Annotated in this window: 103 protein-coding genes (2 of these 103 only partly in view); 55 read left to right on the top strand and 48 right to left on the bottom strand. The window is 67.1% G+C overall.

Going from position 1 to position 113,012, the window contains the following annotated elements:
- The 17 genes from AC3WLY_RS30115 to AC3WLY_RS30035 form a co-directional block, all read right to left on the bottom strand.
- Positions 1-223, bottom strand: the beginning of a protein-coding gene (locus AC3WLY_RS30115) for a type III restriction-modification system endonuclease (protein WP_492310813.1). It extends 2,804 nt beyond the left edge of the window; the window shows 223 of its 3,027 coding nt (coding positions 1-223); the start codon lies at positions 221-223; the stop codon falls past the left edge of the window.
- Positions 223-2,241: a site-specific DNA-methyltransferase gene (locus tag AC3WLY_RS30110; RefSeq protein ID WP_492310814.1), complete on the bottom strand. Its 2,019-nt coding sequence runs from the start codon at positions 2,239-2,241 to the stop codon at positions 223-225. Before AC3WLY_RS30110 ends, AC3WLY_RS30115 begins: the two co-directional genes overlap by 1 nt.
- A gap of 339 nt (positions 2,242-2,580) precedes the next feature.
- Complete coding sequence (locus tag AC3WLY_RS30105) at positions 2,581-3,711, bottom strand: porin (RefSeq protein ID WP_204425170.1); 1,131 nt, start codon at positions 3,709-3,711, stop codon at positions 2,581-2,583.
- 271 nt (positions 3,712-3,982) lie between these two features.
- Complete coding sequence (locus AC3WLY_RS30100) at positions 3,983-4,660, bottom strand: response regulator (protein ID WP_492310815.1); 678 nt, start codon at positions 4,658-4,660, stop codon at positions 3,983-3,985.
- Between the two features lie 12 nt (positions 4,661-4,672).
- Positions 4,673-6,040, bottom strand: a complete 1,368-nt coding sequence (locus tag AC3WLY_RS30095; RefSeq protein ID WP_310139627.1) for a sensor histidine kinase N-terminal domain-containing protein — start codon at positions 6,038-6,040, stop codon at positions 4,673-4,675.
- Between the two features lie 88 nt (positions 6,041-6,128).
- Complete coding sequence (locus AC3WLY_RS30090) at positions 6,129-6,986, bottom strand: ABC transporter permease (RefSeq protein ID WP_152860449.1); 858 nt, start codon at positions 6,984-6,986, stop codon at positions 6,129-6,131.
- Between the two features lie 38 nt (positions 6,987-7,024).
- Positions 7,025-7,822 (bottom strand): ABC transporter ATP-binding protein, encoded by a 798-nt coding sequence (locus tag AC3WLY_RS30085; protein WP_034183780.1) that lies wholly within the window; start codon positions 7,820-7,822, stop codon positions 7,025-7,027.
- Between the two features lie 122 nt (positions 7,823-7,944).
- Entirely contained in the window at positions 7,945-8,952 is a 1,008-nt protein-coding gene (locus AC3WLY_RS30080) for an ABC transporter substrate-binding protein (protein WP_175962644.1), read from the bottom strand.
- A gap of 164 nt (positions 8,953-9,116) precedes the next feature.
- On the bottom strand, positions 9,117-9,899 hold the full coding sequence (fliR, locus tag AC3WLY_RS30075) for a flagellar biosynthetic protein FliR (RefSeq protein ID WP_492309643.1): 783 nt from the start codon (positions 9,897-9,899) through the stop codon (positions 9,117-9,119).
- 23 nt (positions 9,900-9,922) lie between these two features.
- On the bottom strand, positions 9,923-10,195 hold the full coding sequence (gene fliQ / locus AC3WLY_RS30070) for a flagellar biosynthesis protein FliQ (protein WP_006401718.1): 273 nt from the start codon (positions 10,193-10,195) through the stop codon (positions 9,923-9,925).
- A gap of 20 nt (positions 10,196-10,215) precedes the next feature.
- Entirely contained in the window at positions 10,216-10,977 is a 762-nt protein-coding gene (gene fliP, locus AC3WLY_RS30065) for a flagellar type III secretion system pore protein FliP (protein WP_072442583.1), read from the bottom strand.
- Between the two features lie 36 nt (positions 10,978-11,013).
- Positions 11,014-11,598, bottom strand: coding sequence for a flagellar biosynthetic protein FliO (gene fliO, locus AC3WLY_RS30060; RefSeq protein ID WP_310139151.1), 585 nt, complete (start codon positions 11,596-11,598; stop codon positions 11,014-11,016).
- Entirely contained in the window at positions 11,595-12,086 is a 492-nt protein-coding gene (gene fliN / locus AC3WLY_RS30055; RefSeq protein ID WP_175962646.1) for a flagellar motor switch protein FliN, read from the bottom strand. The genes fliO and fliN overlap by 4 nt, the downstream gene beginning before the upstream one ends.
- Positions 12,079-13,077, bottom strand: coding sequence for a flagellar motor switch protein FliM (gene fliM / locus AC3WLY_RS30050; protein ID WP_492309645.1), 999 nt, complete (start codon positions 13,075-13,077; stop codon positions 12,079-12,081). The genes fliN and fliM overlap by 8 nt, the downstream gene beginning before the upstream one ends.
- A gap of 22 nt (positions 13,078-13,099) precedes the next feature.
- Positions 13,100-13,636 (bottom strand): flagellar basal body-associated protein FliL, encoded by a 537-nt coding sequence (gene fliL, locus AC3WLY_RS30045; RefSeq protein ID WP_047899414.1) that lies wholly within the window; start codon positions 13,634-13,636, stop codon positions 13,100-13,102.
- A 182-nt stretch (positions 13,637-13,818) separates the two neighbouring features.
- Positions 13,819-14,541 (bottom strand): LrgB family protein, encoded by a 723-nt coding sequence (locus tag AC3WLY_RS30040; RefSeq protein WP_175962648.1) that lies wholly within the window; start codon positions 14,539-14,541, stop codon positions 13,819-13,821.
- Between the two features lie 13 nt (positions 14,542-14,554).
- Positions 14,555-15,031 (bottom strand): CidA/LrgA family protein, encoded by a 477-nt coding sequence (locus tag AC3WLY_RS30035; RefSeq protein ID WP_072442592.1) that lies wholly within the window; start codon positions 15,029-15,031, stop codon positions 14,555-14,557.
- Positions 15,032-15,170: 139 nt separating this feature from the next.
- On the opposite strand from AC3WLY_RS30035, the gene AC3WLY_RS30030 reads away from it, so the two are divergent.
- Entirely contained in the window at positions 15,171-16,097 is a 927-nt protein-coding gene (locus AC3WLY_RS30030) for a LysR family transcriptional regulator (RefSeq protein WP_072442594.1), read from the top strand.
- A gap of 19 nt (positions 16,098-16,116) precedes the next feature.
- On the opposite strand, the gene AC3WLY_RS30025 is transcribed toward AC3WLY_RS30030, so the two are convergent.
- The 4 genes from AC3WLY_RS30025 to AC3WLY_RS30010 all read right to left on the bottom strand — a co-directional run bounded on the left by AC3WLY_RS30025 (position 16,117) and on the right by AC3WLY_RS30010 (position 19,091).
- The gene (locus tag AC3WLY_RS30025) at positions 16,117-16,503 is read right to left on the bottom strand and encodes a type II toxin-antitoxin system VapC family toxin (protein ID WP_175962650.1); all 387 of its coding nucleotides are present in this window, start codon (positions 16,501-16,503) and stop codon (positions 16,117-16,119) included.
- Positions 16,500-16,748: a type II toxin-antitoxin system Phd/YefM family antitoxin gene (locus AC3WLY_RS30020; protein WP_060364783.1), complete on the bottom strand. Its 249-nt coding sequence runs from the start codon at positions 16,746-16,748 to the stop codon at positions 16,500-16,502. The genes AC3WLY_RS30025 and AC3WLY_RS30020 overlap by 4 nt, the downstream gene beginning before the upstream one ends.
- A 114-nt stretch (positions 16,749-16,862) precedes the next feature.
- Positions 16,863-18,425, bottom strand: a complete 1,563-nt coding sequence (locus AC3WLY_RS30015) for a DHA2 family efflux MFS transporter permease subunit (RefSeq protein ID WP_175962651.1) — start codon at positions 18,423-18,425, stop codon at positions 16,863-16,865.
- Between the two features lie 177 nt (positions 18,426-18,602).
- Positions 18,603-19,091, bottom strand: coding sequence for a MarR family winged helix-turn-helix transcriptional regulator (locus tag AC3WLY_RS30010; RefSeq protein ID WP_034183800.1), 489 nt, complete (start codon positions 19,089-19,091; stop codon positions 18,603-18,605).
- Positions 19,092-19,265: 174 nt separating this feature from the next.
- On the opposite strand from AC3WLY_RS30010, the gene AC3WLY_RS30005 reads away from it, so the two are divergent.
- The gene (locus AC3WLY_RS30005) at positions 19,266-19,550 is read left to right on the top strand and encodes a multidrug ABC transporter ATPase (protein WP_111017789.1); all 285 of its coding nucleotides are present in this window, start codon (positions 19,266-19,268) and stop codon (positions 19,548-19,550) included.
- Positions 19,551-19,819: 269 nt separating this feature from the next.
- The gene (locus AC3WLY_RS30000) at positions 19,820-21,391 is read left to right on the top strand and encodes an efflux transporter outer membrane subunit (protein ID WP_175962653.1); all 1,572 of its coding nucleotides are present in this window, start codon (positions 19,820-19,822) and stop codon (positions 21,389-21,391) included.
- Positions 21,392-21,415: 24 nt separating this feature from the next.
- On the opposite strand, the gene AC3WLY_RS29995 is transcribed toward AC3WLY_RS30000, so the two are convergent.
- Genes AC3WLY_RS29995 through gspG form a run of 8 tightly spaced genes read right to left on the bottom strand, consistent with a single transcriptional unit; the run spans position 21,416 to position 27,413 of the window.
- Positions 21,416-22,204: a type II secretion system protein N gene (locus AC3WLY_RS29995; RefSeq protein WP_072442602.1), complete on the bottom strand. Its 789-nt coding sequence runs from the start codon at positions 22,202-22,204 to the stop codon at positions 21,416-21,418.
- 31 nt (positions 22,205-22,235) lie between these two features.
- Positions 22,236-22,742 carry a type II secretion system protein M gene (locus AC3WLY_RS29990; protein ID WP_175962654.1) on the bottom strand — a complete coding sequence of 169 codons (507 nt, stop codon included), beginning with the start codon at positions 22,740-22,742 and terminating at the stop codon, positions 22,236-22,238.
- Positions 22,739-24,118, bottom strand: a complete 1,380-nt coding sequence (gspL, locus tag AC3WLY_RS29985; RefSeq protein ID WP_175962655.1) for a type II secretion system protein GspL — start codon at positions 24,116-24,118, stop codon at positions 22,739-22,741. The genes AC3WLY_RS29990 and gspL overlap by 4 nt, the downstream gene beginning before the upstream one ends.
- 26 nt (positions 24,119-24,144) lie before the next feature.
- Complete coding sequence (gene gspK, locus AC3WLY_RS29980) at positions 24,145-25,272, bottom strand: type II secretion system minor pseudopilin GspK (RefSeq protein WP_492309646.1); 1,128 nt, start codon at positions 25,270-25,272, stop codon at positions 24,145-24,147.
- Between the two features lie 2 nt (positions 25,273-25,274).
- Positions 25,275-25,964: a PulJ/GspJ family protein gene (locus AC3WLY_RS29975; RefSeq protein ID WP_175962657.1), complete on the bottom strand. Its 690-nt coding sequence runs from the start codon at positions 25,962-25,964 to the stop codon at positions 25,275-25,277.
- Positions 25,942-26,343, bottom strand: coding sequence for a type II secretion system minor pseudopilin GspI (gene gspI, locus AC3WLY_RS29970; protein WP_034183977.1), 402 nt, complete (start codon positions 26,341-26,343; stop codon positions 25,942-25,944). Before gspI ends, AC3WLY_RS29975 begins: the two co-directional genes overlap by 23 nt.
- A 2-nt stretch (positions 26,344-26,345) precedes the next feature.
- Positions 26,346-26,921: a GspH/FimT family pseudopilin gene (locus tag AC3WLY_RS29965; protein ID WP_425131992.1), complete on the bottom strand. Its 576-nt coding sequence runs from the start codon at positions 26,919-26,921 to the stop codon at positions 26,346-26,348.
- 39 nt (positions 26,922-26,960) lie between these two features.
- Positions 26,961-27,413, bottom strand: coding sequence for a type II secretion system major pseudopilin GspG (gene gspG / locus AC3WLY_RS29960; protein ID WP_006751354.1), 453 nt, complete (start codon positions 27,411-27,413; stop codon positions 26,961-26,963).
- 176 nt (positions 27,414-27,589) lie between these two features.
- Between gspG and AC3WLY_RS29955 the strand changes: the two genes are divergently transcribed.
- Positions 27,590-28,000, top strand: coding sequence for a type II secretion system protein N (locus tag AC3WLY_RS29955; RefSeq protein WP_152860492.1), 411 nt, complete (start codon positions 27,590-27,592; stop codon positions 27,998-28,000).
- Positions 28,001-28,032: 32 nt separating this feature from the next.
- Here AC3WLY_RS29955 and gspF read toward each other — a convergent pair whose 3' ends face one another.
- From gspF to gspD, 3 genes are read right to left on the bottom strand one after another with little or no spacing between them, the layout of a single operon-like run.
- Positions 28,033-29,250: a type II secretion system inner membrane protein GspF gene (gene gspF, locus AC3WLY_RS29950; protein ID WP_175962659.1), complete on the bottom strand. Its 1,218-nt coding sequence runs from the start codon at positions 29,248-29,250 to the stop codon at positions 28,033-28,035.
- A gap of 4 nt (positions 29,251-29,254) precedes the next feature.
- The gene (gene gspE, locus AC3WLY_RS29945; RefSeq protein ID WP_175962660.1) at positions 29,255-30,754 is read right to left on the bottom strand and encodes a type II secretion system ATPase GspE; all 1,500 of its coding nucleotides are present in this window, start codon (positions 30,752-30,754) and stop codon (positions 29,255-29,257) included.
- Positions 30,751-33,090: a type II secretion system secretin GspD gene (gene gspD, locus AC3WLY_RS29940; RefSeq protein WP_175962661.1), complete on the bottom strand. Its 2,340-nt coding sequence runs from the start codon at positions 33,088-33,090 to the stop codon at positions 30,751-30,753. Before gspD ends, gspE begins: the two co-directional genes overlap by 4 nt.
- Before the next feature lie 366 nt (positions 33,091-33,456).
- Between gspD and AC3WLY_RS29935 the strand changes: the two genes are divergently transcribed.
- Both AC3WLY_RS29935 and AC3WLY_RS29930 read left to right on the top strand, forming a co-directional pair.
- Positions 33,457-33,906: a lytic transglycosylase domain-containing protein gene (locus tag AC3WLY_RS29935; protein WP_072442622.1), complete on the top strand. Its 450-nt coding sequence runs from the start codon at positions 33,457-33,459 to the stop codon at positions 33,904-33,906.
- A gap of 158 nt (positions 33,907-34,064) precedes the next feature.
- Complete coding sequence (locus tag AC3WLY_RS29930) at positions 34,065-35,366, top strand: GTP-binding protein (protein WP_492309647.1); 1,302 nt, start codon at positions 34,065-34,067, stop codon at positions 35,364-35,366.
- Positions 35,367-35,496: 130 nt separating this feature from the next.
- On the opposite strand, the gene AC3WLY_RS29925 is transcribed toward AC3WLY_RS29930, so the two are convergent.
- The gene (locus tag AC3WLY_RS29925) at positions 35,497-35,775 is read right to left on the bottom strand and encodes an HU family DNA-binding protein (RefSeq protein WP_006401505.1); all 279 of its coding nucleotides are present in this window, start codon (positions 35,773-35,775) and stop codon (positions 35,497-35,499) included.
- Between the two features lie 388 nt (positions 35,776-36,163).
- Here AC3WLY_RS29925 and mnmC point away from each other — a divergent pair, with 388 nt between their 5' ends.
- The 7 genes from mnmC (at position 36,164) to AC3WLY_RS29890 (ending at position 45,049) form a co-directional block, all read left to right on the top strand.
- On the top strand, positions 36,164-38,110 hold the full coding sequence (mnmC, locus tag AC3WLY_RS29920) for a bifunctional tRNA (5-methylaminomethyl-2-thiouridine)(34)-methyltransferase MnmC2/FAD-dependent 5-carboxymethylaminomethyl-2-thiouridine(34) oxidoreductase MnmC1 (protein WP_492309648.1): 1,947 nt from the start codon (positions 36,164-36,166) through the stop codon (positions 38,108-38,110).
- Between the two features lie 673 nt (positions 38,111-38,783).
- Positions 38,784-39,998: a cation:proton antiporter gene (locus AC3WLY_RS29915; RefSeq protein WP_175962664.1), complete on the top strand. Its 1,215-nt coding sequence runs from the start codon at positions 38,784-38,786 to the stop codon at positions 39,996-39,998.
- A gap of 14 nt (positions 39,999-40,012) precedes the next feature.
- On the top strand, positions 40,013-41,128 hold the full coding sequence (locus tag AC3WLY_RS29910; RefSeq protein WP_034183814.1) for a YbdK family carboxylate-amine ligase: 1,116 nt from the start codon (positions 40,013-40,015) through the stop codon (positions 41,126-41,128).
- 507 nt (positions 41,129-41,635) lie between these two features.
- Positions 41,636-42,274, top strand: coding sequence for a MarR family winged helix-turn-helix transcriptional regulator (locus AC3WLY_RS29905; RefSeq protein WP_175962665.1), 639 nt, complete (start codon positions 41,636-41,638; stop codon positions 42,272-42,274).
- A 28-nt stretch (positions 42,275-42,302) separates the two neighbouring features.
- Entirely contained in the window at positions 42,303-43,013 is a 711-nt protein-coding gene (locus AC3WLY_RS29900; protein WP_175962666.1) for a glutamine amidotransferase, read from the top strand.
- A 213-nt stretch (positions 43,014-43,226) separates the two neighbouring features.
- Positions 43,227-44,339 carry an NADH:flavin oxidoreductase/NADH oxidase gene (locus AC3WLY_RS29895; RefSeq protein WP_492309649.1) on the top strand — a complete coding sequence of 371 codons (1,113 nt, stop codon included), beginning with the start codon at positions 43,227-43,229 and terminating at the stop codon, positions 44,337-44,339.
- A gap of 179 nt (positions 44,340-44,518) precedes the next feature.
- Positions 44,519-45,049, top strand: coding sequence for an SET domain-containing protein (locus AC3WLY_RS29890; protein ID WP_034183817.1), 531 nt, complete (start codon positions 44,519-44,521; stop codon positions 45,047-45,049).
- Positions 45,050-45,184: 135 nt separating this feature from the next.
- On the opposite strand, the gene AC3WLY_RS29885 is transcribed toward AC3WLY_RS29890, so the two are convergent.
- Positions 45,185-46,669, bottom strand: coding sequence for a sensor histidine kinase (locus AC3WLY_RS29885; protein WP_425131997.1), 1,485 nt, complete (start codon positions 46,667-46,669; stop codon positions 45,185-45,187).
- A 116-nt stretch (positions 46,670-46,785) separates the two neighbouring features.
- A complete protein-coding gene (locus AC3WLY_RS29880) occupies positions 46,786-47,478 on the bottom strand; it encodes a response regulator (protein ID WP_006401494.1) in 693 nt (230 codons plus the stop codon).
- 122 nt (positions 47,479-47,600) lie between these two features.
- Between AC3WLY_RS29880 and AC3WLY_RS29875 the strand changes: the two genes are divergently transcribed.
- The gene (locus AC3WLY_RS29875) at positions 47,601-47,831 is read left to right on the top strand and encodes a DUF3717 domain-containing protein (protein WP_034183818.1); all 231 of its coding nucleotides are present in this window, start codon (positions 47,601-47,603) and stop codon (positions 47,829-47,831) included.
- 91 nt (positions 47,832-47,922) lie between these two features.
- On the opposite strand, the gene AC3WLY_RS29870 is transcribed toward AC3WLY_RS29875, so the two are convergent.
- Together AC3WLY_RS29870 and phhA are read right to left on the bottom strand one after the other, a co-directional pair.
- Positions 47,923-48,300, bottom strand: a complete 378-nt coding sequence (locus AC3WLY_RS29870) for a 4a-hydroxytetrahydrobiopterin dehydratase (RefSeq protein ID WP_492309650.1) — start codon at positions 48,298-48,300, stop codon at positions 47,923-47,925.
- Positions 48,301-48,378: 78 nt separating this feature from the next.
- Positions 48,379-49,305 carry a phenylalanine 4-monooxygenase gene (gene phhA / locus AC3WLY_RS29865; protein ID WP_310139224.1) on the bottom strand — a complete coding sequence of 309 codons (927 nt, stop codon included), beginning with the start codon at positions 49,303-49,305 and terminating at the stop codon, positions 48,379-48,381.
- Between the two features lie 106 nt (positions 49,306-49,411).
- Here phhA and AC3WLY_RS29860 point away from each other — a divergent pair, with 106 nt between their 5' ends.
- Positions 49,412-49,897 carry an Lrp/AsnC family transcriptional regulator gene (locus AC3WLY_RS29860; protein ID WP_006408082.1) on the top strand — a complete coding sequence of 162 codons (486 nt, stop codon included), beginning with the start codon at positions 49,412-49,414 and terminating at the stop codon, positions 49,895-49,897.
- 80 nt (positions 49,898-49,977) lie between these two features.
- On the opposite strand, the gene AC3WLY_RS29855 is transcribed toward AC3WLY_RS29860, so the two are convergent.
- Together AC3WLY_RS29855 and AC3WLY_RS29850 are read right to left on the bottom strand one after the other, a co-directional pair.
- Complete coding sequence (locus AC3WLY_RS29855; RefSeq protein WP_072442643.1) at positions 49,978-50,511, bottom strand: class IV adenylate cyclase; 534 nt, start codon at positions 50,509-50,511, stop codon at positions 49,978-49,980.
- Between the two features lie 159 nt (positions 50,512-50,670).
- Positions 50,671-51,570: a LysR family transcriptional regulator gene (locus tag AC3WLY_RS29850; RefSeq protein ID WP_072442645.1), complete on the bottom strand. Its 900-nt coding sequence runs from the start codon at positions 51,568-51,570 to the stop codon at positions 50,671-50,673.
- A gap of 551 nt (positions 51,571-52,121) precedes the next feature.
- On the opposite strand from AC3WLY_RS29850, the gene AC3WLY_RS29845 reads away from it, so the two are divergent.
- From AC3WLY_RS29845 to AC3WLY_RS29820, 6 genes are all read left to right on the top strand, one after another.
- Positions 52,122-53,807: a GMC family oxidoreductase gene (locus AC3WLY_RS29845; protein ID WP_492309651.1), complete on the top strand. Its 1,686-nt coding sequence runs from the start codon at positions 52,122-52,124 to the stop codon at positions 53,805-53,807.
- Positions 53,808-54,255: 448 nt separating this feature from the next.
- Positions 54,256-55,035, top strand: coding sequence for an ABC transporter ATP-binding protein (locus AC3WLY_RS29840; RefSeq protein WP_006477266.1), 780 nt, complete (start codon positions 54,256-54,258; stop codon positions 55,033-55,035).
- Entirely contained in the window at positions 55,032-55,787 is a 756-nt protein-coding gene (locus tag AC3WLY_RS29835; protein ID WP_492309652.1) for an ABC transporter ATP-binding protein, read from the top strand. Before AC3WLY_RS29840 ends, AC3WLY_RS29835 begins: the two co-directional genes overlap by 4 nt.
- 77 nt (positions 55,788-55,864) lie before the next feature.
- Positions 55,865-57,064: an ABC transporter substrate-binding protein gene (locus AC3WLY_RS29830; protein ID WP_072442651.1), complete on the top strand. Its 1,200-nt coding sequence runs from the start codon at positions 55,865-55,867 to the stop codon at positions 57,062-57,064.
- A gap of 129 nt (positions 57,065-57,193) precedes the next feature.
- Positions 57,194-58,078, top strand: a complete 885-nt coding sequence (locus tag AC3WLY_RS29825; RefSeq protein ID WP_034183825.1) for a branched-chain amino acid ABC transporter permease — start codon at positions 57,194-57,196, stop codon at positions 58,076-58,078.
- Complete coding sequence (locus AC3WLY_RS29820) at positions 58,078-59,052, top strand: branched-chain amino acid ABC transporter permease (protein ID WP_072442717.1); 975 nt, start codon at positions 58,078-58,080, stop codon at positions 59,050-59,052. The genes AC3WLY_RS29825 and AC3WLY_RS29820 overlap by 1 nt, the downstream gene beginning before the upstream one ends.
- A 491-nt stretch (positions 59,053-59,543) precedes the next feature.
- Here the strand turns inward: AC3WLY_RS29820 and AC3WLY_RS29815 are convergent, their stop codons facing one another.
- Positions 59,544-59,942, bottom strand: coding sequence for a hypothetical protein (locus AC3WLY_RS29815; protein WP_492309653.1), 399 nt, complete (start codon positions 59,940-59,942; stop codon positions 59,544-59,546).
- A gap of 229 nt (positions 59,943-60,171) precedes the next feature.
- Here AC3WLY_RS29815 and AC3WLY_RS29810 point away from each other — a divergent pair, with 229 nt between their 5' ends.
- The 19 genes from AC3WLY_RS29810 (at position 60,172) to AC3WLY_RS29720 (ending at position 81,388) form a co-directional block, all read left to right on the top strand.
- Positions 60,172-61,332, top strand: coding sequence for an ABC transporter substrate-binding protein (locus tag AC3WLY_RS29810; protein WP_492309654.1), 1,161 nt, complete (start codon positions 60,172-60,174; stop codon positions 61,330-61,332).
- Positions 61,333-61,532: 200 nt separating this feature from the next.
- Complete coding sequence (locus AC3WLY_RS29805) at positions 61,533-62,588, top strand: branched-chain amino acid ABC transporter permease (protein WP_175962675.1); 1,056 nt, start codon at positions 61,533-61,535, stop codon at positions 62,586-62,588.
- A gap of 4 nt (positions 62,589-62,592) precedes the next feature.
- Positions 62,593-64,377: a branched-chain amino acid ABC transporter ATP-binding protein/permease gene (locus AC3WLY_RS29800; RefSeq protein ID WP_492309655.1), complete on the top strand. Its 1,785-nt coding sequence runs from the start codon at positions 62,593-62,595 to the stop codon at positions 64,375-64,377.
- The gene (locus AC3WLY_RS29795) at positions 64,377-65,132 is read left to right on the top strand and encodes an ABC transporter ATP-binding protein (protein WP_425132002.1); all 756 of its coding nucleotides are present in this window, start codon (positions 64,377-64,379) and stop codon (positions 65,130-65,132) included. The genes AC3WLY_RS29800 and AC3WLY_RS29795 overlap by 1 nt, the downstream gene beginning before the upstream one ends.
- A gap of 625 nt (positions 65,133-65,757) precedes the next feature.
- Positions 65,758-67,728 carry a tRNA uridine-5-carboxymethylaminomethyl(34) synthesis enzyme MnmG gene (gene mnmG / locus AC3WLY_RS29790; RefSeq protein WP_492309656.1) on the top strand — a complete coding sequence of 657 codons (1,971 nt, stop codon included), beginning with the start codon at positions 65,758-65,760 and terminating at the stop codon, positions 67,726-67,728.
- A complete protein-coding gene (gene rsmG / locus AC3WLY_RS29785) occupies positions 67,725-68,411 on the top strand; it encodes a 16S rRNA (guanine(527)-N(7))-methyltransferase RsmG (RefSeq protein WP_310139259.1) in 687 nt (228 codons plus the stop codon). The genes mnmG and rsmG overlap by 4 nt, the downstream gene beginning before the upstream one ends.
- 50 nt (positions 68,412-68,461) lie before the next feature.
- Positions 68,462-69,241, top strand: coding sequence for a ParA family protein (locus tag AC3WLY_RS29780; RefSeq protein ID WP_175962679.1), 780 nt, complete (start codon positions 68,462-68,464; stop codon positions 69,239-69,241).
- Positions 69,242-69,272: 31 nt separating this feature from the next.
- The gene (locus AC3WLY_RS29775) at positions 69,273-70,166 is read left to right on the top strand and encodes a ParB/RepB/Spo0J family partition protein (RefSeq protein ID WP_006482728.1); all 894 of its coding nucleotides are present in this window, start codon (positions 69,273-69,275) and stop codon (positions 70,164-70,166) included.
- Between the two features lie 10 nt (positions 70,167-70,176).
- Positions 70,177-71,307, top strand: coding sequence for an SLC13 family permease (locus AC3WLY_RS29770; protein WP_175962780.1), 1,131 nt, complete (start codon positions 70,177-70,179; stop codon positions 71,305-71,307).
- A gap of 557 nt (positions 71,308-71,864) precedes the next feature.
- Positions 71,865-72,389 carry an ATP synthase subunit I gene (locus AC3WLY_RS29765; protein WP_174380343.1) on the top strand — a complete coding sequence of 175 codons (525 nt, stop codon included), beginning with the start codon at positions 71,865-71,867 and terminating at the stop codon, positions 72,387-72,389.
- A 109-nt stretch (positions 72,390-72,498) separates the two neighbouring features.
- A complete protein-coding gene (gene atpB / locus AC3WLY_RS29760) occupies positions 72,499-73,350 on the top strand; it encodes a F0F1 ATP synthase subunit A (protein WP_034183834.1) in 852 nt (283 codons plus the stop codon).
- A gap of 75 nt (positions 73,351-73,425) precedes the next feature.
- On the top strand, positions 73,426-73,698 hold the full coding sequence (gene atpE, locus AC3WLY_RS29755) for a F0F1 ATP synthase subunit C (RefSeq protein ID WP_021160442.1): 273 nt from the start codon (positions 73,426-73,428) through the stop codon (positions 73,696-73,698).
- Positions 73,699-73,827: 129 nt separating this feature from the next.
- Positions 73,828-74,298: a F0F1 ATP synthase subunit B gene (locus tag AC3WLY_RS29750; protein ID WP_006751767.1), complete on the top strand. Its 471-nt coding sequence runs from the start codon at positions 73,828-73,830 to the stop codon at positions 74,296-74,298.
- A gap of 2 nt (positions 74,299-74,300) precedes the next feature.
- The gene (locus AC3WLY_RS29745; RefSeq protein ID WP_006751768.1) at positions 74,301-74,840 is read left to right on the top strand and encodes a F0F1 ATP synthase subunit delta; all 540 of its coding nucleotides are present in this window, start codon (positions 74,301-74,303) and stop codon (positions 74,838-74,840) included.
- Between the two features lie 44 nt (positions 74,841-74,884).
- On the top strand, positions 74,885-76,426 hold the full coding sequence (gene atpA / locus AC3WLY_RS29740) for a F0F1 ATP synthase subunit alpha (protein WP_034183836.1): 1,542 nt from the start codon (positions 74,885-74,887) through the stop codon (positions 76,424-76,426).
- 69 nt (positions 76,427-76,495) lie between these two features.
- A complete protein-coding gene (atpG, locus tag AC3WLY_RS29735; RefSeq protein WP_034183837.1) occupies positions 76,496-77,371 on the top strand; it encodes a F0F1 ATP synthase subunit gamma in 876 nt (291 codons plus the stop codon).
- Between the two features lie 65 nt (positions 77,372-77,436).
- Positions 77,437-78,831 carry a F0F1 ATP synthase subunit beta gene (gene atpD, locus AC3WLY_RS29730; protein ID WP_034183838.1) on the top strand — a complete coding sequence of 465 codons (1,395 nt, stop codon included), beginning with the start codon at positions 77,437-77,439 and terminating at the stop codon, positions 78,829-78,831.
- Positions 78,832-78,992: 161 nt separating this feature from the next.
- Entirely contained in the window at positions 78,993-79,418 is a 426-nt protein-coding gene (locus AC3WLY_RS29725) for a F0F1 ATP synthase subunit epsilon (RefSeq protein WP_006477288.1), read from the top strand.
- Between the two features lie 242 nt (positions 79,419-79,660).
- Complete coding sequence (locus tag AC3WLY_RS29720) at positions 79,661-81,388, top strand: AMP-binding protein (RefSeq protein WP_492309657.1); 1,728 nt, start codon at positions 79,661-79,663, stop codon at positions 81,386-81,388.
- 729 nt (positions 81,389-82,117) lie between these two features.
- Here the strand turns inward: AC3WLY_RS29720 and AC3WLY_RS29715 are convergent.
- Complete coding sequence (locus AC3WLY_RS29715; RefSeq protein WP_492309658.1) at positions 82,118-82,918, bottom strand: transporter substrate-binding domain-containing protein; 801 nt, start codon at positions 82,916-82,918, stop codon at positions 82,118-82,120.
- A 149-nt stretch (positions 82,919-83,067) separates the two neighbouring features.
- Here AC3WLY_RS29715 and hemE point away from each other — a divergent pair, with 149 nt between their 5' ends.
- The 4 genes from hemE to AC3WLY_RS29695 all read left to right on the top strand — a co-directional run bounded on the left by hemE (position 83,068) and on the right by AC3WLY_RS29695 (position 92,405).
- Entirely contained in the window at positions 83,068-84,162 is a 1,095-nt protein-coding gene (hemE, locus tag AC3WLY_RS29710) for a uroporphyrinogen decarboxylase (RefSeq protein ID WP_231944009.1), read from the top strand.
- 448 nt (positions 84,163-84,610) lie between these two features.
- Positions 84,611-86,872: a primosomal protein N' gene (locus AC3WLY_RS29705; protein ID WP_492309659.1), complete on the top strand. Its 2,262-nt coding sequence runs from the start codon at positions 84,611-84,613 to the stop codon at positions 86,870-86,872.
- Between the two features lie 377 nt (positions 86,873-87,249).
- A complete protein-coding gene (putA, locus tag AC3WLY_RS29700; RefSeq protein ID WP_492309660.1) occupies positions 87,250-91,182 on the top strand; it encodes a trifunctional transcriptional regulator/proline dehydrogenase/L-glutamate gamma-semialdehyde dehydrogenase in 3,933 nt (1,310 codons plus the stop codon).
- Between the two features lie 83 nt (positions 91,183-91,265).
- Positions 91,266-92,405, top strand: a complete 1,140-nt coding sequence (locus AC3WLY_RS29695) for a branched-chain amino acid ABC transporter substrate-binding protein (RefSeq protein WP_105390381.1) — start codon at positions 91,266-91,268, stop codon at positions 92,403-92,405.
- 109 nt (positions 92,406-92,514) lie between these two features.
- Here the strand turns inward: AC3WLY_RS29695 and AC3WLY_RS29690 are convergent, their stop codons facing one another.
- Positions 92,515-94,023, bottom strand: a complete 1,509-nt coding sequence (locus tag AC3WLY_RS29690) for a class I adenylate-forming enzyme family protein (protein ID WP_492309661.1) — start codon at positions 94,021-94,023, stop codon at positions 92,515-92,517.
- A 50-nt stretch (positions 94,024-94,073) separates the two neighbouring features.
- Positions 94,074-95,726: an acyl-CoA dehydrogenase family protein gene (locus AC3WLY_RS29685; RefSeq protein WP_492309662.1), complete on the bottom strand. Its 1,653-nt coding sequence runs from the start codon at positions 95,724-95,726 to the stop codon at positions 94,074-94,076.
- 120 nt (positions 95,727-95,846) lie between these two features.
- Here AC3WLY_RS29685 and AC3WLY_RS29680 point away from each other — a divergent pair, with 120 nt between their 5' ends.
- The 4 genes from AC3WLY_RS29680 to AC3WLY_RS29665 all read left to right on the top strand — a co-directional run bounded on the left by AC3WLY_RS29680 (position 95,847) and on the right by AC3WLY_RS29665 (position 100,168).
- Positions 95,847-96,515 carry a TetR/AcrR family transcriptional regulator gene (locus tag AC3WLY_RS29680; RefSeq protein ID WP_492309663.1) on the top strand — a complete coding sequence of 223 codons (669 nt, stop codon included), beginning with the start codon at positions 95,847-95,849 and terminating at the stop codon, positions 96,513-96,515.
- Between the two features lie 211 nt (positions 96,516-96,726).
- Positions 96,727-97,881, top strand: a complete 1,155-nt coding sequence (locus AC3WLY_RS29675; protein ID WP_492309664.1) for a pyridoxal phosphate-dependent aminotransferase — start codon at positions 96,727-96,729, stop codon at positions 97,879-97,881.
- Positions 97,882-97,933: 52 nt separating this feature from the next.
- Entirely contained in the window at positions 97,934-98,722 is a 789-nt protein-coding gene (locus AC3WLY_RS29670) for an ABC transporter substrate-binding protein (protein ID WP_034188156.1), read from the top strand.
- A 15-nt stretch (positions 98,723-98,737) separates the two neighbouring features.
- Positions 98,738-100,168: an FAD-binding oxidoreductase gene (locus AC3WLY_RS29665; RefSeq protein WP_492309665.1), complete on the top strand. Its 1,431-nt coding sequence runs from the start codon at positions 98,738-98,740 to the stop codon at positions 100,166-100,168.
- A gap of 45 nt (positions 100,169-100,213) precedes the next feature.
- Here the strand turns inward: AC3WLY_RS29665 and AC3WLY_RS29660 are convergent, their stop codons facing one another.
- From AC3WLY_RS29660 to AC3WLY_RS29650, 3 genes are all read right to left on the bottom strand, one after another.
- Positions 100,214-100,786 carry a PadR family transcriptional regulator gene (locus AC3WLY_RS29660; RefSeq protein ID WP_096472151.1) on the bottom strand — a complete coding sequence of 191 codons (573 nt, stop codon included), beginning with the start codon at positions 100,784-100,786 and terminating at the stop codon, positions 100,214-100,216.
- A gap of 68 nt (positions 100,787-100,854) precedes the next feature.
- Complete coding sequence (cadR, locus tag AC3WLY_RS29655; protein WP_492309666.1) at positions 100,855-101,286, bottom strand: Cd(II)/Pb(II)-responsive transcriptional regulator; 432 nt, start codon at positions 101,284-101,286, stop codon at positions 100,855-100,857.
- Between the two features lie 51 nt (positions 101,287-101,337).
- Complete coding sequence (locus AC3WLY_RS29650) at positions 101,338-101,763, bottom strand: hypothetical protein (RefSeq protein ID WP_492309667.1); 426 nt, start codon at positions 101,761-101,763, stop codon at positions 101,338-101,340.
- A 105-nt stretch (positions 101,764-101,868) separates the two neighbouring features.
- Between AC3WLY_RS29650 and AC3WLY_RS29645 the strand changes: the two genes are divergently transcribed.
- On the top strand, positions 101,869-103,977 hold the full coding sequence (locus AC3WLY_RS29645) for a heavy metal translocating P-type ATPase (protein WP_492309668.1): 2,109 nt from the start codon (positions 101,869-101,871) through the stop codon (positions 103,975-103,977).
- A 10-nt stretch (positions 103,978-103,987) separates the two neighbouring features.
- On the top strand, positions 103,988-104,341 hold the full coding sequence (locus AC3WLY_RS29640; protein WP_175962691.1) for a zinc ribbon domain-containing protein: 354 nt from the start codon (positions 103,988-103,990) through the stop codon (positions 104,339-104,341).
- A 115-nt stretch (positions 104,342-104,456) separates the two neighbouring features.
- Here the strand turns inward: AC3WLY_RS29640 and AC3WLY_RS29635 are convergent, their stop codons facing one another.
- Positions 104,457-105,335: an AraC family transcriptional regulator gene (locus AC3WLY_RS29635; protein WP_175962692.1), complete on the bottom strand. Its 879-nt coding sequence runs from the start codon at positions 105,333-105,335 to the stop codon at positions 104,457-104,459.
- 275 nt (positions 105,336-105,610) lie between these two features.
- Between AC3WLY_RS29635 and AC3WLY_RS29630 the strand changes: the two genes are divergently transcribed.
- The 4 genes from AC3WLY_RS29630 to eutC all read left to right on the top strand — a co-directional run bounded on the left by AC3WLY_RS29630 (position 105,611) and on the right by eutC (position 111,008).
- The gene (locus AC3WLY_RS29630; RefSeq protein WP_492309669.1) at positions 105,611-107,071 is read left to right on the top strand and encodes a mechanosensitive ion channel; all 1,461 of its coding nucleotides are present in this window, start codon (positions 105,611-105,613) and stop codon (positions 107,069-107,071) included.
- A 240-nt stretch (positions 107,072-107,311) separates the two neighbouring features.
- Positions 107,312-108,724 (top strand): ethanolamine permease, encoded by a 1,413-nt coding sequence (eat, locus tag AC3WLY_RS29625; RefSeq protein ID WP_492309670.1) that lies wholly within the window; start codon positions 107,312-107,314, stop codon positions 108,722-108,724.
- A gap of 95 nt (positions 108,725-108,819) precedes the next feature.
- A complete protein-coding gene (locus AC3WLY_RS29620) occupies positions 108,820-110,217 on the top strand; it encodes an ethanolamine ammonia-lyase subunit EutB (RefSeq protein ID WP_034183858.1) in 1,398 nt (465 codons plus the stop codon).
- Positions 110,214-111,008 (top strand): ethanolamine ammonia-lyase subunit EutC, encoded by a 795-nt coding sequence (eutC, locus tag AC3WLY_RS29615; protein ID WP_492309671.1) that lies wholly within the window; start codon positions 110,214-110,216, stop codon positions 111,006-111,008. The genes AC3WLY_RS29620 and eutC overlap by 4 nt, the downstream gene beginning before the upstream one ends.
- 30 nt (positions 111,009-111,038) lie before the next feature.
- Here the strand turns inward: eutC and AC3WLY_RS29610 are convergent, their stop codons facing one another.
- Positions 111,039-111,923 (bottom strand): LysR family transcriptional regulator, encoded by an 885-nt coding sequence (locus AC3WLY_RS29610; protein ID WP_492309672.1) that lies wholly within the window; start codon positions 111,921-111,923, stop codon positions 111,039-111,041.
- 154 nt (positions 111,924-112,077) lie between these two features.
- On the opposite strand from AC3WLY_RS29610, the gene AC3WLY_RS29605 reads away from it, so the two are divergent.
- Positions 112,078-113,012 carry the 5' portion of an MFS transporter gene (locus tag AC3WLY_RS29605; RefSeq protein ID WP_492309673.1) on the top strand. 676 nt of this gene lie beyond the right edge of the window, so the window shows 935 of its 1,611 coding nt (coding positions 1-935); the start codon lies at positions 112,078-112,080; its stop codon lies beyond the right edge, outside the window.

The raw sequence follows: 113,012 nt of genomic DNA, 5'->3' as shown, positions 1-113,012 counted from the left end.
GATTGCGCGCGAGCGCGTCGTCGGTCAGCGACAGCCGGTTGCCGACGCCCTGTTCCGATACCGCGAAGCCGAGCGAGCCTTGAGCTGCGGCCGTAGTGCCGGGCGCGGCGTTCGCGAGCACGCTGAAGTCGCCGCGATACGATTCCTGGCCGCGAAACAGGTCGCAGACGGCGTCGATCGCGTCGCGCTGGTAGTCGAGATCCGCTTCGAAATGCAGCCGCATCACAGGCTCCGCACGCGCTTCACGCCGTGCTGTTCGAGCAGCGCGGCGAGATTGAGCTTCGCGACGTCGTCGACGAAGCCGCTGTCGCGGAACAGGCACGTCACATCGTGCGACGCGCCGGTCGCGTCGAGCATCCCGACGATGCCGTCGGCGAGCGGGCCCGCGTCGTCACGCGAGATGCGTGCGTCGAAGCACGCGACGATCGAGCGGCCGATCAGGTGCACGGCCTTGCCGGCGATCTGGTGATGCTCGACCGGCGTGCACAGGTCGAGGCCGAGCTTCAGCGTCAGCTCGGCGAGCAGATCGTCCTCGGTGCGGCCGGTCTTCACGTGCTCGACGGACGCGAACAGCGCATGGTCGAAATCGTCGCGGCGCGGGTCCCATTCGATCACGTTGGTCGTGTCGAGCCGATACACGCGGAAGCCGAGGTCGCCATAACTTTCCGGATAGTCGCGCGCGACCTGCTGCGCGGCGCGGCGCAGGCGCTCCTTGGTGATTTCGGCGAGCGTCGCGGGCTTCTTCAGCTTCGTGCAGAAATCGGCCGCGCTCTGCTGCGTCTTGTCGCGGCGGTCGAGCGCTTCGGGCAGCTGCACGAGCACGTAGCGGCGTGCGCCGCCGTCGGTCGCGTTCACCTGCATCACCGCGTGGCCGGTCGAGCCGGAGCCCGCGAAGCAGTCGAGCACGATGTCGTCGCCGCGCGTGCACCAGCCGATCACGGCCGCCGCGAAATCGACCGGCTTCGGCTGGTCGAACGGGATCCCGAGCGTCTTCAGCAGCGCGTCGTCGGAGCCCGCGAACGGCAGCACCGACGGCACGTTCTCGTACATGTTCTCGTCGAGGTAGTAGATCCGCTGCGGCTGCGTGCTTTCGTCCGCGCCGAATTCGATCTGGCCGCGCTCGATCAGCGCCTGCATCGTCGCGGGCGGGTTGCGCCAGCCGCGCGCCGGCATCGCGCACGGCTTGCCGGTGACCGGATGGATCAGCGGCGTGAAATATTCTTCCGGCGCCTTCTTCTTGTTCGGCCATGCCATCGACACGAGGCGGTATACGCGGCCGTCTTCCGACAGCCGGTCGTACATCACTTCGCCGCCGGACAGGTTGGTCTGCGCCTTCATCCACGCGCGGTATGCCTTCTGCGCATCCTTCGGGTTGCCGCTGCGGTACACCGCGTCATGCGCGGCGTCGAGCATGCGCTGCGCATTGCGCTTCGGGCGCTTGAGCGGCGCCTGTTCGAGCAGCGTCTCGGCATTGCGTGCGAACAGCACCAGCGATTCGTGCTGGTACGCGACGCCGCGCGCGTCGCCCTTCGGGTTGCGCTTGTCCCACACGGCGACGCCGAGCTCGTTCTCCTCGCCGAAGATCTCGCGCAGCATCAGCACCAGCGCATGCACTTCGTGCTCGTCGATGTGCACGGCGATCAGCCCTTCGTCGGACAGCAGCGCGTGCGCGAGCTTCAGGCGCGGATACATCATGTTCAGCCAGTCGGTGTGGAACCGGCCGTTCGCCTCGGTGTTGGTGCTGCGCTTCGCGCCGCCCTGGGTCTGCCCGGTCATCGCCAGGTAGTGGCGGATGCTGTCGCTGAAGTCGTCCGGATAGACGAAATCGCTGCCCGTGTTGTACGGCGGGTCGATGTAGACGAGCTTCACCTTGCCCGCGTAGCTCTTGTGCAGCAGCTTCATCACGTCGAGGTTGTCGCCCTCGATCACGAGATGACGCGTGTCGTCCCACGCGACGCTGTCGTCGGGGCAGGGGCGCAGCGTGCCCGTCGACGGCGTGAGCGCGGCCTGGCGCGCGCTGCGCTTGCCGTGCCAGTGGAAGCCGTAGCGCTCGTCGGCGTCGCCGACCGTGCGTTCGCCGATCAGCGCCTTCAGCACGTCGACGTCGACCGACGCGCCGTCGGGGCCTTCGGTCACGAGTTCGGGGAACAGCGCCTTCAGGCGCGCGACGTTGTCGGCGGTGAAATCCGTCGACATCGCCTGCGGGCTGGCCGCATCGAGTTTCTGCATCGTCTTTTCCATCGGAGCCCGGCCGCGCGCGCCAGGACGTCGGGCGCGCTCACGGCACCGGCGGCAATGGCCGCCCGGGCAAACCCGAAACGCTAGCGAGTCGGTCGGCGCAGGTCAAGCGCCGATGTGGGCCGGGCGGGTGCGCATCGGCCGCGATCGCCCGCCGGACGGGCCGCAAGCGGGTTCGGGCCGGTTGTCGCCCGGGCCGGCCGTCGGCCGCTTCGCGGGCGTCGCGCGGCACCGCGGAAAGGACGAAAAAAAGGGCACGGTCGGCGCAAAGCGCCGGCGTGCCCGCATGGAGAAGAATCCCGGACGGAGGGAACGGCGGGGCGCGATGGGCCCCGCTTCCGGTCAAAAACGCGTACGGATGCCCGAAGTCAGTTCGAGCTGGTTCTTCGCGCCGAACGTCGACGCCGCCGTGTAGCCGCCATGCAGCTTCATGTAGTCGCCGGCCAGGTACACCTCGGTGCGCTTGCTCAGGTGATAGAACACCGACCCGTAGATCGTCTCCTTGAAGCCGTTGGCGACGCCGTTGGTCAGGCTGAACGCGCCGAGGTTCGCGTTCGGCGTGAAGCCGTCCGCGTTGTTCGCGGCGTTCTTGACGCGCATCTGCTGGTAGCCGAGTTCGTAGTCGAGCGCGCCCTTCGGCGCGATCTTCATCGACACCGTCCACGAATCGTCGTGGCGCTGGCCGAGCGAGCCCTGGTCGCCGTTGTAGCGGAAGTAGCCGGCATTCAGGCGCACGATGTCGAACGTGTAGTTGCCGCCGACCGAGAACGTCTGGTTCCTGAAGCCGCCGTGGTTCACGTGGTTGTAGAAGCCCGACACGTTGAACGGGCCGCCGTTGTAGCCGAGCGCGACCTGGTATGCGGAGCCGGTGGCGAACTGCGTCGAGTTGCTGAACTGGTAGCCGGCGCTCGCGAAGATGCCGTTGCCGAACAGCTTCTTCCACGCGATGCCGTTGTTGTAGCGCGTGCCGGTCGGGCCGGCTGCGTAGAAGATCATCTGCTTGAAGTTGTTCGAGTTGGTCCAGCCGCCTTCCTCGGTCGACAGCTTCGCGGAGCCGTACGGGTCGCCGTAGATCGCCGCCGAGTCGCGCGCGATGGTGTTCTGGAAGCCGGCCGTCAGCTTGCCGAAACGTTCGTCCTCGACACCGACCCACGCGTCGCGGTCGAAGATCTGGCCTTCGTCTTCCATCTGGCCGTTCGCGACCACGAATTCGCTTTCGAGGCGGAAGATGATCTTCGTGCCGCCGCCGATGTCTTCGGCGCCTCGCAGGCCCCAGCGGCTGCCGCTGAACCACGGCTCGCCTTCGTTGCCCATGCCGATCACGTGCTTGCCGTTCGCGTCGGCGTGGGTCCGGTAGGTCGGAAAGCTCAGGTCCATCAGGCCGTAGAGCTGCACGCTCGACTGCGCATGCGCGTGGGTGCCGGCGCACAGGCCTGCCGCCGCGATGGAAAGGGCAAGGGTTTTTCGTTTCAAGATCGTCTCCTCCGAGCTGCCGTATTGAAATCTGGTCGTTGGCAGTACGTAATGTATGCCGACTCTTGTCGGCCACAGCGAGAGGGCCGACGCGTAGCATCGTAGAGGGTGCAATCCTTCACGGCGCTTTCCCCGACGCAAGAATCGGATCGGTGAAAACACCGAACGCGCAACAATCGCGGATGGTGCAGGCGTGCGGACACGCGCCCGCCGGGTTTCCGGTGACGTTTCGTGCTACGAATCGATGTTCGAGGGCGAGGAGGAACGCCCGTCAGTCGTGCGCGCTTTTCGCACGCAGGATGTAACCGAGCCCGCGCAGCGTGATGATCTCGGCCGTGCTGCCCGCGAGATGCTTGCGCAGCCGGTGGATGTAAATGTCGATCGCGTCGGCGCTCGGCTCGTCGTCGAGCGCGAACACGCTGTCCATCAGCCGCGCCTTCGACACCGTCTTGTTCTGCTGCAGCATCAGCGTTTCGAGGATCGCGTGCTCGCGGCGGCGCAGCGCGAGCACCGTTTCGCCGCAGCGGAATTCGCGCGTGCCGAACGCATAGACGAGATCGCCGCACACGAGCTGCGTCGTGCCGACGCCGGCCTGCCGGCGGATCAGCGCGCGAATCCGCGCAACCAGCTCGCGCGACTCGAACGGCTTCACCACGTAATCGTCGGCGCCCGCGCCGAAGCAGTCGACCTTGTCGTCGACCGAGCCATGCGCGGTCAGCATCAGCACCGGCACGTTGTCGTTGCGGCGCCGCAGCCGCGCGAGCACTTCCTTGCCGCTGATGCCGGGCAGCCGCATGTCGAGCAGCACCGCCTCGTAGCGTTCGGTCTTCAGCACCGTGTCGGCGCGCTCGCCGTCGCCGACGCTGTCGACCGCGAAATCCTCGCCGCGCAGCAGGTTCACGATCCAGTGCGCGAGTTCGGCGTTGTCTTCGACCAGCAGGAGTTTCATGGGGACATCTCGTCAATCATAGGCGGGCAGCCGTACAGTCACGACAATACCGCGATTGCCGGGCCCCGGCGCGAGCGACACGCTGCCGCCGTGCGCCTGCGCGATCTCGCGGACGATCGCGAGCCCGAGGCCCGAGCCCTCGGTGTCGGCCGACACTCGGTAGAAGCGCTTGAACACGTGCGGCCGCGCCTCGGCTGGAATACCGGGGCCGTTGTCGACCACGTCGAGCACGATCGCGTCGCCGTCGCGCCGCGCGGCGACCGTCACGCAGCCGCCCGGCTGCGTGTAGCGCACCGCGTTGTCGACGAGGTTCATCACCAGCGCGGTCAGCAGGCTGTCGCTGCCCGCGACGTCGAGCCGCTCGCCGAGATCGGCGCCGAGGTCGATGTCGCGCCGCTGCGCGAGCACGATCGTTTCCTCGAGCACGCTCGACACCACGGCCGCGAGATCGACGCGATGGGTCAAGAGCGTCGACGGCGTCGCTTCCGCATGCGCGAGCAGCAGCAGCTTGTCGGTCACGTCGGCCATCTTGCGGCTGCTGCGCTGCATGCTGTCGAGCACCGACGCGAGTTCCGCATCGTCGTGGCCGCGCCGCTGCGCGTACTGGATCTGCGTGTCGAGCACCGCGATCGGCGTGCGCAGCTGGTGCGCGGCGTCCGCGATGAATCTGCGCTGCGTGGCCGTATGCGTGTTGAGCCGCGCGATGCACTGGTTGATCGCGTCGACGATCGGCCGCAGCTCGTGCTGCAGCCGCTCGGGGCGGATCGGCTCCAGCTCCATCGGCCCGCGGTCGGCGACATCGTCCTTCAGCTTCATCAGCGGGCGCAGCTCGAAGGTGAGGCCGAGGTAGACGAGCACCACCGCGAGCATCAGCATCAGCGACAGGCGCACGAGCTGCGGGCGCCAGATCGTGTCGATCATCGCGTTGCGCGAACGCACCGTCTTCGCGACGACGACCGTGACCGTCTCGATCTGCCCCTCGTTGTAAAGCTGGCGATCGTAGGCCGCCGCGCGCAGCGGCACGCCGTCGAGCGCCGTGTCGTACAGCGTCGGCTCGACGCCGTGCCGCGCGGGCATGTCGAGCGCCGGCGTGCCCGCGAGCAGGCGGTCGTGGCCGTCGATCACCTTGTAGAACACCGAATCGCGTGACGGCGATTCGAAGATCTCCAGCGCAGCCGGCGGCACGTCGGCCGCCGGCCGCCCGTTGCGCCATTCGATGTCCTCGCCGATCGTGCGCGCGGACGCGACGAGCGCGCTGTCCTGCACGAGCCCGGCCGTGGTCCGCGCGGTGTCGTACGACATCGCGCCGGCGATCAGCACGAACACCGCGAGCGGCAGCAGCAGCCACCACAGCAGCCGTCCGCGCAGGCTGTGCGCCATCCTGTTGCGCTCCTTCTCCGAAATGCCGAACCGCGCCGGGGTCGCCGGCGCGGTCGGGAGTGTCATGTCAGGCGTCCGGACGCTGCGTTCAGAACGCGGCGGGGCGCCACTTCAGGAGCCGCTTCTCGAGCCAGGTCAGCAGGTAGTCGGCGGCCAGCGCGACCACGGCCAGCACGATCATCGCCGCGAACACGCCGCTCGCGTTGAACGCGCCCTGGGCGGTGGAGATTAGCAGGCCGATGCCCTGCTTGGAACCCAGGAATTCGCCGACGACCGCGCCGACCAGCGCGAAACCGAAGCTCACGTGCAGGCTCGCGAGAATCCAGCTCAGCGCGGACGGGATCACGACCGCCGTGGTGATCTGCCGGCGCGACGCGCCGAGGATCTGCGCGTTCGCGATCAGGTAGCGGTCGGCTTCGCGCACGCCCTGGAACGCGTTGCCGAACACGACGAAGAACACCATCACGACGGCCAGCGCGATCTTCGACGCCATCCCGAGGCCGAGCGCGATCACGAAGATCGAGCCGAGCACCACGCGCGGAATCGAGTTCGCGATCTGGATATACAGGCCGAACACGTCGGCCATCAGCTTGTTGCGGCCGAGCACGATCCCGCAGATCACGCCGGCGACCGAGCCGATCACGAAGCCGATGCCGGTTTCCTCGAGCGTGACCCACACCTGCGTGAGCAGCGGGCCCTGCGACGTGCCGTTCGCGAACCAGTCCTGGAGCTGCGCGAAGATCAGCGACGGCATCGAGAAGAAGAACGGATCGATCCACTTCAGCCGTGCGGCGAGTTCCCACCCGCCCAGCACGAGCACGAGCACGGCGATCCGCAGCGTGACGATCAGGTTGCGCCGGCGGCGCAGCCGGCGTTGCGCGGCGCGCTCGTCGTCCTCGAGCGTCGTCGCCGGAAGGGCGGTGGGGGGAAGCGTCATGTCGGTCATGCTCCTGTCCTTGCTGTTCTTGTCGTGCGGCGTATGCGTCAGCCGATCTGCACTTCTTCGCGCAGGTCGTGCCAGATGTCCTTGGAAATTTCGATGAAGCGCGTGTCGTAGCGAATCTCCGACGTGACGCGCGGGCGCGGCAGGTCGATCTCGTACACGTGCTTGAGCGTCGCGGGGCGCGCGGTCAGCACGAACACGCGGTCGGCGAGCGCGATCGCCTCTTCGAGGTCGTGCGTGACGAACACGACCGAGCCCTTGTTCGCCGACCAGAGCTGCAGCAGTTCGTCCTGCATCAGCGTGCGTGTCTGCATGTCGAGCGCGGAGAACGGCTCGTCCATCAGCAGGATTTCCGGCTGGTTGATGAAGGTCTGCGCGAGCGCGACGCGCTTCCTCATCCCGCCGGAAAGCTGGTGCGGGTAATGCTTCGTGAACTTGTCGAGGCCGACCTTGCGGATCCATTCCTCGGCCTGCGCATACGCGACGTCCTTCGAGCGGCCGCGAAACAGCGGGCCCGCCGCGACGTTGTCGATCACGTTGCGCCACGGGAACACGGCGTCGGCCTGGAACACGAAGCCGATGCGCGGGTCGATCCCGTCGACCGGGCGGCCCATCACGCGCACTTCGCCCGACACGGGCTTGAGCAGCCCGGTGATCAGGTTGAGCGTCGTCGACTTGCCGCAGCCGGTCGGCCCGACGATCGCGATGAACTCGCCGCGCGCGACGCTCATGCTGAAGTCGCGCAGCGCGACGGTGGCCTTGCCTTCCGGCGAAATGAAGCGGCACGACACGTTGCGAAACTCGATCGCCGGTGTGCTCGGGGAGACTGCCTGGGTCATCGCATTCGTCCTGCGGGTGAAGAGGGCATCGCATCGTGACGCAACGCCGGGCCGGTCAACCGGGCCGGAACGGGGAACGCACGGCGGCGGGATCGCCGCCGCCGGCGCCTGACCGATATCGACTACTTCGCGTTCACGAAATCGTTCGTGTAGGTCCGCGCCAGGTCGATGTGCTTGCCCTTCACCGACGGGTTGAACGCCGACAGCACCTTCAGCACCGTCGCCGGGCCGTCGGCCGGCATCTTCGCGTCGGCGGTGAACATCGGCAGCGACGCCTTCAGCGCGCTCACGTACAGCGCCTTGTCCTTCTGGTAGTCGGCCGGCATCTTCGCGGCGATGTCCTCGGCGCTGTGCGTGTGGATGAACTGCATCGTCTTCGCGAATGCGTGCGCGAGCTTGGTGGCTTCCGCCTTGTGCGAATCGGCCCATGCCGACTGCACGTACAGGCTCGCGGCCGGGTAGGTGCCGCCGAGCGCGGCGCGCGTGCCTTCCAGCGTGCGCATGTCGACCAGCACCTTCGCGTCGCCCATCTTCTCGAGCGCGGACACCGTCGGCTCGGTCGTCATCCCGGCGTCGATGCGGCCCTGCTTGATCGCGGCGATGAAGCTCGCGTCGGCGCCGACCGGCAGCATCGTGTACTGCGTCGACGGCACGCCGTGCGCGAGCGCGAGGTATTGCGTGAGGAAGCTCGTCGACGAGCCGAGGCCCGTCACGCCGAGCGTCTTGCCCTTCGCGTCGGCCATCGACTTGAAGGTCGGCGCTGCCTTGGTCGACACCATCTCGACTTCGCCCGGCACCTGGCCGAACACGGCGATCGCCTTCACGTCCTTGCCCTTGCTCTGCAGGTCGATCGTGTGGTCGTAGAAGCCGACGACGCCCTGCACGGCGCCCGCCAGCAGCTCGTTCTCGGCGTCGACGCCGGCCGGCTGCGACAGCAGCTCGACGTCGAGCCCTTCGGCCTTGAAGTAGCCGAGCTCTTGCGTGAGCCGCGCGGGCAGGTAGATCAGCTTCGCGATCCCGCCGACCATGATCGTGACCTTGCCGCCGTCGTCGGCGGCGAAGGCGGGGTGAGCGGCAAGCGCGCAGCTCAGGCTGGCTGCAACGGCGAGGGTGCGCAGGGTGGGTCGCATCGGGTCGTCTCCGTTCGTTGTATTCGTATGGCGCGATGCTTGCTGCATCGTCACGACGAGTATAGGGACGCGAAACCTTCTGCAACCTTTCGCGGGGGGGCGGTTCGTTTAGGGGTTTTCCAGCAACGGGGGGCCGGAACGGGCGGGGAACGGGGCCGGATGCGTCAGCGCCAGCCGAGCAGCACTCGCCCCATCACATCCAGCCCCATGTCGAACAGGTGCGACACGAACGGCACGAGGTTCGGCACCATCAGCTGCACGAGCAGCAGCCCGACCAGCATCGTCACCGGAAAGCCGACCTGGAACACGCCGATCTGCGGCGCCGCGCGATTCAGGATGCCGAGCGCGAGGTTCGCGATCAAGAGCGCCGCGACCACCGGCAGCGCGAGCAGCAGCCCCATCTCGAACACGGTCGCGCCGAACGCGGCGAGCGTGCGCCAGCCGGGCGCATGCAGCAGGTCGGCCGACACCGGCAGCGACTGGAACGATGCGGCGAGCGCGGCGAACACCTGCAGGTGGCCGTCCACCGCGAGGAACGCGAGCATCGCGACCGCGTTCAGGAAGCGTCCCATCACGGGCGTCGCGCCGCTCGTGTGCGGATCGAAGAAGGTGGCGAAGCCGAGCCCCATCGACAGCCCGATAAAGTCGCCGGCCGCCTCGACGGCCGCGAACACGAGCTGCATCGTGAAACCCATCGCGACGCCGATCAGGAACTGCGTGACGACGATCCAGATGCCCTGCGCGGAGAACACGGTGACGTCCGGCATCGCGCCGAGCGTCGGCGCGACGACCAGCGCCATGAATGCGGCGACGCCGATCTTCACGCGCACGGGCACCGCCGCGTGACCGACGACGGGCGCGGTCGCGACGAGCGCGAGCATCCGCACGAACGGCCACAGGAAAGCGGTGAGCCAGCCGTTGAGCTGCGCGTAAGTAACCGAGAACATCGCCGCCGGGTGGTGCGCGCGGCTCAGCCGGCGCCGAGCGTCGCGACGTGCAGCAGCGTCTGCCGCAGGTAGTCGAGCATCGTCGTCAGCATCCACGGGCCGGCAATCACGAGCGTCGCGGCGACCGCGAGCAGCTTCGGGATGAACGACAGCGTCGCCTCGTTGATCTGCGTCGCGGCCTGGAACAGGCTCACGACGAGGCCGACCGCGAGCGCGACCAGCAGCAGCGGAGCGGCGAGCAGCAGGCCGACCATCATCGCCTGGTGCGCGAGGGTCATCACTTGTTCGGGCGTCATCGCGCGTGTTCCTCCGCTGCTTACGTGAAGCTCTGCGCGAGCGAGCCGATCAGCAATTGCCAGCCGTCGACCAGCACGAACAGCATCAGCTTGAACGGCAGCGACACGGTGGACGGCGACACCATCATCATCCCCATCGACATCAGCACGCTCGCGACGACCATGTCGATGATCAGGAACGGGATGAAGACCGTGAAGCCGATCTGGAAACCCGTCTTCAGCTCGCTCGTGACGAACGCCGGCACCAGCAGCGACAGCGGCACGTCCTCGGGCCCCTGCATCGGCGCGGCCTTCGAGATCTTCGCGAACAGCGCGAGATCGGTCTCGCGGGTCTGCTTCAGCATGAAGGTCTTGAACGGCGCGACGCCGCGCTGCACGGCCTGCTCCATCGGCATCGTGCCGTCGGAGAACGGCTTGTAGCCGTCGTTGTACGCACGGTCGAGCACCGGCGACATCACGAAGAAGGTGAGAAACATCGCGAGGCCGACCAGCACCTGGTTCGGCGGCGTCGTCGCGGTGCCGAGCGCCTGGCGCAGCAGCGACAGCACGATGATGATGCGCGTGAAGCTCGTCATCATCAACACCATCGCCGGCAGGAACGACAGCATCGTGAGCAGCAGCATCGTCTGCACGCTCAGCGAATAGGTGGTGCCGCCGTGCGGGCCCGGGCTCGCGTTGAACGCGGGCAGACCGTTCGCCTGCGCGTATGCGAGCGCGGGAGCGACGCAGAGGATCAGCACGGGCGCGAAGCGCGCCGCGCGACGCAGGAATTCGTGTTTCATCGGAATGCGGGAACGGAAAGAGGGCGCGGCGCCATGTCAGCGGTCCTTGCCGCGACCGAGCCGCTTCGCGGCTTCGCCCGCGAGCGCGTCGCGAAACCGCGAACCGAACGTGCCGGGCAGGCCGCCTTCGGACGAGACGGCGCCGGCAGGTGCGTCGGCCGAACCCGATGCCGCGGCGGCGGTTGCCGCCGCCGGGCCGGCCGGCAGCGTATGCAGCAGCCGCACGTTGCCCGGCGCGACGCCGAGCACGAGCCAGGTGTCGCCGATCTCGACGATCGTCGCGCTTTCCTTCGCGCCGAGCCCGACGCTCGACACGACCTTCAGCGGGCCGCCGCGCCGTGCGGGCTGGAAGCCGAAGCGGCGCGCGAGCCACGCGCACGCGAATACGAGACCGATCACGACTGCGAGCCCGACGAGCGTCTGCAACACCGCGCCGATGCCGAGCGACGGCGCGGCCGAGCCGACCGTCACGCTCGACGCGATCGAACCGGCGTTATTCACCGCGTTCATGTCGGCGGCGCCGGCCGGCGCACTGGCGAGCGACACGGAAAGCGAAGCGGCGACGGCAAGCGCCGCCGCGATCGCGATACGCGCGCGGCGGCCGGGCTGCACAACGTTCATCGATTCAGCTTCCGGATGCGTTCGGCCGGCGTGATGATGTCGGTCAGGCGGATGCCGAACTTGTCGTTGACGACCACCACCTCGCCCTGCGCGATCAGGCAGCCGTTCACGAGCACGTCCATCGGCTCGCCCGCCATGCCGTCCAGCTCGACCACCGAGCCCTGCGCGAGCTGCAGCAGGTTGCGGATCGCGATCTTCGTGCGGCCGAGCTCCACGGTCATCTTGACCGGGATGTCGAGGATCATCTCGATGTCGTTGTGCGTCGAGCTCGCCGCGGCCTTCGACAGCGGCTGGAACACGCCGGCGCCCGTCGCGCCCGGCTGCACCGGCTGATGGTTCTGCTCGGCAAGCGCGGCGGCCCAGTCGTCCAGCCCCTGCTCCTCTTCCGCCGCGGCCGGTGCCGCCTGCGTGTCGGCGGCCGATACCGCGAGGGCCGCATCGGCGATGGCTTGCACGTCGTCCTCGGGCGTCTGGTTCAGCTCACTCATATCCACCTTCCTTCATCGAATCGCCCGCGCTGATCATCTTCTGCACGCGCAACGCATATTGACCATTGAAAATTCCGTAGCCGCACTCCATCACCGGCACGCCGTCGACCTTCGCGGTGATCGTGTCGGCGATTTCCAGCGGCAGCACGTCGCCCGCGCGCAGGTTCAGGATCTTCTCGAACGTCGACGGGATCTCGGCGAGATTCGCGCTCAGCTCGACCTCGGCGGCCTGCACCTGCTGCGACAGCACGCGCACCCAGCGGCGGTCGACTTCGAGCGCCTCGCCCTGGATCGGCGAGCTGAGCACGTCGCGGATCGGCTCGACCATCGAATACGGCATGCAGATGTGCAGCGTGCCGCCCGTCGGCCCGAACTCGATCGAGAACTGCGTGACGATCACGATCTCGTTCGGCGTCGCGACGTTCGCGAACTGCGTGTGCATCTCCGAGCGCACGAATTCGAACTGCAGCGGCCGCACGCTCTTCCACGCAGTCGCGTAGTGCTCGAACACGAGGTTCAGCAGCTTGCCGATGATCCGCTGCTCGGTGGCCGTGAAATCGCGGCCTTCGACGCGCGTGTGAAAGCGCCCGTCGCCGCCGAACAGGTTGTCGACGACGAAGAACACGAGGTTCGGGTCGAACACGAACAGCGACGTGCCGCGCAGCGGCTTCACGTGCACCAGGTTCAGGTTCGTCGGGATCGGCAGGTTGCGGGTGAACTCGCTGTACTTCTGCACCTTCACCTGGCTCACGGAGATTTCCGCCGTGCGCCGCATGAAGTTGAAGATGCCGATCCGCAGCAGCCGCGCGAAGCGGTCGTTGATGATCTCGAGGCCGGGCATCCGGCCGCGAACGATCCGCTCCTGCGTCGCGATGTTGTAGGGGCGGACGCCCGATGTGTCGCGGTGCTCGTCGACTGAATCGGTTTCGCCCGTGACGCCCTTGAGGAGGGCATCGACCTCCTCCTGGGACATGAACTCCTGGTGGCCCATGCGCGCTCCTTTCGCGGCCGCGTTACTGGACGACGAATTCGGTAAACAACACGTCGTCGACCTTCGCGCGCTGGTTGCCCGGCTGCGTCGGCTGCTCGATCAGTTCCCGCAGTTCCTTCGAGAGCGAACGTTTGCCGTCCGGCGTCGCGAGATCCTCGGGATGCTTGTTCGACAGCGCGAGCAGGATCCGGCTGCGGATCTCCGGCATCCGCGCGGTCAGTTGCTCCTGCGCCTTCGGGTCGGTGAGCTTCAGCGACAGGCCGACGCGCAGGTAGTGCTGCGCGCCGTCGTCCGACTGCAGGTTCACGGTCAGCGGGTCGAGCGGGAAGAATACCGGCGCGGCGAGCGGCGCCGGCTCGGCAGGCGCGCTCGCATGGCCGACGCCTTCCTTGCTCAGGAACACGTACATGCCGCCGGCTGCGGCGGCGGCCGCGCCCAGCGCGATGACGGCGATGAGCGCGATGCGCTTGAACTTGCCGGAGGAAGCCGGCTTGTCGGCGGTCGGGTTTGCGGTCGTGGAGGCCATGTGAATGCGTGCGTGATGTCTCGTAGCATGCATTGTTCGGCATCCGGGCCGAGCCCGATGGGCGGAAAAGAGGGGGGATTTGCGGCTATCTCAGCCGATTGTCGGCCGGGCGTCGGCTCGCTGCAGGATGGGGACAACCGCGGAGGGCGGTCATTCCGGGCGCGGCCGGGGCGGCCCGGCATGCCCGGCGGGCGTCGGCCGCCCGGCGCGGGCCGTCAGATCGGCAGCAGCGTCAGCAGCGGCGCGATCAGCACCATCGCGACGCCGGCGATCATCATCGTCAGGCTCGACACGACGCCTTCCTCGCTGCCGATCTCGCGCGCCTTCGCGGTGCCCACGCCGTGGGCGGCCGCGCCGAACAGCGCGCCGCGCGCGAGCCGCGTGCGCATCGGCACGAGCGCGAGCACGATCTCGCCGAGCAGCATCCCGCAGATGCCGGTCGCGATCACGAACAGGGCCGTGAGGTCCTTCGGCGCGTGGATCTTGTCCGACACGGCGAGCGCGAACGGCGTCGACACCGAGCGCGTCATCAGCGAGCGCTGCAGTTCGGGCGACAGGTGCAGCAGCTTCGCGAGCAGCAGCGACCCGCACACGCCCGCGCCGATCCCGACCGCGACGCCGACCGACAGCGACAGCCAGTGCCGGCGGATCAGGTCGCGATACTCGTAGATCGGCACCGCGAACGCGATCGTCGCCGGGCCGAGCAGCCACATCAGCCAGCGCGTGTCGCGGAAGTAGACCGAATACGGGATGCCGGTCAGCAGGACGAGCAGCACCAGCACGCCCGGCACGAACACGAGCGGCGAGAACAGCAGCGTCTTCTTGTACGCATAGAGCCGCTTCGACACGAAATACAGCACGACCGTCAGCACGAAACAGCCGAACGAGATCGCGGTATTCACGTGGTCGGCGGACAGGTTCGACAGCAAGGCAGGCATGCGCGGCTCCGGCTCAGTGGGCGGACACGGCGCTCAGGCGCGCACGGCGGCGTTCGGCGAACACGCGCTGCGCGGCGAGCCGGCGTTCGAGCTTCGCGGCGAGGTCGACCGCGACGGCCACCGCGACCATCACGAACGCAGTGCCCGCGAGCATCACCAGCGCGATGCGCCAGCCGTCCTCGCGGAACAGCCCGCCGTACTGGACGGCCGCGACGGCGGCCGGCACGAAGAACAGCAGCATGTCGGACAGCAGCCAGTTCGCGCCGTCCTTCACCCACGCGGGTGCGACGCGGCCCGAGAACAGCAGCACGAGGAGCACCGCGAGGCCGATCACGCCGGACGGGATCGGCAGCCCGACAGTGCGCACGGCCCAGTCGACCGCCAGCCACAGCGCGCCGAGCGCGGCGGCCTGCAGCGCGATCCGGCCGGTACGCGTCATGCTGCCGGAGGCGGCAGGGCGGGCGGCGAGTGCGGCGGTCGGCTTGGTCATGGCGGGCTCCCTACAGAAATTCCGTTGATGGTGCGAGTATAGGGTTTCCCCTAACCATAAATAAAATGACTTGTCTCTATCCTTGTCATTCCAATTCGGAATTCACTTTGGGTTGCCGCACCAATTTGGGGAGACGTCGATGGAATTGCGCGCGCTGCGGTACTTCGTCGAGGTGGTCCGCCAGCAGAGCTTCACCGCGGCGGCCGACAAGCTGTTCGTGACCCAGCCGACCATCAGCAAGATGGTGAAGGCGCTGGAGGACGAGATCGGTTCGCCGCTGTTGTTGCGCGACGGCCGGCAGATGGTGCTGACCGACGCGGGGCGGATCGTGTTCCAGCGCGGCCAGGACGTGCTCGCCGCGCAGGCGCAGCTGCAGTCGGAGCTGAACGATCTCGGCACGCTCGGGCGCGGCGAGCTGACGATCGGCATTCCGCCGCTCGGCGGCTCGCTGTTTACGCCGATCATCGCCGCGTACAAGCAGCGCTATCCGAACATCGAGCTGAAGCTGTTCGAGCAGGGCGCGCGGATGATCGAGGCGGCGCTGATGTCGGGCGAGCTGGAGCTGGGCGGGCTGCTCGAGCCGGTCGATCCCGCCACGTTCGACGTGCTGCCGATGGTACGCGCGCCGCTGTGGCTCGTCGCGCCGCGCGAGTCGCGCTGGGAGGATCACGCGGCCGTGCCGCTCGCGGATCTCGCGCGCGAGTCGTTCGTGTTCTATGCGGAAAGCCTCGCGCTGCACGACGCGGTGCTTGATGCGTGCCGGAAGGTCGGCTTCACGCCGTCGATCGTGAGCCGCAGCGGCCATTGGGATTTCATGGCCGCGCTCGTACATGCGGGCGTCGGCATCGCGCTGCTGCCCGAGCCGTACTGCCGGCGGCTCGACGCGGGGCAATTCACGTGCCGGCCGATCGTCGAGCCGGAAATCACGTGGGCGATCGCGCTCGGCTGGCTGAAGAAGGGGTATCTGTCGCACGCGGCGCGCGCGTGGCTGGAAGTGGCACGGGCGACGCTGCCCGTCGCGCCCGTCGACGATCTCGCGTTCGGCGGGTTGCGGGCGAGGGAGTGACGGCCGAACGCGGGGACGATCAGACGTGCTGGACGGGGCCCGGATACCGGGCAACGGTGTGATCGTGCGTAAGCAGGGTAACGCCCTCGGAGATCGCCTGCGCGATCAGCAGGCGATCGAACGGGTCGCGATGCACCGGCGGTAGTTGCTCGACGGCGAGGACGTGTGCGCTCGTGATCGGCAGTTCCACATAGCCGGCGTCGAGCAAACTGCGGCGAAGTACATGCGGCTCGACTTGGAAATCGTCACGGTCCAGCCCACGCTTGATGACGATCTCCCAAAGACTCGCCACGCTGAAGAGCAGGGTATAGGCGGAATCCTCGATGAGCGCACGGGCGCGGCCCGGCAGTTCCGCCGCGTCGGCGGCGGCCCAGAGGATCAAATGGGTATCGAGCAACAGCTTCACGCGTCGCCCTCGAACAGTTTCCGGATGTCGTCCCCGCCCATCGAGTCGAAATCGTCCGGGACGCGAATCTGTCCCTTCATGAAACCGATCCGGCTCGGCGGAGCCGGTTCCCGCGTATCGATCGGCACCACCTTGACAAGCGGCTTGCCGGCTTTTGCGATCACGAACGGTTCACCGGCATGGACGGCTTCGTCGATCAGGCGCGAGAGATTCGTCTTCGCGTCGTGCATGTTGTAGGTCTGCATGGCATCCCCAATTAAACTAAGTTTAACAACAACTTGGGCTTAGTTTAATTGAGCAGTGGGATCTGCGCAATCAGCAGGAAGATCTAGGACACACGCCGCTGCGCCATGTCGCCATCAATGCCCCATCGCCGGCCCCGCGCCCTTCCTCGGCTTCGTGATCCACACGAGCGCCGCGAGCGCGATGAACATCACCGCCGACAGGTGGAAGAAGTCGTTGGTCGCCATCATGAAGCCCTGCTGCGTGACGAGCTGGTTGAGCTGCGCATTGGCCGTCTGCCCGACGATGCCGAACTGCGCGAGCGCGCCCTGGTAGTCGGTCGTGTTCTGCGCGTAGACGCTCACCGATTCCGACAGCCGCGCATGGTGGTAGATCGCGTCGTTCTCCCAGAACGTCGAGCTGGCCGCGGTGCCGATCGCGCCCGACAGCGTGCGCAGGAAGTTCGACAGCCCCGACGCGCTCGCGAGCCGCTCGTCGGAAATGCTCGACAGCGTAATGGTCGTCATCGGCACGAAGAAGCACGCGACGCCGATCCCCTGCACGAGCCGCGGCAGGATCACGTGGTTGAACGGCACGTCGAGCGTAAACGTCGCGTTCCACAGCGACACGCCCGCGAACACGATGAACGCGAAACTCGCGACCATCCGCAGGTCGAGCCGGTGCATGTTGCGGCCGATCAGCGGCGACAGCACCAGCGCGAGCAGCCCGACCGGCGCGGTCGCGAGGCCGGCCTTGCCGGCCGTGTAGCCCATCACCGTCTGCAGCCACAGCGGGAAGATCACGACCGAGCCGAAGAACGCCATGAAACCGAACGAGATGATCAGCGCGCCAAGCGCGAAGTTGCGGTCCTTGAACAGCGACAGGTCGACCACCGGCTCCTTCTCGGTCGCCTCCCACACGAGCATGAACGCGAGCGACACGACCGCGATCAGCGCGAGCGCGACGATGAACGACGAGTTGAACCAGTCGCGGTCCTTGCCGAGGTCGAGCATCATCTGCAGGCACGACACGCCGATCACGAGCAGCGCGAGGCCGACCGCGTCGATCCGCTGCTTCGACGTCTTCGTCTCGCGGCCGCGCAGCAGGAAGTACGCGCAGGTCGCCGAGAACACGCCGATCGGCAGGTTGATGTAGAAGATCCACGGCCACGTGTAGTTGTCGCTGATCCAGCCGCCCAGCAGCGGGCCGAAGATCGGCGCTACGATCACCGTCATCGCCCATAGCCCGAGCGCGAGCCCGCGCTTCGCGGGCGGGTAGCTGCGCATCAGGATCGTCTGCGACAGCGGCACCATCGGCCCCGACACGAGGCCCTGCAGCAGCCGGAATGCGATCAGCGTCTCGAAGTTGGTCGCAAGGCCGCACAGCGCCGACGCGACCGTGAACGCGAGCACCGACAGCGTGAACAGCCGCACCTCGCCGACCCGCCGCGCGAGCCAGCCGGTGAGCGGCACCGCGATCGCGGATGCGACCGAGTACGAAGAGATCACCCACGTGCCTTCGCTCGTCGCGACGCCGAGGCTGCCCGAGATGGTCGGCACCGCGACGTTCGCGATCGACGTGTCGAGCACTTCCATGAAGGTGCCGAGCGCGAGCCCGACGGTGAGCAGCGCGAGCGCGCCGCCGGTCAGCGGCGCGGGTTCGGCGGCGGGGGAGGCGGCGGATGCCGTGGTGGCGGACATCGGAATCTCCTAGACGCGGCGCGCGCGACGCGCCGGCACAACGCACGGGTGCGCGACGCGGCGCGGCCCGGCCGGGTGGAACGGATCAGGAAAGAAACGCAGCGCGTGCCTTGTCATCTTCTGCCCAGACAGAGAAATAAACGAATGCTTAACCTAGACATGGGGCCTCCGCGCGCATCAGCAGTCCGGTTCGTCGGGCTTCGGGCAACCGGTCGTGCCGGGCCCGTTGGCGATGAAGCGCTGCAACAGGCCGGTGAGCGTCGCGAGTTCGTCGGCCGAGAAACCGTCGAGCTGCGCGTTGAGCGCGGTCGCGATCAGCGACGGCAGCGCGCGGGCCGCATCGGCGCCACGTTCGGTCAGCGTCAGCTCGATCATCCGGCGGTCCTGCTCGCTGCGCGAACGCGCGACCAGCCCCTTGCGTTCGAGCCGGTCGAGCATGCGCGTCATCGAACCGCTGTCGTACGACATCTTGCGGGACAGCTCGAATGGCGTGCGCGCATAGCCGCGCGACAGCAGCAGGATCACGCCGATCTGCTGCGCGGTGAGGTCGAGCGGCTCGAGCGCGCGGTCCATCCGCTCGACGAGCGCCTGCTTCGCCTTCGACAGGTAATAGCCGAGGCTCGTTTCCAGCGCGATGTTCTCGGGATCGTAGAGGCCGCCGGTCATGCGATTGCGCACGCAGCAACAGTGCGTTTCAGGTTAAAACGCGCCCAGTATCTTGAAAAATGATTGCTTAGTCAATATTATTTGAGGCAACCAGTTACGACGTGCATGTTGCACTGCCGGAGACTATGTTCTGACCGCTTCGCCCGCGCTGCCGGGCACCCGAGGATGTTCGCGATGCTGTTCCTGAAAAATGCCGCCGGCGCGCTGCGCCGCAACCTGACCGATACCGCTCATCATGTGTTTTCCGGGCCGCACCGCGGCTGGAAGATCGCGCTGTACGTGACGATGCTGGTGGTGCCGGGTGGCTCGCTCGCGGCGCTCGGGTTCGCATGGTTCGATCATCGCCGGCAGCGCAACGCGAAGGGCGGCGCACGCCGCACGAGCCAGCCGGCCGCGACGGAGCCGTCGTCATGGCGGCCCGCCGCCGAGCCCGTCCCGGTGCCCGTGCGCTGCCACTGACGCCGCGTCGCTCCCGCTTTCCCGACTGTCCTGCCTGTTCCGACTGATCGCCGGCCGCGGCCGCCGTCGCGCGCCTGTCTCGCCGCAAGCGATCCGTAATGGCCGGTAACCCGGCCGCTCGCGCCGGTAACACATTCCGGCCGCCGCGCACCGTACCCTTAGGGCTGCGCGGCTTCCCCGCCGTCAGTTACCATTTGTCCGCCAGCGGCATGACGACCGCATCGCGCGACGCCGCTCGCCGGCCGTCGCGCCCAGACAGGAAAACCACGATGCCGTACGCCTCCCTCCCGCGCGCCCTTCGCCCGCTGAGCGCCGCCGTCGCCGTTGCGACGGCCGTGCTGCTCGCCGGCTGCGCCGTCGGGCCCGACTATCACCGGCCCGACACGTCGATTCCCGCCGCATTCAAGGAAGCGCCTGCCGGCTGGAAGGTCGCGCAGCCCGCCGATCGCGCCGACCGCGGCCCGTGGTGGACGGTCTACAACGATCCGCAGCTCGATGCGCTGATCGGCAAGCTCAATGCGTCGAACCAGACCATCGCGCAATCGGCGGCTGCATACCGGCAGGCGCGCGCGCTCGTCACCGAGGCGCGCGCCGCGTATTTCCCGACCGTCGGGCTGACCGCGTCGGGCTCGCGCGCCCGTACGCCGCGCACGTCGCTGTCGTCGGGCTCGTCGTCGAGTTTCGGCAGCGGCTCGTCCGGATCGATCGGCAACAGCTACAGCGTCGGCCTCGACGCGAGCTGGGAGCCCGACCTGTGGGGCAAGGTAAGCCGCACCGTCAGCGCGCAGCGCGCCGGCGAAGCGGCTGCCGCGGCCGATCTCGCGAACGCGCGGCTGTCGCAGCAGGCGCTGCTCGCGCAAACCTATTTCCAGCTGCGCACGTCCGATGCACTGCAAAAGCTGCTCGACGACACCGTGAAGTCGTACGAACAGTCGTTGAAACTCACGCAGAACCAATATGCGCAGGGCGTCGCCGCGCGCGCGGACGTGATCCAGGCGCAGACGCAACTGCAGAGTGCGCGGGCGGCGTCGATCGACAACGGCGTCGCACGCGCGCAGTACGAGCATGCGATCGCGACGCTGATCGGCGAACCGGCATCGACCTTCTCGCTGCCGCCGAACCCGCTCGCGGCCGAGCCGCCGATCACGCCGGTCGACGTGCCGTCCGCGCTGCTCGAGCGCCGGCCCGACATCGCGGCCGCCGAGCGCCGCGCAGCCGCCGCAAACGAACAGATCGGCGTCGCGATTTCCGCATTCTTCCCGACGCTCACGCTGTCGGCCACCGGCGGCTTCCAGAGTTCGGTGTGGTCGCAGCTGTTCACGCTGCCGGCGCGTTTCTGGACGGTCGGCCCGCAACTCGCGGCCACGCTGTTCGACGCGGGGCTGCGCGCCGCGCAGACCGACGCCGCGCGCGCGACCTACGACCAGGACGTCGCCGCGTATCGCCTCGCGGTGCTCACCGCATTCCAGGACGTCGAGGACAACCTCGCGTCGCAGCGCATCCTCGCGCAGGAAATCGACGTGCAGCGGCAGGCCGTCGACAGCGCCGAGCACGCGCTCGCGATCGTCACGAACCAGTACAAGGCCGGCACGGTCGCCTACCTGAACGTGCTGACCGCGCAGACCACCGCGTTCACCGCGCAGCAGAAGCTCGCGACGATCGCCGGGCAGCGGATGGTGTCGTCGGTCGGGCTCGTGAAGGCGCTCGGCGGCGGCTGGGATGCGTCGGACATGACGCGCGAAACGGGCGACATCGCTGCGCCGGCGCCCGTGCCGGCGTCCGGTGCGGCCGCGCCCGCGGCGACCGCATCGTCGGCCGCCGCGCCGCTCGCGCAGAAGTAGGAAGAGAAGAGGGCGACGCGCGCGTCAGCGCATCGCGTCGCCGAAGATCAGCGACACCTCGTTGTTCCCGATCGGGTGACCGAGCAGGTTCAGCAGCCCCGCGAGGTTCGCCTGCTGCTCGGGCGCCGCATGCGCGGTGCCGCGGAACGATCCCTGGCCTGGGCCGAAGCTGCCGTGTCCGTCGAGGAACAGCGGGCCCTGCGTCGTCGACAGGTCGAGATCGGCGCCCGCCCCCTTCGCCTGCAGCACCGCGCGGTACGAACCGAGCGGCTTCACGCGCGACACGCGCGAACTCATCGAGTCGATCGTCACCGTCAACTGGCCGAACGCGTTGTTGCCGAACAGGCGCCAGTCGGTCCAGCCGAGCCGCACGTCGCCCTGCAGGTCGAGCGTGTTGAACGGCGTGCCGAGCCCCGCGAGCAGCGACGCGGGCACGGCCATCGTGCCCGCCGACAGCACCGCGCCGCGCCACGTCGCATCGAGCGTGACGGCATCGGGCATCGCCTCGGTCTGGCGCATGCGCATCTGCACGCGCCCGGTCAGCAGCGGCCAGAAGCCCGTGGTCCATTCGACCCGGCCCGGCAGCAGCGTCGCCGCGCTCTGGTCGGCGCCCGGCGCGAGCATCAGCGTGCCCGAGCCGTGCCACAGCGACCCGTCCGGATCGACGAGATTCACGTGAGCGCCGGTCGCACGCGCAAACTGCGGCGCGATCCATGCGGCCGGCGCGAGCGCGACGAGCGTCACCGCCGTCGCCAGTCCGCCCGCCAGTACCCACGGCAATGCGGCGGCGAGCCGCTTCGTCCATGGCCTCATCGGCCGACCGCCACTTGCGTCATCCACTGCGTCATTTCTGCGTCGACGGTTGCATCACGGCCGTCAGGTCGACCTGGCCGTCGTCCTTCAGCGCGGTCGCGTGCGCCTCGCCGACCTGCACCTTGAACTGCCGGCGCGCATCGTCGAGCCACTGCGTCCACGCCGGGAACGACACGTTCTTCATCTGGATCTGCACGCCATTGCCGACGATCTGCACCTGCGCACCCTGCAGCCCGTGATCGGACAGCGACGCGGTCAGCGCGTCCTTCAGCGCCAGGCCGGTCGGCGCGACGCCCTGCGCGGCGGCCGTCAGCGACTTCGCCTCGTTCGCCTGCGCGGTCATCTGCGCGAGTTCGCGGCGCATCGTCGGCAGCTCGCGCTGGATCCGTGCGCGGCCTTCCTGCGCGGGCGACCACAGCACCGAATACGCGATCGCGACCGCCAGCACGGCGCCGCCCCAGCCGAGCAGCATCTTCTCGCGCGGCGAGCGCTCGCCCCAGAACTGGGTCAGCGTCTGGTTCAGTTGTTCCGTCTTCATGAGCGGCTCCGGATCGTCCATTTGCCCGTGTTGCTGTCGACTTCGCCGGACAGTCCGTTGCGCGCGAGGCGCTGCGTGAAATCGGGATCGACCTTGACCTCCGGCTTGAAGCCGACGTCGAGCCGCCGGTCGTGATAGTCGAGCGACGCGATGCCGTTCAGCGGCAGCGCGCCCATCGAGCGCGTCAACCCGCTCGCCAGCGCGAGGAAATCGTTCGGCGACAGCTCGCCGGCCGCCAGGCGCAACTGATCGAGCTGGCGCTGCATCTGCGCGGGCGGATCAAGCACCGTCGTCGTCTTCGGGAATGCGGACAGCAGCGTTTCGGTGATCTGCGCGGACAGCGCATCGCGCTCGCGCGACAGCTTCCACCAGTGCAGGTTCATCCCGACCACCGCGACGCCGAGCGTCGCCGCGACGAGTGCGATCGGCACGCGCAGGCGCTTCACCGTCGCACGGTCGAAGCGCCACGGCTGCGACTCGAATTCGAACTGGCACAGATCGAAACGCTCGGTTAGCGCACGCCGCGCGAACGTGTCGAACGACAGCGGCGCGGCGCCCGGCAGCAGCGGGCCGTCGGTGCGGCCGACCGACGCGAGCCGCGGCTCCGCGCCCGGCTCGCCGAGTTCGTACAGTTCGACGTCGCCGCCGCCCGCGAGCGCGGCCAGCGTGCCGGCCGCGCGCGACGCGGGCGCAGCGAAGCCTTCGCCGAGCGCACCGCGCGCAACCGCAAGTTCGAGGCGCGGCGCACCGGCCACGGCCGGCAGCGCGCCGGCTTCGACGAGCGCCGGTTCGACCGCCGTCGCGAGCCCGAGCACGGCGGCGACCGTCGCCGGGCGGGCGGGCGGCTCGACGGCGTCCGCGACAAGCGCGGCATCGGCCGCGACGGCCGCTTCACCGTCGACCGGCGCGGCCGAAGCCGTTTCGGCCGACGTGCGCGGCGCCGGCAGGCAGCGGGTCGCGGGCACCGCGCTCAGGTGCCGGTGGCCGGCCGCCGCGAACGCGTCGCAGATCGTGCGGAACCACGCGCGATCGACCACGGCCAGCACGCGGCGCCCGTCGGGCAGCGCGGCCGGATCGAGCGCGATGTGGCAGCCGAGCGGATCCTGGATCAGCTGATCCTCGACGATGTTGGGCAGCGCCTGGCGCAGCTTCGGCCCCTTGAGCGGCGGCACCTTCGCGGCCAGCAGCAGCACGTCGCGCGCGGCGACGATCAGCACCGTCGCATTCGCGCGCGGCAGCAGCGCGAGCGCGGCGCGGCCCGCGCGCTGCACCTGGCCGGCCTTGTCGACGAGCGTGAACGGCAGCTCGGGCCACTGCCATTCCTGCAACGGCACGGCAGGCTCGCGCGGCGGCAAAGAAACAATCAACGTGCTCACAAGAGCTCCTCTCCCGAATGGCGTCGTTATAGCTGGTCGCGGATACGCACGACCCGCGTCGAGTGCGTGGTCGGATCACGATACACGAGCGACGTGCGGTCGACCTCCGCACGTTCGTGCTGGATCCGGCCATGCACGATGAAATAGCTCGAATTGACGTCGACGAGGCTCGAGTCGAGCGTCACGTTCGGCGCGCCGGCGCCGCGCAGCGCGAGCTGCACGTCGCCGACGTTGCGGAAAAACACGGTCTCGCGGCGCGACACCAGCGCCTGCGCGGACGACACGCTCATCCCCGGCATGAGCGCCGCGATCACCTCGGCCGGCGCGGTGTTCATGTTCACGGGCGTCGTGGTCGGCAGCACGGTGACGAACGGGCGCAGCCGCGCGACCATCTCGGGCGTCACGCCGTCGACGTCGAGCAGGCTGTCGACGCTCGTCATCATCAGCGGCGCGGGCCCGCGGTCGCCGCCGGACATGCCGGGATCGTCGGTGAAGCCGCCGGTCTGCTGGTCGCTGGTCACCGGCGCAGTGGCCGGCGCCGTGCCGGCGCCGCCGGGCAGCGTCGGCATCTGGAAGCGTGTCGCCGAATGCAGCAGGCCCGCGCGCACCTGCAGCGCGACGCGTTTCGCGAACGCGCCGTCGTAGCCGAGCGTCGTCAGCAGGCGCTGGAACGCCTGCAGCTGCGTGACGTTCAACTGCAGCACGCCGGGCGCCGGCGACGACACGAGGTTGCGCAGGTTGAACTTCGCCTGCGCGTCCTCGATCGAGCCGGAGATATAGGTGTCTTCGCCGCCGTTGTCGTTGGGCGCGCCGATCCGGCCGAGGAAGTCCGACAGCTTCGTCTTCGCGATCGGCACGCCCCAGATCCCGCCGAGATACGTGATGCCGGGCGCCGTATCGCCTTCGGAGCGCAGGATCATCCGCGTCCAGTCGAGCGCGCCGCGCGCGACCCACTGCGCCTGCGCGATCACGCGCTGGTTCTCGATGCGGCGGATCTGCACCTGCTGGCGCCACAGCATCCCCGAGACGAGGATCGCCGACAGCGCGACGACGAGCAGCGCGGTGATGATCGCGGCGCCGTGCTGGCGGCCGCGTGCATGCGCGCGCGCGGCGGCGCGGTTGATGGTGAGCGGACGGTGAGAGCGCGCGCGCATCGTCATTCCCCGACGAGGAACACGCGCGTGACCGGCACGCGCAGCGACGTCGCACCGATGCTGACCTGCAGCCCCGTCACCGCGCGCGGCGGCGGCGCGTTGCCGATCTGCGGCACCTTGAGCGCATCGTTGTTCTGCGCGAGCGCGTCGTCGGCCGTCTGCAGGTTGGTGGTCCAGCCCACGCGCGGCACGTACAGCTTCGCGTCGATCGCGCCGACGCCGCCCATCAGCGCGACCCAGCTCCAGCCTTCGACGCTGCTGTCCTTCAGCACGCCTTGCAGCCGGTTCGCATCGTCGAGCGGCGGCGACGCGTAGCGCACGACGCGCCCGCCGGCGATCCGGTAGCGGACCACCTGCAGCCGCGGCGCGGCGCCCGGCACGTCGAATTCGCGAACGATCTGCAGCGTGTTGCCGGCGACGCCGATCGCCGGCTGGCCGGCCTCGTCGTCGGTCGCGGCAAGCCGCGCGTCGATGCGCATCTGGTCGAACATCTGCGCGAAGACGCGCTCGTCTTCCATCGCGGACGCCACCTTGTCGCGGCCGCGCATGACCTGGTCGAGCCCGCGCCACGCGAGGATGGCGACCACCGCGAGGATCGCGATCGCGATCATCAGCTCGATCAGCGTGAAGCCCCGGGCGGGGCGCGCGGGCGGGCGTCGCATCGGCGCGTCAGAGCGGACGGCTGGTTTCATTCGCGACCACCGTCACCATCTGCGCGAGCACGCCGGCGCGCCCGGGCATGCTCACCGAAACCCGGACGCGCCGGAACACGGGGTTCGGCGTGGCGCTCACGCTCTGCGTGCAGACGAGCTGCACGTTGCCTTGCGAACAGTCGAAACTCTGGTCGCCGATCTGCGGCCACGCGTGCGTGAGCCGCAACTGCGCGAGCGCGTTGTCGGCGCTCCAGCCGGCCAGCAGCCGGCGATGGAGATCGGATGCATTGGTCGCCATCGTGCCGACCGCGCGGATCGACGCGGCGAGCGCGACCGCGATGATCGCGAGCGCGACCAGCACCTCGATCATCGTGAAGCCGCGCGACGAAGAAACGGGGAAGGGCAGGCGACGACGCATCGTCATTGCACCTCGTAGCGGCCGTTGCCGGTGCCGACGATCGTCGCGCTGCCGACGGCCGAATGCAGCGTCACGCGCACCGGCGTGTCGACGCTCTCGGTGCCGAACACGACGCGATTCGCGCGCGTGTCGGAACCCGGGTAGTCGATGTCGGCGCCCGTGACACCGCCATCCCAGTCGCGCGGGCGCAGCAGGTCGTCGCGCAGCGTGCGCCAGCCGTCGGGCGAGCTCACGTCGAAACGGAAGCCGTGCGCGGTCGGTTGCCACGCGATCGGGCGCGCGCGCACTTGCGCCTCGTCACCGGCCGTCTCGAACAGCAGCGCGATGCGCTGCGCTTCCTCGCGCAGGTCGGTGCGCGGATTGCGCGTCAGCGACAGCGACGCGAGCGACACGAGCAGCCCCGCGATCACGAGCACGACCAGCATTTCTAGCAGCGTGAAGCCGCGAGCGAGCGAGCGCGCGCGCCGCACTCCGTGCTTCATCGGCCCGCCATCGGCGCGCGCCGATACGGACGGCGCCGTGCCGCGATGCGCACGGCAATCGCGGCCGCAGCGGGAAGTCGTGCGAATGGCGAGCATGAAGAGCGGGAACGAAGCGTCGGAACGATCAGCGCCGGCTTATTGCCACGAACCGATGTCGGAGTCGTTGCTCTCGCCGCCTTCCTTGCCGTCGGCACCGTAGCTGAACACGTCGATCTCGCCATGTACGCCCGGATTCAGGTACTTGTACCCGTTACCCCACGGATCGTTCGGCAGGCGCTCGAGATAGCCGCCGTCCTTCCAGTTGTTCGGGATCGGATCGGTGGACGGCTTCTGGATCAGCGCGTTCAGGCCCTGTTCCTGGGTCGGATAACGGCCGTTGTCGAGACGGTACAGCTTGAGCGCCTGCATGATCGTGCCGATGTCCTGCTTCGCGGCGATGCGGCGTGCCTCGTCCGGGCGGCTCATGATCTTCGGCACGATCAGCGCCGCCAGGATCCCGAGGATCGCGACCACCACCATGATCTCGATCAGCGTGAAACCGCGCTGACGACGCACGGCCGCGTTGCGGCGAGTGATCCACGTTTGCATGACTGACTACCTCTTTCCAAAAAATGTCGTCGATTGAGTAACGCACCCGGCACACCCGGACGATTACCTGACGGCAACCTTCCGGACCCGCGGGCGCGGAGCACGCATTGTAAGGCGCGCGTCGCCGAGGGCTTTCACCCAACGCAAATTTCATATACATCCGTACAATAGCGCGCATGAACGCGCTCTCGATCCGGATCCTTTCCCTAGCCCTCTTCGCGGGTTTGTGCGCGACGGCCACCTACTGGGTCGTCACGCTGTCGGCCCGCGAAGCGCCGCTGCCCGCCGCCGCCGCGCGGCCGCCGATCCGCACCGAGGACGCCGCGGCGCTCTTCGGCGGTCAGCTCGACAAGAATCCCGTGCAGGACATCCACCTGTTCGGCATCCTCGCGCTCCAGCGCGGCGCCGCCGCGATCATCGGCGTCGGCGGCGAACCGCCGCGCGCGGTGTCGCTCGGTGCCGAGGTCGCGCCCGGCGCGAAGCTCGCCGAAGTCCGCCCCCGCTCGATCATCGTCGACCGCAACGGCGCCCGCGCCGAAATCCAGCTTCCGGCGAACACGCCGTCCCCCGCGATCTACATGCGCTGAACGGCGACGGCCTCATCGACCATCAGGGGCCGTCACTGCACCATGTTGTTCAGCTCGATGATCGGCAGCATCACGGCCAGCACGATCACGAGCACGATGCCGCCCATCGCCAGGATCAGCAGCGGCTCGAGCAGGCTCGTCAGGAACATCGTGCGGCGCTCGAGCTCGCGCGCTTCGCCTTCGGCCGCGCGATCCAGCATCGTCGTCACGTCGCCCGTCGCTTCGCCGGAACGGATCAGGTGCACGAGCACCGGCGGAAACGTCTTCACGTTGTTCAGCGCGCGCGACAGCGCAGAGCCTTCGCGCACGCGCACGATCGCGTCGTCGATGTTCGCGCGCATCGCGCGGTTCGACAGCGTCTCGCCGGCCGCCTGCAGCGCGCGCAGGATCGGCACGCCGGCCGCGGTGAGGATGCCGAGCGTGCTCGCGAAGCGCACCGTGTTGTAGCCGCGCACGAGCTTGCCCGCGAGCGGCGCGGTCAGCACCCAGCGGTCGAACGCGAGCCGCGGCCCGTCGCGCGACAGCGTCGCCTTCACGAACCACACGATCAGCGCGACCGCGATCAGGATCGCCCACCACCAGTGCCGCACGAATTCCGACAGCGCCATCATCACGACCGTGAGGATCGGCAACTGCTGTTTCGTACTCGCAAACACGTTGACGACCTGCGGCACCACGTAGCTCAGCAGGAACGTGACGATGCCGAACGCGATCAGCGTGACGATGCCCGGATACGTGAAGGCCAGCAGGATCTTCTGCTTCAGCGCGTTGCTCTGTTCGATGTAGTCGGCCAGGCGCGACAGCACGATGCCGAGCTTGCCCGTGTGCTCGCCCGCCGCGACGAGCGCGCGGTAGATTTCCGGAAAATCGCGCGGATGCTGGCCCAGCGCATTCGCGAGCGAATGGCCGCCGAGCACCTCGGCGCGGATCGCGGCCATCAGTTCGCGGATGTAGTCGCGCTCGGCCTGCTCGGTCAGCACGCCGAGCGCCTCGTCGAGCGGCAGCCCGGCGATCAGCAGGCTCGCGAGCTGGCGCGTGAGGATCGCCTGTTCGCGCTGCGACAGCTTGCGGCCGAACGCGAGCCGCTGCGTACGCGCGCCGCGCGTCGCGCTGGCGGCCGGCTCGACGACGAGCGGCGTGAGCCCCTGCGTGCGCAACTGGCCGCGCGCGGCACGCGCGCTGTCGGCATCGACGACGCCTTTCTGCGCGTGTCCCGCCGCATCGATCGCTTCGAAACGGAATGCCGGCATCGCGCTATGCGCCTCCCGTCACGCGCAGCACTTCCTCGAGCGACGTCGCGCCGGCCGCGAGCCAGCGTTCGGCGTCGTCGCGCAGCGTGCGCATCCCTTCCGCGCGGCTGGTGGCCAGAATCTCCGCGTCGGCCGCGTTGCGATGGATCAGCGAGCGGATCGAGTCGTCGACCAGCAGCAGTTCATATACACCGCGCCGGCCCGCGTAGCCCGAATGCCCGCACTTGTCGCAGCCGACCGGATGCCACAGCGTGCGGCCATCCTCGTGCCGCTCTTCCTTGCAGACGGGGCAGAGCTGCCGCACCAGGCGCTGCGCGAGCACGCCGAGCAGCGACGATGCGAGCAGGTACGGCTCGACGCCCATGTCGGTCAGACGCGTGACGGCCGATGCCGCATCGTTCGTGTGCAGCGTCGCGAGCACGAGGTGGCCCGTCAGCGACGCCTGCACCGCGATCTGCGCGGTTTCGAGGTCGCGGATTTCGCCGATCATGATCACGTCCGGATCCTGGCGCAGGATCGAGCGCAGCGCGCGGGCAAAGGTCATCCCGATCCGCTCGTTCACCTGCGTCTGGCCGATGCCGCCGAGGTCGTATTCGATCGGGTCCTCGACGGTCATGATGTTGGTCGTCGCGGTTTCGAGCCGCGACATCGACGCATACAGCGTCGTCGTCTTGCCCGAGCCCGTCGGGCCCGTGACGAGCACGATGCCGTGCGGTCGCGCGATCAGCTTGTCGAACTGGACGAGCGTGTCGCGGCCCATCCCGAGCGCTTCGAGGTTCAGGCGCTTCGCATCCTTTTCCAGCAGACGCAGCACCGCGCGCTCGCCGTGCCCGGTCGGCAGCGTCGACACGCGCACGTCGACCGGCCGGCCGCCGACGCGCAGCGTGATGCGACCGTCCTGCGGCAGCCGTTTCTCCGCGATGTCGAGCTGCGCCATGATCTTGATCCGCGAGATCAGTGCGCCGTGCAGCGCCTTCTTCGGGCGCACGACGTCGCGCAGCGTGCCGTCGACGCGAAAACGCACGACGGACGAATTCTCGAACGGCTCGATGTGAATGTCCGATGCCTGTTCGCGCGCCGCTTGCGTGAGCAGCGCGTTGATCATCCGGATGATCGGCGCGTCGTCTTCCGATTCGAGCAGATCCTCGACCTCGGGGATGTCCTGCATCAGCCGCGACAGATCGACTTCGCCTTCGACCTCGCCGACCACCTGCGCGGCGCTGCCGTCCTGGCGCGCGTATGCCTGGTTGATCGCCTGCGCGAGCTCGTCGGCCGGCACGCGGTGCACGGAAATCGAGCCGAAGTTGCGCGCGATCTCCGCGAGCGCGGCGTCGCTCGTGCGTTCGCTGATCCACACCTCGAGCGTGTCGTCGAGCTGGTGCGCGATCAGCACCTGGCCGCTCTTCGCGAAGCCGTACGGCAACAGGCGCGCGGCGAGCGGCGACGGCGGCTGCCGGTCGCCCGGCGCGCCGTCGTGGGCGGAAGATGCGGGCACGTCGCTCACTGCGAGGCTCCCGGGGCGGTCAGCGGCTGTTGCGGCACCGCCTGCTGCGGCACGCTCTGCGGCTGCGCGGGCGTCTGCTCCGGCAACGGCTGGGCCGGGACCGGCGCCACCTGGCGCTGCATCTGCTGGCGGCGCATCTTGTCGAGATCGAACAGGTTCCCGGCCGGCGTACCGCCCTGGCTCGGGCCGAGCGGCATCGGCGGGACGACCGGATCGTCCTTGTCGCGGATCACGTTGTTGTCCGACTTGTATGCGCCCGTCACGCCCTGGATGTAGTCGTAGCGGTTGGCCGTGACTTCCTGTGCGGTACTGCGGTCGGAGATGATCACCGGGCGCAGGAACACCATCAGGTTGGTCTTCTGGCGCTGCTTCGATTCCGAACGGAACAACTGGCCGATCCACGGGATGTCGCCGAGCAGCGGTACCTTGCTGTTCGACACCTGGTAGTTGTCCTGCATCAAGCCGCCGAGCACGATGATCTCGCCGTTGTCCGCGAGGATCGTCGACTGGATCGAGCGCTTCGTGAAGGTCGGGCCGGTCTGCGCGTTGGTGGTGCCGCTGACGACCGCCGAATCCTCCGTGTACAGCTGCAGCTTCAGGATCCCGCCGTCGGTGATCTGCGGCTTCACGTGCAGCGTCAGGCCGACGTCGCGACGGTCGTAGGTATTGAACGCGTTGCTCGTCGTGCCGCTCGTCAGGTTCGAGTACGAACCGGTCGCGATCGGCACGTTCTGGCCGACGACGATCTTCGCTTCCTCGTTGTCGAGCGTGATCAGGTTCGGCGTTGACAGCACGTTCGCGTCGCTCACGCCCGCGAAATACTGCAGCAACGCGCCAAGCCCCTGTACGCCGAACATGTTGTGCAGCCAGCCGATGTTGAGGCCTTGGCTCAACGCCCCGAGATTGGAAGCCAGCCCGCCTCCGGTGATCCCGCCGGTGGCGTTGGTCACGCCGCCCGCCGTCAGGTTGACGATGCTGTTGCCCAGGCCCAGCCCGGGGTTCAGGTTCGTGCCGCCGAGAAACTGGCCGCTCGCCACCTGCCACTGGATGCCGAGGTTGCCCTGCGTCGTCGAGTTCAGCTCGACGATCAGCGCTTCGATATAGACCTGCGCACGCCGCGCGTCGAGCTGGTCGATCACCGAGCGCAGGTTCCGGTAAACCGGATCGGACGCGGTGATGATCAGCGAGTTGGTCGCCGCATCGGCCTGGATCATCCCGCCCGGCTGGTTGTCGTCGCTCTTCTCCTTGTCGCCGCCGAGCAGGCCGCCGGAGCCGAGACCGCCACCGCCCGACGAGCCGCCGTACCCCGACGATGAGGACGACGAGCCGCCGAGGCCGCCCGACGGCAGCGGCGGGGTGCCGGACGTGCCGGTCGAGAAGTTGCCGCTCGACGACGAGCCGCCGCTCTGGTTGAAGCTGTTCGCATCGTTGGACGACGCCGACGAGCCGCTGTCGCTGCCGCCCTTGCCGAGCATCCCGCGCAGCGTCTTCGCGAGCTTCACCGCATCGGCGTTGCGCAGCGGCACGACGTGCATGTTGCCGGGCACCGCGCTCGGCGCGTCGAGCTGCTGCACGAGGCGCTTCGCGGCCGCGAGGCGCGATGCGCTCGACGCGCGCAGCATCAGCGAGTTGGTGCGCGGGTCGGCCGTGACCGACACCTTCAGCGTTGCATCGCTGTTGCCGATCGCGCCCGGATCGAGCATTTTCTGCAACTGTGCGGCGAGGTCGATCGCGTTCGCGTTGCGCAGCGGAACGACCTGCACCTGCGCGCCCGCGGCGCTGTCGACGCCCGCGATGATCTGCGCGATGCGGCGCACGTTGTCCGCATAGTCGGTCACGACGATCGTGTTGTTCGCCGGGTAGGCCGTCACCGTGTTGTTCGGCGAGATCAGCGGCCGCAGCACGGGCAGCAGGTTGTTCGCCGATTCGTTGTGCAGCTCGAACACCTGCGTGATCACCTGGTCGCCGCGCGCCTGCGGCGCATTGCCGACATAGGTCGGCACGCCCTGCAGCTTCGCGTCGGCCTCGGGCACGACCTTCAGCACGCCGTGATCCTGCACGAGCGCGAAGCCCTGCATGCGCAGCGCCGACTGCAGCGTCTTCAGCGCCTGGTCTTCCGGCACCGGACGTTCGGCAACGAGGTTGAGCTGCCCCTTCACGCGGGGGTCGACGATGATGGTCTTGCCGGTTGCGGCGCCGATCGCTTTCGCGACCTGGTCGATATCCGCATTCACGAAGTTGAGCGTGACCTGAGCGTAGGCGGCCTGCGAGACGATGATGCCGGCGACGACGAGGGTCGTGGCAATGCGCCGCATAACGAAGCGATTTCTTGTCATGGATGAATGGGTCGATGCCGGCTCAGGCCGCTTCCGGCGGTAGTGCTGGGATCCAAGTCCGAAAAAGGCGACATTAGCAGTTTTTCATGTCCGAAATATCACATTGATCCGAAGACTGTCTCATATACGACATGTATCGGGCGAGTCGTATGTGATATGTAAGATTCGGTACCATACCGGCATGCCGGCCATCGCCCCCGTCTCGAGATGAACCGACACGGAAATGCGGTATAACCCGGCTGTCGTATTTCCGCATGTCGCAACCTGACGGACTGTCGGTATGATACGGGCGACACGTTTCTCGCCGCACGAATAACAGGCACGGGTTTTCCCGATCCTCGCGCAATTCCTTTTGGTTTTTGCCCCATGAACAGACGGTTCGCTTCGATTGCGTGGATTGCCGCCGGCGTGTGGTTCGCCAGCGCAAACGCTCGCGCGGATTGTTTCGACGAAGCTGCCAGATACCAGCAGGTCAATCCGCTGATCCTGCGCGCGATCGCGTGGCAGGAATCGCGTAACCGGCCCGGCGCGCTGAACAAGAACACGAACGGCTCGATCGACTACGGCCTGATGCAGATCAATTCGGTCCACCTGTCGACGCTGTCGCGCTACGGGATCGACCGCGGCACGCTGATGGAGCCGTGCAAGAACGTATACATCGCCGCGTGGCATCTGAAACAGAAGATGAACCGCTACGGCAACACGTGGCAGGCCGTCGGCGCCTACCATTCCGAAACGCCGTCGCTGCGCGACAAGTACGCGCGGCAGATCGCCGGCATCCTGACGCAATGGAAGCTGCTGCCGCCCGCGCCATGACGCCGCGCCGCATCGCGGCCTGACGCGGCGCCGGCCGCCCGGCGCGCGTTTGATGCACAATGCGGGCTCACGCCGCAAGTTCGCCCGTCCGCGGGCCGATCGCGCCCCGGAAGGGCGCCGCGGCCGCTTTTTCATCTTTTCCGTTGGTGTGTACCGCAATGAACCAGCCGTTGCCCGTCACCGTGCTGTCCGGCTTCCTCGGCGCCGGCAAGACCACGCTGCTCAATCACGTCCTCGCGAACCGTGCAGGCCTGAAAGTCGCCGTGATCGTCAACGATCTCGCGGCGGTCAACATCGACGCGTCGCTCGTGCGCGACGCGCAGGCGCTGTCGCGCGTCGAGGAACGCCTCATCGAAATGTCGAACGGCTGCATCTGCTGCACGCTGCGCGACGACCTGCTCGTCGAGATCCGCAATCTCGCGTCCGAAGGCCGCTTCGACGCGATCATGATCGAATCGACCGGTATCGCTGAGCCGATGCCGATCGCCGAAACCTTCACGTTCGTCGACGACGACGGCGAGTCGCTGTCGAAAATCGCGCGGCTCGACACGCTCGTCACCGTGGTCGATGCGTACAACTTCCTGCGCGACTACGGCTCCGACGACGCACTCGCGACGCGCGGCATCGCCGCATCGGAAGAAGACGATCGCACGCTCGTCGAACTGCTGATCGAGCAGATCGAATTCTGCGATGTGCTGGTGATCAACAAGGCCGACCTCGTCGGCGCGGACGAACTCGCGCGTCTGCAGCACATCCTCGCGCGGCTCAATCCGCGCGCGCACCAGGTCGTGTCGACGTTCGGCAACGTGCCGCTCGACGAAGTGCTGAACACGGGCCGCTTCGATTTCGACGAGGCCGCGAATGCGCCGGGCTGGCTCGCGTCGCTCGATCACGATCATACGCATTGCGACGACCCCGACTGCCATGACGAACATCATGCGCACGTGCACGGCGAAGCCGACGAATTCGGGATCGGCAATTTTGTTTACCGCGCGCGCCGGCCGTTCCATCCGGCACGACTCTGGGCGCTGCTGCACCAGGAGTGGCCGGGCGTACTGCGCAGCAAAGGCTTCTTCTGGCTCGCGACGCGCAACGACATCGCGGGCTCGCTGTCGCAGGCGGGCGGCGTATGCCGGCATGGCCCGGCCGGTCTCTGGTGGGCCGCGCAGGATCGCGCGGAATGGCCGGACGACGACGAGCTGCTCGCCGAAATCCGCGCCGAATGGCACGGCGATCTCGACGATCGCACGGTCGGCGATCGCCGGCAGGAGCTCGTGCTGATCGGCATCGCGCTCGATGCAGATTCATGGCGCGAGAAACTCGACGCGTGCCTGCTGACCGATGCGGAATTCGCCGTCGGCGCGGCAGGATGGAGCGCATTCGACGATCCGTTCCCGGCGTGGGATGTCGATTCGCACGACGACGACGATCACGGCGACACCCAAATCGTGCACGCGTAACGGCATGGTAACGGCTTGTAAAAACAACCGTTAAATCTTGCAAGAGCGGCGCGGACTGTGGCGAAAATGCCGCGCGCGCCCAACAAAAAACCCGCCGAAAGGCGGGTTTTTTTCTGGAACAGGCGCTGGTTTAACGCTTGTTGACGGCGTCCTTGAACGCCTTGCCAGCCGTGAACTTGACCGTCTTGGCTGCCGGGATCTTGATGGTTTCGCCGGTCTTCGGGTTGCGGCCCGTACGTGCTGCGCGCTTGCCCGAACCGAAGCTGCCGAAGCCGATCAGCTGAACCGCATCACCCTTCGACACGGCCTTCTTGATGACTTCGAGCAGCGTGTCCAGCGTTTCGCCGGTTTGAGCCTTGCTAGCGCCCGTTTGGGCGGCGACGGCGTCGATCAGTTCCTGTTTGTTCATTAAGGTTCCTTTATCAGGTTAGGTTGACACGAACAGCGCGAACGCGCCGATTATACGTGCGCGAACCGTGCCGTCGAGAGTCAGACTCCGACGACACAGCGCCGAATCCTGGCCCGCGCGACGCGCCCTCCGGCTTGCCGGCGGCCACCCCGCGGTACGGCGTTGCTATGATAGCGCAGCGCAAACCCAATAACGACAAGGGTTTCAAAGATTTTCATCAGTATTTCGCCGAATGAATCGTCGATTGCCCGTTTTTTGACCTGCGCCAACCGGACAGGATACGCAGCGCGGTCCGCCCGTGCGCCGCCCCGTTGGCTTTTTCCAACGGCCGCTCGGACGACCCCGCGCAATCCCTTGCCAGGCTTGGCTGCCACGTTTTTTGTTTCGCATGCCCGACCGACTTGTTCCCGCCACGCTCGCACTTCGCGACGACGGCACGCTCGTTTCGCCCGAGTACGGCGACCTCCATCGCCGCGCATCAGGTGCGCTTGCGCATCACCTGTGCGTCTCCGGCAACGGGCTGCCGGCGCGCTGGCAAGGCCGCCGCACGTTCACGATCGTCGCGACGGGATTCGGCGCGGGCAGCCACTTCCTCGCGACATGGGCCGCGTGGCGCGACGATCCGGCGCGCTGCGAGCGGCTGCATTTCGTCGCAGTCGAGCCGCATCCGTTCTCGCGCGATGACCTGCGCCGCGCGGTTTCGCATATCGTTGCGAACACAACCATATCGGCCGACGTCGACGCAATGGTCGACGCCTGGCCGATGCTCGTGCCGGGCCTGCACCGGCTGGAATTCGACGCAGGGCGCGTGGTGCTCACGCTCGCGTTCGGCGATGCAGTCGACATGCTGACCAGGCTCGTCGCGCGCGCCGATGCGTTCTATCTTGACGGCTTCACGTCGTCGAACGACGAGGATCTCCGCGCGACCGACGTGGTTCGTGCGCTCGCAAAAATCGCCGGCGAAGGCGCGACGTTTGCAACGCATGCGAATTCCGGCGCCGTGAAACACGCACTCGGCGAATCGGGTTTCACGTATCGTGAAGTCGACGATTCGCTCGTCGGCGAATATGCGCCGCGCTGGCGTGCGCGCCGGCACGAGCCGCCGCGCGCACTGCCCGTTGCGGCACGCCGCGCGATCGTGATCGGCGCGGGCCTGGCCGGCTGCGCGGTCGTCGAACGCCTGGCCGCGCGCGGCTGGGACGTCACGCTGATCGAGCGGCACGAACGGATCGCAAGCGAAGCGTCGGGCAATCCGGCCGGCGTATTCCATCCGCTGATGACACGCGACGACAACGTCGCAAGCCGGCTCACGCGCAGCGGCTTCCTGCACGCGATCGCACGCTGGCGCGCACTCGAACGCGCGGGCCATGCGTTCGCGCGCAGCACGCACGGGATGATCCATCTCGCCGAATCGACCGACGACTTCGCGCGGATGCGCGATGCATTCGATGCGTTCGGCGCGCCGTCCGACTATGCGTCGCTGCTCGATACCGATGCCGCGCGCGCGCATCTGAACCTGCCGGTCGCGCATGGCGGCCTGCTGTTTCCGCATGGCGGCGCCGTCTGGCCGGCCGGGCTGTGCGCGGCGCAATGCGCGGCGGCCGGCGAACGCGTGCGCTTGCTCGCGTCCACCGGCGTCGCGCGGCTCGAGCGGCGGGGCGACACATGGCATGCGCTTGATTCGACGGGCGGCACGCTGGCCGAAGCGCCCGTCGTCGTGCTTGCGAACGCGGGCGACGCCGTGCGTCTCGCGGGGCTGCAGCATGTCGTGCTGCAACCGGTGCGCGGCCAGCTCACGCTGCTGCCGCCCGGCAGCACGGCGCCGCTGCCGTGCCCGGCGATCGGCGACGGTTACGCAGTGCCGCTCGACGACGGCACGCTGCTGATCGGCGCGACATTCGAACCCGACGACGTCGATCCGGCGATGCGCGCGGCCGGCCACGTCGAAAACCTTGACCGCGTGCGGCACCTGCTGCCGGGCCTGATCGGCGACGTTCCGGATCTCGACACGCTGCGCGGCCGCGTTGCATTCCGCTGGGTCGTCGCCGATCGTCTGCCGCTGATCGGCCCGCTCGCGGACGAAGCGCAGGCCGTCGCGAACGCACGCGCGCTGAGCGGCGCAAAGGCGCGCGACCTGCCGCGCACGCCCGGCCTCTACGGCGCATTCGGCTTTGGCTCGCGCGGCCTCGTGTGGGCCGCGCTCGGCGCCGAACTGATCGCATCGCAACTCGAAGGCGAGCCATGGCCGCTCGAGCGCGAACTCGCCGAAGCCGTCGATCCCGCACGCTTCCTGATCCGCGCACTGCGCGCACGCCGCATCGGTTCGGCCGGCTGATCGGCCGCGCGAATCGCTCACAGTTTCCCGATTTCCCTGCGCAAGGTTATCCACCCGGTGCTGTGGATAACCTTGCGAAATCCACACGCACTTCGTGTGTAATCACAGTGGACGTAAACTGGGCAACTTGGCACAGCTGTGAAACGGCCCCGAAGTTACTCATCTCAAACTTCTGTGCACGAACAGCCTGTGCAACGGGTTATGGTTTCGCCAACACGTTGATCCGTCAGCGTAAACCGAAGTTATCCACAGAACTGTGGGTCCTTTGTTAACTTCTACTACGTATATATACAGGTAAACCTTTGAAACCAAAGGCCTGTGGTGCCGCACAGCGCCGCGAGTCGTATTCAATGGGTTCCAGACCGAAAAAGCTGTGGCACAATCGGTTTCCTTCGCGTTCGTCCGGCCAGGCGCCGGACAAGCTTCAATGGAACGGTCGGCACGATTTCGAATCTGAATCTTCGAGACTGCGCAGTCCGTTCACACACCAGGCCGACAATCCAGATCGGCAACCTGTGCGACTTTCCGCCGGATGGCGGAACAGGCGGACCCCATGTCCCGCCGTCGTCGACCACAACAATCACATTCGGGGCGATACCCAGCCGGCGCGCATCCATTTCTGACGCTTGACCCCGCGTCGCTGGCGGTCGCTTCCAAAGGAGAAGTCACCACGATGAAGTCGGCGTTCTCATTTCTGCCCAACTGGCCGCTCGCGCCGGATGCCGTGTTCTGGGCCGGGCTCGCGCTGTTCGCGGCCGGCCTGTGTGGCGAACTGTGCTATCGCGCATGGCGCTTGCCGCGCATCACCGGTTATGCGGTAATCGGTCTCGTCGCCGGTTCGTTCGGATTCGGCGTGATCGACGCAAGCACCGACGAAACGTCGCGGCTGCTGATCGACGTCGCGCTCGGCCTGCTGCTGTTCGAGCTCGGCAGCCGCCTCGACCTGCGCTGGATCCGGCGCAATCCGTGGCTCGTCGCGTCGAGTCTCGCGGAAGCCACGCTGACGTTCGTGCTCGTGCTGTTCGTGATGCTTGCGCTCGGCGTGTCGGGAATGGTTGCGCTCGTGCTGTCGGCGATCGCGATCGCGACGTCGCCGTCGATGGTGATCCAGCTCAAGACCGAACTGCGCGCGGAAGGGCAGGTGTCGCAGCGCCTCATCACGCTCACGGCGCTCAACAGCGTGTACGCGATCGTGCTGACCAAGCTCGTCACGAGCTGGCTGCACCAGGAAGCGTACGGCAACGTGTTCGCGACGATCCTGCAGCCGCTCTACCTGATCGCCGGTTCGTTCTTCGTCGCGTATCTCGTCGCGCGTTCGTGCAATTTCCTGTTCCGCCACATGACGTCGACGATGCGCGACGAGCATTCGTTCGTCGCGCTGTTCGGGCTCGTGATGCTGGCGATCGCGGTGGCACAGGCGCTGAAGCTGTCGACGCTGCTCACGCTGCTGCTCGCGGGCATCATCGTGAAGAACCTCGAAGCGCGTCCGCAGCTGTGGCCCGAGCATTTCGGCACGGCCGGCTGGCTGCTGACGGTGGTCCTGTTCGTGCTGACGCTCACGTCGTTCACGTGGGGCGACATCGCGCTCGGCGGGCTGCTCGCGATCGTGCTGATCGTCACGCGGCTCGTCGCGAAGCTGGCCGGCGTCGTCGCGTTCGCGAAGCCGAGCGGCATCGGGATGAAGCAGGGCGTCGCGCTCGGCATCGCGCTGACGCCGATGTCCGCGCTGTCGTACCTGCTCGTCGACGATACCTACCAGCTCTATCCGAATTTCGACCCGCACCTGCGCGCGATCGTGATGTGCACGATCGTGATCCTGCAGCTCGTCAGCCCGTTCGTCGTCTACCGCTGCCTGTCGGCGGTCGGCGAACGCAGCGACAGCAACTGATTCCGGAACCTGCCATGGCACTCGAAACCTTCGTCAATTCCGAACCGTTCACGTTCGGCGTCGAACTGGAGATCCAGGTCGTCAACACGCACAACTACGACCTGACCAAGGCTGCATCCGACCTGATGCGCCTGATCCAGGGCGAGACCTTTCCGGGCAACATCACGCCGGAAATCACCGAGAGCATGATCGAGCTGTCGACCGGCATCTGCCATTCGCACGAGCAGGCGGTCAGCGAGCTGCATGCGATCCGCGACGTGCTCGTGAAGGCGGCCGACCAGCTCAACGTCGGGCTCGCCGGCGGCGGCACGCACGCGTTCCAGCAATGGAGCGACCGGCAGATCTACGATGCGCCGCGCTTCCAGTACATCTCCGAGCTGTACGGCTATCTGGCCAAACAGTTCACCGTGTTCGGCCAGCACGTGCATATCGGCTGTCCCGATCCCGACAGCGCGCTGTTCCTGCTGCACTCGATGTCGCGCTTCATTCCTCACTTCATCGCGCTGTCCGCGTCGTCGCCGTTCGTGCAGAACGTCGACACCGGCTTCCATTCGGCACGCCTGAATTCGGTGTTCGCGTTCCCGCTGTCGGGCCGCGCGCCGTTCGTGCTGACCTGGGACAGCTTCGAGGAGTACTTCATGAAGATGGTGAACACGGGCGTCGTCAACTCGATGAAGGACTTCTACTGGGACATCCGCCCGAAGCCCGGCTACGGGACGATCGAGGTGCGGGTGATGGATACGCCGCTGTCGGTCGACCGCGCGGCGGCGATTGCCTGCTACATCCAGACGCTCGCGCGCTACCTGCTGACCGACCGGCCGCTGAAGCTGTCGGAGGACGATTACCTCGTCTATACGTTCAACCGTTTCGAAGCGTGCCGTTTCGGGCTCGAGGGCACCTGCGTGAATCCTCAGACGGGTGAACGCCGCACGATCGCGGAAGACATCCTCGACACGCTCGACCGGATCGCGCCGCATGCGGCCGCGCTCGGTTCGCGCGCGGCGCTCGACGAGATCGGCGCGCTTGCCAAGGCGCGCGTGAACGACGCATCGTGGTTGAGAACCGTTTTCAAACAGGAAAAATCGCTGAACGAAACGGTCCGGCAGCAGTGCTTACGCTGGCGTGAATGAAAAAATGTTTTGCAGATTACAGGCTCGACCGCGTCGCGATTCGCTGAACGACGGCCGGCCCGGTTTCAGGCCGAAATCGTTGCCAGTCGCCCTGAAAATCTGTGGATAACCCGACATTCCTCTGCAAAGTCAACGATCTGCGGGCGGGATAACCCGGTGGATCATTGCCATTCACCCGATGGCCGATCCGAACAGGAAAATGCCGGCGCAGCCCGTTCAGCGGGTGCGCGGCATTGCAGGCACAACGAAAAAATTCAGTTATCCAGTGATTTTCCACAGAATGCAGGGGATAACTTAGCTGTGCGATTTTCCGCTCTCGCTTAGAATGTCGGCTTTGCGGACACCGGAACGACGCGTGTCTCACCGGTCGCCGCGAATGCGACCGCCGCGTGTGCCTCGCGACGGCCGTGCTGACGCACTCGCAAGAGCGCGTCTGTTTTGAGATGGACATTCGATCTCCACACTACGGCCGCTCGGCATTCCGGGCGGCGGCAAAGCGAAAAGACTATGAGCGAAGGCGTTTACGGGAACCAGGCTTCGGGACGTGTCACCCACAGCCTGCTGCGGTTGAGTACGGCCATGCGAAGCCAGGCATGGGATTGGGCGGAAGGCGCGGGCCTGACGCCGACGCAGGGCGAAATTCTCGTGCTGCTGCTGCAGCGCAAGGGCCCGATGCGGCTCGGCGAGATCGCGCGCGAGACGCAGCTCACCGCGGCGACCACGAGCGATGCGGTCAGCACGCTCGAGACGAAGGGGCTTGTCGAGAAGCGTCGTGCGCTGGACGACGGCCGCGCACTGGCCGTGCGCCTGTCGGCCCGTGGCCGCACGGCCGCGAAGAAGGCGCTGCAATGGCCTGAATTCCTGACGAAAGCGGTCGGCAAGCTCGGCGCGGACGAGCAGGGCGCACTGTATCGCGCGCTGCTGAAGACGCTGCGCGAGCTGCAGGTGGCCGGCGCGACGCCGCCGCAGCGCATGTGCTTGACGTGCGCCCACTTCCAGCCGGGCAAGCTGTCGAAGAAGACCGTGCATTACTGCGCGGCGCTCGACATCTCGATGTCCGACAGCGACCTGCGTCTCGACTGCTCGGTGCAGGAAGAAGCCGACGCGGCGACGCAGAAGAAGACCTGGAAGATTTTCGCAGGCTGACGTCCGTCGATCGACCGGGAGGCCGATGATGAACGCTGAAGTCGTGGCGATCCGCCATGTGCATTTCGAGGATCTCGGGAGCTTCGAGCAGGTGCTCGGCGAACGGGGCCGGCGGGTGCGCTATGTAGACGTCGGGTCGTCGCGGTTCGAGGTGCTCGACGTGCTCCAGCCGTCGCTGTTCGTCGTGCTCGGCGGGCCGCTCAGCGTGTACGACGATGCGCAGTATCCGACGATCGCACCGCTCGCGGCGCTCGTGCGCCAGCGCATCGACGCGGGGCTGCCGATCCTCGGCATCTGCCTCGGCGCGCAGTTCATCGCCCGTGCGCTCGGCGCGCGCGTTTATCCGGCTGCGCAGCACGAACTCGGCTGGGCGCCGCTGACGCTCACCGATGCCGGTCGCGCGTCGCCGCTGCGCCATCTCGATGGCGCGGCGACTTCGATGCTGCACTGGCACGGCGATACGTTCGACCTGCCGGGCGGCGCGATCCATCTCGCGTTGACGCCGGCCTGCCGCCACCAGGCATTCGCATGGGGGCAGCACGTGCTGGCGCTGCAGTGCCATCCGGAAATCCGCGCCGACCGCTTCGAACCGTGGCTGATCGGGAACGCCGGCGAAATCGCGGCGACGCCGGGCATCGACGCCCGTCAGTTGCGTGCCGATACAGCGCAGCACGGCCCCGCGCTCGAGACGGCCGCGCGGCGCATGTTCGCGGAGTGGCTCGACAGCATCGGGCTCTGACGCCGCGGGCGGCGCCGTTCGCCGCGAATCCTTGGCCCGGCCCGCATCCGTTGCAGGCCGGCGCATCGCTGCTTGCAACGCATGTCCCGCCGCGCCGGCAACCTGCTGCCGGCCGTACCTGACCATCCGCTTACTGCCGATCGCGCCATCTGCACGCTTCAAGCCTGCGTGCTACGCTCGTCCGCTCTTTCCCTTTCCAGGCGAGTGGCCTCCATGACTGCGCTGTTTTCCCCGTTCACGCTGCGCGGCGTGACCCTTCCGAACCGGATCGTGATCTCCCCGATGTGTCAGTATTCGGCCGAACGCGGCGAAGCGACCGACTGGCACATGATTCACCTCGGCCATCTCGCGCTGTCGGGCGCGGGCCTGCTTTGCATCGAGGCGACTGCGGTGGAGCCCGACGGGCGCATCACGCACGGCGACCTCGGCCTTTGGGACGATGTGACCGAAGCCGCGCTGAAGCCCGTGTTGGCCGCGATCCGCAAGCATTCGCCGGTCCGCATCGCGATGCAGTTGTCGCATGCGGGGCGCAAGGCATCAAGCGACGTGCCCTGGCAGGGCGGTCAGCTCGTGTCCGTCGCCGACGGCGGCTGGCTGCCGCACGGGCCGTCGGCCGTACCGCACAAGGAAGGCGAGACGCCGCCGCTCGCGCTCGACGCCGCGGGCCTGAACCGGATCCGCGATGCGTTCGCGGCTGCCGCGAAGCGTGCCGCGCGGCTCGGCATCGACGCGATCGAAGTGCATGCGGCGCACGGCTACCTGCTGCACCAGTTCCTGTCGCCGCTCGCGAACCGGCGCACCGACGAATACGGCGGCTCGCGCGAAAACCGGATGCGTTTTCCGCTCGAGATCTTCGAGATCGTGCGTGCGGCGTTTCCGGAAGACCGGCCGGTCGGCGTACGCGTGTCCGCGACCGACTGGGTCGAAGGCGGCTGGGAGCTCGACGACACGATCGCGTTTGCGCACGAACTGGAGCGCCGCGGCTGCGACTGGATCGACGTGTCGTCCGGCGGGGTGTCGCCGCTGCAGAAGATTCCGCTGTCGCCCGGCTACCAGGTGCCGTTCGCGCAGGCCGTGAAGCGCGCGGTCGGGATGCCGACGGTGGCGGTCGGCCTGATCAAAGAGCCCGCGCATGCAAACCGGCTCATCGAGGCGGGCGATGCCGATTTCGTCGCGATGGCGCGCGCGATGCTGTACGACCCGCGCTGGCCGTGGCATGCGGCGGCCGAGCTCGGCGCGCAGGTGACGGCGCCGCCGCAGTACTGGCGCTCGCAGCCGCGCGAGCACAAGGCGTTGTTCGGCGACATCGCGTTCGGCCAGCGTTGAAGCGTCAAGCGCGCAATATTGCGCGCGATGTTGAACGAAGCAATATCGAACGTGTAGGATGCGGGTGATTCGCCGCATGCCCCGACGCGGCACCGACCGGTGCCGCGTTTTCGTTTGGCGCGCGCCGGGCCGCGATCGCGGCCGTCTTCCATTCATTCGTCTTCACAAGGATTCGTTCGATGAGTTCACGCAGGATCGCGGTGCGCCGCTCGGGTGTACACGGCAAGGGCGTGTTTGCGGTGGCGCCGATCAGGGCCGGCGAACGCGTAGTGGAATACAAAGGCGAGCGAATTTCGTGGAAGGAAGCGCTGCGTCGCCATCCGCACGATCCGAGCGAGCCGAACCATACGTTCTACTTCGCACTGGACGAAGGCGGCGTGATCGACGGCAAGATCGACGGCAACAGCGCGCGCTGGATCAACCATTCGTGCGCGCCGAACTGCGAAGCGGAGGAGGTCAAGGGCCGCGTGTATATCCACGCGCTGCGCGACATCGGGCCGGAAGAGGAGCTGTTCTACGACTACGGCCTCGTGATCGATGCGAAGCTGACGAAGAAGCTCAAGCGCGAATACGCATGCCATTGCGGCGCGGCTTCGTGCCGCGGCACGCTGCTCGCGACGTCGGATGACGGCGAGAAGAAGAAAAAGAAGAAGGACAAGAAGGACGGCAAGTCCGAGTCCGGAGCGAAGGACAAGAAAAACAAGAAGTGAAGCCGGCGGCGGCGCATCGTGCGCGGCCGATTCAGCAGACGGCTGTCGAATTGCGCGGCAGTCCTTCCCGTTTCCTTATCCGTCGGGCGGCCCGGCAACGGTCGCTCGCCCGACGCGAATCGCCCGGGGAATCGCTCAATGCGCCGACGCGGTGGCCGGCGTTTCGCTGGCCGGTTTCTCCGTGCGCTGGGCGAGCGGCACCCGAACCACGAAGCGCGAACCGCCTTCCGACGCATCCTCGTACGATACGGTGCCGCCATGCATCGCGATGATGTCGTGCACGATCGCGAGGCCGAGCCCGGCGCCCGTCTCGACGCCGTTGCCGCTTTGCGCGTCGCCGCGGAAGAAGCGCTTGAACAGGTCGGCCTGCTGGTTAGCGGGTACGCCCGGGCCGTTGTCCTCGACGACGATCTCGGCGGCCGGCTGGCCGTCTTCGAGCGCACTGCGCGCGACGTTCACCGTGATCCGCGCGCCGTCCGGCCGCGCGAGCGGCACGTATTTCAGCGCATTGTCGAGCAGGTTCGCGATCACCTCGCGCAGCAGCACGGGGTTGCCGCGCACCATCAGCTTCTCGTCGTCGCCGGGGTCGTCGCTGCGCTGGAAGCCGAGGTCGACATGCGACGCGAGCGCACGCGGCACCCACTCGGCACCCGTTTCGAACGCCATCGCCGCGAGGTCGACGTCGACGAACCGCGCGGCCTGTTCGCCCGGCTCCGCACGCGCGAGCGACAGCAACTGGTTCGACAGCCGCACCGCGCGGTCGGCGGCCGCGCGCAGTTCGCGCACCGCGGCGAAGGTCTGGTGCGGGTCGCGTGCGACGGCTGCCTGCTCCGCATGCAGCTTCACGGCCGTGAGCGGCGTGCGCAACTGGTGCGCGGCATCGGCGATGAACTTGCGCTGCGCGTCGAGCGCGGTCTTCAGGCGGCCGAGCAGCGCATTCATCGCGCTCGTCAGCGGCCGGATCTCCAGCGGTACCTCGGTTTCGTCGACCGGTTCCAGCGACGTGTGAGTCTGCCGGTTCAGCGAATCGGCGAGATGCGTGAGCGGGCCGAGCTGCTGGTTCACGACGCGCCACACGATGCCCCAGCCCGCGAGCAGCAGCAGCAGCAACGGCATCATGATCGCGACGAGGAATTCGGCCGCGATCCGGTAGCGATGCCGCACCGGCTGAGCGACCTCGACGACCATCGGCTTGCCGCCTTCGACATCGTCGACGCGCACCTGCGCGACGCGCACCGCACGGTTGTCGTACTCGGCCTCGAACACGTACGCGTGATGCATGCGGCGCACGTTGATGCCTCGCAGCGGCAGCTTCGGATCGCCGGCGAGTTCCTGTTCGCCGTCGCTGATCCGGTAGATCAGCGCTTCGGCCGGATCGGAGAACATCGCCTGCGCGAGCGGCGGCACCGTGAACGGCGCATCGGGGCCGGCGATCTGGATCTGTTTCGAGATGGCGGTCGCGAGATCGGCGAGCGAGCGGTCGATCACGTGCTGCGTGTATTGCCACGCGAGCCAGTAGGCAATCAGGCCGCTCATCAGCGCGAGCATCGACAGCGGTGCGGCGAGGCGCCGGAGCAGCGAGCGGCGCAGGCTGGTGGTCACAGCCGGATCAGGAGACATTTCGACGGGCAAATGGATAAGCGCCGCTCACGAGGAGCGGCGCGGTCGTGCGCCGGGCGGCGACGCGGAGCAGCGCGCATACGCCGGCGGCACACGGCCGGCCGGCGCTCGGCCGCTCAGACGCTCGCTGTCTGGCGGATTTCCTGCAGCAGGTAGCCGAAACCGCGCACCGTGACGATTTCGACGCGGCACTGCTCGAGTTTCTTGCGCACGCGGTGCACATAGACTTCGATCGCGGTATCGCCGAGATCGCCGCCGAAATGCGTGAGGTGATCCTGCAACTGGGCCTTGCTGACGACGCGGCCGTGACGCAGCAGCAGCATCTCGAGCACCGCGAATTCGCGCGGTGACAGTTCGAGCGGCTTGTCGTCGTTGAAGATGCGGCGGTCGACGCCCGACAGGCGGACGCCGCCGAGCGACACTTCCGGACGCGGCATGTCGCTGTGCGGGCCGCTGCGGCGCATCACCGCGCGGATGCGCGCTTCGAGCTCGGCCGGCTCGAACGGCTTGAGCATGTAGTCGTCGGCGCCCGAGTTCAGGCCCTGGATCCGGTCGTTCAGCTCGTCGCGTGCGGTCAGCACGATCACGGGCGTGTGGCGGTTGGTCTGGCGGAAGCGCGTGAGCAGCGTCATTCCGTCGATGCCCGGCAGGCCGAGATCGAGGATCACGAGTTCGTGGCGGTTTTGTGCCAGCGCCTGTTCGGCAAAAATGCCGTCATGCACCATGTCGACGGTGAAGCCAGCCTGCTCGAGGCTGCTCTGGATACCGCGTGCGATGGGGCGGTCGTCTTCGATCAGAAGGAGTCGCATGAAGTTCGCTCAAGTACAATGGGTTGGCGGTTCAGGCACGCGGACAGCACGAAGCCGTTTCCACAGGGGCGCCGCATCGCGTGACATCAAGCATGGCGGCCAGCGAACGATTAAATCCAATCATGTCCGATATTTCGATCAACGACCTTGAAGCCGCGATCAATTTCTGGCGCGCCCGCTCGCCGTCGAGCGGCGACGAACTCAAGCTCTGCGAAGAGGCCAGCGCGCTCTCCAAGCCGTATGCGCTGCTGATTGTACAGCGCGAAAGCGCGCTGCAACTGGAAGGTTTGGACCCCAAGGCGCGGAAAGCATACGAGACTTACGTGCGGCTTAAGGATGGCTTGGAAAGCTGAAGGCTTTCGCTGACTACATCCTAGAAAACGTTCAGCGAAATGAAAAGTTGACGCCCGCGCGCCGAAAGACGCGCGGCGGCAGAGGAAGGGCTCAGGCGGCCGGTTGCGCGTGCGCGCCGGTGCGGTCGACGAACAGCGCGAGTTCGATGTCGCGTTCGGTCAGGCCGTCGGCGTCGTGGGTCGACAGCGTGATGTCGACGCGGTTGTACACGTTGAACCATTCAGGATGGTGGTTCATTTCCTGCGCCTTGATCGCGACGCGCGTCATGAAGCCGAACGCTTCGTTGAAATCGGCGAAGCGCAGGCTGCGCTGGATCGCGTCGCGGCCCGGCACGGCCGTCCAGAGCGGCAGGCCTTCGAGCCGGGTCTTGCGTTCTTCTGATGTGAGCTTGTGGATCATCTTGCACCTCTCGTTCGGTAACGGCGCTCGTGCGCGGCTGCGCCGCGCGGCGCAGCCGGCACCGGTCATTGTTTCATAGTTGTGGGACGGCCATCCGGGGACGGGCATCCGGGGACGGCCATCCGGCATCCGGCGCGCGCTGGCGCGTTACGCGTCGGCGTCGTCGGGCCAGCCTTCGCCCGTGCCGCGATGCAGCACGCGGTCGGTATCGAGCACCGCGCCGGCCGCGAATTCGGGCAGCGCCGCGAGCCGGTCGGCCAGCGCGCGGCCGTCGACGTCGGCGAGCGCGAACAGCTGCGCGAAATCGTCGATCACGAAGTAGGTCTTCTGGAACGTGTCGATCCGGTATTTCGTGCGCATCACGCGTTCGAGGTCGAAGCCGAGCCGGTTCGGCGCCGCGCTTTCGAGGCTGTACAGGCTCTCGCCCTTGCTCGACACGATCCCGGCGCCGTAGATCGACAGCCCGTTCGTGCCGCGCGGGTCGCGGATCAGCCCGAATTCAACTGTATACCAGTAGAGGCGAGCGAGCCGCGCAAGCGCCGCTTCGTCGTCGGCGACCGCGAGCGCGGTGCGGCCGTACGCCTGCATGTAATCGGCGAACACCGGGTCGATCAGCAGCGGCACATGGCCGAACAGGTCGTGGAAGCAGTCGGGTTCCTGCAGGTAGTCGAGCTGGTCGGGACGGCGCATCCACCAGGTGACCGGAAAACGCCGGTTCGCGAGATGCCCGAAGAATACGCGGTCTGGCACGAGGCCCGGCACGGCGACGATCTCCCAGCCCGTCGCGGGCTTCAACTGGCGGTTCACGTCCGCGAACGACGGTACGCGATCGGCCGGCAGGTCGATCTTGCCGAGCCCCGCGACGAACGCGTCGCAGGCGCGCCCGCGCAGCAGCGCCGACTGGCGTGCATAGAGCTGCTTCCACACCGCATGGTCGACCTGGCCGTAGCGTTCGAGCGGCTGGTCGATGGTGAAATCTGCGCGGGTTTCGAGGCCCGCGTCGAACTGCTCCTGCAGTTTCGCGGTGACGACGGTGGACATGATCAGGCTCTGCACGCTGTGGTTGGGAACCATGCAAGTGTAGAGCGGCCTGCGCGCGGAATGGGCGCAAAGTTGGCGTTGATTTGCCTGGTGATGCGATAATCTCGCATCAAATCACGAATCAATGCGGAGAATGCTCATGCTGGAACTTGATCACTTCGATCTCGCGCTGCTGGACGTGCTGCAGCGCTTCGGTCGCGCGACGCATCAGCAGCTCGGCGAGGAGGTGCCGCTGTCGCCGTCGCAGATCGGCAGGCGGCTGCAGCGGCTCGAGGCGGCCGGCGTGATCGAAGGCTACCGCGTGATGCTGCGGCCCGAAAAGCTCGGGCTCGGCGTCACCGCGTTCACGAGCCTGAAGCTCAAGCACCACGGCGATTCGATCATCGAGCAGTTCCAGCAGCAGATCGACGTGCTGCCGGAAGTGCTCGAATGCCATGCGGTGGTGGGCGATGCCGACTACCTGCTGCGAATCGTCGCGCCCGACCTGAACGCGCTGTCGCAGTTCGTGATGAAGAAGCTGATGCGCGTGCCGGGCGTCGACAGCGTGCGCTCGAACATCGTGCTGACGACCTTCAAACGCAACGGCGCGCTGCCGCTCGCCCACCTGGCGCCCGGCGCCGCGTGACGCGGCGGCCAGAGCAAGCCTGCTATCAGCGGGAACCGGCCCCAGGCGGCGCGTGCCGCACCGTCGCCGGCGGGGCCGGATCAGGCCGCTTCGTGCGGCGTGTCGGCGTTCAGCAGGTCGACGTACGCGACCGCGACCAGATCGTCCTGCGACACGCCGAGCTTCGTGAACACGTCGTGCGCTTCGGCTTCGCCGCCGGCTTCGTCGTCGTCGGGGCCGAGCACGACTTCCAGTTCGATGAAGTCGCCGAGGCCGTCGACGCGGTCGAGGTGGATGCGCGTGCGGCCCGCGAGGTACACGTGCCGTTCTTTCGTCACGATCCCGCGCGTGGTCAGCGCGGTCGCGAGCAGCGCGTGCATCGCGTCGGGATTCGTCACGGGGCTGCGCGTGTAGTACGACGCCTTCGGGCCGTCGCGGTCGTCGCGCTGGTAGAAGATCAGTTCGGCCGGCGTGCCGTCCTCGAAGCGGCGCAGCTTCAGCCGGCCGCGCGGCACGTCATAGAAGAAATCCTGCTGGCGGTAGAACAACGGTGCTTCGGCCGCGAGCGTCGCCGCGCGTTCGCGCAGCTGGTCGAATTCGCGGGCGCGGGCTTTGATCTCGATGTTGCGGGCCATGCGGGTCTCCTTCAATCGGGGTCTCGCGGTGTGCGAACGCTCAATCTAGCAAAAAGGCGGGGACGGCGGCATGACGACGGGCAGGGGGCGGCGAGATGACGCGTGTTGCGCGCGACGCCGGCGCCCGGCGTGTGGCGGCCGCGCCTTCATCAGCATCGCTCATATCGCCCACTGGGCTTCGATCAGCCGCAGCGCGGCCGCGATCGCCGGCTCGTCGCGCCGCTCGGCGAGCGTCACGAACGTCAGTTCGGTCGGCACCGTCACGCGTTCGACGATCGTCAGCGCGTGCGCGTGCGCTTCGGCCAGCGCGGTCGAGTCGCGCGCGAGCGTCAACCCGATGCCCGATTTGACGAGGTCGAGCATCGACTGCTCCTGGTCGACCTCGGCGACCTTCACGGGCTGCGCGCCGGCTTCCGCAAAGCGCCGCGACAGCAGCCGGTGATGCGCGGACGCCGGCGGCGTCCAGATCCACGGTAGCGCGGCGAGCGCGCGCCAGTCGTGCGCGCGCTGCACGCGCTCCTTCCAGCCGGCCGGCGCGAGCACGCGGTACTGGAAATGCGTGAGCGTGACGGTGTGGAACAGCGCGCCGTCGAGCTGATCGTCCTCGCCCGGCCGGCCGATGTAGTAGCCGACGTCGAGCGCCTGTGCGCGCACCTGTTCGATCACCCAGCCCGACATCCCGTGCCGCAGCGCGGTTTCGATCTGCGGATGGGTCTCGACCAGCGCGCGCAGGAAGCCGCCGAGCCGCAGGAAGCCCGGATCGAGGATCGTGCCGATCCGCAGCCGGCCGCGCACCTCGTGCCGCAGCGCAGCAGCGGCGCGCTGCACGTCGGCGGCCGCGGCGAGCGCGCGTTCCGCGTGCGGCAGCAGCGTCTGGCCGTCGCGCGTGAGCGCGAGCCCGCGCGACGTGCGCGTGAACAGCGTGACGCCGAGCGTTTCCTGCAGATGCTTGATCTGCAGGCTGACGGCCGGCTGCGTCAGGTGCAGTTGCGCGGCGGCGCGCGTCAGGTTGCCTTCGCGCGCGACCGTCGCAAACGCGCGGAGCAGGGTGAGATCCATCGTCGTGATATGAGCGCTGCTTATAACGCAGTTCAGCATAACTCATTGGATCGGCGGCCGGCAGCCGGAGTACGCTTCATCGGTCGCGTCGCCCGGCGCGTTCCGGTGGAATCGGGCGGGGAGTATGGCCGGGCAGGCGGGCGCTGCTGCAGACACCCGCCGTGACGCACTATGCTGGAAATGATGCGCGGCATCGCAGCGCGCGGCGCACAACAACGAGATTTGCATGGGACCGGCGTAAGCGCTAACTCCATTCAACCACGCCATGGGGCCAGCGTAAGTGCTAAAGCACGAACTCGGGTCGACAGCTTTGCATGGGACCACCGTAAGCGCTAAAGCGCTAACGTTGGTCGACCGCCGTGGGGGTGGAGTAAGCGCTGAAGCGCTAACTCCATCCAGCCACGCCATGGGACCAGCGTAAGTGCTAAAGCGCTAACTCAGGTCGACCGCCGTGGGGATGGAGTAAGCGCTGAAGCGCTAACTCCATCCAGCCACGCCATGGGATCAGAGTAAGCGCTGAAGCGCTAACTCTGATCGACAGGAGACAAGCAGTGACTACTCAACGCACGCTCGAAGGCGAATTCGACTACGTGATCGTCGGCGCGGGCACCGCGGGTTGCGTGCTCGCGAACCGCCTGACCGAGGATCCCGACATCCAAGTACTGCTGCTCGAAGCGGGCGGCAAGGACGACTATCACTGGATCCATATCCCGGTCGGCTATCTGTATTGCATCGGCAACCCGCGCACCGACTGGCTGTACAAGACGCAGCCCGAAGCGGCGCTCAACGGCCGCGCGCTGTCGTATCCGCGCGGCCGCGTGCTCGGCGGCTGCTCGTCGATCAACGGGATGATCTACATGCGCGGCCAGCGCGAGGATTACGACAGCTGGGCGCAGGAAACCGGCGATGCGGGCTGGTCGTGGGACAGCGTGCTGCCGATCTTCAAGCGCAGCGAGGATCACCATGCGGGCGCGAGCGACGCGCACGGCGCCGGCGGCTACTGGCGTGTCGAGAAGCAGCGGCTGCGCTGGGAGATCCTCGAATCGTTCGCGCAGGCCGCGCAACAGACGGGCATTCCGGCGACCGACGATTTCAACCGCGGCGACAATTCCGGGGTCGGCTATTTCGAGGTGAACCAGAAGCGCGGCGTGCGCTGGAATACGTCGAAGGCGTTCCTGCGGCCCGCGATGGCGCGCCCGAACCTGACCGTGATCACCGGCGCGCAGGCGCAGCGCGTGATCTTCGAAGGGCGGCGCGCGGTCGGCGTCGAGTATCACGGAGGCGGCACCGATTATGTCGCGCGTGCGCATGCGGAAGTGCTGCTGACGTCCGGCGCCGTGAATTCGCCGCAACTGCTCGAACTGTCGGGTATCGGCTGCGGCCGGCGGCTACAGGCGCTCGGCATCGACGTCGTGCAGGATCTGCCGGGCGTCGGCGAAAACCTGCAGGATCATCTGCAATTGCGGATGGCGTTTCGCGTCGAAGGCGTGCGCACGCTCAACACGCTGTCCGCGCACTGGTGGGGCAAGCTGATGATCGGCGCCGAATATGCGTTGCTGCAGCGCGGGCCGATGTCGATGGCGCCGTCGCAGCTCGGCGCGTTCGCGAAATCCGATCCCGAAGATCCCGCACTCACGCGCCCCGATCTCGAATACCACGTGCAGCCGCTGTCGCTCGAACGCTTCGGCGAACCGCTGCACAGCTTCAACGCGTTCACGGCGTCCGTCTGCCATCTGCGGCCGACGTCGCGCGGCAGCGTGCATGTCACGAGCGCCGATCCGGGCATCGCGCCCGCGATCGCGCCGAACTATCTGTCGACCGACCACGATCGCCATGTCGCCGCGAACGCGCTGCGCCTCACGCGCCGGATCGCGTCCGCGCCGGCGCTTGCGCGCTATCGTCCCGAGGAAATCCTGCCGGGCACACGGTATCGGACCGAGGCAGAACTGATCGAAGCGGCCGGCGCCGTCGGCACGACGATCTTCCATCCCGTCGGCACCTGCCGGATGGGGCGTGCCGACGATGAGCGCGCGGTAGTCGACAGCCGGCTGCGCGTGCGCGGCATCGCGGGGCTGCGGATCGTCGATGCATCGGTGATGCCGTTCATTACGTCGGGCAACACCAATTCGCCGACGCTGATGATCGCCGAGCGCGCGAGCGACATGATTCGTGCCGATCGCCGCGCGGCGCGCGACGCGACACCGGTGCGAACGGAGGCCACGGTGACGGCCGCGTGACGGTACGCTGACACGCGCGACAGCGGGCCGTCATGCGGGCGCCTGCTGATTCGATATGCGAAACAAGCTGCCGTGCCGTTGCAGCGGCCATGCCGGTTGCGGCGGTTCGAACGGCAAGATCCATGCGAGCCGCGCTGCTTTTTTTTAATTGCACGCGAGCCGCGCCGTGCGGGCGGTCAACAGTCGATGATGCACGTGTCAAAAAAGCGGGGCGAAAAACCGTGCATGGCCGCATGCGGCATCGCGGCCAGCCCTATAAGTGCAAATCCCGATGATTGCACTGCACCAACGGCGCGACAATGTTGCGCAATGTGCATACGCGTCGGCGCGGGAGACCACCCTCGAGGCGTACCACGGCGCCGGGGGCAGCCGGCTGATCCGCTGACCTGTTCGCGGCCGCTTGCGCCACGCTTCCCGGTGCTTCGCCTGACTTCGTACGGAAGGGAACATGATTCTCGGCGACACGATTCTGGAAACACGCGGACTGACGAAGGAGTTCAGGGGTTTCACCGCCGTGAACGGCGTCAACCTGCGTGTGCGGCGCGGCGCGATTCATGCGCTGATCGGGCCGAACGGCGCGGGCAAGACGACCTGCTTCAACCTCCTCACCAAGTTCCTGACACCGACGGCCGGCCAGATCGTCTTCAACGGGATCGACATCACCGACGAGCGGCCTGCGCAGGTGGCACGGCGCGGCATCATCCGCTCGTTCCAGATCTCGGCCGTGTTCCCGCACCTGACCGCGCTGCAGAACGTGCGCATCGGCCTGCAGCGCGCGCTCGGCACCGAATTTCACTTCTGGCGCAGCGAACGCACGCTGAAGCGGCTCGACGATCGCGCGATGGATCTCCTCACGCAGGTCGGCCTCACCGATTTCGCGCACGTGCCGACCGTCGAACTCGCGTACGGCCGCAAGCGTGCGCTCGAGATCGCGACGACGCTCGCGATGGAGCCCGAACTGATGCTGCTCGACGAGCCCACGCAAGGGATGGGCCACGAGGACGTCGACCGCGTGACCGCGCTGATCAAGAAGGTCGCGAGCGGCCGCACGATCCTGATGGTCGAGCACAACATGAACGTGATCGCGGGCATTTCCGACACGATCACCGTCCTGCAACGCGGCGAGGTGCTGGCCGAAGGCTCGTATGCGGAAGTGTCGAAGAATCCGCTCGTCATCGAGGCCTACATGGGCAGCGCCGATGCGGCGCTCGCGGGGGCGCACGCATGAAGCACAGCGAACGGGAGGAACGCGAATTGAGCGGCGTCGAGAGCGGTACGCCCGCGCTGGAGATCACGGGCCTGGAGGCCTGGTACGGGGAATCCCACATATTGCACGGTGTCGACCTGACGGTGCACCGCGGCGAGGTCGTCACGCTGCTCGGCCGCAACGGCGCGGGCCGCACGACGACGCTGCGCGCGATCATGGGCCTCACGGGGCGCCGCAACGGGTCGATCAAGGTCGCGGGCAACGAGACGATCGGCCTCGCGACGCACCGCATTGCGCATTTCGGCATCGGCTACTGCCCGGAGGAGCGTGGAATCTTCTCGAGCCTGTCGTGCGAGGAGAACCTGATGCTGCCGCCGCCGATCGGGTCGCGCGAGCATGCGATGTCGCTCGACGAGATCTACGCGATGTTCCCGAACCTCGCGTCGCGCCGGCAGAGCCAGGGCACGCGGCTGTCCGGCGGCGAGCAGCAGATGCTCGCGGTCGCGCGGATCCTGCGCACCGGCGCGAACCTGCTGCTGCTCGACGAGATTTCCGAAGGCCTCGCGCCGGTGATCGTGCAGGCGCTCGCGCGGATGATCGTCGCGTTGAAGGCGCGCGGCTACACGATCGTGATGGTCGAACAGAATTTCCGCTTCGCCGCGCCGCTTGCCGACCGCTTCTACGTGATGGAGCACGGCCGTATCGTCGAGCATTTCCGTGCGGCCGAACTGGAAAGCAAGATGCCGACCCTGCACGACCTGCTTGGGGTATGACGCCGCCCCGTTTCCCTTGCCGCTAGCCGTGGCGGCCCTCGAACAACCACAACGCATCAGAACAACAGGAGACGTCAATGAAAATGAAGACCCTCGCACACGCCTGTCTCGCGCTCGCGACCGCCGCACTCACCGCCGGCGCCGCGCATGCCGCGGATACCGTGAAGATCGGCTTCATCACCGACATGTCGGGGCTTTACGCGGACATCGACGGGCAGGGCGGCCTCGAGGCGATCCGCATGGCGGTCGCCGACTTCGGCGGCAAGGTGCTCGGCAAGCCGATCGAGGTCGTCTATGCCGATCACCAGAACAAGGCCGACATCGCCGCATCGAAGGCACGTGAATGGATGGACCGCGGCGGGCTCGACCTGCTGGTCGGCGGCACGAACTCGGCCACCGCGCTGTCGATGAACCAGGTCGCGGCCGAGAAGAAGAAGGTCTACATCAACATCGGCGCGGGCGCCGACACGCTGACCAACGAGCAGTGCACGCCGTACACGGTCCACTACGCGTACGACACGATGGCGCTCGCGAAGGGCACCGGTTCGGCGGTGGTGAAGCAGGGCGGCAAGTCGTGGTTCTTCCTGACCGCCGACTACGCGTTCGGCAAGGCGCTCGAGAAGAACACGTCGGATGTCGTGAAGGCGAACGGCGGCCAGGTGCTCGGCTACGTGCGGCACCCGCTGTCGGCGTCGGACTTCTCGTCGTTCCTGCTGCAGGCGCAGTCGTCGAAGGCGCAGATTCTCGGCCTCGCGAACGCGGGCGGCGACACGATCAACGCGATCAAGGCCGCGAAGGAATTCGGCATCACGAAGACGATGAAGCTCGCCGCGCTGCTGATGTTCATCAACGACGTGCACAGCCTCGGCCTCGAGACGACGCAGGGCCTCGTGCTGACCGACAGCTGGTACTGGAACCGCGATGCGGCATCGCGCCAGTGGGCGCAGCGCTACTTCGGCAAGATGAAGAAGATGCCGTCGAGCCTGCAGGCGGCCGACTATTCGTCGGTGACGACCTACCTGAAGGCCGTGCAGGCAGCCGGCACGACCGACTCCGACAAGGTGATGGCCGAGCTGAAGAAGGCGAAGGTCAACGACTTCTACGCGAAGGGCTACATCCGCGCGGACGGCAGCATGATCCACGACATGTACCTGATGGAGGTGAAGAAGCCGTCCGAATCGAAGGAGCCGTGGGACTACTACAAGGTGCTCGCGACGATTCCGGGCGAACAGGCGTTCACGACCAAGCAGGAAACGCGCTGCGCGATGTGGAAGTAAGCGCGACGTAGCGGCGCGCAGGGGCGCGCCGCGCGGTGGCGGCTGCAGCGATGTGCCCGCTGCGCCGCCCGCGTGTGCAATGCAGAAAGGTTGCGCACGCAACGAAAACTCATTCTGATGGCTAAGTCGATGGAAATCTTTGGCATTCCGTTGCCGGCGATGCTGAGCCAGTTGCTGCTCGGGCTCGTCAACGGCTCGTTCTACGCGATCCTGAGCCTCGGGCTCGCGGTGATCTTCGGGCTGCTCAACGTGATCAACTTCGCGCACGGCGCGCTGTTCATGCTGGGCGCGATGCTCGCGTGGATGGGGCTGTCGTATCTCGGGCTGCCGTACTGGGCGATGCTCGTGCTGGCGCCGCTGGTCGTCGGCGCGTTCGGGATCGCGATCGAGCGCTCGATGCTGCGCTGGCTGTACAAGCTCGATCACCTGTACGGGCTGCTGCTGACGTTCGGCCTGACGCTCGTCGTCGAGGGCGTGTTCCGCTCGATCTACGGCGCGTCGGGCCAGCCGTACGACGTGCCGTCGCAGCTTTCCGGCGCGACCAACCTCGGCTTCATGTTCCTGCCGAACTACCGCGCGTGGGTCGTCGTCGCGTCGCTTGCGGTGTGTCTCGCGACGTGGTTCGTGATCGAGAAGACGCGCCTGGGCGCGTATCTGCGCGCGGGCACCGAGAACCCGAAGCTCGTCGAGGCGTTCGGCGTGAACGTGCCGATGATGATCACGCTCACCTACGGCTTCGGCGTCGCGCTCGCCGCGTTCGCGGGCGTGCTGGCCGCGCCGGTGATCCAGGTGTCGCCGCTGATGGGCCAGCCGATGATCATCACCGTGTTCGCGGTGGTCGTGATCGGCGGGATGGGCTCGATCCTCGGCTCGATCGTCACGGGCCTGATGCTCGGCGTGATCGAGGGTTTCACGCGCGTGTTCTATCCCGAAGCGTCGGCCACCGTCGTGTTCGTGATCATGGCGATCGTGCTGCTGTTCCGCCCGGCGGGCCTCTTCGGCAAGGAAAAATGATGCAGAGAAAAGTGCTCTACGGCGTGCTGCTCGCCGCACTGCTCGTCGCGCCGTTCATCGGCGCGTATCCGGTCTTCGTGATGAAGGTGCTCACGTTCGCGCTGTTCGCGGCCGCGTTCAACCTGCTGATCGGCTATACGGGGCTGCTGTCGTTCGGCCATGCGATGTTCCTCGCGACCGCCGGCTACGCGACCGGCTATTCGATGCAGACGCTCGGTTTCACGCCGGAGCTCGGCGTGCTCGTCGGCACCGTCGCCGCGACGCTGCTCGGGCTCGTCGTCGGGTTGTTCGCGATCCGCCGGCAGGGCATCTACTTCGCGATGATCACGCTCGCGTTCGCGCAGATGGTCTACTTCATCTACCTGCAGGCGCCGTTCACGCACGGCGAGGACGGCCTGCAGGGCGTGCCGCGCGGCCACCTGTTCGGGTTGCTCGACCTGTCGAACGACGTCGCGCTGTACTACGTCGTGCTGGCGGTGGTCGTCGTCGCGTGCGCGTTCATCGTGCGGGTCGTCCATTCGCCGTTCGGGCAGGTGCTCGTCGCGATCAAGGAGAACGAGGCGCGCGCGATCTCGCTCGGCTACGACACCGACCGCTTCAAGCTGCTCGCGTTCATCCTGTCGGCCGGGCTCGCGGGGCTGGCCGGCTCGCTGAAGGTGCTCGTGCTCGGCTTCGAGACGCTCTCCGATGCGCACTGGACGATGTCGGGCCTCGTCGTGCTGATGACGCTCGTCGGCGGGATGGGCACGCTGTTCGGGCCGTTGCTTGGCGCGGCGCTGATCGTCGCTTTGGAAGACCGGCTGGGCGACATCGGCGAATGGCTCGCGTCGACGACGGGCGTCGCGTGGTTCCATTCGCTCGGCGAATCGACGACGATCGTCACCGGGCTGATCTTCATCGCGTGCGTGCTCGCGTTCCGGCGCGGCATCGTCGGCGAGATGGTCGCGCGGATCAAGCCGCTCAGGGCGTCCTGAGCGCATGCCGCGCGCGTCGCGGCACGTTGATGCGAAGCACCATCCGGCGCGCTCCGGAACGGCGTCGCAGCGGGCTCGAGACGGTGCCGCGCGGCAGGCTGGTGCCCCATTTTCGTGCGGCGATGCACCATAGGGGTAAATGCTAAGTTGCCGTGGTGCTTAAGCCTCTTTAAGATTCATTTCAGTTCTGATGCACCGCGAAACGAATTTGCAGGTGGAGAACGAGGAGACAATCGAGGCACAAAGTGCCCGGACCCCAAAGCGCTGTTGGACGGAATCCAACAGCGCTTTTTCATTTGCGTGCACGGATTTCCACCGATGGTGCATCGGCCTGCGCAATTGCCGTATTCCGCGCTTGCGTTCGCACCGCGTCTTTTCCGCGCTTCGCCGCGTCCCCCGTTTTTCCCTTTCCCGCAATCCGGTCGTAGATGGCGCGTTGCGATGCGCAGGCCGTCCGGGCTTACCCGGTTGGCGTGCGCGAAACGCGTCCGTTACACTTGGCTTTCGCCGACCGCGCGGTCGGGAAAATCGGTCGGCAGTTCTCCTACAAGCACAATGCAGAAGAGGGAGTACGGTTGGATGAGCAGCGCAGGACGATGGATCGGGGCAGAAAGGGCGGCTGGCGCCGCTCGTTCGTCATTGGGTGCGCATCGGTACTTCCCGGCCTTTCCGAGCCGTCCTGCGGCCGGTACGCGCGTTCCTGCGCAATTCGCCGGCATGGCGCCTTCGCCGGTCGTTGCGCTCGCACCCGTTTCGGCATGAACCGCCGCTTTTCCGATCTTTCGCCGCCGCCGCGCGTGGCCGGACCGAGCCCGGCCGGCGCACTTTCCGATGATCGTTGCGCGCGCATCGATCTCGCGCACGCTCCCGCATTTCTTCGCCTTCTTCATCCTGACGACACTGGTGCTGCGCATCGTGACGGTCGAACAAACGTGTCGGCCGCGATGTACGCGCACGCGCCGCGCCGCGCCGTCGGGATCCTGTCGCGGTGGCGGCGTTTCACGGGAAAACGAGCGTAGGCGCGGCAAGACGAGATAGTTAAATTATTAACTTGTTTGGGAAACGGGAGCCGCCCGAGCGACCCGCGGATTTTTCGAGCAGCGTTTGGAGACAACATAAATGAAGATGAATCGATGGATGGAGGCCGTGCTTGCCGCGGGCCTCGTGTGCGCGGCGGCCACGGCGTCGGCGCAGGTGAAGATCGGCGTGACGCTGTCGGCCACCGGGCCGGCCGCTTCGCTCGGGATTCCGGAAAAGAACACGATCGCGCTGCTGCCGAAGGAAATCGCGGGCAAGAGCGTGCAGTACATCGTGCTCGACGATGCGTCCGACACGAGCCGCGCGGTGCAGAACGTGCGCAAGCTGATCGACGAAGACCACGTCGACGCGATCATCGGTTCGTCCGTCACGCCGAATTCGCTCGCGATGCTCGACCCCGTGTCGCAGGGCAAGACGCCGACGATCTCGCTCGCGGCGAGCGCGCAGATCATCGCGCCGATGGACGCAAAGCGCGCGTGGATGTTCAAGGTGCCGCAGAACGACCAGCTGATGGCCGACGCGATCGCCGGCTACATGGCGAAGCACGGCGTGAAGACGGTCGGCTTCATCGGCTTCGCCGATGCGTACGGCGACAGCTGGTACAAGACGTTCAGCGCGGCGGCCGAGAAGAACGGCCTCAAGATCGTGTCGAACGAGCGCTTCAACCGCACCGATGCATCGGTGATGGGGCAGGTGCTGAAGCTGATGGGCTCGAATCCGGATGCGATGCTGATCGCTGGTTCGGGCACGCCGGCCGCGCTACCGGCCAAGACGCTGAAGGAGCGCGGCTACAAGGGCAACAAGGTGTACCAGACGCACGGCGTCGCGAACAACGACTTCCTGCGCGTATGCGGCAAGGATTGCGAAGGCGAGATCCTGCCGGCCGGTCCGGTGCTCGTGACCGACCAGCTCCCGGATTCGAACCCGGTGAAGAAGGCGGCGCTCGGCTACAAGGCCGCATACGAGAAGGCCTATGGCGCGGGCTCGCTGGCGACGTTCGGCGGCCATGCGTGGGATGCGGGGCTGCTGCTGCAGCGCGCGATTCCGGAAGCGCTGAAGAAGGGCCAGCCGGGCAGCGAGGCATTCCGCGAGGCGCTGCGCGCGTCGCTCGAAAGCGTGAAGGACCTGCCGGTGTCGCACGGCGTGATCAACATGACGTCGACTGATCACAACGGCTTCGACACGCGTGCGCGCGTGATGGTGCAGATCGTCGACGGCAAGTGGAAGCTGCAGGCCGAGTAAGCATCACGTGAAACCGGCGTGCGCGGCGCGAACCGCGCCGTGCACGCCGTCGGCAGGGCGCCGGGCCTGACGGGCCGCGCCCGTGCCGCATGGAACCACCGGGGTTCGCCGCGTGGCGCGCTGACGTGCCGATCTTGCCGTCCGTGCAACCGGCCGTTCCCGTCGCCGTTTTTCCGCAGCATTCTCGATACAAGACACGTATGGATCTCTCGATTGCGGCGATCCTCGCGCAAGACGGCATCACGACCGGCGCCATTTATGCATTGCTGTCGCTGGCGCTCGTGCTGGTGTTTTCCGTTACGCGGGTGATCTTCATTCCCCAGGGCGAATTCGTCGCCTACGGTGCGCTGACGCTTGCGGCGTTGCAGGCGCAGAAATTCCCCGCTACCTGCTGGCTGCTGTTCGTGATGGGCATCGCGTGCTTCCTGCTCGAAGTTGGCGGCCTGATCCGGCATCGCGAACGCCGCCATCAGCTCGGCCGCACGCTCGCGACGCTCGGCAGCCGCTACATCTTGCTGCCGCTCGCGGTGTTCGCGATCACGCGCAGTTTTGCTGTGCAGCCGATGCCGATGCTCGCGCAGATCGCGCTGACACTCGCGATCGTCGTGCCGATGGGGCCGTTCGTCTACCGGCTCGTGTACCAGCCGATCGCCGAGGGCACGACGCTGCTGCTGCTGATCGTGTCGGTCGCCGTCCATTTCGCGATGGTCGGCCTCGGGCTCGTGATGTTCGGCGCGGAAGGCTCGCGCACCAACGGATTCTCGGACGCGTCGCTGTCGATCGGCAACATGACGGTGTCGGTGCAGAGCATCCTCGTCGTCGTCACGGCACTCGTGCTGATCGGTGCGCTCTACGTGTACTTCGGCCGCACGATCGCCGGCAAGGCGCTGCGTGCGACGTCGGTGAACCGGCTCGGCGCGCAGCTCGTCGGCATCGGCACGACCGAAGCCGGGCGGCTCGCGTTCACGTTCGCGGCGGGGCTCGGCGTGCTGTCCGGGATCCTCGTTGGCCCGCTGACGACGATCTACTACGACTCGGGCTTCCTGATCGGCCTGAAGGGCTTCGTCGGCGCGATCATCGGCGGGCTTGTCAGCTATCCGCTCGCGGCCGCCGGCTCGCTGCTCGTCGGCGTGCTCGAATCGTATTCGTCGTTCTGGGCGAGCGCATACAAGGAGGTGATCGTGTTCACGCTGATCATTCCGGTGCTGCTGTGGCGCAGCTTCGTGACGCCGCACTCGGAAGAGGAAGAGGAGTGACGCGATGAAGACGATGGTACGCAACAAGACCTTCTGGGTGTTTCTCGTGGTGCTGTTTGCGCTGCCGGTGCTGCCCGGCGCGCTGCAGGTGCCCGAGTACTGGATCACGCTGCTCAACTACATCGGCCTCTATGCGATCGTCGCGATCGGACTCGTGCTGCTGACGGGCGTCGGCGGGATGACGAGCTTCGGGCAGGCCGCGTTCGTCGGCATCGGCGCATATGCGACCGCGTTCCTGACGACGCGCTACGGCGTGTCGCCGTGGCTCGCGCTGATCGTCGGCGTCGTGCTGACGGCGCTCGTCGCGCTCGTGCTCGGCGCGGTCACGATGCGGCTGTCCGGGCACTTCCTGCCGCTCGGCACGATCGCGTGGGGTCTCGCGCTGTTCTACCTGTTCGGCAACCTCGAACTGCTCGGCAAGTACGACGGGATCAACGGGATTCCGGCGCTGAACCTGTTCGGCATCGCCCTCGACAGCGGCCGCAGCCTGTATTTCCTGATCTGGGCCGTCGTGCTGGCCGCGATCGTGTCGGTGCAGAACCTGCTGAACAGCCGGCCGGGCCGTGCGATCCGCGCGCTGCGCGGCGGCGGCGTGATGGCCGAGGCGATGGGCGTGAACGCCGCGTGGATGCGCGTTGTGATCTTCGTCTATGCGGCCGTGCTCGCAGCCGTGTCGGGTTTCCTGTACGCGCACCTGCAACGCGCGGTGAACCCGACCCCGTTCGGCCTGAACCACGGGATCGAATTCCTGTTCATGGCCGTGGTCGGCGGCGTGTCGCATGTCTGGGGCGCGGTACTCGGCGCGGCAATCCTCACCGTGCTGCAGGACTATTTGCAGACGCTGCTGCCGAAGCTGCTCGGCTCCGAAGGCAACTTCGAGATCATCGTGTTCGGCGTGCTGATGGTGCTGCTGCTGCAGTACGCGCGCCAGGGCGTTTGGCCGTTCGTCGCGAGGCTGTTCCCGCGCGGGCCGCGCGCGCATGTGCCGGAGCATGCCGATCCGTTGCCGCAGCGCGCGAAGCCCGCGGCCGGCGAGCCGCTGCTCGTCGTCGACAACGCACGCAAGCAGTTCGGCGGGCTCGTGGCCGTCAACGACGTCAGCTTCGACGTGAAAGCAGGGCAGATCATCGGGCTGATCGGCCCGAACGGCGCCGGCAAGTCGACCACGTTCAACCTCGTGACGGGCGTGCTGAAGCCGACAGGCGGTGCGATCACGTTCCGCGGCGAGCGCATCGACGGGCTCACGTCGCGCCAGATCGTCCGGCGCGGCATCGGTCGCACGTTCCAGCACGTGAAGCTGCTGCCGGCGATGACGGTGCTCGAGAACGTCGCGATCGGCGCGCATCTGCGCGGCCATACGGGGGTCTGGCGCAGCGTCGCGCGGCTCAATGCACACGAGGAAGCGCAGTTGCTGGCCGAAGCTGCGCGCCAGATCCGTCGCGTCGGGCTTGAAAAGCACATGTACGACGAAGCAGGCAGCCTCGCGCTCGGCCAGCAGCGGATTCTCGAGATCGCGCGCGCACTGTGCTGCGACCCGACGCTGCTGCTGCTCGACGAGCCGGCCGCCGGGCTGCGTTACCAGGAGAAGCAGCAGCTCGCCGACCTGCTGCGGCGGTTGAAGGCGGAAGGCATGAGTGTGTTGCTCGTGGAGCATGACATGGACTTCGTAATGAACCTCACCGACCGGCTGGTGGTGATGGAATTCGGCACGCGGATCGCGGAAGGTCTGCCGCAGGACGTGCAGCAGGATCCGGCGGTGCTCGAAGCGTATCTGGGCGGGGTGGAGTGATGACGGACACGACGATGCCGATTCTCGACGTGCGCGGGCTGGCAGTCCGGTACGGGAAAGTGGAGGCGCTGCACGGCGCGGCGATCAAGGTTGGTGCCGGGCAGATCGTCAGCGTGATCGGCCCGAATGGGGCAGGCAAATCAACGCTGCTGAACGCGATCATGGGCGCGCTGCCGGTGACCGGGCATGCGTCGGGCGCGGTCGTGTATCGCGGCAACGACGTCGGCGCGTTGCCGGTCGAGCAGCGTGTCGCGCGCGGGATGTGCCTCGTACCGGAAAAGCGCGAGCTGTTCAGCACGATGACGGTCGAGGACAACCTCGTGCTGGGCGCGTATCGGCGCAAGCAGGCCGGTGAATTGAACTTTCTCGACCAGCTCGATCACGTGTTCGCGCTGTTTCCGCGGCTGAAGGAGCGCCGCAAACAGGCGGCCGGCACGCTGTCAGGCGGCGAGCGGCAGATGCTCGCGGTCGGCCGCGCACTGATGGGCAAGCCCGACCTGCTGATGCTCGACGAGCCGAGCCTTGGGCTCGCGCCGCTGATCGTGAAGGAGATCTTTCATATCATCAGTGCGTTGCGCGGTACGGGCGTTGCAACGCTGCTGATCGAGCAGAACGCACGGGCCGCGTTGCAGATCTCCGACTACGGTTATGTGCTGGAGACGGGCGAGTTTGCGCTGGAAGGGCCGGCGGCCGAACTTGCGCAGAATCCGCGCGTGATCGAAACGTACCTCGGGTTGGCGAAGAAGACGGCTTGATAGTCGCGGCGGTTGGCGGGAAACGGACGGCGTGTTTCACGTGAAACACGCCGTTTTTGTTTGTGGGGTTGGAGCAATGTCTCGATGGCCGGTGGTTCGCGGCCAGCGGATAAGTATCCGGGGAATAGTCGGAAGTTCTGTGTGGCGGCGGTGGGTAACGCGTCCACAGAGCGGGTGACGATCCAGTGTCTCGCTCGGGAGTGGGTGGCCGCGTGTTCCACAGGCTGGATTCCTGGTGCATGGATCTCTGCACAGGCTGACGATGTGCCGAATCTCGGGGATAAGTGCCGGACCAACAACAGGGAAGTCGGTGAGGAGGCGGGGGCACAGGATCTGGCGCCAAGGCTGTCGTGCCGGCCACAGGAATCGATGTCGGTCTGTCCTCTGCGGGCTATTTCCCCGCTGCTCTGTTTTTTGCACAGCCACGACGATATGCGTCATCCCGGCCGGGAGCCTTGCTGGAGAAGGCGCGACCCCACGAATTCATTCATCCGCAGTCGAAAAAATGACGAAATGAACGGACCCTACCATTCGGACGGCCTTCGAGTGAAAAGCGAACCCGCTATAATTCGGCCCATACATTTCTCTGATAGGTTCGTGCGCAGCCCTGCGTACGGAATCCACCATGCTTTTTCCCACAGAATTTGACGTCATCGTCGTCGGTGGCGGTCACGCCGGCACGGAAGCGGCGCTGGCGTCCGCCCGAATGGGCGCGAAGACGCTGCTGCTGACCCACAACATCGAAACGCTCGGGCAGATGAGCTGCAATCCGTCGATCGGCGGCATTGGCAAGGGCCATCTGGTCAAGGAAGTCGACGCGCTGGGCGGCGCGATGGCCGCCGCGACGGACGAGAGCGGTATTCAGTTCCGGATCCTCAATTCGTCGAAGGGCCCGGCCGTGCGTGCGACGCGTGCGCAGGCCGACCGCATCCTGTATAAGGCCGCGATCCGCCACCGGCTCGAGAACCAGCCGAACCTGTGGCTGTTCCAGCAGGCCGTCGACGACCTGATGGTCGAAGGCGACCGCGTGGTGGGCGCCGTCACGCAAATCGGCATCCGCTTCCGTGCTCGCGCAGTCGTGCTGACGGCCGGTACGTTCCTCGACGGCAAGATCCACGTCGGCCTGAACAACTACACGGGCGGTCGTGCGGGCGATCCGGCGGCCGTGTCGCTGTCGTCGCGCCTGAAGGAGCTGAAGCTGCCGCAGGGCCGCCTGAAGACCGGTACGCCGCCGCGTATCGACGGCCGAACGATCGACTTCTCGAAGCTGGACGAGCAGCCGGGCGACCTCGATCCGATCCCCGTGTTCTCGTTCCTGGGCCGTGCAGAGCAGCATCCGCAGCAGTTGCCGTGCTGGGTCACGCATACGAACGAGCGCACGCACGACATCATTCGCGGCGGTCTCGACCGTTCGCCTATGTATACAGGCGTGATCGAAGGCGTCGGGCCGCGTTATTGCCCGTCGATCGAGGACAAGATCCACCGGTTTGCATCGAAGGAATCGCACCAGATCTTCCTCGAGCCGGAAGGGCTGACGACCAACGAGTTCTACCCGAACGGAATCTCGACAAGCCTGCCGTTCGACGTCCAGCTCGAGCTCGTGCATTCGATGCGCGGCCTCGAGAACGCGCATATCCTGCGCCCCGGCTACGCGATCGAGTACGACTACTTCGACCCGCGCGCGCTGAAGGCATCGCTCGAGACGAAGGCGATCAACGGGCTGTTCTTTGCGGGCCAGATCAACGGCACGACCGGCTATGAAGAAGCGGCCGCGCAAGGCCTGCTGGCCGGCCTCAATGCGGGCCGCTACGTGCAGGAGAAGGACGCATGGTGCCCACGCCGCGACCAGGCATACCTTGGCGTGCTCGTCGATGATCTCGTGACGCGCGGTGTGGCCGAGCCGTACCGGATGTTCACGAGTCGCGCCGAATATCGCTTGAGCCTGCGTGAAGACAACGCCGATATGCGCTTGACCGAGATCGGCCGCGAACTGGGCCTCGTCGACGACGTGCGTTGGGACGCATTCAGCCGGAAACGCGACGCTGTTTCACGTGAAACCGAACGCCTGAAGTCGACGTGGGTCACGCCGAAGACGCTGCCGCCGGAAGAGGCGACCGCGCTGCTCGGCAAGGCGATCGATCACGAATACAGCCTCGCCGAGCTGCTGCGCCGTCCGGGCGTCAGCTACGACGGCGTGTGCGGCCTGAAGGGCGGCGAATGCGGCCCGGCCGAGCCGTTGACCGATGATTTGGTGCTGCTCGAACAGATCAAGGAGCAGGTCGAGATCGGCATCAAGTATCAGGGTTATATCGAGCGCCAGGCATCCGAGATCGAACGTAACGACGCGAACGAGAACACGCGTCTGCCGGACGGTATCGATTACCGCGAAGTTCGTGGCCTGTCGTTCGAGGTGAGCCAGAAGCTCAACGAGTTCCGGCCGGAAACGATCGGGCAGGCGTCGCGCATTTCGGGCGTCACGCCGGCGGCGATCTCGCTGCTGATGGTGCACCTGAAGCGCCGCGGCCTGGGCCGCCGTAATGGTACTGCCGCAGAGGCAACGGAGCAGGGGGACGGCGCCGTCCCGACGCAACAATGACGGCGCGTCGCGCGCCGGCGGTTAATCGGGACGTACTGGAAGGGATGCTCGTCGACGGCACGACGGCGCTCGACCTCAGACTGACGGATGCACAACGCAACCAGTTGCTCGACTATGTCGCGCTGCTCGGCAAGTGGAACGCGGTCTACAACCTGACCGCGATCCGCGACCCGAAGCAGATGCTGATCCAGCACATCCTCGATTCGCTTTCGATCGTCCCGCATCTGCGTGGCCGTGCGTCGGCCCGCGTTCTCGACGTCGGCTCGGGCGGCGGGTTGCCCGGGATCGTGCTGGCGATCGTCGAGCCGGACTGGCAGGTCACACTGAACGATATCGTGCAGAAGAAGTCGGCATTCCAGACGCAGATGCGCGCGGAGCTGAAGCTCGCGAACCTGTCGGTGGTCACCGGGCGAGTCGAATCGCTGCAGCCGGGCGTCGAAGTGCCGGAAAAATTCGACATGATCGTATCCCGCGCCTTCGCTGATCTGTCCGACTTCGTTAAACTTGCTCGACATCTGGTTGCGCCGGGCGGATCGATCTGGGCAATGAAGGGCGTACACCCGGACGACGAGATTGCACGGTTGCCGGAAGGTAGCCGTGTGAAGCAGACGATGCGGCTGACGGTGCCGATGCTCGATGCTGAGCGGCATCTGATCGAAGTGGCCGTCGACGAAGCGAAATGAAGGCGCGCGGTACGCGCCGTTTGTTTGAAGGTAAAGGGAACACACCAACGATGGCAAAGATCTTCTGCGTTGCGAACCAGAAGGGGGGCGTCGGCAAGACGACGACATCGGTCAATCTCGCCGCAAGCCTTGCAGCGCAGGAGCAACGAGTCCTGCTGATCGATCTCGACCCGCAGGGCAACGCGACGATGGGCAGCGGGATCGACAAGGCCGCGTGCGAATCGACCGTGTACGAAGTGCTGGTCGACGGCGTGTCGGTGACCGATGCGCGCGTGCGTCCGGAAGGCGTCACCTACGACGTGCTGCCCGCGAACCGCGAGCTGTCCGGTGCCGAGATCGAACTGATCAGCATCGACAATCGCGAGCGCCGGCTGAAGGTCGCGCTCGAGCACGTGGCCGACGACTACGACTTCGTGTTGATCGATTGCCCGCCGACGCTGTCGCTGCTGACGCTGAACGGGTTGTGCGCGGCGCATGGCGTCGTGATCCCGATGCAGTGCGAATACTTCGCGCTGGAAGGGTTGTCGGACCTCGTCAATACGATCAAGCAGGTTCACGCAAACATGAACCGCGACCTGAAGATCATCGGCTTGCTGCGCGTGATGTTCGATCCGCGCATCACGCTGCAGCAGCAAGTCTCCGATCAACTGAAAGCGCACTTCGGCGACAAGGTGTTCGACGCGGTGATTCCGCGCAACGTGCGTCTGGCGGAAGCGCCGAGTTACGGGCTGCCGGGCGTCGTGTTCGACCGCAACTCGCGTGGTGCGCAGGCGTATATCCAGTTCGGTGCCGAGATGATCGAACGCGTTCGCGCGTTCGAGGTGTCGTGATCCGGACATGAGCGAAGCGAGGAAGAAAGACATGAACGCGGTACCAAAGAAGAAGGGCTTGGGACGTGGCCTCGAAGCGCTGCTCGGCGGCAGCGCCGATATCACCGAAGCGGTGAAGATCGAAGGCGCGCCGAACACGCTCGCGCTCGGCAAGCTGCAGGCCGGCAAGTACCAGCCGCGGACGCGGATGGACGAAGGCAGCCTGCAGGAGCTCGCGGCAAGCATTCGCGCGCAGGGCGTGATGCAGCCGATCCTGGTACGGCCCATTTCATCAGACAAATACGAGATCATCGCGGGCGAGCGGCGTTTCCGCGCGGCGCGCCTGGCAGGCCTCGACGAAGTGCCGGTGCTCGTGAAGGACGTGTCCGATCAAGCCGCCGCGGCGATGGCGCTGATCGAGAACATCCAGCGCGAGGATCTGAACCCGCTTGAAGAGGCGCACGGCATCCAGCGCCTGCTCGACGAGTTCGGTTTCACGCATGAACAGGCGGCCGAATCGGTCGGCCGTTCGCGCAGCGCGGTGTCGAACCTGCTGCGCCTGCTGAACCTCGCTTCGCCGGTGCAGACGATGCTGCTGGCCGGCGATCTCGACATGGGGCACGCGCGCGCGCTGCTCGCCGTCGATGCGGCAACGCAGATCACGCTCGCCCACCAGGTCGTCAACAAGCGCATGTCGGTGCGCGAAACCGAGAAGCTCGTCGCACATACGACGAAGGAAGCGCCGGCCGTGAAGGCGCGCGCGAAGGACGACGGCGGCCGCGACACGCGCCGTCTCGAGGAGGAGTTGTCTGACCTGCTCGCGTCGACGGTGAAGATCAAGCTCGGCCGCCGCGGTCGAGGGCAGGTGCTGATCGACTTCGGCAACCTCGATGCACTCGAGGGCATTCTCGCGCGGCTGCGCGGCAACGTAGCGACCGAAGAGTAACGCGTTGACGATGAAGGAGACGGGCGCACCGGCGCCGCACCGGTGGCTCGGATGGCTTGTGCAGGAGCCCGTGCTATCGGTGCTCGTGCTTGGCCTGCTCGTGCTGCAATGGGTGCGTCCGCAACCATTTTCCGTGCTCGCCGGTCGAGTCGACTGGCAGACGGTCGCGACGCTCGCGGGCCTGCTGATGCTGACCAAGGCGCTCGAGTTGTCCGGCTGCCTGATGTGGCTCGCGCACCGCATCGTGCATCACGTGCATTCCGAGCGCGGGCTCGCGATGTTGCTCGTCGTGTTCGCGGCAGCGCTGTCGATGTGGCTGACCAACGACGTCGCGCTGTTCGTCGTCGTGCCGTTAATGGTGTCGCTGCGTGCGCTGACGCCGCTGCCGTTCCGGCGGCTCGTGATCGTCGTCGCGCTGGCCGTCAATGCGGGGTCCGTCGCGACGCCGCTCGGCAATCCCCAGAATCTTTTCCTGTGGCAATTGAGCGGCATGTCGTTCGGCCGCTTCGTGGTCACGCTCGGGCCGCTCGCGATCGCGCTGATGGCGCTGCTGCTCGCGCTGACCGCATGCGCGTTTCGCGCGAAACCGCTCGACCTGTCCGGCGACGTCGTCGCATTGCCCGTGCAGCGCATGCACGCGCTGATTGCAGCGGTGCTGTTCGCGGCATTCGTGCTGCTCGCCGATGCGCACCATCCGCTGCCGGGTCTGGTTGCGGTTGCGATCATGCTGTTCGCCGTAAAACGTGACGCAGTCCTGAAGATCGACTGGCTGCTGCTGCTGATCTTCGTACTGATGTTCGTGGTGCTGCGCAGCGCGGCTGCGCTGCCCGTCGTGCACGACGCGATTGCGCATGCGCGCCTCGATTCGCCGCTGCGCGTATTTGCGGCCGGCGCCGTCCTGTCGCAGGGGATCAGCAACGTGCCGGCCGCTATCCTGCTATCGGAATTCACGCACGACTGGCGCGCGCTCGCGTTCGGCGTATCGGTCGGCGGCTTCGGTTTCGCGATCGGTTCGCTCGCGAACCTGATCGCGGTGCGTCTCGCGAAGGAGCCGCGCATGTGGCTGCCGTTCCACCTGGTCTCGATTCCGTTCGCGCTCGTGAGCGCGGCACTCGGCGCGTGGCTGCTCGTGCACGGTTGAGCGTTGCGGCACAGGTGTGCGGTTCGAGAGGCGGGGAGGGCGCACAGCGTTCGCGATGGTTGCGAGGCTGTTGATAAGTGCGGCGATTCACAGTCGATCGTCTGTGGTGGCGCGACAACTGGCTGGATGGTTCGATGCACCGGCATCCGATCGAATTGCGTGTATCGGGTGCGGCTGACTGGCCACAGTGTTTTGCTTGTCCCGGGATGTCGCGCCGAGTCGTTCCGGGCAGTTGCATCACAGCGGATTTTCGGCGGCGATCGTGCCGTTTCGTTCGATCCCGCGTCGGGCATCGCTTCCACGCCATCCACCGTCACCGGACATTTTTCGAGCAAGAAATACCGGTGCAAAAATCCGACCTTACAACTGTCATCGTACGTCGTCGAATCGCGTGTTTTTCACATGATGAGGCGTCGTTTTATGCAGGTTTTTGTCGCGTCTAAAGCCTTGAATCACTTGCAACTATCGCTTACAATCGCCCGGATTTGTTAGCTAGGCACCCCTGAAAGCTTTCGGAAAGCTTGGGGCCGGATTCAAGGATTTTGCGGAAGATTGCGATGGCGGGTCAGGCGCCGGACGACAGGCACGATGATCAGCGCACGCAACGCACCGCTTCGGCGGCCGGCGAGCGGCGCGAATCCGACGATGACTGGGATGCCGAGCAACAAGATAACAATATCGTTCCGCTCACACGGGCAGAAGCCGAGAGGCTGTTCGGTCCGGACGTGAGCAAGCCCTCGCGCGTGACCCCCTCCAAGGTGGTGTTCGCGCAAGTGGTCTTGTCCCTGGTTGCAACGCTGGCGTGGTGGCTGTTTTCGAAGTCGCCGGGCGCCGCTGCGCAATCCGCGTTTCTGGGTGGAGCGATCGGCTGGGTACCAAGTGCGCTGTTCGTGGCACGACTGAAGGCAGGTGGTTCGGCCACCGTGATGAGCTGGGTGATGGGCGAAGCCCTGAAGCTCGGCCTGACGATCGGGATGTTCGCAGCAGTGGCGTTCGGCTGGGCCGGCGTGCATTGGGTGCCGTTCCTCGTCACGTACCTCGTCGTGCTGAAGACGTACTGGATCGCGCTGGCCTGGCGGTAAGCAACAAGCAGCGTGCGGTTTCGACAACGAACCGCACCGGCCCGTTCCCGCAATAACGTGTTGCGGAACAGGCAAAACGATTTTCGACAATTTGGGTGGCATTAACGATATGGCAGCTAGCGAAGGCACGCGCGGTCCGGATCCGTCCGAGTACATTGCGCACCACTTGCAGAATTTCTCCACCTCGCATCAGACGTCGATTTTCGACATCCACGTCTGGAATCTCGACACGCTGTTCTGGTCGATCGTATGCGGCATCGTGACGATCCTCCTGCTGCGTCTGGCCGCCCGCAAGGCGACGTCGGGCGTGCCGGGCCGTTTCCAGTGCGCGATCGAGATGCTCGTCGAAATGGTCGAAGACCAGTCGAAGGCCATCGTCCACGGCAATCGCACCTTCATCGCTCCGCTCGCCCTCACGGTGTTCGTGTGGGTCGCGCTGATGAACTCGCTCGACTTCCTCCCGGTCGACCTGCCGGGCCGCGTCATCGGCCTGCTCGGTCTGTCGGACGTGATTTCCCACCATCGCATCGTCCCGACGGCCGACCTGAACGGCACGCTCGGCATCGCGCTCGGCGTGTTCGTCCTGATGATCTACTACAGCATCAAGATCAAGGGCGCGGGCGGCTTTGTGCATGAGCTGCTGTCGGCCCCGTTTGGTGCCCACCCGCTGCTGTGGATCCCGAACCTCGCGCTCAACATCGTCGAATATCTCGCGAAGACCGTCTCTCTCGGTATGCGGCTGTTCGGCAACATGTACGCGGGTGAGCTGTTGTTCCTGTTGATCGCCCTGCTCGGCAGCATGTGGAGCTTCGGTGGCGACGCAACGTTCCTCGGCTTCGTTGGTCACGTGATCGCGGGTAGCGTCTGGGCAATCTTCCACATCCTGATTGTTCTGTTGCAGGCATTCATTTTCATGATGCTGACGCTGGTGTATCTCGGCCAGGCGCACGACACGCACTAAGCGCGGCGTGCAACAAAGAGTCTTCGTTTTAGTTTTTTAAATCTCAGTTCCAAGTCTTTTCACAAAGGAGTGATCATGCAAGCTTACATCGCCAACATCCAGGGTCTGACCGCCATCGGTATCGGCATCATCATCGGCCTGGGTGCAATCGGCGCCTGTATCGGTATCGCGCTGATGGGTGGCAAGTACATCGAAGCCTGCGCACGTCAGCCGGAACTCATCAACCCGCTGCAAACGAAGATGTTCCTGCTGGCTGGTCTGATCGACGCTGCATTCCTGATCGGCGTTGGTGTCGCAATGCTGTTCGCGTTCGCGAACCCGCTCCTGTCGAAGCTCGTCGCAGGCTAAGGTTCCTCGGAAATATGCGTCCGGCGCAAGCCGGCGCAGGGCGGAACGGAGACTTGGGGCGCTGATCGAATGCAACTCGATGAGCGCCTTACCGTTTCATTTTTCCGGAATAGCAGATAAGGAAACACCGTGAATCTCAACGCAACTCTGTTTGCGCAAATGGTCGTGTTCCTGGTCCTCGCGTGGTTCACGATGAAGTTCGTGTGGCCGCCGTTGATCAACGCCCTCGACGAACGTTCGAAGAAGATCGCCGACGGCCTCGCCGCCGCGGAGAAGGGCAAGGCGGAACTCGACGCAGCGCACAAGCGCGTGGACCAGGAACTCGCGCAGGCCCGCAACGACGGCCAGCAGCGCATCGCCGACGCTGAAAAGCGTGCACAGGCGGTCGCCGAGGAAATCAAGGCCAACGCCCAGGCTGAAGCCGCCCGCATCGTCGCCCAGGCGAAGGCGGAAGCAGAACAGCAAATCGTGAAGGCGCGCGAAGCGCTGCGTGGCGAAGTCGCCTCGCTGGCCGTGAAGGGCGCCGAGCAGATCCTGAAGCGCGAAGTCGATCAAACGGCCCACGCCCAACTGCTGAATCAACTGAAAGCCGAGCTCTGATCATGGCCGAACTTGCAACCATCGCCCGCCCTTACGCAGAAGCGCTGTTCCGCGTGGCCGAGGGCGGTGACATCGCCGCCTGGTCCACGCTCGTGCAAGAGCTGGCCCAGGTTGCGCATCTGCCGGAAGTGCTGTCGGTCGCGTCGAGCCCGAAGGTGACGCGCACGCAAGTAGCCGAGCTGCTGCTTGCTGCGGTGAAGTCGCCGCTCGCGGCCGGCGCCGAAGCGAAGAACCTCGTGCAGATGCTGGTCGACAATCATCGCATCGCGCTGCTGCCGGAAATTGCCGAGCAGTTCGAGGCGCTCAAGAACGAACGTGAAGGTGCTGCCGACGCCGAGATCGTGAGCGCGTTCCCGCTGAACGGCGCGGATCTCGAAAGTCTCGTCTCGGGCCTCGAACGCAAGTTCAAGCGCAAGCTGAAACCGACGGTCGAAGTCGATTCGTCGCTGATCGGCGGCGTGCGCGTGACGGTCGGCGACGAAGTGCTCGACACCTCGGTTCGCGCGCGCCTCGCATCGATGCAGGCTGCCTTGACCGCCTGAGCGCCACGCCGGCACGCAACAGAATTGACTATCAGGAGCGAATAATGCAACTCAATCCCTCTGAGATCAGCGAGCTGATCAAGAGCCGGATCCAGGGCCTTGAAGCGAGCGCAGACGTTCGCAACCAGGGCACCGTGATCTCCGTGACCGACGGTATCGTGCGTATCCACGGCCTGTCGGACGTGATGCAGGGCGAAATGCTCGAGTTTCCGGGCAACACGTTCGGCCTCGCGCTGAACCTCGAGCGCGACTCGGTCGGCGCGGTGATTCTCGGCGAATACGAACACATCTCGGAAGGCGACGTCGTCAAGACGACGGGTCGCATTCTGGAAGTCCCGGTCGGCCCGGAACTCGTCGGCCGTGTGGTCGATGCGCTCGGCAACCCGATCGACGGCAAGGGCCCGGTCAACGCGAAGCTGACCGACGCGATCGAAAAGATCGCCCCGGGCGTGATCTGGCGCAAGTCGGTGTCGCAGCCGGTGCAGACGGGCATCAAGTCGATCGACGCGATGGTGCCGATCGGCCGTGGCCAGCGTGAGCTGATCATCGGCGACCGTCAGTGCGGCAAGACCGCGGTGGCGCTCGACGCGATCATCAACCAGAAGGGCAAGGACCTGATCTGTATCTACGTCGCGATCGGCCAGAAGGCTTCGTCGATCATGAACGTGGTTCGCAAGCTCGAAGAAACGGGCGCGATGGAATACACGATCGTCGTCGCCGCCACGGCATCGGATTCCGCAGCAATGCAGTATCTGGCACCGTACGCCGGCTGCACGATGGGCGAATACTTCCGCGACCGCGGCCAGGACGCGCTGATCATTTATGACGACTTGACCAAGCAGGCTTGGGCATACCGTCAGATCTCGCTGCTGCTGCGCCGCCCGCCGGGCCGTGAAGCGTACCCGGGCGACGTGTTCTATCTGCACTCGCGTCTGCTGGAGCGTGCGGCTCGCGTGTCGGAAGAGTACGTCGAGAAGTTCACGAACGGCGAAGTGAAGGGCAAGAGCGGTTCGCTGACGGCACTGCCGGTCATCGAAACGCAGGCAGGCGACGTGACCGCGTTCGTTCCGACGAACGTGATCTCGATTACCGACGGCCAGATCTTCCTGGAAACCGACCTGTTCAACGCAGGCATCCGCCCGGCAATCAACGCCGGCGTGTCGGTGTCGCGAGTCGGTGGCGCCGCTCAGACGAAGGTCGTGAAGAAGCTGTCGGGCGGTATCCGTACCGACCTCGCGCAGTACCGTGAACTGGCGGCATTCGCGCAGTTCGCATCGGACCTCGACGAAGCGACCCGCAAGCAGCTCGAGCGCGGCCGCCGCGTGACGGAACTGCTGAAGCAGCCGCAGTACCAGCCGCTGCAGGTGTGGGAACTGGCCGTGTCGCTGTACGCCGCGAACAACGGCTACCTCGACGACCTCGACGTGAAGCAAGTGCTGCCGTTCGAGAAGGGCCTGCGCGAAAGCCTGAAGACCAGCAACGCTGACCTCATCAAGCGCATCGAAGACACCAAGGATCTCTCGAAGGACGACGAAGGCGCACTGCGCTCGGCGATCGAATCCTTCAAGAAGTCCGGTGCCTATTGATCCGCGAGTGACACACTGAGGCCGCGCGGGTGCTGACGCGTTCGCGCCGCTTCGGTCAAGGAGCAAGCTATGGCTGGAATGAAGGAAATTCGCGGCAAGATCAAGAGCGTGCAGAACACGCGCAAGATCACGAAGGCGATGGAGATGGTGGCCGCATCGAAGATGCGCCGCGCGCAGGAACGCATGCGCGCTGCTCGTCCGTACGCGGACAAGGTCCGTGCCATCGCCGCGCACATGAGCCGTGCGAACCCGGAGTACCGCCACCCGTTCATGGTGGCGAACGACGGCACGAACACGGCCGGCATCATCCTCGTCACGACGGACAAGGGTCTGTGCGGTGGTCTGAACACCAACGTGCTGCGTGCGACGGTGCAGAAGTTCAAGGAGCTGGAAGAGAAGGGCCAGAAGGTCGAAGCCACCGCGATCGGTAGCAAGGGCCTCGGGTTCCTGAACCGCTTCGGCGCGAAGGTGATGTCGCAGGTCGTGCACCTCGGCGACACCCCGCATCTGGACAAGCTGATCGGCGCGGTGAAGACGCAGCTCGACCTGTACTCGGAAGGCAAGCTGTCGGCGGTTTATATCGCTTACACGCGCTTCGTCAACACGATGAAGCAGGAAGCCGTGATCGAGCAGCTGCTGCCGCTGTCGTCGGAACACTTCGAGGCCGATGACGGTACGCCGGCCACGTCGTGGGACTACATCTACGAGCCGGACGCGCAGGCAGTCGTCGACGAACTGCTCGTGCGTTACGTCGAGGCGCTGGTGTACCAGGCCGTCGCGGAGAACATGGCGTCCGAGCAATCGGCGCGGATGGTCGCGATGAAGGCCGCGTCCGACAACGCGAAGACGGTGATCAGCGAACTGCAGCTCGTGTACAACAAGAGCCGTCAGGCCGCGATTACGAAAGAACTGTCGGAGATCGTCGGCGGCGCAGCCGCTGTTTAAGCGCGCGCCCGGACGACAACTGCGCCTTTGCGCGAGTAAAGAATCAGGTATTTAAAGGAAAAGCGATGAGTACTGCTGCTTTGGTAGAAGGCAAGATCGTACAGTGCATCGGCGCCGTTATCGACGTGGAATTCCCGCGCGACAGCATGCCGAAGATCTACGACGCGCTTATTCTCGATGGCTCGGAACTGACGCTCGAAGTCCAGCAGCAGCTGGGCGACGGCGTGGTCCGCACCATTTGTCTGGGTGCATCCGACGGCCTGCGCCGCGGTCTGACCGTGAAGAACACGGCAAATCCGATCTCGGTGCCGGTCGGCAAGCCGACCCTCGGCCGGATCATGGACGTGCTCGGCCGTCCGATCGACGAGGCTGGCCCGATCGTGAGCGAGCATACGCGCTCGATCCACCAGAAGGCTCCGGCGTTCGACGAACTGTCGCCGTCGACCGAACTGCTCGAAACGGGTATCAAGGTCATCGACCTGATCTGCCCGTTCGCAAAGGGCGGCAAGGTCGGCCTGTTCGGCGGTGCCGGCGTGGGCAAGACCGTCAACATGATGGAGCTCATCAACAACATCGCGAAGGAACACGGCGGTTACTCCGTGTTCGCGGGCGTGGGCGAGCGTACCCGTGAAGGGAACGACTTCTACCACGAAATGAAGGACTCGAACGTTCTCGACAAGGTCGCGCTGGTGTACGGCCAGATGAACGAGCCGCCGGGCAACCGTCTGCGCGTCGCGCTGACCGGCCTGACGATGGCCGAGCACTTCCGTGACGAAGGCCTCGACGTGCTGTTCTTCGTCGACAACATCTACCGTTTCACGCTGGCCGGTACCGAAGTGTCGGCACTGCTCGGCCGTATGCCGTCGGCAGTGGGCTATCAGCCGACGCTGGCTGAAGAAATGGGCAAGCTGCAAGAGCGCATCACGTCGACCAAGAAGGGCTCGATCACGTCGGTCCAGGCCGTGTACGTCCCTGCGGACGACTTGACCGACCCGTCGCCGGCTACGACCTTCGGCCACCTTGACGCAACCGTCGTTCTGTCGCGTGACATCGCTTCGCTGGGTATCTACCCGGCGGTCGACCCGCTCGACTCGACGTCGCGCCAGATCGACCCGAACGTGATCGGTGAAGAGCACTACTCGATCACCCGTCGCGTTCAGCAGACGCTGCAGCGCTACAAGGAACTGCGCGACATCATCGCGATTCTGGGCATGGACGAACTGTCGCCGGAAGACAAGCTGTCGGTCGCGCGCGCACGTAAGATCCAGCGTTTCCTGTCGCAGCCGTTCCACGTCGCTGAAGTGTTCACGGGCTCGCCGGGCAAGTACGTGCCGCTGAAGGAAACGATCCGCGGCTTCAAGATGATCGTCGACGGCGAGTGCGACCACCTGCCGGAACAGGCGTTCTACATGGTCGGCACGATCGACGAAGCCTTCGAAAAGGCCAAGAAGATCCAGTAAAGGTCTGAGTGGCAGCAAGCTGGTGCGATCCGGCCACGGTGCAGTGAATCGCTGTTGTCGATTTGCTTCACGGCCGGTCGCGCCGACCGCAACACGCTCAACCGCCGTGCATGGGACGGGAGTAAGCGCTGAAGCGCTAACTCCCGTCGACAGGAGTCGATATGGCAACCATCAAAGTAGACGTCGTCAGCGCGGAAGAGCAGATCTTCTCGGGCGAGGCGAAATTCGTCGCGCTGCCGGGCGAAACGGGTGAGCTGGGTATTCTGCCGGGCCACACGCCGCTGATCACGCGGATTCGTCCGGGTGCGGTGCGCATCGAAGTCGAGGGCGGCAACGACGAATTCGTGTTCGTCGCAGGCGGCATTCTCGAAGTGCAGCCGGGCGCCGTGACGGTGCTCGCCGATACCGCGATCCGCGGCAAGGACCTCGACGCGGCGAAAGCCGAGGAAGCGCGCAAGCGTGCCGAGGAAACGCTGCAGAACGCGAAGTCGGATCTCGACCTCGCGAAGGCGCAATCCGAGCTCGCGACCGCGATGGCGCAGCTCGAGGCGATCCAGCGTCTGGCGAAGATTCGCAGCCGGCACTGAGCCGCGCCGCGTATCCCGCGAAAAAAAGCAGCCCTCGGGCTGCTTTTTTTTCGTCTGTACTTTGCATGCCGTAGTGTTTCGTCCGGTCGTGCTATTTCATCCGTCCGCCGCGAATTGATGTCAGAGTGTCGTCAGCGGAGCGCGTCATCATCCGCAGTCAGGCCGCCCGTCGCGAGTGTGGCGACGGAGGCGGGCGCAGCAAGCGCACGCGGGCCGATCGGACAAAAAAGACGGAGACATTCATGGCAGCAGACCTTGGCGTGGGGGCGCTGATCGCGCCCGAAAACGGACTGTCGTACGTGCGCGGCGCGACCGACGTGCCGCTATCCGAAGCGACGATCGGCCGGTTCCTGCGCGATACCGCCGGCCGCTTCCCCGAACGTCCGGCGGTCGTGTTCCGCGAGCAGCAGGTGCGCTGGACCTGGCGCGAATTTGCAGACGAGGTCGACGTACTCGCGGCCGGCCTCGCCACGCTCGGGATCGTGAAGGGCGACCGCGTCGGCATCTGGTCGCCGAACCGCAGCGAATGGCTGCTCACGCAGTTCGCGACCGCGCGTATCGGCGCGGTGCTCGTCAACATCAACCCGGCCTACCGGCTGTCGGAACTCGAATACGCGCTGAACAAGGTCGGCTGCAAGGCCGTGATCGCGGCCGAGCGCTTCAAGTCGTCGGCGTATGTCGAGATGCTGCAGACCATCGCGCCGGAGCTCGCGACCGCGACGCCGGGCAACTTGCAGGCGGCGCGCGTGCCGAGCCTGCGCACGGTCGTGTCGATGGGCGACGTCGCGCTGGCCGGCATGTTCCGCTTCGCGGACGTGATGACGCGCGGCCGCCAGGCCGTCGACCCCGCGCTGCTCGATGCGATCGGCGCGACGCTCGAGTCCACCGACGCGATCAACATCCAGTTCACGAGCGGCACGACGGGCAGCCCGAAGGGCGCGACGCTCACGCATCGCAACGTCGTCAACAACGCGCGCTCGATCGCGATGGCGATGCGCTTCACCGAGCAGGATGCGCTTTGCATCCCCGTGCCGCTGTACCACTGCTTCGGGATGGTGCTCGCGGTACTCGCGTGCGTATCGAAGGGCGCGGCGATGGTGTTCCCGGGCGAAGCATTCGACCCGGTCGCGACGCTCGCGGCCGTGGCCGACGAACGCTGCACCGCGCTGCACGGCGTGCCGACGATGTTCATCGCGGAGCTCGATCATCCCGAGTTCCCGACATTCGACCTGTCGACGCTGCGCACGGGGATCATGGCCGGCTCGCCGTGTCCGATCGAGACGATGAAGCGCGTCGTATCGCAGATGCACCTGTCGGAGATCACGATCGCATACGGGATGACGGAGACGAGCCCCGTGTCGTTCCAGAGCTCGACCGACGATCCGCTCGAGAAACGCACGACGACGGTCGGGCGCATCCAGCCGCATCTCGAAGTGAAGATCGTCGATCCGAGCGGCGACGTCGTGCCGGTCGGCACGACGGGCGAGCTGTGCACGAAGGGCTACTCGGTGATGCTCGGCTACTGGGACGACGACACGAAGACGCGCGAGGTGCTGGTCGACGGCTGGATGCATACGGGCGACCTCGCGACGCTCGACGCGGACGGCTATTGCAACATCGTCGGCCGCCTGAAGGACATGGTGATTCGCGGCGGCGAGAACGTCTATCCGCGCGAGATCGAGGAATTCCTGTTTCGGCATCCGAAGATCCAGAGCGCGCAGGTGTTCGGCGTGCCCGATGCGAAATACGGCGAGGAGCTGTGCGCGTGGATCGTGCTGCGCGCGGACGAGCAGATGACCGAGGACGACGTGCGCGCGTTCTGCCACGGGCAGATCGCACACTACAAGATTCCGCGCTATATCCGCTTCGTCGACGAGCTGCCGATGACGGTGACGGGCAAGGTGCAGAAATTCGTGATGCGCGACCGGATGATCGAGGAACTGAAGCTCGACGTGCAGAAGACCGCGTAAGTTGGCCTGGCGGCCCGGCGGCGGGAAAAACGCGGCGGCCTGCGGGCCGTTGCGTTTTCGATGGACGAAAAAAAGCGGGCTTATTAGCCCGCTAAAAACCACACGCTACGGGGTTAGCGCGAGGAGACCAAAGATGAAACCGAGTCCGGCGGGGAGCCGGAAACGACTCCAACAGGGATGCCCCTGGGAAGGGCTTCGGTACGTGACCGACTGGCTCGCAGCGCTTCGCGTCCGCTCACACTTGGCACACGAGACCGCATCCGTGTTGAAACCGTTGAGGCCATTGTGGGCGAATTACCGACCCATCGCGGTAACAAAGTGTTTCAGGTTGTAACGCCCGCCAGATAAGGCTTTCCGGGATTTTTTGCTGTTTTCGGGGTCCTGAAAAAGGTCATTTTTACCCATATTTTCCGCAGCGTTTTCATCATATGCATACGGCGCGTTTTTCACGCGTATCGGGCGCGATGAATTGCCGATTTACACGTGAGAAAACGCACCGCGCGGCAGATACCGCGGATGACGATTCATTCGTCAGAAAGATTTTGAAACGTGATCGGGATGTGTGGAAGTCGGCCGTTTGGCCGATTCGGGTGATTTCGCGCGGCAGCGGTTCGCCAGGGCAAAGTGGCGATGTGTAACTGCGGCAGGCCGGCCGCCGCCGCGCAGCGATTTCAGCGGGCAGCGGCCACGGGGGCGGTGCCCGTCATCGGCCGCCGCAAACACGCGCGCTTACTTCAGCCACTTGTCCGAAATCGCCTGGTATTCGCCGGTCGACAGAGCGAGATGCAGCCACTGGTCGACGTACTGCTGGAACGCGACATCGCCGCGCGGCACCATGTACGCCTTCTCGCCGAACTGGAACGGTTTGTCCGGATGGACCGAGCACAGCCCCGGATTCAGTTTTTGCTGCAGCTGCGTCTCGGACGCATCCGTCACCATCACGTCCGCCTTGCCCGCGAGGATCTGCTTGAAGATCGTCACGTTGTCCGGATAGACGGTCAGGTTCGCGTGCGTGAAGTACTGCTTCGCGAAACGTTCGTTGGTGCCGCCCGGGTTCACGATCACGCGTGTTTCGGGCCGGTCGATCTGCGCGACGGTCTGGTATTTGTCGGCGTCCGCGCAGCGCACGATCGGCGTCTTGCCGTCGACGACGTACGGCTGCGTGAAGAACACGCGCTTCTGGCGCTCGAGCGTCGTCGATACGCCGCCCACCGCGACGTCGCATTTCGCGACGAAATCGCCGGTCAGGTTCGACCAGCTCGTCTTCACGTAGTCGGCCTTCACGCCGAGCGACTTCGCGAGCGATTCGGCCATGTCGATGTCGATGCCCTCGAAGCGGCCGTCCGCGCGGTAGTACGAATACGGTTTGTAGTCGCCCGTCGTGCAGACGCGCAGCGTGCCGCGCGCGAGCACGTCGTCGAGCCGCGAGCCGGCGCCCGGGGCGGCGGCGGCGCTGCCCGCGCCGGTCTGCGCGTGCGCAGCGGCGCAGCAGAGCAATGCGGCCGCGGCGAGCGTGGCGAATGTCTTCATCGGTCTCCTCCTTCGTTCGGTTCGATATGAGCGTCCGATCATAACGGAGCCGTCGCGCGCGTCATATGGCCGCCATCGCATCGGCATGCGCAGCCTGACGCCGGCTGTCCGGTAAAATGCCGCTTTGCCTTCGCATCGTCGCTCCTACCGTGGCCCATAACCTGCTCAACGACACCTTCCTGCGTGCGCTTCTGCGCGAGCCGACCGACTACACGCCGATCTGGCTGATGCGCCAGGCCGGCCGCTACCTGCCCGAATACAACGCGACGCGCGCGCGCGCCGGCAGCTTCCTCGGCCTCGCGAAGAATCCCGACTACGCGACCGAGGTGACGCTGCAGCCGCTCGAGCGTTTCCCGCTCGACGCCGCGATCCTGTTCTCGGACATCCTGACGATTCCGGACGCGATGGGGCTCGGCCTCGACTTCCAGGTCGGCGAAGGGCCGAAGTTCGCGCATCCGGTGCGTACCGAGGCCGACGTCGCGAAGCTCGCGGTGCCGGACATCGAAGCCACGCTCGGCTACGTGACCGGCGCCGTGCGCGAGATCCGCCGCGCGCTGACCGACGGCCAGGGCCGCCAGCGCGTGCCGCTGATCGGCTTCTCGGGCAGCCCGTGGACGCTCGCGTGCTACATGGTCGAAGGCGGCGGGTCGGACGATTTCCGCACGGTGAAGTCGATGGCGTATTCGCGCCCCGACCTGATGCACCGGATCCTCGACGTGAACGCGCAGGCGGTGGCCGCGTACCTGAACGCGCAGATCGAAGCGGGCGCGCAGGCCGTGATGATTTTCGACACGTGGGGCGGCGCGCTGGCGGACGGCGCGTACCAGCGCTTTTCGCTGGACTACATCCGTCGCGTGGTCGCGCAGCTCAAGCGCGAGCACGACGGCGAGCGCGTGCCGGTGATCACGTTCACGAAGGGCGGCGGGCTGTGGCTCGAGGAGATCGCGGCGACCGGTGTCGACGCGGTCGGGCTCGACTGGACGGTCAACCTCGGCGCCGCGCGCGAGCGCGTCGCGGGGCGCGTCGCGCTGCAGGGCAACCTCGACCCGACGATCCTGTTTGCGCCGCCGGCCGCGGTGCGCGAACAGGCGCGCGCGGTGCTCGACAGCTACGGCAACCACCCGGGCCACGTATTCAACCTCGGGCACGGCATCTCGCAATTCACGTCGCCCGATCACGTCGCCGAACTCGTCGACGAGGTACATAACCACAGCCGCGCGATCCGTAGCGGAGCCGCCGGCTGAACGCAAGCGCTGTCATGCTGCACTGCGGGGTGACAGCGTTTCGCTGCCGGCGCTAAACAGGACGCAACCCCGTACCGGTTGCCGATTCGTTGCTTGTCAAGACTTGACTTATACACATTTTCCACGTTGCAGCGCGGTAGAGCCCCGTGTCGGTCAAATTGTCTCGCTATGGTTTGGTAATTTGAATAGCAGCCTTATGGAATAAGGCTCCGCGGGGCACCGCCGCAAACGGCGGAAAACCGTGGAAAACACGGCCCGGCGCGCGTTGCGGCCATTGAGCGGCGAGTTCTCAACAAAGTTATCCACAGGCTGGGCAGGGTATACGGCGATTCCTAATGCGAATCCAAAACTTAGCGCCGAATCTGAAGTTTTACTTTAAGTTCGCTGCCGCGATGCGGACGCGGGTGCAAGCCGTCCATGCGGCACGTACCGCCGCCGGGGCGCCGTGATGAACGGTACCTACCTGCGCGTCGCGCTCGACCATCCGCTCGCGACCCTGTTCGACTACCGCTGCGATGCGCAACCGGCACCCGTGCCCGGCACGCTCGTGCAGGTGCCGTTCGGCAAGCGGCAGGCTGTCGGACTCGTCTGCGAAGTGACGACTCACACCGACGTGCCGCCGTCCCGGCTGCGCGCGATCGACGCGATCTGCACCGACTTGCCGCCGCTGTCGGCGGACTGGCTCGCGCTCGTGTCGTTCGCCGCCGACTACTATCAGCGCGGGCGCGGCGAGGTCGCGCTGCCGGCGCTGCCGCAGGCGCTGCGCGACGCCGGACGCTGGGGGCGGCTGCTGGCGCCCGAGGTGCGCTACCGGCCGACGGAAGCCGGCCGTGCGGCGCTGCCCGATGCGTTGCCCGCGCGCGGGGCCGCGCTGCGGCGGCTCGCGCAGGCGCTCGTCGACACCGGCTCGCTGGGACTGCCCGACGCGCGCGCGCTGCATCCGAAGGCGGCCGCGACGCTCGACGACTGGGCGGTGCGCGGCTGGGTCGACGTCGAGGAGATCGGCTGGAACGGCGCGCCTGTGCCCAAAGCTGTGGATAACCTGTCGACAACCGGTGGACGAGCTGTGCCGCCGGCGCTCACCGACCAGCAGGCCGAGGCGCTCGACGCGATCCGCGCCGCGCAGGGTTTCGCGCCGTTCCTGCTGCACGGCGTGACGGGCAGCGGCAAGACCGAGGTCTATCTGCATGCGCTCGCATCGCTGCTCGACGCGCGGCCGGACGCGCAGGCGCTCGTGCTCGTCCCTGAAATCAACCTGACGCCGCAGTTCGAGGCCGCGTTTCGCGCGCGCTTCGCGGGTGCGCTCGCAGACGACGCGATCGTCACGCTGCACAGCGGGCTCGCCGAGGGCGAGCGCGCGCGCAACTGGCTCGCCGCGCACACGGGCCGCGCGCGGATCGTGCTCGGCACGCGCCTCGCGGTGCTCGCATCGATGCCGACGCTCGCGTTGATCGTCGTCGACGAGGAGCACGAGCCCGCGTACAAGCAGCAGGAAGGGCTGCGCTACTCGGCGCGCGATCTCGCCGTGTGGCGCGCGAAGCAGCTCGGCATCACGGTCGTGCTGGGCTCGGCAACGCCGTCGCTCGAAACCTGGTGGCAGGCCGAGCAGGGCCGCTACACGCGGCTCACGCTGTCGCGCCGCGCGGTGGCCGACGCGACGCTGCCGACCGTGCGGCTGATCGATCTCGAAGAGGAACGGCGGCGCGGGCGCGCGTCGATGGGCGGGCTGTCGGGGCCGCTCGTCGCGGCGCTGAAGGCGCGGCTCGAGCGCGGCGAGCAAAGCCTCGTGTTCCTGAACCGGCGCGGCTACGCGCCGCAGCTCGCGTGCGACGCCTGCGGCTGGGTCGCGGGCTGCCCGCGCTGCAGCGCGTACGTCGTGCTGCACAAGCCCGAGCATGCGCTGCGCTGCCATCACTGCGGCTGGGAGGCGCGCATTCCTCGGTCGTGCCCCGAGTGCGGCAACGTCGACATCGCGCCGCTCGGGCGCGGTACGCAGCGCATCGAGGAGGCGCTCGCCGAGGCCGTGCCGGGCGCGCGCGTGCTGCGGATCGACGCGGACAGCACGCGCCGCAAGGGCAGCGCGCAGGCGCTCTTTTCCGACGTGCACGCGGGCGAGGTCGACATCCTCGTCGGCACGCAGATGATCGCGAAGGGGCACGACTTCCAGCGCGTGTCGCTGGTCGGCGTGCTCAATGCCGACACCGCGCTGTTCTCGCACGACTTCCGTGCGAGCGAACGGCTGTTCGCGCAGCTGATGCAGGTGAGCGGCCGCGCGGGCCGCGCCGGGCTGCCGGGCGAGGTGATGGTGCAGACGCGCTACCCGCGTCACGCGCTGTACCACGCGCTCGGGCGGCAGGATTACGTCGGCTTCGCGAATTCGACGCTCGGCGAGCGCCGCGACGCGCACCTGCCGCCGTTCGTCTACCAGGCGCTGCTGCGCGCCGAAGGGCGCACGCTCGACGCGGCGCTCGCGTTCCTGCTGCAGGCCGCAGCCGCGTTGCCGGGGCTGCCGGGCGCCGATCGCGTGACCGTGTACGACGCGGTGCCGATGACGATCGTCAAGGTCGCGAACGTCCACCGTGCGCAGCTGCTGCTCGAAAGCGCATCGCGAGCGGCGCTGCAGCATGCGCTGCGCGCATGGCAGCCGGAGCTGCGTGCGCTGAAGGGCGTGCTGCGGTGGAGCGTCGAAGTCGATCCGCTGGATATCTGAGCGGCGCCCCGCGCAGCCGTCGCGCGGCGCGCTTCCGCATTGAAGCCCGGGCCGCCGGGCCCCTCCGAACCGTCTCTCGTCGCGCACTCATATCAGGCGGCTCACTCGCCGCCACACCCAGTGCAACCCGTTTTCGTCCGCTGCCGTGCGCGCCGGGGGTTGCACGCGCATGTCGAATCGGTTCGATCAGGGAAAACACCGATCCCCGGACCACGGGCAACCCCTAGGTTGCAACCTTCTAAGTGGCTGATTATATTGACTAACTCAAGGGTGCAACCCATCTCTCAATTTGGTTGCACCTTTTTATTGCGTGCCGTAGGATTTCGCGCATCCTCTCACACCACATTGCCGGGCTCGCACCGGCGCACGAACCCACCATGGCAAGCACGACTCTCGGCGTCAAAGTCGACGACATTCTCCGCTCGCGCCTCAAGGACGCAGCCGCGCGTCTGGAGCGCACTCCCCACTGGCTGATCAAGCAGGCGATCTTCGCGTATCTCGAGCGGATCGAGCACGGCCAGCTGCCGCCCGAGCTGTCGGGCCACAGTGGTGTCACGGAGCTCGCCGACGGTCAGGCTGCGGACGGCGACGACGACAACTCGCCGCATCCGTTCCTCGAGTTCGCGCAGAACGTGCAGCCGCAATCGGTGCTGCGCGCGGCGATCACGGCCGCGTACCGCCGCCCCGAGCCGGAATGCGTGCCGTTCCTGCTCGGCCAGGCGCGCCTGCCCGCGAACCTGCAGGCGGACGCGCAGGCGCTGGCGACGAAGCTCGTCGAGGCGCTGCGCGAGAAGAGCTCGGGCGGCGGCGTCGAAGGGCTGATCCACGAGTTCTCGCTGTCGAGCCAGGAAGGCGTCGCGCTGATGTGCCTCGCCGAAGCGCTGCTGCGCATTCCCGATCGCGCGACGCGCGATGCGCTGATCCGCGACAAGATCAGCAAGGGCGACTGGCGCTCGCACGTCGGCCACGCGCCGTCGCTGTTCGTGAACGCGGCGACCTGGGGGCTGATGATCACCGGCAAGCTCGTGACGACCAACAGCGAAGCGGGCCTGTCGTCGGCGCTCACGCGCCTGATCGGCCGCGGCGGCGAGCCGCTGATCCGCAAGGGCGTCGACATGGCGATGCGCCTGATGGGCGAGCAGTTCGTCACCGGCGAGACGATCTCCGAAGCGCTGGCCAACAGCCGCAAGTACGAAGCGCGCGGCTTCCGCTACTCGTACGACATGCTCGGCGAAGCGGCGACGACCGAAGAGGACGCGCAGCGCTACTACGCGTCGTACGAGCAGGCGATCCACGCGATCGGCAAGGCGGCCGGCGGCCGCGGCATCTACGAGGGCCCGGGCATCTCGATCAAGCTGTCGGCGCTGCACGCGCGCTATTCGCGCTCGCAGCAGGACCGCACGATGAGCGAGCTGCTGCCGCGCGTGCGCGCGCTCGCGCTGCTCGCGCGCCGCTACGACATCGGCCTGAACATCGACGCGGAAGAGGCCGACCGGCTCGAACTGTCGCTCGACCTGCTCGAGGCGCTGTGCTTCGATCCGGATCTCGCGGGCTGGAACGGCATCGGCTTCGTCGTGCAGGGCTACCAGAAGCGCTGCCCGTTCGTGATCGACTACCTGATCGATCTCGCGCGCCGCAGCCGTCACCGCCTGATGATCCGTCTCGTGAAGGGCGCGTACTGGGATAGCGAGATCAAGCGTGCGCAGGTCGACGGCCTCGAAGGCTATCCGGTCTATACGCGCAAGATCTACACCGACGTGTCGTACCTCGCGTGTGCGAAGAAGCTGCTCGCGGCGCCCGACGCCGTCTACCCGCAGTTCGCGACGCACAACGCATACACGCTGGCCGCGATCTACCAGCTCGCGGGCCAGAACTACTACCCGGGCCAGTACGAATTCCAGTGCCTGCACGGGATGGGCGAGCCGCTGTACGAGGAAGTCACGGGCCGCGACAAGCTGAATCGTCCGTGCCGCGTGTACGCACCGGTCGGCACGCACGAGACGCTGCTCGCGTACCTGGTGCGCCGCCTGCTGGAAAACGGCGCGAACACGTCGTTCGTGAACCGCATCGCCGATAAAACCGTGTCGGTGAAGGAGCTGGTCGCCGATCCGGTCGACGAAGCGATGAAGGTCGTGCCGCTCGGCGCGCCGCACGCGAAGATTCCGCTGCCGCGCAACCTGTACGGCGACGAGCGTCCCAACTCGATGGGTCTCGATCTGTCGAACGAACACCGTCTCGCGTCGCTGTCGTCCGCGCTGCTCGCGAGCGCGCATTTCCCGTGGCGTGCGGCGCCGATGCTCGCCGACGACGCGCTCGCCGACGCACCGGCCCGCGACGTGCGCAACCCGGCCGACCAGCGCGACACGGTCGGCACGGTCAGCGAAGCGACGGCCGAACACGTAAGCGCGGCGCTCGCGCACGCGGTGGCCGCCGCGCCGATCTGGCAGGCAACGCCGGTCGACGCGCGTGCCGATTGCCTCGTGCGTGCAGCCGACCTGCTCGAAGCGCAGATGCATACGCTGATGGGCCTGATCGTGCGCGAAGCCGGCAAGTCGCTGCCGAACGCGATCGCCGAGATCCGCGAAGCGGTCGACTTCCTGCGCTACTACGCCGCGCAGATCCGCGACGAATTCTCGAACGACACGCACCGCCCGCTCGGCCCCGTGGTCTGCATCAGCCCGTGGAACTTCCCGCTCGCGATCTTCATGGGCCAGGTGGCGGCAGCCTTGGCAGCCGGCAACACGGTGCTCGCGAAGCCGGCCGAACAGACGCCGCTGATCGCCGCGCAAGCCGTGCGCCTGCTGCGCGAGGCCGGCGTGCCGGCCGGCGCGGTGCAACTGCTGCCGGGCGACGGCGAGACCGTCGGCGCGGCGCTGGTCGCCGATCCGCGCACGCGCGCGGTGATGTTCACGGGCTCGACCGAAGTCGCGCGCCTGATCAACAAGACGCTGGCGGCTCGCCTCGACCCGGACGGCAAGCCCATCCCGCTGATCGCGGAAACGGGCGGCCAGAACGCGATGATCGTCGATTCGTCGGCGCTCGCGGAGCAGGTCGTCGCAGACGTGATGCAGTCGTCGTTCGACTCGGCCGGTCAACGGTGTTCGGCGCTGCGCGTTCTGTGTCTGCAGGACGATGTCGCGGACCGCACGCTGACGATGCTGAAGGGCGCGATGCACGAGCTCGCGCTCGGCAACCCCGACCGGCTGTCGACGGACGTCGGCCCGGTGATCGACGGCGAAGCGAAGCAGACGATCGACACGCACGTCGCGGCGATGAAGGACAAGGGCCACGCGGTCACGCAACTGCCGGCGCCCGATGCATGCGCGCACGGCACGTTCGTGCCGCCGACGCTGATCGAGATCGGCAGCATCGACGAGCTCAAGCGTGAAGTGTTCGGCCCCGTGCTGCACGTCGTGCGCTATCGCCGCAACCAGCTCGACAAGCTGCTCGAGCAGATCCGCGCGACGGGTTACGGCCTGACGCTCGGCATCCACACGCGGATCGACGAGACGATCGCACACGTGATCTCGAACGCGCACGTCGGCAACATCTACGTGAACCGCAACGTGATCGGCGCGGTGGTCGGCGTGCAGCCGTTCGGCGGCGAAGGGCTGTCGGGCACGGGCCCGAAGGCCGGCGGCGCGCTGTACCTGCAGCGCCTGCTCGCGACGCGTCCGTCGGGCCTGCCGCGCTCGCTCGCGCAGACGCTGGTGGCGGACGGCGCGGTCGAAGGCGACGCGCGCGGCAACCCGGCGGCGGCGCTCACGACGCTGCGCGACTGGCTGATCGAGCAGCGCGAACCGGCGCTGGCCGCGCGTTGCGACGGTTATCTCGCGCAGGTGCCGGCCGGCGCGACCGCGGTGCTGACCGGCCCGACGGGCGAGCGAAACACGTATACACTCGGCCCGCGCGGCACGGTGCTGTGTGTCGCGGCGACGCCGGGCGGCGCGCGCGCGCAGTTCGCGGCGGTGCTCGCGACCGGCAACCGCGCATTGTTCGCCGGCGCGGCCGGCGAGGCGCTCGTCGCCGCGCTGCCGGCGTCGCTGAAGCCGCACGCGGCCGTGCGCAAGCAGGCCGACGCGGCGTTCGACGCGGTGCTGTTCGAAGGCGACAGCGACGAACTGCAGACGCTCGTGAAGGACGTCGCGCAGCGGCCGGGCCCGATCGTGTCGGTGCAGGGCGTGTCGGTGGGCGCGTTCGAGAACGGCGACGCGGACGACTACGCGCTGGAGCGGCTGCTGACCGAGCGCTCGGTCAGCGTGAACACGGCCGCGGCGGGCGGCAATGCGAATTTGATGACGATCGGCTGATCATCCTTGCCGTTCGGATCAAACAAAGAAGCGGCAAGGCGATCCCGAAGCCGCTTCATTTACCCTGGTACCAAGGAGATGCTATGCAACACACGATGAAAAAGGTGGCAGGCGCGACGTTCGTCGCGGTCATGTCGCTGGCGGGGACGGCCCATGCGGATGACGTGAAGATCGGTTACGCAGGGCCGATGACGGGCGCGCAGGCGCACTACGGCAAGGATATGCAGAACGGGATCGTGCTCGCGCTGGAAGACTTCAACGCGACGAACCCGAAGATCGGCGGCAAGCCCGTGAAGTTCGTGCTCAGCACGCAGGACGACCAGGCCGACCCGCGCACGGGCACGACGGTGGCGCAGAAGCTCGTCGACGACGGCATCAAGGGCATGCTCGGCCACTTCAACTCGGGCACGACGATCCCGGCTTCGCGCATCTACGCGAACGCTGGCATTCCGGAAATCGCGATGGCGACGGCACCGGAATACACGCAGCAAGGCTACAAGACGACCTTCCGCATGATGACGTCCGACACGCAGCAGGGCTCGGTGGCCGGCACGTTCGCGTCGAAGGATCTCGGCATGAAGAAGATCGCGATCGTCGACGACCGCACGGCCTACGGCCAGGGTCTCGCCGACCAGTTCGAGAAGGCCGCGAAGGCCGGCGGCGCGACGATCGTCGACCGCGAATTCACGAACGACAAGGCGGTCGACTTCAAGGCGATCCTGACCAAGCTGAAGGCGGCGAAGCCGGACCTCGTCTACTACGGCGGCGCGGATTCGCAGGCAGCGCCGATGGTCAAGCAGATGAAGGCGCTCGGCATCGCGGCACCGCTGATGAGCGGCGAAATGGTGAAGACGCCGACGTTCCTGAAGATCGCGGGCAACGCGTCGGAAGGCACGATCGCTTCGCTGGCGGGCCTCCCGCTCGAAGAGATGCCTGGCGGCAAGGCCTACGCCGACAAGTACAAGAAGCGCTTCGGCGAAGAAGTGCAGACCTACTCGCCGTACGCATACGACGGCGCGATGGCGATGCTCAACGCGATGAAGAAGGCCGATTCGACCGATCCGGCGAAGTACCTGCCGGTGCTCGCGAAGAGCGACATGGCGGGCGTTACGTCGACGCACGTCGCGTATGACGCGAAGGGCGACCTGAAGAACGGCGGCATCACGATGTACAAGGTCGAGAAGGGCGAGTGGAAGCCGCTGAAGAGCATCGGCGGCAAGTAAGCAGCCTGTGACTCGCGGGCGGCGGCGCACGTCGCTGCCCGGTCGATCATGCGAAAAAGCCACCGGGCCGTCGGGCCTGGTGGCTTTTTTCATGGGGCGTGAGCGGGCGCTACTCCTTGCGCACGCGCAGCAGGAATTTCTGCAGCTTGCCGGTCGGCGTGCGCGGCAGCGCCTGCGCGAACGCGAACTCGCGCGGGATCTTGTACGCGGCGAGCCGCTCGCTGCAGAACGCGCGCAGCGCGTCCGCGTCGGGCGCCGCGCCCGCGCGCATCACGACGTGCGCGACGACCGTCTCGCCCCAGTCCGGATGCGGGACGCCGACGACGGCCGCCTCGGCGATGTCCGGATGCGCGCCGAGCACGTCCTCCACTTCCTTCGAATAGACGTTCTCGCCGCCGGTCACGATCATGTCCTTCAGCCGGTCGACGATGAACAGGTAGCCATCCTGATCGATCCGCGCGACGTCGCCGGTGCGATACCAGCCGCCCGGCGCGAACGCGGCGCGCGTCGCGGCCGCATCGTCGAGATAACCGAGCATCATGCTGTCGGCCTTCAGCCAGATCTCGCCGGTCTCGCCCGGTTGCGCATCGATGCCGTCCATCCGCACGACGCGCAGGTCGACGCCCGGGCCGCCGTGGCGGCCGATCGAACCGGCCTTCGCGATCTGCTCGTCCGGATACAGCGTCGTGCCGGCCGGCCCCGTTTCGGTCATCCCGTACACGTGGAAGAACGCGTCGCTGCGATACGCGCGTGCGAGCCGTTCGGCCTGCGCGGCGCCGATCGGGCCGCCGCCGTACAACCATGCGCGCACGCTCGACAGGTCGAACGCCGCGAAGCCGTCGATCGTGTCGAGCGGCAGCGTGTACGACACCGGCGCGCCGAAATACAGCGTCACGCGCTCGCGCTCGACGGCCTGCAGGAAGCGCAACGGATGGTATTCGCGCAGCAGCACGACGGTGCCGCCCGCGACCAGCGTGCCGCCGAACCAGTTGTTGAGCGGCGACGAATGCCAGATCGGCATCGCCACCAGCGTGCGCTCGTTGCGGCCGATGCCGGTCGCGAGCGCCGCCGACATCGCCGCGAGCGTCACGGTGCGGTGGCTGTGCACGCAGCCTTTCGGGCGGCCGGTCGTGCCGGACGTATAGAGGATCTGCGCGATGTCGCCGTCGGCCGGTTCGATGCCCGCGACACCGTCCATCGTTACGCTCATCGTGTCGAAGCACGGCACGCCGTCGAGCTCGCCTTCGGTCACGAGGCGCCGCGCCGGATGAACGATGCGTTCGACCACCGGCGCGAGCGCCACGTCGAACAGGAGCGCCTTGCTGCGGCTGTGTTCGAGCACGTAGTCGACTTCCGGCGCCTGCAGCTTGTGGTTGACCGGCACGAACGTCGCGCCGAGCCGCCACACGCCGAACATCAGGTCGACGAAGGCCGGCGTGTTGAAGCACATCGCGGCGACGCGGTCGCCGGCCGCGATGCCGAGCGCGCTCAGCACGGCCGCCGCGCGGTGCGAGCGCTCGCGCGCGGCGGCATAGGTGATCGTCGCGGATTCGCTGATGAGGAACGGCTTGTCGGGCGTCGCGCGGGCGGCGCGGTCGAGGGCGGCGACGAGGTTCATGGGGCTCCGGGCGGGGCGAACGAAGGCGAACTCAGGCGAGCGAACCGGCGTCAGGCCGGATACGCGCGCTGCAGCAGCGCGGCGACGTCGAGCGCGTGCGGATCGAAGCCGCCCGCGATGCGGCCCCAGTCGGGCGCCGCGAGCCGCGTCGCGACGAACGCGTCGGCGACGGCCGCCGGCGCATCGCGGCGCAGCAGGCACGCCTGCGCGACGAGCGCGAGCCGCTGCGCGAACACGCGGCCCGACGCTTCGAGCGTGTCGGCCGGCGCGGCAAGCATCGCGCGCAGCGCGTCGAGCGCCGAGCGGATGCGCGGTTCGCCCGCGCCGAGGTCGGCGAGTTCGGCGAACAGCGCGGCGGCCGAGTCGGGCTCGCGCGACACCGCACGCAGCACGTCGAGGCACATCACGTTGCCCGAGCCTTCCCAGATCGAGTTGACGGGCGCCTCGCGGAACAGCCGCGCGATCGGGCCGTCGTCGACGTAGCCGTTGCCGCCGAACACTTCCATCACCTCGCCGGTCAGCTCGACCGCGCGCTTGCAGACCCAGAATTTCGCGGCGGGTGTGACGATGCGCTTCCACGCGCGTTCGCGCGGCGAGTCGTCGCGCTCGAACGCGTCGGCAAGACGCATCGCGAGTACGAGCGCGGCCTCGCTTTCGAGCGCGAGATCGGCGAGCACGGTGCGCATCAGCGGCTGTTCGGCGAGCGCGCGGCCGAACGCGTGGCGCTGGCGTGTGTACGCGATCGCCTGCACGACGCCCTGGCGCAGCATCGCCGCGCTGCCGAGCACGCAATTCAGCCGCGTGTAGGTGGCCATCTCGATGATGGTCGGAATGCCGCGGCCTTCGTCGCCGAGCATGATCCCCCACGCGTCGTTCAGCTCGATCTCGCTGCTCGAATTGCTGCGGTTGCCGACCTTGTTCTTCAGCCGCTGGATCTCGACCGCGTTCTTCGTGCCGTCCGGCCGCCAGCGCGGCACGTAGAAGCACGACGGGCTGCCGCCTTCGGTGTGCGCGACGACGAGGTGCGCATCGCACATCGGCGCGGAGAAGAACCACTTGTGGCCGCGCAGCAGGTATTCGCCGCCGCGCCCGCCCGCGCCGACGGGCGTGGCGAGCGTCGTGTTCGCGCGCACGTCGGAGCCGCCCTGTTTCTCGGTCATCCCCATGCCGAACCAGATCGAGCGCTTGGCGGCGACCGGCACGTCGCGCGGATCGTAGTCGTCGCTGTAGAGCTTGTCGCGCAGCAGGTTCCACAGCGCGGGCTCCTTCTGCAGCACGGGAATCGCGGCCTGCGTCATCGTCGCCGGGCACAGCGTGCCGGCCTCGATCTGGCCGTGCAGGTAGAAGCCGGCCGCGGTCGCGGCCCAGCGGCCGCGGCGTGTGTCGCGGAACGCGAGCGATACGAAGCCTTCGTGGCGGTACTGGCCGAGCAGCGCGTGCCACGCCGGGTGGAAATCGACGCGGTCGATGCGCCGGCCGCGCCGGTCGAACGCATTCAGTTCCGGCGGATGCTGGTTCGCTTCGTCGGCGAGTTGCGCGGTGTCGGCGCTGCCGAGCCGCGCGCCGTACGCGTCGAGCTGCGGCACGGCCCAGTCGGCGCCCGCTCGGGCGAGCGCGTCGCGCAGCGCGATGTCCGTCGCGAAGAGGTTATAGTCGACCAGTTCGTCGAACTGGTTCGTGACGGCGTGAGTCGATTCGGTCATCGAGGTTGTCTCCGGTCTCATGCTTCGCGGGCGGCCGGCGTCATGCAACACGGGTGGCGCTGCGGCGCTGGTTCCGGCTCCCGGTAAACGCATGCCCTGCTGAATTCCAGAGTAGCAAATATGCCGCCGCGACATGTTCAGGTTCCGGCGCCGCCCGGCCAGCCGGCGGCGCAACCCGCGCCCGCGTTGCGCCGCCGGCCGCGCCAGTCGCGCGCACAGGCGAGCTCCGACGCGCTGCAGCAGGCGTTCGTTCGGCTTTTGCTCGAACGCGGCTACGCGAAGGCGACGATTCGCGAGATCGCGGCCGTCGCGGGCGTGAGCATCGGCACCTTCTACGAGTATTTCGGCGACAAGCAGAGCCTCGCGGCGCTCTGCATCCACCGGCATGTGCTGGCGATGGCCGACCGGCTGCGCGATGCGGCGGAGCGGCTGCGCGGCGCGCCGCGGGCCGAACTCGCCGTGGCGCTCGTCGACCTGCAGGTCGACGCGATCGGCGCCGACGCCGCGCTGTGGAGCGCGTTCTTCGCGCTGGAGCGGCAGGTGTCGCCGCTCGCCGCATACCGCCGGCATTACGACGCATATGTCGCGCTGTGGCGCGACGCGCTCGCGCACGCGGCCGATCCGCCGCCGGCCGCGCGGCTCGACGGGCTCGCGCGGATGGCGCATACGGTCTGCTACGGCGGCCTCTCGCAGGCATTGCTGACGCTCGGGCCCGCGCTCGACTTCGCCGCGCTGCGCGGCGAGCTGCGGGCCGTGCTGCTCGCGTATCTGGCGGCGGCGGACGCGTAGCATCCCCTACGGGTAATGCCTGATTCGCATATCAGGCCGGCAGTTCAGCCTTGCCGCTGCGTGCTTCACACCGTGAGCCATGAGAAAAATGCATGGCCGCCATGACGAACTTTCGATTGTCCGCCGATATTGGCTGGGGCTAAATCATGCGGCAGATGCAGGGCCGCGCGTGTCGCGCGGGCCAGCCCGAAGGACATCAGAAGGAGGAGTCATGCGAAGCGCCACCGCGCCCCGTTCGAAACTGCCCGACGTCGGCACGACGATCTTCACGGTGATCGGCCAGCTGGCCGCGCAACACGATGCGTTGAACCTGTCGCAGGGCGCGCCGAATTTCGCGCCCGATCCGGCGCTCGTCGAAGGCGTCGCGCGCGCGATGCGCGACGGGCACAACCAATACTCGCCGATGGCCGGCGTGATGGCGCTGCGCGAGCGGCTCGCCGAGAAGACCGAGGCGCTGTACGGCACGCGCTACGACCCGGCGACCGAGATCACGGTGATCGCGAGCGCGAGCGAAGGGCTGTACGCGGCGATCAGCGCGCTCGTGCATCCGGGCGACGAAGTGATCTATTTCGAGCCGTCGTTCGACAGCTATGCGCCGATCGTGCGGCTGCAGGGCGCGACGCCGGTCGCGATCAAGCTGTCGCCCGAGCATTTCCGCGTGAACTGGGACGAGGTGGCCGCGGCGATCACGCCGCGCACGCGGATGATCATCGTGAACACGCCGCACAACCCGACCGCGACCGTGTTCTCGGCCGACGATCTCGAGCGGCTCGCGCAGCTCACGCGCGACACCGGCATCGTGATCCTGTCCGACGAGGTCTACGAGCACGTCGTATTCGACGGCGCGCTGCACCAGAGTGTGGCGCGCCACCGCGAGCTGGCCGAGCGCAGCGTGATCGTGTCGTCGTTCGGCAAGTCGTTCCACGTGACCGGCTGGCGGGTCGGTCATTGCCTGGCGCCCGCCGAGCTGATGGACGAGATCCGCAAGGTGCACCAGTTCATGGTGTTCGCTGCCGACACGCCGATGCAGGTCGCGTTCGCGGAGATCCTCGCGCGGCCGGACAGCTATCTCGGCCTGTCGGCGTTCTACCAGGCCAAGCGCGACCTGCTCGCACGCGAGCTGGCCGATTCGCGTTTCGAGCTGCTGCCGAGCGAAGGCTCGTTCTTCATGCTCGCGCGCTTCCGGCACTTCTCGGACGAAAGCGACTGCGATTTCGTGCTGCGCCTGATCCGCGACGCGCGCGTCGCGACGATTCCGCTGTCGGCGTTCTATACCGACGGCACCGACGCCGGCGTGATCCGGCTCAGTTTTTCGAAGGACGACGCGACGCTGGTCGAAGGCGCGCGGCGGCTGCGTTCGCTGTAAGCAATGAAACCGGCGACGAGGACGTCGCATCGACCAGACCCAGGAGATCACGATGAAGCACACGGCAACCCTGAAACTCGCATTCGCACTCGCGTGCGCAATCGGCTCCGGCGCGGCGCTCGCCGACGCGCAGACGCTGCGCTTCGGCCTCGAGGCGCAATACCCGCCGTTCGAATCGAAAGCGCCGAACGGCGACCTGCAGGGCTTCGACATCGACGTCGGCAATGCCGTCTGCCAGACGGCGAAGCTGTCGTGCAAATGGGTCGAGACGTCGTTCGACGGCCTGATTCCCGCGCTGAAGGGCCGCAAGTTCGACGCGATCAACTCGGCGATGAACGCGACCGAGCAGCGGCGCCAGGCGATCGACTTCACGACGATCATCTATCGCGTGCCGACCCAGCTGATCGCGCGCACCGGCAGCGGCCTGCTGCCGACGCCCGAATCGCTGAAGGGCAAGCGCGTCGGCGTGCTGCAGGCGTCGATCCAGGAAACCTTCGCGAAGGCGCACTGGGAGCCGGCCGGCGTCGCGGTCGTCGCGTACCAGGACCAGAACCAGGCGTATGCGGACCTCGTGGCGGGCCGTCTCGATGCGACACTGGTGCTCGCACCGTCCGGCCAGCGCGGCTTCCTGTCGCGCCCGGACGGCAAGGGCTTCTCGTTCGTCGGCCAGCCCGTGCACGACGACCGGATCCTCGGCAGCGGCATCGCATTCGGCCTGCGCAAGGGCGACGACGCGCTGAAGGCGAAGCTCGACGCGGCGATCGACAAGCTGAAGGCGGACGGCACGGTGAAGTCGCTCGGCCTGAAGTATTTCGGCGATATCGACATCTCGACGAAGTAAGCGGGGCCGCGCGCGATGCAGAACCCGAACCCGGCCGCCGCGGGCGGCGAACAGGGCGGCGCGCCATTGTCGGACGATGCGCTCGACGCCGTGCTCGTCGCCGAACTGGGCGACGCGCTCGTCACGCGCGCGGCCGACATCGAGCCGCGTTACTTCACCGCGTACAACGAGCCGGCCGGCGTGCGGCCGCGTGCGCTGGTGCGCCCGCGCAGCGTCGACGACGTGTCGCGCACGCTCGCGCTGTGCGCGCGGCTCGGCCAGCCGGTCGTGCCGCAAGGCGGGCTGACGGGGCTCGCACGCGGGGCGGTCGCGCTCGGCGGCGAGGTCGTGTTGTCGATGGAACGCTTCGCGGGCATCGAAGCGCTCGACGCGGCGGCCGGCACGATGACCGTGCGCGCCGGGACGCCGCTGCAGACGGTGCAGGAAGCCGCGGAAGCGGCGGGCTTCACGTTCGGCGTCGATCTCGGCGCGCGCGGCTCGTGCCAGATCGGCGGCATGCTCGCGACGAACGCGGGCGGCACGCGCGCGATCCGCTACGGGATGATGCGCGAGCAGGTGCTCGGGCTCGAGGCTGTGCTCGCGGACGGCACGGTCGTGTCGTCGATGAACCGGATGCTGAAGAACAACGCGGGCTACGACCTGAAGCAGCTGTTCATCGGCAGCGAGGGGACGCTCGGCGTCGTCACGCGCGCCGTGCTGCGGCTGCACCCGTTGCTCGCCGCGCCGGCCACCGCGCTCTGCCGCGTGCGCGATTACGACGCGGTGGTCGGATTGTGGAACCGCGTGCGCACGCTGCCCGAGGTCGTCAGCTTCGAGGCGATGTGGCCGGCCTTCTACGACTACGTCGCGCGCCACACGCCGGGCGTCACTGCGCCGTTCGCGGGTGACGGCGGTTTCGCGGTGCTGATCGAGTGCGCGACGAGCGCGCCGGGCGGCGATGCGCATCGAGCGCTGGAAACCGGCCTCGCGGCGGGGATCGAAGCAGGGCTCGTGGACGATGCGGTGCTCGCGACGTCGGAGCGGCAGGCGCGCGACCTGTGGACGCTGCGCGAAGGCCTCGCGATCGATGCGCTGCCGCAGCTCGTCAACTTCGACGTGAGTTTGCCGACGGGCGAGCTCGGCGCGTTCGCCGAACGCTGCGAGGCGGCGCTGCGGGTGCGCTGGCCGGCGCTCACGTGCCTGTTTTTCGGCCACGTCGGCGACGGCAACGTGCATATCGGCGTGTCGCTGGCCACGATGACCGACGCGGACGCCGACGCGCTCGATCACTGCGTGTACGCGGTGGTGCGGGACATGGGCGGCTCGGTGTCGGCCGAGCACGGGATCGGCGCGCTCAAGCGTCCTTATCTCGCGCACACGCGCAGCGACGCGGAAATCGGGCTGATGCGATGCCTGAAGGCCGCGCTGGACCCGCGCGGCATCCTGAATCCCGGCAAGGTGCTTTGACCGGGGCGATTTCCGTTGCCGGCGGGATTCGGCCTTCGTTACTGGTCAGCCGTCCACCCAGCGCAGCGCGCCGATCTTCAGGTGTTCGACGACGCTGCGCGCCCAGTCGAGTTCCGCATTGAGCAGCACGAGCGCGTGTTCGTTCTGCAGCAGGAACAGGCGCGGCACCTGGTCGGCCTGCGCGGCATTGCGCAGCGCTTCCAGGCGCTCGCGCTCGGCGTCGAGCCGGGCAATCCGGAGTTCGAGCTGGTGCCGCGCATCTTCTGCGTCGAGCAGCGGCAGGAACGCGAGGCCGGCGCCGAACACCGGAAATTCACGCGCGGGCTCCGCGAGCAGCGCATGCAGCCACGTTTGGCCCGCCGTGTGCCCGGCTTCGGTCAGCGCATACAGCGTGCGCTCGGGGAAAGCGCCGTCGCGCTCGGTGTCGTGCACGGCGATCAGCCCGTCGCGCAGCAGCCGGTCGATCGTCTGGTAGAGGCTCGTGCGCTGCCGCACGTTGACGACTTCGTCGTACCCGCGGGCCTTCAGTTGCTGCAGCATCCCGTACGGATGCATCGGCGTTTCGGTGAGCGTCGCGAGGACGGCCAGCGCGAGCGGGGACGGGCGGCTCGTTGACATAAATAGTTATGCTATATCTAGTAAGAATATAACTATTTTCAATCAGACTATCTTATTTCACAAGGGTTTCAGCCGAGGTGCGAGCGCTTCGCTGCCGGCGCGACGGTTTCCATCGTCGCGAGACCATGCACGATTCCGCAATCCTCGACCGAATGCTCGCCAACGCATTTGCGGCGCAATTCGGTGAGCTGGTCGCGCAGATGCGTGAGTTCCGCGAGGCGCGCGTCGACGTGTCCGATGTGGTCGTCGAGCAGCGAATTGATCGAATCGCAGCGGTCGGCCGGCGTGTCGGTGAGCTGCAGCAGCGTGCGAATCTCGTCGTGCGCCATGTCGAGCGCGCGGCAGTTGCGGATGAAGCGCAGCCGTTCCACGTGCACGTCGGTGTAGTTGCGGTAGTTCGCGTCGGTGCGCTCCGCGTCCGGCATCAGCCCCTCTTTCTCGTAGAAACGGATCGTCTCGGGGGTGCAGCGGGCCGCTTTGGCCAGTTCGCCAATCTTCATGCCTTTCTCCCGTGCAAGGGTTGACCTTGTAGTGGCTTCAGGGTGTTAACTCTACACCGTCAAGCCATAAAGGAGGTTGTCATGACCGACGCCCAGCGTACCCACGACCCACGACACCGCCATGCCGGCGGCGCCGACACGTGCTGCGCCGACGCGCGCGACACGCACGCGGCGACCGTTGCCAACGAGGTGCCGGCGGCCGGCGAGCACGCGCATGGCGACGCCGCATCGCGCGGCCACGGCGGCGGTGAGGGGCACGATCACGACCATGCACACGGCGGCGCGCATCGGCGCGGTGCCGCGTGTTCGCACGGCGATGCCGGCCACGATCATGCACATGGCGACGCGCATGTACACGGCGCGGCGTGCTCGCACGACCACGCCGCGCACGACGATGCCGGCCACGACCACGACCACGACCACGACCACGACCACGACCACGACCACGACCACGATCACGATCACGATCACGATCACGCGGCCGGCGACTGCTGCGCGCCCGCCGCGCTGACGCTCGCACCGCTGCCGGTCGCGCAGGCGACCGCATCGGGCCACGTGCGCTCCGCGTTCCGGATCATGCAGATGGACTGCCCGACCGAGGAAACGCTGATCCGCAAGAAGCTCGGCGGGATGAGCGACGTGTCGGCGCTCGAATTCAACCTGATGCAGCGGATGCTGACCGTCGAGCACGTGCCGGGCGCCCAGCCGGCGATCGAAAGCGCGATCCGGACGCTCGGGATGACGCCCGAGGCCGCAGCGGCCGGCGCACCGGCCGCGCGCGTCGCCGACGCGCCCGCGAAGCCGTGGTGGCCGCTGGCGCTGGCGGGCGTCGCCGCGATCGCGTCCGAGGGGGCGACCTGGGCCGGCTTGCCGGTGTGGCTGTCGGCGGCGCTCGCGCTCGTCGCGGTGCTCGCATGCGGGCTCACCACGTACAAGAAGGGCTGGATCGCGATTCGCAACGGCAACCTGAACATCAACGCGCTGATGAGCATCGCGGTGACGGGTGCGATGGCGATCGGCCAGTGGCCGGAAGCCGCGATGGTGATGGTGCTGTTCACGATCGCCGAGCTGATCGAGGCGAAGTCGCTCGACCGCGCGCGCAATGCGATCCAGGGCCTGATGCAGCTCGCGCCGGACACCGCGACCGTGCAGGATGCCGACGGGTCGTGGCGCACGATCGAGGCCGCGCAGGTCGCGCTCGGCGCGGTCGTGCGCGTGAAGCCGGGCGAGCGGATCGGGCTGGACGGCGAAGTCGTCGCCGGCCGCTCGACGGTCAACCAGGCACCGATCACCGGCGAGAGCCTGCCTGTCGAAATGACGGCCGGCGATGCGGTGTACGCAGGCACGATCAACGAAGCGGGTTCGTTCGAATACCGCGTGACGGCCGTTGCGGCCAACTCGACGCTCGCGCGGATCATCCATGCGGTCGAGGAGGCTCAGGGTGCGAAGGCGCCGACGCAGCGCTTCGTCGACCAGTTCGCGCGCGTCTACACGCCGATCGTGTTCGCGGTCGCGCTGCTGGTCGCGGTGGTGCCGCCGCTCGTGATGGGCGGTGCGTGGCACGACTGGATCTACCGCGCGCTGGTGCTGCTCGTGATCGCGTGCCCGTGCGCACTGGTGATCTCGACGCCGGTGACGATCGTATCGGGGCTCGCGGCCGCCGCGCGGCGCGGGATTCTCGTGAAGGGCGGCGTCTATCTGGAGGAAGGGCGCAAGCTCGCGTGGCTCGCGCTCGACAAGACCGGCACGATCACGCACGGCAAGCCGGTGCAGACCGACTTCGACGCGCATGCGACCGACGTCGATGCCGAGCGTATCCGGCACCTCGGCGCGAGCCTCGCCGCGCGCTCGGATCACCCGGTGTCGCAGGCGATCGCGGCCGCGGCGCGCGACGCCGGAACGGCGGCATTCGCCGATGTGCAGGACTTCGAAGCGCTGGTCGGGCGCGGCGTGCGCGGCACGATCGACGGCACGCGCTACTGGCTCGGCAACCATCGGCTCGTCGAGGAACTCGAGCGCTGCTCGCCGGCCCTCGAAACGAAGCTCGATGCGCTCGAGCGGCAGGGCAAGAGCGTCGTGGTGCTGGTCGACGACGCGCGCGTGCTCGGCATCTTCGCGGTGGCCGACACGATCAAGGACACGAGCCGCGACGCGATTGCCGACCTGCACGCGCTCGGCATCCGCACCGCGATGCTGACGGGCGACAACCCGCACACTGCGCAAGCCATCGCACAGCAGGCCGGCATCGACGACGCGCGCGGCAACCAGCTGCCCGAAGACAAGCTCGCGGCGGTCGAGGAACTGTCGGCCGGCGGCGCGGGCGCGGTCGGGATGGTCGGCGACGGGATCAACGACGCACCGGCGCTCGCGCGGGCCGACATCGGTTTCGCGATGGGCGCGATGGGCACCGACACGGCGATCGAGACGGCCGACGTCGCGCTGATGGACGACGACCTGCGCAAGATTCCCGCGTTCGTGCGGCTGTCGCGCGCGACGCACCGCGTGCTGGTGCAGAACATCGGTTTCGCGCTCGGCGTGAAGATCGTGTTCCTCGGCCTCACGGTCGCGGGGCTCGGCACGATGTGGATGGCGGTATTCGCGGACGCGGGCGCGAGCCTGATCGTCGTCGCCAACGGCTTGCGGTTGCTGTCGTCCTCAGGGGCATTCGGCGGCGCGCAGGCCACGCGTTGAGGAGCGTGCGATGAGTTTTCTGAAACGGATCCTGGGCGGCCACGGCAGCGGGCACGGCAACAGCAGTAGCGGTGGCGGGCATCACGGCGGGCAGCGCCGGGACGGGCACGGCGGCCACGATGCGCGCGGTCGCGATCGTCACGGCTGGGGCTGGCAGGCGCCGGCCGATGGTCAAGGCGGCCAAGGCGGCAACATGCCGCTGAGCCAGCTCGCCTGCGCGGGCTGCGGTGCGCTCAACGCGGCGGATGCGCGTTTCTGCGCGCAGTGCGGCGCGTCGCAGCGCGCCAAGGCTTGCAGCCGCTGTCACGCGGCGCTGGCCGCCGACGCGCGCTTCTGCCCGGGCTGCGGGACGCAGGCCGGCTAACGCGCAATCGCCGGCCTGGTTGCCGGCATCGGAACCGCCAACGACGGCGTGGCGCCCGCAACGGACATCGCCCTGGAACAGCGCGCCGGCTCGCCCCGGCGCACCGGCCCTTCGATCAGCGCAGCGGCAGGTAAATCTCGGTGCGCAGGTCGGCCGGCGCCGCATCCATCGGCGTGTTGAGGTACAGCTCGAACGGCGGCGCGTCGGCGGCCTCGCGGCCCGAGTGACGCAGCCAGTCGCCGTAGAGCCACTGGTAGGCGGTCTTCAGGTCCGCATACGGCCCCGTATGCAGCAGCACCGCGTATTCGCCGCCCGCTACCGCCGCACGTTCGACGGGCGGCACGGGCTCGACGTCCGGCGTGCCGTCGGCCGGCATGAAGCAGGCCTTCGCGCGCAACTGCGCTTCCGGCGTCGTGTCCGGATCGTCGTAGAAAATCCCGATCATCTTCGCGCCCGGGCCGATCAGCCCGTGTTGCCCGGCCCACGCGCCGATCCGCGCGAACGCGTCGCCGACCTTCAGGTACGCGCCGGTGTGCGCCACCGCGTAGCCGCGCAGTTCCGGCAGGCGCCGGATCTCGACTTCATGCTTGAACATGTCTTCCTCTCCTCTCTGTAGCGGATAGATGGGCCGGTGGACGCCCGTGCGCCGGTGCTGCGCGGGCGGCACGCCGTATGCGTCGCGAAACGCCCGCGCGAACGCGTGCGTCGAACCGTAGCCCGCGCGCCGCGCGATCTCGTCGATGGGCCGCGCAGTGCAGACGAGATCCTCGGACGCGCGCACGATCCGCATCCGCCGCACCGTCAGCACGATCGACTCGCCGTACAGCGCGCGGTAGACGCGCTGCCAGTGATACGGCGACAGGCACGCGACTTCGGCGAGCCGGTTCAGGTCGAGCGGCCCGTCGAGGTGCGCGCGGATGTATTCGTGGACGCGCGCCACGCTGGCCGCATAGCGGACCCACGCGGGTTTGTCGGTTTTCGTTTCGACTGTCATCGGCGTGTCCGGGCAAGAACCGAAGCCACGGTAGCACGGCCCGAATGGATAAATCTTGCGGAAATGCGTAGCGGTCGACAAATCCGCCCCTTTTTATTTGCCGAAATGGGGTCTTGTCCCCGTGCGATCTATGACTAAAGTTAAAGACGGTGAAATCGGGTGAAGGCGTCATTTTTCTCGGGTAAGTTGCTCAAGCGGCAACGCACACCATTCGAAGTACGCAGGTAGTTCGTCGATGTTCAATCGCAACGCCACGTTTTTCGGGAGAACAAGAAATGGATGCTTCCAGCTTCATCACGTCGCTGCAGACCACGCTAGGCGGATATCTGCCGAAGATCGCCGGCGCGATCGGCATCCTGGTGATCGGCTGGCTGATCGCGGTGGTGGCGCGGGCCGGCGCGCTGCGCCTGCTCAGCGCGCTGAAGGTCGATCAGCGGATCAACGAAAGCACCGGCCAGGGCGCGTACGTCGAGCGGATCATCGCAGGCGGCTTGTTCTGGCTCGTGCTGCTCGTCACCGCGGTGGGCATCTTCAACGTGCTCAACCTGTACGCGGTTTCCAATCCGTTCTCGCTGCTCGTCACGCACATCGTCGACTACCTGCCGAACCTGATCGGCGGCGCGGCGCTGACGCTGATCGCGTGGCTGATCGCGTCGCTGCTGCGCAGCCTCGCGAACCGCGCGCTGAAGGCGAGCAAGATCGACGACAAGCTGTCCGAAGGCACGGGCATGCAGCCGATGAGCGGTTATCTCGGCGACGTGCTGTTCTGGCTCGTGATCCTGATGTTCCTGCCGGCGATCCTCGCGTCGTTCGCGCTGTCGGGGCTGCTGTCGCCGGTGCAGGGGATGGTCGACAAGCTGCTCGCGATCGTGCCGAACCTGTTCGCGGCCGCGGTAATCGGCTTCGTCGGCTGGGTCGTCGCGCGCGTGCTGCGCGGCCTCGTGACGAACCTGCTCGCCGCCGCCGGCGCCGACCGCCTCACGCAGCGTCTCGACAGCCCGACGCCGGTGCGCGTGTCGAGCCTGATCGGCACGATCGTCTACGTGTTCGTGTTCGTGCCGACGCTGATCTCCGCGCTCGACGCGCTGAAGATCGACGCGATCTCGGGCCCCGCGACCAACATGCTGAACCAGTTCCTCGGCGCGGTGCCGGACATCGTCGCGGCGATCGTGATCGTGCTCGTCACGTTCTATTTCGCGCGCTTCGTCGCGTCGCTCGCGCAGAAGCTGCTGGAAGCCGCCGGCGCCGACGGGCTGCCGGCCGTGCTCGGCGTCGAACGCGTGTTCTCGGGAATCCTGCAGCCGTCGGTGCTGGTCGCGCGGCTGATCGTGTTCTTCGCGATGCTGTTCGCGTCGGTCGAAGCCGCGAACCGGCTCGGCTTCTCGCAGGTGCGCGACGTCGTCACGCTGTTCATCGAATTCGGCGGCCATGTGCTGATGGGCGGCGTGATCCTCGTGATCGGCGTGTGGCTCGCGGGCCTCGCGCGCCGCGTGATCGAGCAGGCCGATCGCGAGCACAGCGTGCTGTTCGCGCGCATCGCGCAATTCGCGATCCTCGGCCTCGTGTTCGCGATGGGGCTGCGCGCGATGGGCATCGCGAACGAGATCGTCCAGCTCGCGTTCGGCCTCGTGCTCGGCGCGATCGCGGTGGCCGTCGCGCTGTCGTTCGGCCTCGGCGGCCGCGAAGCGGCCGGCAAGCTGCTCGACCGCTGGTTCAACCAGCGCAGCGGCCAGTAAGCCTGCCGCGCGCATCCGTCCGGCCGCTTCGCGCGGCCGGCGGCGGTGGCCGCAGGGGGCGGTCAGGCGTGCGCGCCCGGTGCATCGGAGCGCGTCGCGCGGCCGGGCTCGGCGTTTCCGTCAGCGAAATGTCAGCCGCGATCTTTGCCGAATTTCGATAACACGTCGTTTAATGACTCTCTAGCATCGATTCTCAGTCGCGCAGGCCGTCAGGCCCGGCGCATTTGAGGAGAGAGTCCGATGAAAGCAGAGTCGAATGGCCGGCCCGCCGCCGGCGCCAAGTCGTCCGGCCAGCCCGCGCTGCAGCAGACGCTCGGGACCTGGCAACTGTGGGGCATCGCGGTCGGCCTCGTGATTTCCGGCGAATACTTCGGCTGGAGCTACGGCTGGGCGAGCGCCGGTACGCTGGGCTTCGTCGTCACCGCGCTGTTCGTCGCGGCGATGTACACGACCTTCATCTTCAGCTTCACCGAGCTGACGACGTCGATCCCGCACGCGGGCGGCCCGTTCGCGTATGCGCGCCGTGCATTCGGCCCGACGGGCGGTTATCTCGCCGGCGCCGCGACGCTCGTCGAGTTCGTGTTCGCGCCGCCCGCGATCGCGCTCGCGATCGGCGCATACCTGCACGTGCAGTTTCCCGGCCTCGAGCCGAAACACGCGGCGATGGGCGCGTATCTCGTGTTCATGGCGCTGAACATCGTCGGCGTGCAGATCGCCGCGACGTTCGAACTCGTCGTCACGCTGCTCGCGATTTTCGAACTGCTGGTGTTCATGGGCGTCGTGTCGCCGGGCTTCACGTGGAGCAACTTCATGAAGGGCGGCTGGTCGGGCGCCGATCATTTCAGCGTCGGCGCATTCCACGGGATGTTCGCGGCGATCCCGTTCGCGATCTGGTTCTTCCTCGCGATCGAGGGCGTCGCGATGGCCGCCGAGGAAGCGAAGAACCCGAAGCGCTCGGTTCCGATCGCCTACGTGGCCGGGATCCTGACCCTCGTCGCGCTTGCGATCGGCGTGATGGTGTTCGCCGGCGGCGCGGGCGACTGGACCAAGCTCGCGAACATCAACGACCCGCTGCCGCAGGCGATGAAGTACATCGTCGGCGCCAACAGCGGCTGGATGCACATGCTCGTGTGGCTGGGGCTGTTCGGGCTCGTCGCGTCGTTCCACGGGATCATCCTCGGCTATTCGCGCCAGATCTTCGCGCTGGCCCGCGAAGGTTACCTGCCGGAATGGCTCGGGAAGGTGCATCCGCGCTTCAAGACTCCGCATCGCGCGATCCTCGCGGGCGGCGTGGTCGGCATCGCGGCGATCTACAGCGACGAGCTGATCCAGTTCGGCGGGCAGACGCTGACCGCGAACATCGTGACGATGTCGGTATTCGGTGCGATCGTGATGTATATCGTGAGCATGGCGTCGCTGTTCAAGCTGCGCCGCTCGCAGCCGAACATGGCGCGGCCGTTCCGCGCGCCGCTGTACCCGATCTTCCCGGCATTCGCGATTCTTGCGGCGCTCGTCTGTCTCGGTACGATGGTGTATTTCAACGGGCTGGTCGCGCTGGTGTTCGTCGGCTTCCTCGCGGTGGGCTACGCGTACTTCCTCGCGACCCGTTCGCAGCGCGCGAGCGCGCCCGGCGACGCGCTGCTGGAGGAGTGAGCATGGCGAAGGTGAACGGCCGTTCCTGACGGCATCCGGCGCGCCCCGTCGAACGGGCGCGCCGTCGGCTTTTGGCAAGGAAGGAGACTCGCACGATGTCCTATACGGAGACGATCGGTCCGCGCACGTACCGCTTCGCGGACCTGAAGACGCTGCTCGCGAAGGCGAGCCCGCTGCGTTCCGGCGACCAGCTCGCCGGCGTCGCGGCGGCGAGCGAGGAGGAGCGCGTCGCCGCGAAGATCGCGCTCGCGGGCGTGCCGCTGAAGGCGTTCCTGAACGAAGCGGTGATCCCGTATGAAGACGACGAGGTCACGCGCCTGATCGTCGACGATCACGACGCTGCCGCGTTCGCGGAAATCTCGCATCTGACCGTCGGCGATTTCCGCAACTGGCTGCTGTCGCCCGCGGCCGACGGCGCGGCGCTCGAACGGATCGCGCCGGGCCTCACGCCCGAGATGGTCGCGGCCGTGTCGAAGCTGATGCGTAACCAGGACCTGATCGCGGCCGCGCGCAAGCGCCGCGTGGTCACGCGCTTTCGCAACACGGTCGGGCTGGCCGGCCGGATGTCGGTGCGGCTGCAGCCGAACCACCCGACCGACGACGTAAAGGGGATCGCCGCGTCGATGCTCGACGGGCTGATGTACGGCTGCGGCGACGCGATGATCGGCATCAACCCGGCGACCGACAGCCTCGCGGCGATCGTGAAGCTGCTGGCGATGATCGACGGGTTCCGCGAACGCTACGGCGTGCCGACGCAGTCGTGCGTGCTCACGCACGTGACCAACACGATCGCGGCGATCGAGAAGGGCGCGCCGGTCGATCTCGTGTTCCAGTCGATCGCGGGCACCGAGAAGGCGAACGCAAGCTTCGGGATCTCGCTCGCGCTGCTCGGCGAGGCGCGCGAGGCCGCGTTGTCGCTGAAGCGCGGCACCGTCGGCAACAATCTCATGTACTTCGAGACGGGCCAGGGCAGCGCGTTGTCGGCGAACGCGCATCACGGCGTCGACCAGCAGACCTGCGAAGTGCGCGCGTATGCCGTTGCGCGCAAGTTCGAGCCGTTCCTCGTGAACACGGTGGTCGGTTTCATCGGGCCCGAATACCTGTACGACGGCAAGCAGATCATCCGCGCGGGGCTCGAGGATCACTTCTGCGGCAAGCTGCTCGGCGTGCCGATGGGCTGCGACATCTGCTACACGAACCACGCGGAAGCCGACCAGGACGACATGGATACCTTGCTGACGCTGCTCGGCGCGGCCGGCATCAACTTCATCATGGGAATTCCGGGCGCGGACGACGTGATGCTGAACTACCAGAGCACGTCGTTTCACGACCAGCTCTACGTGCGCGAGGTGCTCGGCCTGCGTCGCGCACCGGAGTTCGAGGAGTGGCTGGAGACGATGGAGATCGCCGATGCGCACGGCGCGCTGCGCGCCGCGTCGGCCCGCGTGCCGCTTCTGGCCGGCGCGAACGACTGGATGGGGTTGTCAGCATGAGCGATGCCGTCGAAAAGAATCCGTGGGGCCAGCTGAAGTCGTTCACGAACGCGCGAATCGCGCTCGGCCGCGCGGGCAACAGCTTGCCGACCGCGCCGCTGCTGGCCTTCAACCTGTCGCATGCGCAGGCGCGCGACGCCGTGCACCAGCCGCTCGACGCGGACGCGCTGCGGCGCGCGATCGAGGCGGCCGGCCTGCTGCCGACGCTCGGCGTGCAGAGCGCCGCGCCGGACCGCGACCACTATCTGCGCCGGCCCGATCTCGGCCGCAAGCTTTCCGATGACAGCCGCGGGCTGCTGGCCGGTTACGGCGCGGCGCTCGACGATGCGCCCGACGTCGTGTTCGTGGTCGGCGACGGGCTGTCGGCGTTCGCGGCCGCGAAGCAGGCGCTGCCGCTGCTGCAGGCCGTGCGGCCAAGGCTCGACGCGGACGGCTGGCGGATCGGCCCGGTGGTGGTCGCGAAGCAGGCGCGCGTCGCGCTCGGCGACGAGATCGGCGAGCTGCTGCGCGCGAAGGTCGTCGCGATGCTGATCGGCGAACGGCCGGGGCTCAGCTCGCCGGACAGCCTCGGCGTGTATCTGACGTGGGCGCCGAAGGTCGGCTGCCACGACGCGCTGCGCAACTGCATCTCGAACGTGCGGCCCGAAGGGCTGCCGCACGCGGCCGCCGCGCACAAGCTGCATTACCTGATGACGCATGCGCGCAGGCTCGGGCTGACGGGCGTCGGGTTGAAGGACGACAGCGACGCGCTGTTGCCGCCGGCGCAAGCGGAGCGGATCGGGGCAACGTGACAGCGCGCTGCGCGACTGCGTGCCGGGCGGCTACCTGAACAGCCGCTCGCACAGGAAATCGACGAACACGCGCAGCTTCGGCGACAACTGCCGGCTCGACGGCCACACGATCGAGAACTGCCCCGGCGCGATCCGGTAGTCGTCGAGCACGGTCACGAGCTCGCCGCGTTCGAGCGCGTCGCGCGCGAGGAAATCGGGCATGTAGCCGATGCCGAGCCCCGCGAGCACGGTGCCGCGCAGCGCTTCCATGTTGTTGCAGGTCATTGCGGTGCGCAGCTTCAGCGGCGTGCCGTCGTCGGCCGCGAGCGCCCAGTCCTGCAGCTTGCCGGTGGTCGGGAAGCAGTAGCGCACGCATTCGTGCGCTTCGAGATCGCGCGGCGTGTGCGGCGTGCCTGCCTGCGCGAGATACGCGGGCGTCGCGCACAGCACGAATGCGAACGGGCCGAGCCGCCGCGACATCAGGCTCGAATCCGACAGCGGGCCGCTGCGGATCACCGCGTCGAAGCCGCCTTCGACGACGTCGACCATCCGGTCGTTGAAATCGAGATCGAGCTCGACGTCCGGATAGCGCTGCCGGAACTCGGGCATCACCGGCAGCAGGAAGCGGTAGCCGATCACCGGCAGGCTCACGCGCAGCTTGCCGCGCGGGCGCTGCGCCGATGCCGTCACGGTCGCTTCCGCATCGCGGAAATCCTCGAGGATCCGCTGGCAGCGTTCGTAGAAGTGCCGCCCCTCTTCGGTCAGCGTGACGCGCCGCGTCGTGCGGTTGAACAGGCGCACGCCGAGCGACTGCTCGAGTTTCGCGATCGTCTTGCCGACCGCCGACGCCGAGATGCCGAGCGCGCGACCGGCCGCGACGAAGCTCAGCGCTTCGGCGGTGCGGACGAAGGCGACGATGGCGGTCAGGTTTTCCATCGAATCGAAGTGCATGCGCCGACGGGCGCGGCGAGTGAATTGCGGAATTTTAATCCGTTATATGTGGAACTTCGCGTGGTTTTTCACGGATTGAATCGGATTTATCTTCTGTCGCTCTGGCGGCGCATCCGCGCCGGCTTTTCGAGGAGCGATGATGGATCACCCGTTTTCAGCCGTATCGGCGGTTTCGGCGCGGCGGCGCGCGTGGGTGCTGGCCGCCGTCTGCATGGCCGCCGTCGCGCTGCCGCTGTCGTTTTCGGGCGGCGCGGTCGCGACGCCGGCGATCGGCCGCGACCTGCATGGCGGCACGGTCGCGATGAACTGGATCACCAACGCGTTCATGCTCGCGTTCGGCAGTTTCCTGATGGCGGCCGGCGCGCTGGCCGACCAGTTCGGCCGCAAGCGGCTGTTCGCGATCGGCGTCGGCGGTTTCACGCTGATGTCGGTTGCGCTCGCGTTCGCGCCGTCGATGCTCGCGGTCGACCTGCTGCGCGCCGCGCAAGGGCTCGCGGCGGCCGCGGCGCTCGCGGGCGGCACGGCCGCGCTCGCGCAGGAGTTCGACGGCGCGGCGCGCACGCGCGCGTTCAGCCTGCTCGGTACGACCTTCGGCATCGGGCTCGCGTTCGGGCCCGTGCTGGCCGGCGGCCTGATCGGGCACTACGGCTGGCGCGCGATCTTCGTCACGAGCGCGGTGGCCGGCGTGCTGTCGCTCGCATTCGGGCTGCCGCGCATGCGCGAGTCGCGCGACCCGCATGCGACGGGGCTCGACTGGCCCGGCACGGCCGCGTTCACCGCCGCGCTGACGCTGTTCACGTTCGGCGTGATCGAGGCGCCCGCGCGCGGCTGGACGAGCGCGCTCGTGATCGTGCTGCTGGCCGGCGCGGCGCTCGGCGCATGCGCGTTCGTGACGATCGAGACGCGCGTCGCGCGGCCGATGCTCGACCTGTCGCTGTTCCGCATCGCGCGCTTCGTCGGCGTGCAGGTGCTGCCGGTGTCGACCTGCTGCTGCTACATCGTGCTGCTCGTCGTGCTGCCGCTGCGCTTCATCGGCATCGACGGCTTCAGCGAGATCGACGCCGGCTGGCTGAT

The organism is Burkholderia sp. FW306-1C-G01B, from assembly GCF_058781685.1.
This window is presented reverse-complemented; position numbering and strand designations above follow the sequence as displayed.

Excerpts from the sequence above, each read along its gene's own strand:
- AC3WLY_RS30035 (WP_072442592.1), bottom strand. The coding sequence starts at position 15,031 with ATGACCAAGCCGACCGCCGCACTCGCCGCCCGCCCTGCCGCCTCCGGC.
- AC3WLY_RS29895 (WP_492309649.1), top strand. The coding sequence starts at position 43,227 with ATGACTGCGCTGTTTTCCCCGTTCACGCTGCGCGGCGTGACCCTTCCG.
- AC3WLY_RS29810 (WP_492309654.1), top strand. The coding sequence starts at position 60,172 with ATGAAGATGAATCGATGGATGGAGGCCGTGCTTGCCGCGGGCCTCGTG.
- AC3WLY_RS30030 (WP_072442594.1), top strand. The coding sequence starts at position 15,171 with ATGGAATTGCGCGCGCTGCGGTACTTCGTCGAGGTGGTCCGCCAGCAG.
- AC3WLY_RS29870 (WP_492309650.1), bottom strand. The coding sequence starts at position 48,300 with ATGACCGGTGCCGGCTGCGCCGCGCGGCGCAGCCGCGCACGAGCGCCG.
- AC3WLY_RS29670 (WP_034188156.1), top strand. The coding sequence starts at position 97,934 with ATGAAGCACACGGCAACCCTGAAACTCGCATTCGCACTCGCGTGCGCA.
- AC3WLY_RS29610 (WP_492309672.1), bottom strand. The coding sequence starts at position 111,923 with ATGGAAAACCTGACCGCCATCGTCGCCTTCGTCCGCACCGCCGAAGCG.
- AC3WLY_RS30090 (WP_152860449.1), bottom strand. The coding sequence starts at position 6,986 with ATGACCGACATGACGCTTCCCCCCACCGCCCTTCCGGCGACGACGCTC.
- AC3WLY_RS29815 (WP_492309653.1), bottom strand. The coding sequence starts at position 59,942 with ATGAAGAAGGCGAAGAAATGCGGGAGCGTGCGCGAGATCGATGCGCGC.
- AC3WLY_RS29725 (WP_006477288.1), top strand. The coding sequence starts at position 78,993 with ATGGCAACCATCAAAGTAGACGTCGTCAGCGCGGAAGAGCAGATCTTC.
- AC3WLY_RS29875 (WP_034183818.1), top strand. The coding sequence starts at position 47,601 with ATGTCCGATATTTCGATCAACGACCTTGAAGCCGCGATCAATTTCTGG.
- AC3WLY_RS29795 (WP_425132002.1), top strand. The coding sequence starts at position 64,377 with ATGACGGACACGACGATGCCGATTCTCGACGTGCGCGGGCTGGCAGTC.
- eutC (WP_492309671.1), top strand. The coding sequence starts at position 110,214 with ATGAGCGATGCCGTCGAAAAGAATCCGTGGGGCCAGCTGAAGTCGTTC.
- AC3WLY_RS29805 (WP_175962675.1), top strand. The coding sequence starts at position 61,533 with ATGGATCTCTCGATTGCGGCGATCCTCGCGCAAGACGGCATCACGACC.
- AC3WLY_RS29705 (WP_492309659.1), top strand. The coding sequence starts at position 84,611 with ATGAACGGTACCTACCTGCGCGTCGCGCTCGACCATCCGCTCGCGACC.
- mnmC (WP_492309648.1), top strand. The coding sequence starts at position 36,164 with ATGCCCGACCGACTTGTTCCCGCCACGCTCGCACTTCGCGACGACGGC.
- AC3WLY_RS29955 (WP_152860492.1), top strand. The coding sequence starts at position 27,590 with ATGAACGCGCTCTCGATCCGGATCCTTTCCCTAGCCCTCTTCGCGGGT.
- AC3WLY_RS30040 (WP_175962648.1), bottom strand. The coding sequence starts at position 14,541 with ATGCCTGCCTTGCTGTCGAACCTGTCCGCCGACCACGTGAATACCGCG.
- AC3WLY_RS29995 (WP_072442602.1), bottom strand. The coding sequence starts at position 22,204 with ATGAGGCCATGGACGAAGCGGCTCGCCGCCGCATTGCCGTGGGTACTG.
- cadR (WP_492309666.1), bottom strand. The coding sequence starts at position 101,286 with ATGAAGATTGGCGAACTGGCCAAAGCGGCCCGCTGCACCCCCGAGACG.
- rsmG (WP_310139259.1), top strand. The coding sequence starts at position 67,725 with ATGACGGCGCGTCGCGCGCCGGCGGTTAATCGGGACGTACTGGAAGGG.
- AC3WLY_RS29925 (WP_006401505.1), bottom strand. The coding sequence starts at position 35,775 with ATGAACAAACAGGAACTGATCGACGCCGTCGCCGCCCAAACGGGCGCT.
- atpD (WP_034183838.1), top strand. The coding sequence starts at position 77,437 with ATGAGTACTGCTGCTTTGGTAGAAGGCAAGATCGTACAGTGCATCGGC.
- AC3WLY_RS29690 (WP_492309661.1), bottom strand. The coding sequence starts at position 94,023 with ATGAACCTCGTCGCCGCCCTCGACCGCGCCGCCCGCGCGACGCCCGAC.
- atpA (WP_034183836.1), top strand. The coding sequence starts at position 74,885 with ATGCAACTCAATCCCTCTGAGATCAGCGAGCTGATCAAGAGCCGGATC.
- phhA (WP_310139224.1), bottom strand. The coding sequence starts at position 49,305 with ATGGTTCCCAACCACAGCGTGCAGAGCCTGATCATGTCCACCGTCGTC.
- fliL (WP_047899414.1), bottom strand. The coding sequence starts at position 13,636 with ATGCATGCTACGAGACATCACGCACGCATTCACATGGCCTCCACGACC.
- AC3WLY_RS29665 (WP_492309665.1), top strand. The coding sequence starts at position 98,738 with ATGCAGAACCCGAACCCGGCCGCCGCGGGCGGCGAACAGGGCGGCGCG.
- AC3WLY_RS30005 (WP_111017789.1), top strand. The coding sequence starts at position 19,266 with ATGCTGTTCCTGAAAAATGCCGCCGGCGCGCTGCGCCGCAACCTGACC.
- AC3WLY_RS29965 (WP_425131992.1), bottom strand. The coding sequence starts at position 26,921 with ATGCTCGCCATTCGCACGACTTCCCGCTGCGGCCGCGATTGCCGTGCG.
- AC3WLY_RS29695 (WP_105390381.1), top strand. The coding sequence starts at position 91,266 with ATGCAACACACGATGAAAAAGGTGGCAGGCGCGACGTTCGTCGCGGTC.
- AC3WLY_RS30010 (WP_034183800.1), bottom strand. The coding sequence starts at position 19,091 with ATGACCGGCGGCCTCTACGATCCCGAGAACATCGCGCTGGAAACGAGC.
- atpE (WP_021160442.1), top strand. The coding sequence starts at position 73,426 with ATGCAAGCTTACATCGCCAACATCCAGGGTCTGACCGCCATCGGTATC.
- fliR (WP_492309643.1), bottom strand. The coding sequence starts at position 9,899 with ATGTTCTCGGTTACTTACGCGCAGCTCAACGGCTGGCTCACCGCTTTC.
- putA (WP_492309660.1), top strand. The coding sequence starts at position 87,250 with ATGGCAAGCACGACTCTCGGCGTCAAAGTCGACGACATTCTCCGCTCG.
- AC3WLY_RS29645 (WP_492309668.1), top strand. The coding sequence starts at position 101,869 with ATGGACTGCCCGACCGAGGAAACGCTGATCCGCAAGAAGCTCGGCGGG.
- AC3WLY_RS30015 (WP_175962651.1), bottom strand. The coding sequence starts at position 18,425 with ATGTCCGCCACCACGGCATCCGCCGCCTCCCCCGCCGCCGAACCCGCG.
- AC3WLY_RS29800 (WP_492309655.1), top strand. The coding sequence starts at position 62,593 with ATGAAGACGATGGTACGCAACAAGACCTTCTGGGTGTTTCTCGTGGTG.
- AC3WLY_RS29990 (WP_175962654.1), bottom strand. The coding sequence starts at position 22,742 with ATGAAGACGGAACAACTGAACCAGACGCTGACCCAGTTCTGGGGCGAG.
- AC3WLY_RS29720 (WP_492309657.1), top strand. The coding sequence starts at position 79,661 with ATGGCAGCAGACCTTGGCGTGGGGGCGCTGATCGCGCCCGAAAACGGA.
- AC3WLY_RS29770 (WP_175962780.1), top strand. The coding sequence starts at position 70,177 with ATGAAGGAGACGGGCGCACCGGCGCCGCACCGGTGGCTCGGATGGCTT.
- AC3WLY_RS29825 (WP_034183825.1), top strand. The coding sequence starts at position 57,194 with ATGGAAATCTTTGGCATTCCGTTGCCGGCGATGCTGAGCCAGTTGCTG.
- AC3WLY_RS29775 (WP_006482728.1), top strand. The coding sequence starts at position 69,273 with ATGAACGCGGTACCAAAGAAGAAGGGCTTGGGACGTGGCCTCGAAGCG.
- AC3WLY_RS29890 (WP_034183817.1), top strand. The coding sequence starts at position 44,519 with ATGAGTTCACGCAGGATCGCGGTGCGCCGCTCGGGTGTACACGGCAAG.
- AC3WLY_RS29640 (WP_175962691.1), top strand. The coding sequence starts at position 103,988 with ATGAGTTTTCTGAAACGGATCCTGGGCGGCCACGGCAGCGGGCACGGC.
- gspK (WP_492309646.1), bottom strand. The coding sequence starts at position 25,272 with ATGCGCGCGCGCTCTCACCGTCCGCTCACCATCAACCGCGCCGCCGCG.
- AC3WLY_RS29685 (WP_492309662.1), bottom strand. The coding sequence starts at position 95,726 with ATGACCGAATCGACTCACGCCGTCACGAACCAGTTCGACGAACTGGTC.
- AC3WLY_RS29850 (WP_072442645.1), bottom strand. The coding sequence starts at position 51,570 with ATGGATCTCACCCTGCTCCGCGCGTTTGCGACGGTCGCGCGCGAAGGC.
- eat (WP_492309670.1), top strand. The coding sequence starts at position 107,312 with ATGAAAGCAGAGTCGAATGGCCGGCCCGCCGCCGGCGCCAAGTCGTCC.
- AC3WLY_RS29840 (WP_006477266.1), top strand. The coding sequence starts at position 54,256 with ATGATTCTCGGCGACACGATTCTGGAAACACGCGGACTGACGAAGGAG.
- gspI (WP_034183977.1), bottom strand. The coding sequence starts at position 26,343 with ATGCGTCGTCGCCTGCCCTTCCCCGTTTCTTCGTCGCGCGGCTTCACG.
- AC3WLY_RS29975 (WP_175962657.1), bottom strand. The coding sequence starts at position 25,964 with ATGAAACCAGCCGTCCGCTCTGACGCGCCGATGCGACGCCCGCCCGCG.
- AC3WLY_RS29820 (WP_072442717.1), top strand. The coding sequence starts at position 58,078 with ATGCAGAGAAAAGTGCTCTACGGCGTGCTGCTCGCCGCACTGCTCGTC.
- AC3WLY_RS29680 (WP_492309663.1), top strand. The coding sequence starts at position 95,847 with ATGCCGCCGCGACATGTTCAGGTTCCGGCGCCGCCCGGCCAGCCGGCG.
- AC3WLY_RS30110 (WP_492310814.1), bottom strand. The coding sequence starts at position 2,241 with ATGGAAAAGACGATGCAGAAACTCGATGCGGCCAGCCCGCAGGCGATG.
- mnmG (WP_492309656.1), top strand. The coding sequence starts at position 65,758 with ATGCTTTTTCCCACAGAATTTGACGTCATCGTCGTCGGTGGCGGTCAC.
- AC3WLY_RS30080 (WP_175962644.1), bottom strand. The coding sequence starts at position 8,952 with ATGCGACCCACCCTGCGCACCCTCGCCGTTGCAGCCAGCCTGAGCTGC.
- AC3WLY_RS29885 (WP_425131997.1), bottom strand. The coding sequence starts at position 46,669 with ATGTCTCCTGATCCGGCTGTGACCACCAGCCTGCGCCGCTCGCTGCTC.
- fliP (WP_072442583.1), bottom strand. The coding sequence starts at position 10,977 with ATGAAACACGAATTCCTGCGTCGCGCGGCGCGCTTCGCGCCCGTGCTG.
- AC3WLY_RS29745 (WP_006751768.1), top strand. The coding sequence starts at position 74,301 with ATGGCCGAACTTGCAACCATCGCCCGCCCTTACGCAGAAGCGCTGTTC.
- gspD (WP_175962661.1), bottom strand. The coding sequence starts at position 33,090 with ATGACAAGAAATCGCTTCGTTATGCGGCGCATTGCCACGACCCTCGTC.
- AC3WLY_RS30000 (WP_175962653.1), top strand. The coding sequence starts at position 19,820 with ATGCCGTACGCCTCCCTCCCGCGCGCCCTTCGCCCGCTGAGCGCCGCC.
- AC3WLY_RS29620 (WP_034183858.1), top strand. The coding sequence starts at position 108,820 with ATGTCCTATACGGAGACGATCGGTCCGCGCACGTACCGCTTCGCGGAC.
- AC3WLY_RS29630 (WP_492309669.1), top strand. The coding sequence starts at position 105,611 with ATGGATGCTTCCAGCTTCATCACGTCGCTGCAGACCACGCTAGGCGGA.
- AC3WLY_RS29935 (WP_072442622.1), top strand. The coding sequence starts at position 33,457 with ATGAACAGACGGTTCGCTTCGATTGCGTGGATTGCCGCCGGCGTGTGG.
- AC3WLY_RS29900 (WP_175962666.1), top strand. The coding sequence starts at position 42,303 with ATGAACGCTGAAGTCGTGGCGATCCGCCATGTGCATTTCGAGGATCTC.
- atpG (WP_034183837.1), top strand. The coding sequence starts at position 76,496 with ATGGCTGGAATGAAGGAAATTCGCGGCAAGATCAAGAGCGTGCAGAAC.
- AC3WLY_RS29860 (WP_006408082.1), top strand. The coding sequence starts at position 49,412 with ATGCTGGAACTTGATCACTTCGATCTCGCGCTGCTGGACGTGCTGCAG.
- AC3WLY_RS29765 (WP_174380343.1), top strand. The coding sequence starts at position 71,865 with ATGGCGGGTCAGGCGCCGGACGACAGGCACGATGATCAGCGCACGCAA.
- fliM (WP_492309645.1), bottom strand. The coding sequence starts at position 13,077 with ATGGGCCACCAGGAGTTCATGTCCCAGGAGGAGGTCGATGCCCTCCTC.
- AC3WLY_RS29915 (WP_175962664.1), top strand. The coding sequence starts at position 38,784 with ATGAAGTCGGCGTTCTCATTTCTGCCCAACTGGCCGCTCGCGCCGGAT.
- AC3WLY_RS29880 (WP_006401494.1), bottom strand. The coding sequence starts at position 47,478 with ATGCGACTCCTTCTGATCGAAGACGACCGCCCCATCGCACGCGGTATC.
- AC3WLY_RS29930 (WP_492309647.1), top strand. The coding sequence starts at position 34,065 with ATGAACCAGCCGTTGCCCGTCACCGTGCTGTCCGGCTTCCTCGGCGCC.
- gspF (WP_175962659.1), bottom strand. The coding sequence starts at position 29,250 with ATGCCGGCATTCCGTTTCGAAGCGATCGATGCGGCGGGACACGCGCAG.
- AC3WLY_RS30020 (WP_060364783.1), bottom strand. The coding sequence starts at position 16,748 with ATGCAGACCTACAACATGCACGACGCGAAGACGAATCTCTCGCGCCTG.
- AC3WLY_RS29635 (WP_175962692.1), bottom strand. The coding sequence starts at position 105,335 with ATGACAGTCGAAACGAAAACCGACAAACCCGCGTGGGTCCGCTATGCG.
- AC3WLY_RS29855 (WP_072442643.1), bottom strand. The coding sequence starts at position 50,511 with ATGGCCCGCAACATCGAGATCAAAGCCCGCGCCCGCGAATTCGACCAG.
- fliN (WP_175962646.1), bottom strand. The coding sequence starts at position 12,086 with ATGAGTGAGCTGAACCAGACGCCCGAGGACGACGTGCAAGCCATCGCC.
- fliQ (WP_006401718.1), bottom strand. The coding sequence starts at position 10,195 with ATGACGCCCGAACAAGTGATGACCCTCGCGCACCAGGCGATGATGGTC.
- AC3WLY_RS30085 (WP_034183780.1), bottom strand. The coding sequence starts at position 7,822 with ATGACCCAGGCAGTCTCCCCGAGCACACCGGCGATCGAGTTTCGCAAC.
- AC3WLY_RS29675 (WP_492309664.1), top strand. The coding sequence starts at position 96,727 with ATGCGAAGCGCCACCGCGCCCCGTTCGAAACTGCCCGACGTCGGCACG.
- gspG (WP_006751354.1), bottom strand. The coding sequence starts at position 27,413 with ATGCAAACGTGGATCACTCGCCGCAACGCGGCCGTGCGTCGTCAGCGC.
- AC3WLY_RS29905 (WP_175962665.1), top strand. The coding sequence starts at position 41,636 with ATGAGCGAAGGCGTTTACGGGAACCAGGCTTCGGGACGTGTCACCCAC.
- AC3WLY_RS30095 (WP_310139627.1), bottom strand. The coding sequence starts at position 6,040 with ATGGCGCACAGCCTGCGCGGACGGCTGCTGTGGTGGCTGCTGCTGCCG.
- atpB (WP_034183834.1), top strand. The coding sequence starts at position 72,499 with ATGGCAGCTAGCGAAGGCACGCGCGGTCCGGATCCGTCCGAGTACATT.
- AC3WLY_RS29910 (WP_034183814.1), top strand. The coding sequence starts at position 40,013 with ATGGCACTCGAAACCTTCGTCAATTCCGAACCGTTCACGTTCGGCGTC.
- AC3WLY_RS29780 (WP_175962679.1), top strand. The coding sequence starts at position 68,462 with ATGGCAAAGATCTTCTGCGTTGCGAACCAGAAGGGGGGCGTCGGCAAG.
- AC3WLY_RS29715 (WP_492309658.1), bottom strand. The coding sequence starts at position 82,918 with ATGAAGACATTCGCCACGCTCGCCGCGGCCGCATTGCTCTGCTGCGCC.
- AC3WLY_RS30100 (WP_492310815.1), bottom strand. The coding sequence starts at position 4,660 with ATGAAACTCCTGCTGGTCGAAGACAACGCCGAACTCGCGCACTGGATC.
- AC3WLY_RS29830 (WP_072442651.1), top strand. The coding sequence starts at position 55,865 with ATGAAAATGAAGACCCTCGCACACGCCTGTCTCGCGCTCGCGACCGCC.
- AC3WLY_RS29835 (WP_492309652.1), top strand. The coding sequence starts at position 55,032 with ATGAAGCACAGCGAACGGGAGGAACGCGAATTGAGCGGCGTCGAGAGC.
- AC3WLY_RS29660 (WP_096472151.1), bottom strand. The coding sequence starts at position 100,786 with ATGTCAACGAGCCGCCCGTCCCCGCTCGCGCTGGCCGTCCTCGCGACG.
- fliO (WP_310139151.1), bottom strand. The coding sequence starts at position 11,598 with ATGAACGTTGTGCAGCCCGGCCGCCGCGCGCGTATCGCGATCGCGGCG.